Below are 110,739 nucleotides of genomic sequence, written 5' to 3' on the forward strand. Positions count from 1 at the left end.
CCGGTTGGTGTTGGAGACGGTGCCGTTCTTTTCATAGAGCGCCGAGGCGGGCAGGATGATATCCGCGTAGTTGGCCGTTTCGGTCAGGAAGATATCCTGCACGATCAGCAGCTCCAGCTTGGCGAAGGCATCGCGTGCATGGTCCACGTCCGGGTCCGACATCGCCGGGTTTTCCCCCTGGATGTACATGCCCTTGATGTTGCCGGCATAGACCTCGTCGACGATCTCGGTCACCGTCAGCCCCTTCTCGTTCGAGAAGTCGCCGCCGCCCCAGACATCCGTGAAGCTGCGGCGGACGTCGTCCGAGGTCACGGTCTGGTAGTCCGGCAGGAACATCGGGATGAGGCCCGCATCGGACGCCCCCTGCACGTTGTTCTGGCCGCGCAGCGGGTGCAGGCCGGCGCCGGGCTTGCCGACATTGCCGGTCATCAGCGCAAGGCTGATCAGGCAGCGCGAGTTGTCGGTGCCGTGGATGTGCTGCGACACCCCCATGCCCCAGAAGATCAGCCCCGCCTTGCCGTTCGCAAAGGTGCGCGCGACGCGGCGCAGCTGCTCGGGGGACACGCCGCAGATTTCCGACATCTTCTCGGGCGTGAACTGGCGCAGGTGCTCCTTCTCGGCCTCCCAGTTCTCGGTCCAGCGGTGGATGTACTGGCTGTCGTAGAGCTCCTCCTCGACGATCACGTTCATGATCGCGTTCAGCATCGACACGTCCGCACCGGGGCGGAACTGCACCATTTCGGTCGCGAACCGGCGCAGGCCGACGCCGCGCGGATCCATCACGATCAGCTTGCCGCCGCGCTTGGTGAACTGCTTGAAGTAGGTCGCCGCCACGGGATGGTTCTCGATCGGGTTGGAGCCGATGACGATCGCCACATCCGCGTTCTCGATCTCGTTGAAGGTTGCGGTCACGGCACCGGAGCCGACGTTTTCGATCAGCGCCGCAACGGACGACGCATGGCACAGTCGGGTGCAGTGGTCGACGTTGTTGTGCTTGAAGCCCTGGCGGATGAACTTCTGGAAGAGATAGGCCTCTTCATTGGTGCATTTCGCCGAGCCGAAGCCCGCCACCGACTTCGGATCCTCGTCCCGCAGGCGCATCAGGCCCTTGGCGGCGAGATCCATCGCCTCTTCCCAGGTCGCTTCGCGGAAGTGCGTCGACAGATTGCCCGGATCGACGTTCAGACCTTTGGCCGGGGCATCGTCGCGGCGGATCAGCGGCTTGGTCAGACGGTGCGGGTGGTGGATATAGTCAAAGCCAAAGCGCCCCTTCACGCACAGGCGGCCCTCATTGGCGGGGCCATTGATGCCCTCGACGTATTTGACCTTGCCGTCCTTCACCTTGAGGCTGACCTTGCAACCGACGCCGCAGAACGGGCAGACGCTTTCGGTCTCGGAGTCGTAGTCCTTGCTGTCGCCCACTTGCGCCTCGTCGACCACGGTCGCGGGCATCAGTGCGCCGGTCGGGCAGGCCTGCACGCATTCGCCACAGGCCACGCAGGAGGACGCGCCCATCGGGTCGGCGATATCAAAGGTCGGATAGGCATCATGACCACGGCCCGCCATGCCGATCACGTCGTTCACCTGCACCTCGCGGCAGGCGCGCACGCACAGGCCACAGGAAATACAGGCGTCCAGATTGACGCTCATGGCGACATGGCTGTCGTCCAGCAGCGGGATGCGGCCCTCTTCCAGCTTGGGAAAGCGGCTTTCGGTGACGCCGTTCAGCTCGGCCATGTCCCACATGTGGCTGGACTTGTCGTGCGCCTTGTCCCGTTCGGGCTGATCGGCCACCAGGAGTTCCATCACCATCTTGCGGGCGTTCTCAGCCCGCGCGTTGTTGGTGGTGACAACCATGCCCTCGGCTGGTTCGCGGATGCAGGAAGCCGCCAGCGTGCGCTCGCCCTCAATCTCCACCATGCAGGCGCGGCAGTTGCCGTCGGGGCGGTAGCCCGGCTGCGGCTTGTGGCAAAGATGCGGGATCTTCAGCCCGCGGCCGTTGGCCACTTCCCAGATGGTCTGGCCTTTTTCTGCCGTGACCTCTTTGCCGTCGAGGGTGAATGTAACGAGATTGCTCATGGTTCAGACCTCCTCGGGGAAATGTTTCATGGTCAGGCGGATCGGGTTCGGCGCCGCCTGGCCCAAACCGCAGATCGAGGCGTCGACCATGGTCTGGCTCAGCTCCTCCAACAGCGACTGGTCCCATTTCGGGGCCTGCATCAGCTTCACCGCCTTTTCGCAGCCGACCCGGCAGGGGGTGCATTGGCCGCAGCTTTCATCCTCGAAGAAGCGCAGCATGTTCAGCGCCGCATCGCGGGCCGAGTCCTGATCGGACAGCACGACCACGGCGGCGGAGCCGATGAAGGTGCCATGCGGCTGCAACGTGTCGAAATCCAGCGGGATGTCATTCATCGATGCCGGCAGCAGGCCCGAGGACGGACCACCCGGCTGATACGCCTTGAAGTTGTGGCCATCCAGCATGCCGCCCGCGGCCTCGATGATGTCGGTGATGGTGGAGCCGGCGGGCAGCAGATGCACGCCCGGGTTCTTCACCCGGCCCGACACCGAATAGCTGCGCAGCCCCTTGCGGCCGTTCTTCTCGACCGCGTTCAGGCACTCCGGCCCTTCGCGATTGATCTTGCAGACCCAGTACAGGGTCTCGACGTTGTGCACGAGGGTCGGGCGCCCGAAGATCCCCACCTGCGCCACAAACGGCGGGCGGTGGCGCGGCTCACCGCGCTTGCCTTCGATCGACTCGATCATCGCGCTTTCTTCACCGCAGATATAGGCCCCTGCCCCGCGGCGCAGGTCGATGTAACCCGGCGCAACCACGCCCGCCTCTTCCAGCGCCTTGATCTCGCGGCGCAGGATTTCCAGCACCGCCGGATATTCGTCGCGCATGTAGATAAAGGCTTTCTCGGCCTCGACCGCCCAGGCGGCGATCAGCATGCCTTCGAGGAAGACATGCGGGGTGCGCTCCAGGTAGTAGCGGTCCTTGAAGGTCCCCGGCTCGCCCTCGTCGCCGTTCACGGCCAGATAACGCGGGCCTTCGTTGGCCCGCACAAAGCCCCATTTGGTGCCGGAGGGGAAACCCGCGCCGCCAAGACCGCGCAGACCCGCTTCCTTGACCTTTTCCTGCACCGCCTCCCAGTCGCCATTCGCGCGCAGCTCTTCCAGCGTCACGTAGCCGCCCGCCAGCGCGTATTCCTGATAGGTCTGATAGTCCGGGATATGCGCGTGGGTGTCACCCGCCGCGATTGCCGCTTCGACCTTTTCGACCGTGGCATGGTCGATGTGGTTATGGCCGATCTCCAGCACCGGCGCGGTGTCGCAGCGGCCCATGCAGGGCGCGCGCAGCACGCGGACCTGGCTGGCGTCCAGACCATCTTCCAGGGCCTGTTTCAGCTGTTCCGCCCCGGCCAGCTCACAGGAAAGCGAGTCACAGACCCGGATGGTCAGCGCCGGCGGCGGCGTCTCGCCCTCGCGCACCACGTCAAAATGCGCGTAGAAGCTGGCGACCTCGTAGATCTCCGCCTGCCCGGTGCGCAACTCCTCGGCCAGCGCGCGGATATGCGCCGCGCTGAGGTGGCCGTATTTATCCTGGATCAGATGCAGGAATTCGATCAGCAGATCCCGGTTGCGCGGGCGGTCCCCCAGCAGTGCTTGAACCTCGCTCAGCGCCTGGTCATCCACCTGACGGCCCTTGGGCGTCTTGCGCCCCTTGCCGCGGCCGGATTTCCATACGCCCTTGCTATCATCCAATGGTGCCATCGGGCCCTCCAGTCAGCACGTTATTCATCGGGCAATGCCATCAAGAATGAATATCGTCAAATCTAGAAAACCGATGAAACGATAAGCGCAGCTTATCTCGTGATTTAGGTCGCATCTCCCTCGACAAAGGTCGCAACCACGCTTTTCAGCGCCTGAATGGTGGTCAGCTCCGGGCTGCGGTCCAGCGTCGCCAGGCAAATTTGCCGGTTTTGCTCGGGCTCGACCAGGTCCAGCACGCAGGTTCCGCCCAGCCTGCCCAGCGCCTGCGTCAACGCCCGCGGCAGAATCGCCGCCGCAGATCCCTCCAGCGCCAGCACCATCGAGGCCATGAACCCGTTGGATTCAGAGACGATCTCCGGCTTGCATCCGAGATCGGCAAAGATGCGGTCCAGAATGCGACGGTTCTGCATCTGCTGGTTCAGAAGGCTCAGTGGCAGCTCCGCCGCCTCGGCCCAGGTGATCGAGCCGTCCCGCCCGGCCACCATCGCCTCCGGCGCCAGCAACACGTAGCTTTCATCATAAAGCGGGCGCACCGTCACCAGGTCGCGGCCCATGCTGTCGGCATAGGTGATACCGGCGTCTATTGTACCATCATAAAGCCGCTGCTGGATAGCCAGAGATGTCGTCGCTTCCAGTTGGGTCAGGATCCGCGGATAGCGCTGCCGCACCTGATCCACCAGCTGCGCCGCCCAGGCGGTGGCGGTCGGGATCACGCCCAGCACCAGCGTGCCGGTCACCTCGCCCCGGCTGGCGGCAATTTCCTGCTCCAGCGCCCGGGCATCATCCAGGATCGACCGCCCCCGGCGGACGATCATCAGCCCCTCCTCGGTCAGCCCCTGAAACCGGTTGGCCCGGCGCACGATGGACAAGCCAAGCCGGTCTTCCAGGTTGCGGATCCGCATGGAAAAGGCCGGTTGCGACATGCCGCATTCGGCCGCCGCCTTGGCAAAATGCTGGTGCCGGGCCAAGGCCGTCAGCAGCTGGAGTTCCTTGAGTTCAATCATGGCGAAACCTTATGCCCGCCCGGACGGCAGGCGCAATGGGCACGACCGATGCAAACCACGGCCCATGACACCCCGGACCACATTTGCCGCAGGCCCGCCGCCGTGCCAGCCACGGACACGCGCAGCAGAGACGCCGGGTCAGGCGCCCACCGGCTCCAGCGTGTCATGCAGGGCATCACCATAGGCTTTGCTCAGGCTGTCCAGCGCGTTGCGCGTCGCACGCAGCTGCTGGGCCAGATCGCCATGCGACACCTGCACCCGGCGGGCCAGCGCCGCGCGCTGCCGCAGCAGCCCGTCCAGCACCTCTGCCCCCCGTTCGGTCAGCCGATAACTCACCCCGGACCGCCCGGCCCCCTGCTTGCAGGTCAGGCCGGCCGCGCCCAGTTTGCGCAGGGAGTATTGGATATTTGGAATGTCGATACGGTTGGTTGCGGCGGCCAGTTCCTTGATCGCCTTGGGCTTGCCCTCGTCGCCGATCAGCTGCAACAGGGTGACCTCCGCACCGGTCAGCGACACGTCGCTGATCTGTTCAAAGCCATGCACCTGCCAACGCGCCAGCCCTTCGGCGGCCCGTTGCACGGCCAACGCCAGCGCCTGGATGTCCTGCGCGACAGACTGTTGCTGGTCCAAGCCAGAGGTCTGCGCCTCTGCAGATGGGGAAAATGGAATGGGGGCGGTATTTATCTCCAACGAACGAACTCCAATATTAAAATGGCCATGCCAGCGCACGGCAGAACACCGGGATACAAACCGAAACCAACCCAATACGGCCCACAAACGACCGATACGACGCAAACGCGAAACCGCGAAGCATCCAGGCGACTCCGAAAAATCCGAACTAAATTCTAAGCAATATATCCAACCATTTGTGACAAGGTTCAATACCGAAGCTTCCAAGCCCGTTTTCAGGCCGTCCCATCACCACATCTTTCACGTGGAACATCCCGAACATCGCCCAGCGCCCACCCGCGGTCAGCCCGGCGTCTGCACCAGGCCCCCTGCCCAATGCCGGGTGGCGCGCAGCGTGGATTGCCCGCAAGGCCCGCCACCACTGGACAACCCGCGCGCCCGTGGCTACCCAAAGACACACAAGGCCCTCATGTGGCTCCGCCGCCCTGCACCTGCCAGGGGCCGCGCGCCGCCACACAGGGGCGTCGTTCTGCACAACCGCTGAGGCCCGGCATGCGTATCGACAGTTTCGGAGCCACCCCGGATGGGCATAACGTCGAGCGCATCACTCTGCGCAACGGCGGGATGCGGGCACAGATCCTGACCCTTGGCGCGGTCCTGCGCGACCTGCGACTGGAAAGCCACCCCGCGCCGCTGGTGCTGGGGCTGAACTCCGCCGCCGATTACTGGGACAGCCCCTGGTATTTCGGGGCCATTGTTGGCCGCGTCGCCAACCGGGTTGCCCGGGGGCACCTGCCGCTCAACGGCACCGATCACCAGCTGGACCGGAACTTTCTGGCAAAACACATGCTGCACGGCGGGCGGGATGGGCTGCACCGGCAGGTCTGGACGATCGAGGCCGCCGAGGACGCCAGCGTCACCCTTGGCTGCCGCCTCGCGGATGGTCACATGGGCTTTCCCGGCGCGCTGCAGGTCACATGTCACTACAGCCTCCACTCCGACAACAGCCTGGAGATCACGCTGAGCGCCCGGGCCGACGCCGACACGGTCTGCAATCTGGCGCCTCATTTCTATTTCAATCTGGATGACAGCGGCGATCTGCGCCACCACCGCCTGCAGGTGCAGGCGGATCAAATCCTCGAAACGGACGAGGAGCTCGTGCCCACCGGCAAGTGCCTGCAACTGGATGGCCACCCCAAGGACCTGCGCCGCCCGCGCGCCGCCGCCGCGACCGCGCTCGATGACAATTACTGCTGTTCGCAAACGGTCACGCCGAGGCGCGAAGTGGCCTACCTGCACAGCACCGCTTCCGGCATCGGAATGCGGCTGCACAGCAATCAACCGGGGCTGCAGGTGTTCAACGCAGCCGGGATGCGCAGCCAACACACAGGTCTCGACGGGCGTTCATACGGCAACCACGCCGGTATTGCACTAGAACCCCAAGCCTGGCCGGACGCCGTGCACCACCCCAGGTTCCCGTCAATCATCCTGCGCCGCAACGCGCACTACGAGAGCCGCAATCTCTTTTCTTTCGAGCACCTTGCAGGAAATGGGGCTGGTCCGGGCTGAAGCCGGATACAGTCTTCCCGATGCACCCACAGCCGCAGCGGAACGTACGTCCGCCGACACCGCATGCCGATCAGCTGCGCGCGGTCAATTCTCTGCAAACGGGAGGGAGGGTAGTGGCGGACCGAGGAGGATTCGAACCCCCGACCCCTTGATTCGTAGTCAAGTACTCTATCCAGCTGAGCTATCGGTCCACTGCGGCGGGGTTTATCCTTGGCACCGAGGCAGCGCAACCCCAAAAACAAAAAACTTTCACTTGCCTGTCACATGCCCCGCGCGACGGCCGCCGACAGCCTGCCCAGCGCGGTTCAGAGCGCGCCGTCCCCCTTGGGCAGACACACCTCGAAGGTCGTGCCCGCCGGGCTGGTTTCGCGCAGCTTTACCGCGCCGCCGTGACCGCGCGCCAGCTCATCCGCGATGGCCAGCCCCAGCCCCGTTCCGCCCTTGCGCGCGCCGCCCTGAAAGGGGGTGAACAATTTGTCCTGGGCGCGTTTCGGCAGGCCGGGACCGGTGTCGCTGACGGTGATCAGCCAGCGGCTGTCGTCCTCGTGGCAGGCCACGGTGATACGGCCGGGCTGCCCGGTGGCGGCAATCGCCTGCCGGGCATTGCGCACCAGGTTCATCACGATGCGGAACAGCTGCTCGGGGTCTCCCCGCAGCATCATCGGCTTGGGCACTTCGTTGACGATGTCCGCAAGACCGCCATCCGCGGCCAGCCGCTCGCTCTCGACGATGTCCTCGACAATCTCATGCAGGCAAATGACGGCAAAGGTCGGCGCGGGTTCTTCGGCGCGGCCAAAGGCCAGCGTGCCCTCGCACAGCGAGACCGCGCGGGTGATGGAATTCACCAGCTTGGGGGCGAGACGCCGCACCAGAGGATCTTCGCTCATCTCGATGCGGTCGGTGAACAGCTGCGCCGAGGTCAGGATATTGCGCAGATCGTGACTCACCTTGGCCACCGCGCCACCAAGCTGCGCCAGCCGTTCACGCTGTTTCAGCGCCTGGGTCAGCTCGGTCTGCAACTGCATCAGCGCCTCCTCCGCCTCGCGCAACTCGGCAAGGCGCGAGCTGGGATGGATGATGCCGCGGGCATCCTCCGGCGCCGCCGCATAGCGCTGCATGTATCCCACCACCGCCTTGATCGGCTTTACCAGCACGATTCGCACCGCCACGAACAACAGCAACGCCGTGAAGATCGAGATCACCGCCGACAGGATCAGGATCCGCACGCCATAGTCGATCATCGCCATCCGCAGGGGCGCGGTTTCCATGGTGATCTCGATCAGCAGCCCGGCGTCATGGACCGGCGCGCCGATCACCCGGATGATCTCGTTTTCCGGGTTGGCCAGGCGCAGCATCGCATCGCGCACCAGCACCAGCGCACTGGCCATGCGCAGATCATAGGTCGCCGCGATGGGCTGCGGAATCGGCGAGGCCAGCATCAGCTGGCGGACCTCGTCGCGGCGCAGCACCACGTTGAACACCCCCGCGGTCTCCAGAAGCTCCGCCTCCAGCTCACTTTCCAGCATGTCATCCGCCAGCAGCGCCAGCGAGGCGATCTGGGCGCGCTCCAGCCGCGCCGCCAGGTAGTCTTCGCGAAACCGTGCGATCGAAGGCACGAAGATCAGCACCTCGGCCAGCATCACGAAGACCGTGGTCAGAATCAGAAATCGGCCCGAAAGCGTGTTGAGCATTCCGCCGCCCCTGTTCCTCACCCCGTCCTAGCGCCGCCAGCGCTGCACCAGCTGCACCGCCCGCTTGACCAGATCACTATCGAACAACCGGGGCGAGAAGTAGGCTCCAGCCACCCGCTTGTTGATTTCGCCGACCGTGGGATAGGGCGCAACCATTGCAGCAATCTGGCTCATTTTCAGGCGGTTGGCCAGTGCCATCGACCAGAGCGAGATCAGCTCCCCGGCCTGCTGGCCGACGATCGTCACCCCCACCGGGCGACCGCGATGCACCATCACCTTGATGAATCCGTCGGTCTTGCGCTCAGCCACGGCCCGGTCATTCTCGCGGAAGTCGAACCGCACCACCTCCAGCTTGGCGCCATAGATGTCGCGCGCAGCCCGCTCCTGCAGCCCGACCTGGGCCAGCTCCGGATCGGTATAGGTGACACGCGGGAGATGGCTGGTCTTTGCCGTCGACGGCAATCCAAACAGCGCCGAGCGGATGATGACGCTGGCGTGATAGCCCGCCACATGGGTGAACTGCAGCCCGCCCGCCGCATCGCCGATGGCATAGACGCGCCGGTTGCTGGTCAGCAGGCTGTCGTCCACCTTTATACCATTGCCCGCGGTTTCGATCCCGGCGGCAGACAGGTTCAGCCGGTCGATATTGGCGCGCCGCCCGACCGCCATCAGCAAATGGCTGCCGTGAAAGCGGCTGCCGTCGCGGGTCTCCACCTCGATGGCCCCCGCCTGCCCCGACACGCGCGAGACCATCGCCCCCTCGGCGATCTCCACGCCCTCGGCGCGCAGGGCGTCCAGCACCAGCGACACGGCCTCCGGGTCATCCTGGCCCAGCGCCCGCTGGCCTTCGATCACGGTGACCTTGCTGCCCAGCCGCACATGCGCCTGCGCCATTTCCATGCCGATCGGGCCGCCGCCGACGATCAGCAGATGCGCCGGGCGTTCGCGCAGGTCGAACAGCGTCTCGTTGGTGAGATACGGCACGGTGTCCAGCCCCGGCACCGGCGGCACCAGCGGTGACGATCCGGTGGCGATCACCACCCGCCGCGCGGTGATGCGGTGGGCGCCCGCCTCGACCTCGGTTTCCGAGACGAAATGACCGAACTCGCGGATCACCCGCACGCCCAGCCCCTCGAACCGCTCCTGGCTGTCCACCGGGGCGATGGTTTCGATCACCTGCCGCACGTGGCCCATCGCGGCGGTGTAGTCCGGCTGCGGACGGTTTGGCGGCACTCCGAAGGCCGCGGTCTGCGCCGGGCCATGCGCCGCCTTGGCACTGGCCAGCAGCGCCTTGGACGGGACACAGCCGTAGTTCAGGCAGTCGCCGCCCATCTTGTGGCCTTCCAGCAGCACCACATCGGCACCCATCTGGCTGGCGCCCGCCGCCACCGACAGCCCACCGGACCCCGCGCCGATCACAAGAAGGTCGCAGTTGATACGCTCCATACTCAATTCCCCCGTTATGTCTTGCCACGCTTGCCGCGCAGGGCTTTCACCAGAATCGGCATCGCCGCCAGCACGCAGAGCCCCAGAATCGGCCCCAGCACATGCGGCTCCCACAACAGGGTCAGATCCGGCTTGCCGCCGCGGTCGAACACGGCGCCCAGCCCCACGCCGATCCAGGTAAAGACGATGGCCCCGGGGATGATTCCCACCGCCGTCGTCCACAGGAAGTTGCGCAGCCTCACCCCGACCAGTGCGGGCAGCAGGTTGGCGACAAAGAACGGCACCGCAGGCACCAGCCGCAGCAGCAGCAGCACCTCGACCTCATTCTCGCGCAGCGCCTGCTTCAGCATCTGCACCCGGCCCTCAGCGGCCTCCATGCGGGCGGTCAGCAGCGCCCCCAGCCCCCAGCGCGCCGCCAGAAAGATGCCCGCCGCGCCGATGGTGGCCGCCACCACGTTGAACAGCGTCCCCGCCACCAGCCCAAACAGGAACCCGCCGGTGACCGAGGCCACAGCGGCGCCGGGCAGCGAGAAGACCACGATCACAATGTAGAGCCCGACAAAGGCCGCAACCAGTCCCGGATAATTCTGATCCCGGAATGCCATCAGCGCTTCGCGGTTGTCGCGCAAGGTGTCAAAGGTGAGGTAATCGCGCAGCGTCACCGCGCCGATCAGCGCCACGGCGACAACCGCGATCAGCGGCAGGTGGCGCAACATCCCCGGCCGGGTCTCGGGCTGGTGGCTGGGCTGCGGTTCGGAATTCTGTGGCTTGCTCATGGTGTGTCTTGGTCCGTCTTGTTCGCTGGCCTTGTAGCTATGCCTTATATGGCCTGCGCACGAGAGCAAGTGCGCCCGGATCACGGGCGGTTGATCTGCCCCTCGTGTTACGTGAGAATTATGACGCGCCGGGGCCGAATCCTGTAACACTGGCCGCCACGCGGAGGCGGCGACCATGGTTTTTTGACAGAAATGTTGCGGTTCGGGCTGAAACTTGGCGAAAACCCTGCCCACGGGGTTTGACTTACCCGCCATTCCCTTCTACAGACCGGGCTTCGAGATAGACACCGGGGCAGGCCGATTCCATGCCCGACCCGTAGACAATATGTGGAGACCGGAGCGATGAAACGCACCTATCAGCCTTCGAACCTGGTTCGCAAACGCCGCCACGGCTTCCGTGCGCGCATGGCCACCAAGGCAGGCCGCAAGATCCTGAACGCACGCCGCGCACGCGGTCGCAAGGCACTGAGCGCATAAGCTCAGTTCCAGTTCTGACGGACATGACACCGCCGGAGACCCCCAAGGATGGCCAAGCTGCCCGCGGGGATCAGTCTCCGGCGGTGTCCGTTTGCGCATCTGACGCGCCGCAGATCGACGTAATGGCCAAGCGCCGCGACTTCCTCGCCTGCGCCCGTCCGCCTGCGCGCAAGCAGGGCACCAAGGCGATGATGCTGCAGGGGCGCGACCGCAAGGACGCCTCGGGCATCCGCGTCGGCTTCACCTGTTCCAAGAAAGTCGGCAACGCGGTGGCCCGCAACCGGGCCAAGCGCCGCCTGCGCGAAGCCGCCCGTCTGGTGCTGCCCACCCATGGCCGCGCAGGCTGGGACTACGTGCTGATCGGGCGCGCCAACGAGACCGCCCAGCGCCCGTTCGAGGATCTGAAGCGCGACCTCATCTACGCGCTGCAAAAGGTCCACGGCGCCTAGCCCCCCTCCCCCCTTCCGTTGAGACCTCGCTGCCAGCCAAAAGTCCGGCCGGTGCCTGTGCCTTCCGCATGAAGGTCGCTTCCCCCCGCCACCGTGCCGGGGCCCGGGCGTGGTCCTGATTGCCATAGCGCGCAACTCTGCCTATCTATCGCCCATGACACCCCTGGCCCATATCCTGGCACTCCCCGTGCGCGCCTACCGGCTGCTGTTCAGCCCCTGGGTCGGTTTCAATTGCCGCTACCAGCCCACCTGCTCGGCCTATGCCCTTGAAGCCCTGGAGAAACATGGGGCCATTCGCGGCGCATGGCTGACGGCCCGCCGCATCGGGCGCTGCCACCCCTTTGGCGGCGACGGCTACGACCCGGTGCCGGACACCGACCAGCACGACTGACATCGGCACCGCTTTTTGTCTTGGCAAAACGCCGATCCTCGGCTAGGGCGCGATCATGCTTGATGATGATCTGGACGAAATCCATCCGCTGTTCGCCGGTGCGCCCTCGACCACCGAGTTCAAGAAGCTCCGCAAACGCATCGTGCGCTACGCGCGCGAGGCGATCGAGCAATATGGCATGGTCGAACGGCGCGAGGACGGCAGCACCCCGAAATGGCTGGTCTGCCTGTCCGGCGGCAAGGACAGCTATACCCTGCTGGCGGTGCTGTATGAGCTGAAGTGGCGCGGCCTTCTGCCGGTGGACCTGCTGGCCTGCAACCTCGACCAGGGCCAGCCCGGCTTTCCCGCCACCGTGCTGCCGGAGTTCCTGGAAAAGATGGGCGTGCCGCACCGGATCGAGTATCAGGACACCTATTCCATCGTCGTCGACAAGGTGCCGCAGGGGCGCACCTACTGCGCGCTGTGTTCGCGCCTGCGCCGCGGCAACCTCTACCGCATCGCCCGCGAGGAGGGCTGCTCGGCGGTGGTGCTGGGCCATCACCGCGACGACATCCTGGAAACCTTCTTCATGAACCTGTTCCACGGCGGCCGCCTTGCGACCATGCCGCCCAAGCTGGTGAACGAGGAAGGCGACCTGTTTGTGTTCCGCCCGCTGGCTCATGTGGCCGAGGCCGACTGCGAGAAATTCGCCCGCGCGATGAACTACCCGATCATCCCCTGCGATCTGTGCGGCAGCCAGGACGGGCTGCAGCGCCAGCAGGTGAAACAGATCCTTGACCAGTGGGAATCAAACAGCCCCGGACGCCGCCAGGTGATGTTCCGCGCGCTGATGAACGCCCGGCCATCGCATCTTCTGGACCCGAAACTGTTCGATTTTGCGGGGCTTCAACTGAAGAATGCCGATTCCCCGCCGGAAAATGACGGGATTCCGAAACTGCGTTAACTCCCGAGTCAGAACCGCGCCCTAGTCTATGTCCGGAATGACTGGATGCAGACGAAAGGTCTGACGATGATGAACACCGGTTCAGGACTCCTGGCGCGACTGCGAAAGATACTGGCGCCGGCGCTGTTTGGCCCTCCCATGCTGGCCTTTCTGCCGGCGCTGTCGCTGGCAACCTACTGGCTGGGCGGCGAAGTCGCGCTGCTGGCCGTGGCGCTTGGCCTGCCGGTGCTGATCGTCGCAACCGGCGGTTTCGCCCGGTTCGGCGGCAATGGCATGCCGCATGACAGTGTCACCGGCATGGTGCTGCGGGACGGGTTTGAAAAAGCCGCTGAACAGGTGTTCGAGGAATGCGGCGCGTCCAACCTGCGCGCCGCCATCTTCGTGATCGAACTGGATGATTACCGCGCCCTGACCGACCGCCATGGGCAGGAGGCCGGGGACCGCATCATGCAGCACTGCGGCAGCCAGATCACCTCGGTGCTGCGCGAAGGAGACACCGTGGCGCGCATTGGCGACAGCCGGTTCGGTGTCTGCCTGTCGCCGACCCTGCAACTGGATCTGGAGCTGTGCATCCAGCTGGCGGGCCGCATGCAGGCCGCCGCCGAGGAACCGGTGCCGCTGGATGGCACCACCGTCTACCTGAGCTCGTCGATCGGCTTCTGTCAGCGCCACCGCGCACCCGGCAACACGACCACCGACTGGATCAGCGCCGCCACCGCCGCCCTGGCCGAGGCCCGCAGCAACGGCCCCGGCGGCATCCGCGCCTTTTCCACCGATCTGCCGAGCCGTGGCAACACCCGCTCCAACCTGCGCGAGGAAGCTGCCGATGCGCTGGAGGCCGGGCACATCCAGGCCTGGTTCCAGCCGCAGATCTGCACGGACACGGGCCGCATCTCGGGGTTCGAAGCGCTGGCCCGCTGGTCGCACCCGGTGCAGGGGCTGGTGCCGCCCTCCACCTTCCTGCCCGCGCTCGAAGAGGCCGGGCTGATGGACCGGCTGAGCCAGGTGATGCTGTACAACGCGCTGGTCGCGATCAAGGCCTGGGACGAGGCGGGTGTGCATGTGCCCAGCGTCGGCGTCAACTTCGCCACCCAGGAGCTGCGCAACCCCGGACTCGCCGCCCGCGTGAAATGGGAGCTGGAGCGTTTCGACCTGGCCCCGGAACGCCTCTGCGTGGAAATCCTGGAAACGGTGATGACCGACCAGCCCGATGACACCATCACCCGCAACATCACCGCACTCAGCGAGATGGGATGCCGGATCGACCTCGATGACTTCGGCACCGGCCATGCCTCGATCGCCGCGGTGCGCCGCTTCAGCATCTCTCGGATCAAGATCGACCGCTCCTTCGTGATGAAGGCCGATCAGGACCCGGAACAGCAAAAGCTGATCTCCGCAGTGCTCAGCATGGCGGAACGGCTGGACCTGGAAACCCTCGCCGAGGGCGTGGAAACCACCGGCGAACATGCCCTTCTGGCACAGCTCGGCTGCGGTCACGTGCAGGGCTTCGGCATCGGCCGCCCGATGCCCTTCGACCAGACACTTGACTGGATCACCGCCCACCAGGCGAAGCTTCAGGACACGCCCGCGATCGGCCGCCAACGCCCCTGACCGGTCCAATTCTACCGTATTTTATGCCGCGCCGGAGGCTCTGCCGCCCCGGCGCGACGTGATTCTGCTTGACCTTTGCGGCCCACCTCTGTTGAACCCCACCTGTCCTTCCCTACACGAGGTGGCAGTCCCCAATGGACGATCAGAACAAAAATCTAATTCTCGCAACCGCTCTCAGCTTCCTGGTGATCCTCGGCTGGTACACTCTCTTCCCGCCGCCGGAGCCGGAACAGGCGCCGGAGACCGCGATCAGCGAAACCGCCCCCGCGGGCGACATCGCCGCCGCGCCAAGCGCCGGTGCCGACAGCGTCGCGGACGCCTCCACCGCCGAGGCGGAAGCCTCCCAGGCCCCCCGCCTGGAGATCGAAACCCCGCGCATCACCGGCAGCATCTCGCTGCAGGGCGGGCGGATCGACGATCTTGCGCTGAAGGACTACCGCGAGACCCTGGACGAGAATTCGCCGATCGTCACGCTGCTGAAACCGGTTGGTGAAGCGCAGGCCTATTACGCGCTCTATGGCTGGGCACCCGGTGCCGGTCTTTCGGCGAGCGACGTGCCCGGGGCCAACACCCTGTGGTCCGCCCCCGAAGGCGCCACCCTGACGCCGGACAGCCCGGTGACGCTGACCTGGGACAACGGCAAGGGCCTGACCTTCAACCGCACCATCGCGGTCGACAAGGATTACATGTTCTCGGTCACCCAGTCGGTCACCAACGCCTCCGGCGGCACCGTGTCGCTGGCGCCCTATGGCACGCTGGCGCGCCATGGCCTGCCGCAGGATCTGAAGAACTTCTTCATCCTGCACGAGGGTCTCGTCGGCATGGCCGATGGCGAGCTGTCCGAGATCGATTACGACGACATGGAAGATTTCGAGCTGGACCCCCGTGACGGGGCCCGCGCCGAGGTCCGCCAGGTCGCCGAAAACGGCTGGATCGGCTTTACCGACCACTACTGGATGACCACCCTGGTGCCCGCACCGGGTCAGGGGTTCCGCTCGATCGCCAAATTCGACGAACGTCGCGGCATCTACCAGTCCGACATCGTGCTGCCCGCGGTGACCCTGGCCGAGGGCCAGAGCTCCGAGGTGACCACGCAGCTGTTTGCCGGTGCCAAGGAATGGGCCACCATCCGCGAATATGAATCCGCGGGCATCAAGGGCTTCCTCGATGCCATCGACTGGGGCTGGTTCTTCTTCCTGACCAAGCCGATGTTCTGGCTGCTGCACAATCTGAACGTGCTGATCGGCAACATGGGCTGGGCGATCATCGGCCTGACCGTTGTGATCAAGATCCTGGTGTTCCCGCTGGCCTACAAGTCCTACGCCTCGATGGCGAAGATGAAAGAGCTTCAGCCGGAGATGGAGAAGCTCAAGGAACGCGCCGGCGACGACCGCCAGAAGATGCAAAAGGAGATGATGGAGCTCTACAAGAAGGAGAAGGTGAACCCCGCCGCGGGCTGCCTGCCGATCCTGATCCAGATCCCGATCTTCTTCTCGCTCTACAAGGTGATCTTCGTCACGCTGGAACTGCGCCATGCGCCTTTCTTCGGCCCCTTCCAGGACCTCAGCGCGCCGGACCCGACCTCGATCTTCAACCTGTTCGGCCTGCTGCCCTGGGCAGCCCCGGCCCCGGACAGCCTCCTCGCCCTGGTCTTCATCGGCATCCTGCCGATCCTGCTGGGCATCTCGATGTGGCTGCAGCAAAAGCTGAACCCGGCGCCCACCGATCCGACCCAGCAGATGATCTTTGCCTGGATGCCGTGGGTGTTCATGTTCATGCTCGGCGGCTTTGCCTCTGGCCTGGTGGTCTACTGGATTGCCAACAACACGATCACCTTCACCCAGCAGTATCTGATCATGCGGAGCCACGGCTATACGCCGGATGTGTTCGGCAACATCAAGCAAAGCTTCAAGAAGAAGCCCAAGGTGGAGAAGTGATGACCCATCAGGTCACAAGTCTCTGGCGCCACCCGCTCAAATCCCATGGGCGGGAGGCACTGGAAAACGTCACCATGAGCGCCGGGCAGACCATGCCCGGCGACCGTGTTTGGGCGGTTGCCCATGACAGCTCCAAGGCGGACGACACCGCCTGGGTGCCCTGCCAGAATTTTACCCGGGGTGCCAAGGCGCCCCAGCTGATGGCCATCGAGGCCCGGCTGGATGATGTCTCCGGCCAGCTGACCCTGCGCCACCCGGACCGCCCGGAGCTGACCTTCGATCCTGACGCGGCCGAGGACCTGCCGCGCTTTCTGGAGTGGAGCCAGCCGCTGCTGCCCGCCAACCGCGCCGCGTCGGCCCGCATCGTGCGGGTGCCGGGACGCGGCATGACCGACACCGAATTTCCCTCTGTCACCCTGTGCAACCAGGCCTCCCACCGCGCGGTGGAACAGGCGATCGGCCATGATCTGTCGCCGCTGCGCTGGCGCGGCAACATCTGGTTCGACCTCGGCGAAGCCTGGGTCGAGAATACCTGGCTCGGCCGCGAGGTGCAGATCGGCGAGGCCGTCTTTGCGGTGCGCGAGCGGGTCACCCGCTGCCTGGCCACCACCGCCAACCCTGAAACCGGCGAACGCGACGCCGACACGCTCAAGACCCTCAAGGACAATTGGGGCCACCAGGATTTCTCGGTCTATGCCGAGGTGGTGCGCGGCGGCGAAATCCGCCTGGGCGACGCGGTAAAGGTACTGTGATGCAGATGCAATTTTCCCTCGCCGAGGCGCCGGACGACGCCGCCGCCGAAAAGGGCCGCAAGCTCTTTGCCCGCGAGACCGAGTTCCTGAAGGGCGTGGTGGCGATGAACGGCCTGCCCGATGCCGACCGGCTGGAGGTCTGCTTTGCCGGCCGCTCCAACGTCGGCAAATCGAGCCTGATCAACGCGCTGACCGGCACCAAGGGCATCGCGCGCGCGTCCAACACACCGGGGCGCACGCAGGAAATCAACTTCTTTACTCAGGGGCCGGATCTGTATCTGGTTGACCTGCCCGGCTATGGCTATGCCAACGCGCCGCTGAAGGTGGTGGAGCAGTGGCAGAAGCTGCTGAAACGCTACCTGTCGGGTCGCCAGAACCTGCGCCGCGCCTTTGTGCTGATCGACAGCCGCCACGGGGTGAAACCGGTGGACGACGAGATCATGAAGCTGCTGGACACCTCCGCCGTGACCTTCCAATGCGTGCTGACCAAGGCCGACAAGGTCAAGGAAAAGGACCGCGCCAAAGTGCTGGAGCAAGTGAAGGGCGCGCTGGCCAAACACCCCGCCGCCTACCCCGAGATCGTGCTGACCTCGTCTGAGAAAGGCGACGGCATCGCCACGCTGCGGTCGATCATCGCCGGGCTGTAACGGCATGCTCAGCCGCCTGCCTGCCCTGCTGGTTGTGATCGCCCTGGCCGTGGCCGGGCTGATCCCGACCGGCTGGATGCCGGGCAACACGACCCACGGCAAGGTACTGCTGGTGATCTGTACCGGCCACGGGCCGGTGGAAACCTGGGTCGATCTGGACAGCGGCGAGCCCCATGCGCCCGCCGACCAGATGGAAGACCGCAGCTGCCCCTTTGCCGCCATCGGCGCAACGGCCCTGCTGCCGGACAGCCAGATCTCACTTGAACTGGATGCGCCGCTTGGCAGCCGCTGGGCGCGCGAGGCCTTCACCCATCACAGCGCCGGGTTCCACTGGCGCTACGACGCCCGCGGCCCGCCCGCACTCTCCTGACTTCGCAGAACACTCCCTGATTTTCCAGCCGGCAGCCCGCTGCCCGGCCCTGTTCCGATATGGAGAGCCCCAATGGCGACCAGCCAAACGCAATCCGCGCCCTCCGCGCGCCCGCTGTCCGAGAAATTCTACTTCGCCGCCTGGCGCTGGCATTTCTATGCCGGGCTATACGTGATCCCCTTCCTCATCGTGCTGGCCGTCACGGGCCTGATCATGATGTACATCGCCCTGTTTGACGGCCGTGACGGCGAATATGTGACCATTCCGCAGGGCGAGACCGCCCTGCCCATCGCAGCCCAGACACAGGCTGCGCTGGACCATCTGCCGGGGGCCGCACTGGTGGAATGGATCGGCCCCAAGGCCGATGACCGCGCCGCCGTAGTCCGCGTCGCGGTCGAAGACGGCCAGCGCATGGTCGCGGTCGATCCCTACACGGCTGAGGTGGTCGAGGTCTGGGACCGACGCGCGGGCTGGTATGACGTCCTGACCGACATCCACGGCACCCTGCTGCTCGGTGATCTCGGCGATCGGCTGATCGAGATTGCCGCCGGGCTTGGCATCGTGCTGGTGCTGACCGGTCTCTACCTGTGGTGGCCGCGCGGCAGGTCCGCCTCCGCGTTTGTCCCCAACCTCGCCGCCCGCGGCCGCGCCCTGTGGAAGAGCCTGCATGCGGTCACCGGCGTCTACATCTCTCTGCTGCTGGTGGTGTTTCTGGTCTCCGGCCTCGCCTGGTCAGGCTTCTGGGGCGAGCGCTTCGTGCAGGCCTGGTCCAGCTTCCCGGCGCAGAAGTGGGAGGCGGTGCCGCTGTCCGACAGCACCCACGCCGGGCATATGAACCACGGCGCGACCAAGGACGTGCCCTGGGCGCTGGAGCAGACCCTGATGCCCGAATCCGGCTCTGACGCGGGCCTCTCAGGCCTGCCGCAGGGCACCCCGGTCAACGGCGATACGGTGGCGGCACTGGCCCGCGCGCTGGGATACGACGGTCGCTTTCGCATCGTCTTCCCGCGCAATGACAGCGGGGTGTTCACCATCAATCAGGACAGCATGAGCAACGACAGCCACTGCCCCACCTGCGACCGCACCGTGCATGTCGACCAGTTCACCGGCAAGATCCTCGGCGACGTGAAATTCGCCGACTATTCGCTGGCGGGCAAATCCATGGCCGTCGGTATCGCCTTTCACGAAGGCGATCTGGGGCTGTGGAACGTGGTTCTGAACACGGTCTTCTGCCTTGCGGTGATCTTCACCTGCGTCTCGGGCGTGGTGATGTGGCTGAAGCGCCGCCCCGCCGGTGCGGCCCGCCTGGCCGCACCGCCGCAGCCCGCGGAGCTGCCGTTCTGGAAAGGCGCGGTGCTGATCGGGGCGCTGGTCTCGCTGGCCTTCCCGCTGACCGGGCTGGTGCTGCTGGCAGTGCTGGCGTTCGATGTGCTGCTGCTGGGCAATATCCCGGCGCTGAAACGCGCGGTCAGCTGACCCTGAACAGGCGCTGCCCGGCCTGTCGGCCGGGCGGTTTCCCAGCACTCAGACGTGCTGCGCGCCGTTCACCTCGATCTCGGCGCCGGAGATATACGAGCTGCCTTCCGAGCACAGGAAATAGATGGCCGAGGCCACCTCCTCGGGCTGGCCCAGCCGCTGCATCGGCAGTTTCTCGACGATCTTCTCGGTGCCGGGCGACAGGATCGCGGTCTCGACCTCGCCCGGGGCAATGGCGTTCACCCGCACCCCCATCGGGCCGAAATCATGCGCCATCTCCCGCGTCAGCGCCGCCAGCGCCGCCTTAGAGGTGGCATAGGCCGCCCCGGCAAAGGGATGCACCCGGCTGCCCGCGATCGAGGTCACGTTGACCACCGACCCCTTGGCCGCGGCCAGTTCATCCTTCAGCCCCCGCGCCAGCACCACCGAGGCAAAGAAGTTCACGTGGAAGACCTTGCCCCAATCCATCAGGTCGGTGTTCAGGGTGTTCAACCGCTCGCCATTGGGGCCTTTGGGCGAGATGCCTGCATTGTTGACGAGCGCATCCAGCTTGCCGTCCAGCAGCTCCTGGATCTGCCCCACCGCATTGATGGTGTCCGAGGGGTCCGACAGATCCAGTTGCACGTGATTCTCCCGGCCACCGCCCCAGGGGCATTCCTGCGGGAAGGGCTGGCGTGAACAGGTGATGACCCGCCAGCCTTCGGCGTTGAAGCGGCGCACCGTGGCATGGCCAATGCCGCGGCTGGCTCCGGTCAGCAGCAATGTTTTCTGACGCATCAGATGGTCCTCATCGACGATTGCGCCCCGACCCTATCACCGGCACCGGCGGTGGCAATGGCCCGCGTGAAAAGCGCCCCGCGACGCAGGCAATGCTTGGCAGCGACGACGGAACCGCCTAAACCCGTGACACCTAGGGATGATGACAGCGATGAAGACACAGAACATGAACCGCGACTGGATTGCCACTGCCGAGACCCTTTCAAGCGCGCTGCCCTACCTGCAGCGCTATGACGGGGCGATCGTCGTCATCAAGCTGGGCGGCCACGCCATGGGCAGCGACGAGGCGATGGAGACCTTTGCCCGCGACATCGTGCTGATGCGGCAGGTCGGGGTGAACCCGGTGATCGTGCATGGCGGCGGGCCGATGATCAACGCCATGCTGGACAAGCTGGACATCCAGTCGGAGTTCGTGAACGGCAAGCGCGTGACCGATGCCGCAACCATGGAAGTGGTCGAGATGGTGCTCTCCGGCGTCGTCAACAAGCGCATCGTGCAGGCGATCAACGCTCAGGGCGGCCGCGCCGTGGGCCTGTCGGGCAAGGACGCCAACCTGATCACCTGCGATCAGGCCAACCCCGATCTCGGCTTTGTCGGCGCCCCGGCTGAGATGGATCCAAAGGTGCTTTATGGCCTGTTCGAAAAGGACATGATCCCGGTCATTGCCCCGATCGGCGCAGGCCGCGCGGGCGAAACCTTCAACATCAACGGCGACACCGCCGCCGGAGCCATCGCCAAGGCGCTCAAGGCTGACCGGCTGCTGCTGCTGACCGATGTGGCGGGCGTCAAGAACGCGAACGGCGACGTGCTGACCGAACTGAAAGCCTCGGACGTCGAGGAAATGACCGCCAGCGGCGTCATCGCCGGGGGCATGATTCCCAAGACCGAAACCGCGCTGGACGCGGTGCGCAACGGCGTGCGCGCCTGTACCATCGTTGATGGCCGGGTGCAGAACGCGGTGCTGCTGGAACTGTTCACCGACCACGGCGCGGGCTCGATGATCCGGGCCTGAGCCCCAGACTGATGACACCTCCCCCCTGCGCCCCCGGCGCAGGGCTGGCATTTGCGCAGATGCGGCCCTGCCCCGCTGGCGCAGGCCATTCCCCCCGCGAGACTATTCGCAACAAAACGGCCGCTGACGCACTGCCGCAGGGCGTTTTTGCGTTCCGGCCTCGGACCCGACGCTGCTAGGCTGCCGAAAACAATCCGGAGCCAGCCGTGACGTCCGCCCCCCAAACCGACCTTTATGTGCGCGTTGACCGTGCTGCCGCCGCCGCCGGGCTGGAGATCTATGGCGCGCTGCACCCGGGCCATCCGCCGGTCAAGGGGCTGCGCGATGGCACCTTGGTGCTGCTGGGGACGGGCGCGGCCTTCTGGCCGCTCTTCACAGCCAGCCCCGAACACCAGGATGGCCGCCCCGATCCGATCGACCGCTGGTCCGAGCGGGTGGTGGGCGGCATGGCCTGCGCGCTGGGGGCACGGGCCTATTACCCCTTTGGCGGGCCGCCCTATCAGCCCTTCGTCGACTGGGCCCTGGCCTCCGGGCGCAGTTTCACATCGCCGTCACAGATGCTGGTGCATGATCGGGTCGGACTGCTGATTTCCTTGCGCGGAGCCCTGCATTTCAACCAGAAGTTTGACATACCCCCCCCGCCGCTGGCAGAGTCACCCTGCCACAGCTGCCCGATGCGCCCCTGTCTTTCGGCCTGCCCCGCCGGGGCGCTGTCCGATAGCGAGCGCTATGATCTGGTGGCCTGCCACGACCACCTTGCCACCGCCGCGGGCTCCGCTTGCATGACCGGCGGCTGCCTTGCCCGGCTGGCCTGCCCGCTCAGCCGTGGGGCAGGCCGCGATCCCGCCCAAACCGCCCATCACATGAGGCATTTTCATCACCCATGACCCGCACCCTGATCCTGACCCGCCACGCAAAATCCGCCTGGGACACCAATGTCCCCAGCGACCACGCCCGCCCGCTGAACAAACGCGGCCGCCGCTCGGCTCCCGCAATCGGCGCCTGGCTGCGCGACAATGGCTATCTGCCCGGGCAGGTGATCTCTTCCTCCGCGCAACGCACCCGCGAAACCTGGGAGCTGATGGGGCTCGAGGCACAGGCTGCCTTCACCGAGCGGCTGTACCACGGCAATTCCGACATCATGTTCCAGCTGCTGCAGCAGGCGGAACATCCCTGCGTGATGATGATTGGCCACAATCCCGGCATCGCCGCCTTTGCCCATTCCATCGTCCGCCACCCGCCGGATCACTCGCGGTTCGACGACTACCCCACCGGCGCGACCCTGGTTGCCCGCTTCAATACGGATCGCTGGCAGGATATTTCCTGGAGCAGCGCCAAGGTGGTGGATTTCTGCGTCCCGCGCGAGTTGCTGGGCGAGTGATCCGCGGCATCCCGCCGCATCCCGCGCAGGAAGGTTCTGGCAGCGGTCGGTATCGCTTCCTAGGTATGCGTCAAAGACTGTCGTTTTGAACCAGGAGCCCGCCATGAACCGCCGTTCCCTGCTGCTGGCCGCAGCCGCCCTGCCCTTTGCCCGCCTGCCGGTCGCCGCCGCATCACAGCCAACCATCCGCGTCATGAAATCGCCCACCTGCGGCTGCTGCACCGCCTGGGCCGAGCGTCTCGCCGATGCCGGGTTCCAGACCGAGGTCACCGATGTACCTGACACACAGCTGTGGGCGATGAAGGAAAAACTGGGCATCACCGAAGAGCTGGCCTCCTGCCACACCGCGATGGCCGACGCCTATGTGATCGAGGGCCACGTGCCGCCTGCCGATATCCAGCGGCTGCTGGCCGAACGCCCCGATGCCCTGGGGCTGACCGTGCCCGGCATGCCGATCGGCTCGCCGGGGATGGAGATGGGCGACGAGCGCGAAGCCTTCGACACCCTGCTGATCCGCGCCGACGGCAGCACCGAGGTCTTTGCCAGCCACGGCTGAGCCGCAGCACGCGCAAACAAAAAAGGCCGGGCGCTTTGCCCGGCCTTTTGTTTGGTTTCTGCAACCCCGGTTCAGTGACCCAGGATCTGGCTGAGGAACAGCTTGGTCCGGTCGCTCTTGGGGTTGTTGAAGAACTCCTCGGGCTCGTTCTGCTCCACGATCTGGCCCGCATCCATGAAGATCACCCGGTTCGCCACCTGGCGGGCAAAGCCCATCTCGTGGGTCACGCAGAGCATGGTCATGCCTTCCTCGGCCAGTTCGATCATGGTGTCGAGCACCTCCTTGATCATCTCCGGGTCGAGCGCCGATGTGGGTTCATCGAACAGCATGATGCGCGGCATCATGCACAGGCTGCGCGCGATCGCCACACGCTGCTGCTGGCCGCCCGACAGCATGCCGGGGTACTTGTGCGCCTGCTCGGGGATCTTGACCTTCTCGAGGAAGTGCATCGCCCGCTCTTCGGCCTCTTTCTTGGGCGTCTTGCGCACCCAGATCGGCGCCAGCGTGCAGTTCTCCAGGATGGTCAGATGCGGGAACAGGTTGAAGTGCTGGAACACCATCCCGACCTCGGACCGGATCTTGTCGATGTTCTTGAGGTCGTTGGACAGTTCGGTGCCGTCCACCACGATCTTGCCCTGCTGGTGTTCCTCCAGCGCGTTGAGGCAGCGGATCAGGGTGGATTTGCCGGACCCCGACGGCCCCGCGATCACGATCCGCTCGCCCTGGTTGACGGTCAGATTGATGTCGCGCAGCACGTGGAAGGAGCCGTACCACTTGTTCATGTTGGTGATTTCAATGGCAACCTTGTCGCTCACCTGCATCTTGGAGCGGTCGATTGCGCGGTCGGTCATAAGTTCAGACATATGTTGAACTCCTTAACGGTGGTCCGTCTTGAGGCGACGCTCAAGATACATGGAATAACGGGACATGGAGAAGCAGACGACGAAGAACAGCGCCGCGATGAACGCGAAGAGTTCCCAGTAGATGCCATTCCAGGCTGTGTCTGCGCGGATCGCACTGGCCAGGCCGATGACATCGAACAGGCCGATGATCGACACCAGCGTGGTATCCTTGAAAATCCCGATGAAGGTGCTGACGATGCCCGGAATGGAGATCTTCAGCGCCTGCGGCATGATGATCAGCCGCTGCGCCTGCCAGTAGTTGAGGCCAAGGCTGTCAGCCCCCTCGTACTGGCCCCTGGGCAGGGCTGCCAGACCACCGCGGATCACCTCGGCCATATAGGCGGCGGAGAACAGGGTCATCATGATCATCACCCGCAGGATGATGTCAAAATTGGTCCCCGGCGGCAGGAAGATGTTCAGCAGCAGCGAGGCCACGAACAGCAGGGTGATCAGCGGCACGCCGCGCACGAATTCGATGAAGCCGACGCAGATGTACTTGACGATGATCAGGTCGGACTGACGCCCCAGCGCCAGCACCACCCCGATCGGCAGCGAGACACCGATGGCCACGACCCCCAGCATGATCGCCAGCATGAAGCCGCCGAACTGGCGGCTCTGGACCGCCTCGATGCCGATGGGCAGGGCCGAGGACAGGGCATCCGTCACCGGACCGGCCAGCACGAACCACCAGATCACCGCGGCCACGACACCTGCGATCATCGCGCCCAGCTCACCCAGTTTTTCGGAGCCGTGCTTGATGATGAGATAGCCGATGACAAAGCCGAGCGCGGCGCTCAGCGGACCCCAGATGGTGCCACCCCACATCAGGAAGGGCATCAGGAAGGGGTAGGCTGCGGTCAGGATCAGCATCTTGGAGGAAACCCGGTCGGAGAACAGCACCGGGCTCAGCGCCGCCAGCAGCAGCACCAGCGCCAGGATCGGCCGCCAGTACAGATGCGGCGGGTAGAAGCCGAACAGCAGCTGCAGCCAGCGCTCCTTGATCACACCCCAGCAGGCGTGGCCATGGGTCGAGCCCCAGGTTTCCATCATGATCTCGCGGCATTCGGTCAGCGAATCCGCGTTCCACACCGACTGGAAGATCCAGGGCAGCACCCCGGCCAGCACGTAGTAGATCGCCGCCACCGCCAGCAAGGTCATGCCGGTGTTCACCCAGGTGGAGAACAGGTTGTGACGCATCCAGCCGATCGGTCCCACTTCGGATGCGGGAGGCGCCTGCTCGGGCAGCATGGTGTCGCGCACATAGGCGACGGTATGGGCATGTGTACCGCTCATCTCAGCGCTCCTTCAGCTTCACGGCTTCGTTGTACCAGTTCATCACCGCCGAGATGGTCAGCGAGATGGCCAGGTAGACCAGCATCAGCATCAGCACGCACTCCAGCTCGCGACCGGTCTGGTTCATGGTGATACCGCCAAGGGTGCCGGTGATGTCCATGTAACCCACGGCAATCGCCAGCGAGGAGTTCTTGGTCAGGTTCAGATAGTTGGAGATCAGCGGCGGGATGATCACCCGCAGCGCCTGCGGCAGGATCACCAGCGACATGGTCTTGTTGGGACGCAGGCCCAGGGCCGATGCGGCCTCGGTCTGGCCCTTGGAGATCGCCAGGATCCCCGCCCGCACGATTTCCGCAATGAAGGCAGCCGTGTAGAGCGACAGCGCCAGCCACAAGGCCAGCAGCGAGTTGCGCAGATGGGTACCGCCCTGGAAGTTGAAGCCCTTCAGCTCGGGGTAGCCGAGGTGGAAGCCCAGCGCGATCAGCAGGCTCAGCAGCGGCAGGATCAGCACCGCGGCGCGGGTGTGCCAGGTGCGCGGGCGCACGCCGGTGGCCTCCTGGATGCGGTCCGCGCGCTGGCGGATCTTGATCGAGGCAAAGATGCTGAGGCCGAGCACCACCAGAATGGCAATCAGGTCCAGCGAGATATCAAAACGCAGGCTGGAGCTGCCGAAAAGGTGCACATCGCCCAGGGAGCGCGAGAACAGCGGTTCCGGCAGGTAGGTGCCGCGGTTGGTCACCACCACGGCGCCGGTCTCGACGCCCCGGTAGACCTTGGGGTGCGGCGTGGATTCGGTGACGATGGCAAAGATCAGCACGATCCACAGCAGCACCGGGATGTTGCGGAACATCTCGACGTAGACGGTCATGATCCGCGCCACCAGCCAGTTCGACGACAGCCGCAGCACGCCGACCAGCACCCCGACGATGGTCGCGGCGACACAGCCCATGAAGGCGATCACAAGCGTGTTCAGCAGGCCCAGGAAGGCCGCGCGCAGGTGGGTGTCCTGGTTGTCGTAATCCAGCAGTCGCTGGTTGATATCGTAGCCTGCAGTCTCGCCCAGGAACCCGAAGGAGACGGGTTTGCCCAGCGTATTGAGGTTGATGATGGTGTTGTTGATGAGCCAGGCGGCCAGAAGCATGAACCCGAACATCGCGATGACCTGGATGGTGGCCGAGCGATACCGGGTATCATAAAGGAGCATGGACAGCCGGAACTGCTCCTTTGGAGGGTCAGTGAGCGTTGACATATATGTGATCCCCTGGGCTCCGGTTTTCTGTCCTGGCGGCGTTGGTCGCCGCTCCGCAGCTGGCCGGAGCTTATGCAAAGATAGGAAAAGGGCGCAGGCTTAACCTGCGCCCCTCCCGATGGTGTGATTAGCGGAACGGCGGTGCGTACAGCAGGCCACCTTCGGTCCACTGTGCGTTCAGACCACGCGCCAGACCAATCGGGGTGTCCTCACCGATGTTCTTGGCGAAGATCTCACCGTAGTTGCCGCCAGCCGCGATGGCGTTTTTCGCCCAGTCAGCCGACAGGCCCAGCATTTCGCCCAGGGTGCCTTCGGTGCCCAGCAGACGGTTGATTTCCGGGTTGTCGGTACCTGCGGCCATGTCGTTCAGGTTGGCCGAGGTGATGCCCAGCTCTTCGGCTGCGATCAGCGCGTTCAGGGACCAGCGCACCACGTCGCCCCACTCGTTGTCACCGTGGCGGACCAGCGGGCCCAGCGGTTCTTTCGAGATGATTTCCGGCAGCAGCACATGCGCCGACGGATCGTCGAAGGTGGCGCGGGTGGCCGCCAGGCCGGAGGCGTCGGTGGTGTAGACGTCACAGGCACCTGCCAGGTACTGCTGCTGCGCCTCGGCGTTGGTTTCGATCGGCACCGGCTCGTAGGAGATGTTGTTGGAGCGGAAGAAGTCCGCCAGGTTCAGCTCGGTGGTGGTGCCGGTCTGGATACACACGGTGGCGCCATCCAGTTCCTTGGCCGAGGACACGCCCAGCTCTTTCGGAACCATGAAACCCTGGCCGTCATAGTAGTTGATGCCGGTGAATTCGAACTTCAGGTCGACGTCGCGGCTGAAGGTCCAGGTGGTGTTGCGGGCCAGCATGTCGATCTCGCCCGACGCCAGCGCGGTGAAGCGGGTCTTGCCGGTGGTCGGCACGAATTCCACCGCGGTGGAGTCGCCCAGCACGGCCGCAGCAACGGCACGGCACACGGCCACGTCGAAACCTTCCCATTCGCCGTTCGCATTCGGAGCCGCAAAACCGACCAGACCGGTGGTGACGCCGCAGTTCAGCTTGCCGCGCGCCTTCACGTCGTCCAGCGTGCCGGCAGATGCCGCGCCAGCCGCAAGACCGGCGAAGGTCATTGCGCCCAAAATAACGGATTTTTTCATATTTACCTCTTCCTGATGGCCCGCCATTCGGCGGTTCTTATTATCCGGCGATCCCCCGCCGGAAATGAGACTGAAGAAGGGTTTACCCCCAATTCATGCCCGAGTGTGGGCGCATTCATCAGCAAACGTCAAGGGTCGTATCAGGAAATTCGATGCGCGGATTGCGCACAAACCCCGGCCAAGCAAAATACTTTCGCCGCGACCGGGGTTCGGGTAATTTTCAGCGCTCCGTGGAGAGGTCAAAGAAACGTTTGGCATGCAGGAATTCCTGCCGCTTGACGGCGGCGACGGCCTGCGCCTCCTCATCCACGCCCCATTGCTCTTCCTGCCAGCGTTCATCGAGCCGCGACAGCTGCCAGATGTCCTCGGCATCGCGCCAGTCCAATGCCGCCGCGAACCCTAGAATCAAGGACCCGGAGATGCCCACCAGGTCATGAAACGCGGCCAGCTGGAACGGGCTCAACGCCTCCACCTGCTGCGCCAGACATGCCAGCGCCGACGCCTCCTGCGGCTGATGCAGGATGCCGCTGCGCGGTGCCAGACGGGCGCCCAGCGCGGTTTCGGCCCAGTCCAGGGCCGGATCCCATGCCTCGGCCTGGCGCGCGGCCAGCTCGGCCGGCGAGTCCGCGCGATAGCACAGCAAATCGGTGTCACCGTATTCCGCCAGTATCGTGGCGACTTCGCTGTGCTGATGTGTCACCTTGTCGATCGCCGCATTTGCCGACCGGGTGCAGGGCATGCTGCCCGGGTCGACTGATTCGCTCTGGGCGTCCCACTCCGCGGCAATGGCCTCAGCCATGGCGCGGGTCGGCACCGTCAGCGCAGCCTTTGCCGGGGTCTTCACCCGGCGGCCGTCCAGCTCCACCGCAAAGCCATCGTCGCATTGCGCCACTGCCACTGCCTTCCAGAACCGTTTCTGTGCCCAGCCGCTCATGTGCCTATTCCTTCCAGATCTCTGCCAGCAGCGGGCGCAGCTCCGCGAAGTCGCGGATCAGGTAGTCGGCGCCCAGTGTGGCTGCGTCGTGATAGCCCCAGGGCACGGCGATGGTCGTGACCCCCGCGGCGCGCCCCATTTCAATGTCAAACCTCGTGTCGCCGATCATCACGGTGCTGTCCGGATCGGCCCCGGTCTCTGCCATCGCCGTCAGGATCATCGACGGATGCGGTTTCGACGGATGATGGTCCGCCACCTGCCGGGTCACGAAACAGTTCAGCCCATGCGCGTCGATCAGGGCATCCAGCCCGCGCTGTGACTTGCCGGTGGCCACGCCGAGCAGGTATTCCGGCACCTCGTGCAGCTGCGCCAGCGCCTCGCGCGCACCGGGATACAGCGGCGAATGCGCCGCGCCCGCCGCCTCTCGCGACAGCATGTAGGAGGACTTGTAGCCCTCCACCAGCGCCTCGATCGTGGCATCGTCATGATTCGGCGCCAGCTCCCGCATCGCCAACGGCAGCGACAGCCCGACGATGGACAGGATCGCCTCGCGCGGGGGCACGTCCAGGCCCGCGCCTTCGAACGCCTCCGCCATCGCACCGGTGATCGCGCCCTGGCTGTCGGCCAGGGTGCCATCGACGTCAAACAGGATCAGCCGCAGCGGTTTGCTCACTTCAGATCCTCGAACGGGTCGTCCGCCGCCAGGTCCTCGGTCCAGCCAAAGGTCTCCCAGCTTTCCTTCATATGGTCGGGCAAGGGCGCCACCACCGACACCGGCTTGCGGGTGACCGGGTGCTCGAACACCATCCGGCGCGCGTGCAGGTGCAGCTTCTTCGAGATCACCCCGCCGATCTGCGCGCCCCAGCCGTCGCCCAGGTTCTCCTGCCCCGAGCCGCCGTATTTGCCATCGCCGGCAATGGGATGGCCCATGCCGGACATATGCGCGCGCAGCTGGTGGGTGCGGCCGGTAATCGGCTCCATCGCCACCCAGGCAGCGCGGGAGGCAACCCGGTAAAGCGTGGCATACAGCGTATGTGCGCGCTTGGCACCCGGCGTGTCGTCGATGTCGCGCGGATGCACGTTGATCATCTTCTCGCCCTCACCGGACCGGCCATGCCCCGGCGCCTTCACCAGCCCGTTCTTGATCTCGCCAAGGTACGGCGTCGGCACGCCGGCCACCAGTGCCCAGTAGATCTTGCGGGTGTTCTTGTGCCGGAACGCGGCGGTCAGCGCCTGTGCGGCCTTGCGGTTGCGCGCCAGCACCAGCACGCCCGAAGTGTCCTTGTCGATCCGGTGCACCAGCTTGGGCTTGTCCTCCAGCCCGAACTTCAGCGCCTCGGCCAGGCCATCCACGTGCTTGGTGGTGCCGGAGCCGCCCTGCACCGCCAGCCCCGCGGGCTTGTTCAAGACGATCACGTCGTCGTCGCGGTAGATCACGCAGTCGCGGATCATCTTCGCGTCGGCGTCGGAAATCCGCATCTCGCGCGGGGCAGCCGGTTTCAGGTCACTCTCCGCCAGCGGCGGCACCCGCACCACCTGTCCCGCCTCGACGCGGGTATTGGCCTTGACCCGACCGCCATCCAGCCGCAGCTCGCCCTTGCGGCACATCTTCTCGATGCGGCCCTGGTTCACATGCGGGAACAGCCGCCGCAGCCAGCGGTCGATGCGCTGGCCGCTGTCGTCTTCGCTGACGGTAATCATCTGAACGCCGCTCATGCGAACACTCCCCTTGCGGCCCACAGGCCGAAAAACAGCCCGCCGACCGACAGGCCCACGGACAAAGCTACATACAGCGCGGCCTGCCCGAAGGCGCCGCGCTCGATCAGGTTGGCGGTCTCCAGCGAGAACGCCGAGAAGGTGGTGAACCCGCCCAGGATCCCGGTCATCACCAACGGGCTGAGCCAGGTCAGGTCCCGCAGCGCCGCCGCCACCACGAACACCCCCATCAGGAAGGAGCCGAGGATATTGACCGTCAGCACCGCCACCGGGAAATCATGGTGCCCCAGCAGCCGGATGATGCCCAAGCCCGCCAGATACCGGCACACTGCGCCGACCGCGCCACCAAGCGCCACCATGGAAACCGAAGAAATCATCCCCGTCCTGTCGCGCGCACGGGCAAGGATGTCAAGTTTTGCCCGCCCTGCACCACGCGCAGGGCTGCCCGCAGAACCACCCCGGCTTCATCTTTCCCCAAATACTCGCGCCGCAGGCAGCGGCTTTGCCCGCAAAGCCGCTTCACTTGTTCCGCTTCAGCCTGAGGTTGGCAAAGTAGTCATTGCGCCGCTTCAGCTCGCGCTCAAAGCCACGCTCCACTGGCTGGTACAGCACCGGCCGCTTTACCCCGTCGGGGAAGTAGTTCTGGCCGGAAAACCCGTCCTCGGCGTCGTGGTCATAGGCATAGCCCTCGCCGTAACCCTGCTCGGCCATGAACTTGGTCGGCGCGTTCAGGATGTGCTTGGGCGGCGGCGCGCTGCCGGTCTGCTTGGCCAGCCGCCGCGCCGCCTTGATGCCGACGTAGACGGCGTTGGATTTCGGCGCCAGCGCCAGGTAGACGGCGGCATTGGCCAGCGCCAGCTCCCCCTCAGGGCTGCCGAGGCGTTCATAGGTCTGCCAGGCATTGAGACACACGGTATTGGCCTGCGGATCGGCCATGCCGATGTCCTCGGTCGACATCATCGTCAGGCGGCGGGCCAGAAAGCGCGGATCCTCTCCGCCCTCCAGCATCCGCGCCAGCCAGTACAGCGCCGCATCCGGGTCGGAGCCGCGGATCGATTTGTGCAAGGCTGAGATCAGGTTGTAATGCTCGTCGCCAGACTTGTCGAACTTGGCCGCGCGGCGCATCAGCCGCGCCGACAGCGCCTCGCGCCCCAGCGGGGCCTCCACCTTCCAGGCGGCAACCTGTTCGATCAGGTTCAGCAGCGCGCGCCCGTCGCCATCGGCCATCTCGTGCAGCGCATCGCGGGCATCGCCCGAGAGCGGCAGGGCGCGGCCCAGCTCCTTCTCGGCGCGCTGGGTCAGACGTTCGAGATCCGCCAGCGACAGACGTTCCAGCACCAGCACCTGGGACCGGCTCAACACGGCGGCATTGAGCTCGAACGAGGGGTTTTCCGTCGTCGCCCCCACCAGCAGGATAGTGCCATCCTCCATATGCGGCAGGAAGCCGTCCTGCTGGGCCTTGTTGAAACGATGGATCTCGTCGACGAACAGCAACGTTCCCTGGCCATTCTGGCGGCGGATCTTGGCGGCCTCGAACACCTTGCGCAGTTCCGGTACGCCGGTGAAGATCGCCGAGATCTGCACGAAATGCAGGTCCGTTTCCTTGGCCAGCAGCCGCGCGATCGTTGTCTTGCCCACGCCCGGCGGCCCCCAGAAGATCAGCGACGACAACGAGCCGGAGGCCAGCATCACGCCCAGCGGCGCTTCCGGGCCAAGCACCTGCTGCTGACCGATCACATCCGTCAGGGACTGCGGCCGCAGCCGGTCGGCCAGCGGCCGGTTGCGGGCGGGTTGCTGGGCGGTGTCGTCACCACCGCCTTCGGGGCTGCCGAACAGATCCGACATCAGAGCCGGAACCTCAGCGCCACCTGCCTGCCGCGCCGGTTCAAATCCAGCTGGACCCAGCGGCCACTGTTGGCCAGCAGCGCATAGACATCATCGGTGCTGGTCACCGCCTTGCCGTTCACGGCCAGCACGACGTCCCCGGTCTGCACCCCGCCGCGCGCGGCATAGGGACCGGGATCGGTGACCACCACCCCTTCCGCCGACAGCGGCAGGCCAAGGCGGGTGATGACCTGCGGATTGATCCGGGCCACGGTCAGCCCCGGCAACGCGGTCTTTTCGTCCAGCTGGACCGGATTGGCGGGCGGCGTGTCAGGGGCGGTGATCATCGGCACCTCGACCTCTTCCCGCTCGCCCCCGCGCAGACGGGTGATGACCGAGGTATCCCCCAGCCCGGCCACCGACATGCGGAACACCATCTCCGAAGGCGAGTTGACCACTTCACCGTCGACATGGGTGATCACGTCGCCGACCCGGAAGCCCGCCTTGGCAAAGGGGCTTTCGCGGTGCAGATCCGAAATCACCATGCCCTCTGGCAGCTCCATCCCCAACGAGGCGGCGAGGTCCGCATCCACCGGCTGCCCCGCCATACCGGCCCAGGGGCGCTGGAACTCCTCGGCGCCTTCACGCGCCTGGTTGACGAATTCCCGCACCAGGTTGGCGGGGATTGCAAAGCCGATGCCGTTGGAGCCGCCGGAACGGGACAGGATGCGGGTGTTGATGCCGATGAGATCGCCGTTGACGTCGATCAGCGCACCGCCCGAGTTGCCGGGATTGATCGGTGCATCGGTCTGGATGTAGTAGCCAAAGCCATCACCGGCCCCCATGCCGGTGCGCGCAAGCCCCGAGATGATGCCACTGCTGACGGTCTGCCCCACGCCAAAGGGGTTGCCGATCGCCAGCGCCAGCTCTCCCACCTCGACCTGGTCGCTGTCGCGCAGGGACAGGTAGGGCAAGTCTTCGGCGTCTTCCAGCTGCAGGATTGCCAGGTCGCTGGCCTTGTCGCCCAGGATGACCTCGGCGTTGTATTCGCGGCGATCCGCGGTCACCACGCGGATTTCCGTGGCGCTGCCGACCACGTGATAGTTCGACACCACGATGCCATCGGCCGACAGGATCACACCTGACCCGAGCGAGTTCTCGACGCGCGGCTGCGGCGTGGTGAAGCTGCGGAACAAGTCATCGAAGAACGGATCATTCATGAAGGGCGAGCGGCGGCGTTGCTGCACCTGCCGCACCACCTTGGCATAGATGTTGACCACCGCGGGCGAGGCCTCCCGGACCAGGGGCGCAAAGCCGAGGGAGATCTCGGCCTGCGATTGCGGCACGCGGGTTTCGGCAGCGGCCGGCAGGGCCAGCAGGATGGCAAGGGCTGTCAGGACGGGGCGGAACATGAGCACTCCAACAGTTGTTGCCCGAAGGATATGCGGAGCATGCGCCCGGATTGCAAGGCAGCTGTGTCGACTGGCGGGTCATGCAGGAGGGACACGCTGCGCCTCCCGGGCCGACAACCGATTTCCCCCACCCGCAGGTGCAGGAGCCGGAGAGAGGCGGCCATCGGTGGCCGCCTCCCTGTTCAGGTGGTTCAGGCGTCTGCCAGCGCTGGCGCGGGGCGGGCTGCGGCGGCGCGGCGGGCATCCACGGCGGCGGCGAGATGCTCCAGCGCGGTCACGGTGTCGTCCCAGCCGAGGCAGCCATCGGTGATCGACTGGCCGTAGGTCAGCGCGCCCTGCCCCAGATCCTGCCGCCCGGCGACCAGGTGGCTTTCCACCATCACCCCGGTGATGCGCTGCTCGCCACCGGCGATCTGCCCGGCGACATCGGCCAGCACCGCGGGCTGCTTTGCCGGATCTTTGCCGCTGTTGGCGTGGCTGGCGTCGATCATCACATGGCCACGGATGCCGTCCTTCTCGGCTAGCTTGCAGGCCGCATCGACCGATGCCGCGTCGTAGTTGGTGCCGCCGCCGCCACGCAGGATCAGATGGCCGTCGGGGTTGCCGCTGGTGGCCGCGATCGCGGCGCGGCCGGACTTGGCAAGCGCCATGAAATGATGCGGGTGCGCCGCGGAGCGCACCGCGTCCACCGCGATCTGCACATTGCCGCGGGTGCCGTTCTTGAAGCCCACCGGGCAGCTCAGCCCCGAGGCCATCTCGCGGTGGATCTGGCTTTCGGTGGTGCGGGCACCGATCGCGGCCCAGGCCACCAGGTCGGAGATGTACTGCGGCACCGCGGTGTCGAGGAACTCGGTCCCGACCGGCAGGCCAAGCGCGTTGATGTCCAGACACAGGCGACGCGCCAGCCCCAGGCCTTCGTTGATGCGGAACGAGCCATCAAGGCCAGGATCGTTGATCAGCCCCTTCCAGCCCGAGATCGTGCGGGGTTTCTCGAAGTAGACCCGCATCACGATTTCCAGCTGCGCGCCCAGCCGCGCGCGCAGCGGCGCGAGGCGTTCGGCGTATTCCATCGCTGCCTTGGGATCATGGATCGAGCAGGGACCAACCACCGCGACCACCCGGTCGTCGCGGCCATGCAGGACGTCCTGAATGGCGCGCCGCCCGGCCAGGACGGTCTGAGTCGCGGCGGCGGTGGCGGGCATCTGCGCCGCCAGGTCCTCGGGTGAAACCAGCTCCTGCATGCCGGTGATGCGCAGGTTTTCGGTCTGGGGTGTCATGTTTCAGCTTCCTTGTCGGGAGGCCCTTGGCGCTGCGGCGGATACGAAAAAACCGCCAGCGGGCTGCGGGCGGTTGGTGGTATCCTGGTGCGTTTCCTGTCTGTCCTCAGAACGCGCTGACCCCTCCGTCCGCCATGTGGCGCGGATAAAAGAAATACCAGAATGCGGCATAGCTACGGGTCATGGGTCGGACGCTAGCGAAGATTCGCGCAGCTGTCACCCCCGAAAATCCGCGCCGTTCCTCCCCCGCCTGCGAGCAGGAGATCGCGCAGCCGCGCCCCCGATGTCGCCCCCATGAAAAGGAACAGGCCCCCCGCTGCGGGAGGGCCTGCCCAAAACGTCGTACGGTGGCTTCAGAAGTCCTGCCACAGATCGCGGGCAGCGTTGCCGCTGGTTGCGGCCACGGCCACCGGCGCCGGGCTGGCCTCGATCTGCCAGTCGGCCTCGCCATGGGCGGAAATCACCGCCTCGGCCGGAGCCTCCTCGGCAAGCGGCACCGCGCCCTCGGCGACCTGGAAGCGGGCCACCAGGCTCGCCAGCTTGTTGGCGTCGCCCTTCAGCATGTGGCCGGCGGCGGTGGCCTCTTCGACCATGGCGGCGTTCTGCTGGGTCACCTGATCCAGCTGGGTCATGCCGGTGTTGATCTCAGCGAGGCCGGTGGACTGTTCCGCGGCGCCCTCGGCGATCTCGGAGACGAGCTGCGAGATATGGCTGACCCGGCCCGCGATGGATTGCAGCGCCTGGCCTGCGCGGCCGACCAGATCAACCCCCTGCTCCACCTGCCGCGAGCTGTCGCTGATGAGAGTCTTGATCTCCATCGCCGCATCCGAGGAGCGTTGCGCCAGGGCGCGCACCTCGCTGGCCACCACCGCGAAGCCCCGGCCGGCTTCCCCGGCCCTGGCAGCTTCGACCCCGGCATTCAGCGCCAGCAGATTGGTCTGGAAGGCGATATCGTCGATCACCCCGATGATCTGCGAGATCCGGTTCGAGCTCTCTTCGATGCCGCTCATGGCGGTCACCGCGCTTTGTACCACCTCGCCGCTGTCGGCAGCCTCGTTGCGGGCTTCCTGCACCGTGGCCTCGACGTTGCGCGCGCCTTCCGCGGCGGACTGAACGCTGGCGGTCAGCTCATCCAGCGCGGCGGCGGTCTGCTCGAGCGTCGCGGCCTGGCTTTCGGTGCGATGCGACAGGTCATCCGATGCCTGGCTGATCTCGGCGGCGCCATTGCGGATGCTGGCGGAGGCTTCGATCACCTGCTGCACGGTGGCGTTCAGATTGTCGATCGACCCGTTGAAATCGGCGCGCAGCTGCTCGTAGTCCTCGGGGAACGGCTCTGCAATGCGGATCGCCAGATCGCCCTGCGACAGCCGGGAAAGGCGCTCGCTCAGCTGCTGGACAACACCAGCCAGCTCGGCGTCCTTGCTCTCGGCCTTGCGCTTCTCGGCCTCCTGCATCTTGACCAGCTCGTCGCGGAACTTCTCCAGGGCCCGCGCCATCTCCCCGACTTCGTCGCCGCGGGACTGGCCATGGATCTCGACCGCGTTGTTGCCTTCTGCCAGCCCCCGCATCGACACCACGATCCGGCGGATGCCCTTGGCGATGCCGGAACCGGTCACCAGCGCCATCACCGCACCGATCAGGATGGCCGCCGCGATGGCCGCCGGAATCATGATCCGGGTCTGGGCCGCGATTTCCTCGCTGACGGCGCGGCGCGCGGCCTTGGTTTCCATCGCCTGCGCCTTCAGCGACTGCATGGTGGCGCGGAAGCTGTCAAAATAGGCCTTGCCCTGCCCCTGCGCGACGAAATCCGCCATGTCATCCATCGTCGCCGCGTCGCCGATCTCCTGGCGCAGCTGGATCATCGGCACCGCGACTTCCTTGCGCCAGTTGTCGATGGTCTCCGAGGCGGCGTTCAGCCGGTCCATCTGGGTCTTGTCCTCCAGCAGGGAGAGGCGCAGCGAGCTCAGCACCGAGCGCAACCGGCTGCTGCCCTCCATGAAGGGGGTCAGGAAGGCCCGGTCTCCGGCCAGCAGATAGCCCCGCATGCCGGTTTCCATGTCGACGGCGGCCGCCATCAGGTCCTTGGCGCTGCTGATCACCTCATGGGTCTGTTCAACCGCCTCCAGCGCGGTTTTCAGGTACTCCGGGTCGGCGATGCCCGCCGTGACCAGCGACGAGAACGTATTGCGGCGATCGGCGAGGTTCACCTCTTCCTCTTCGATGACGCGGGCAACCTCGGCGCGGAATTCCTCGAAGAACACCCGGCCGCGCGACTTCTTCACCTCGGCCGCCATGTCATTCATGGTCATCGCGTCGCCGATTTCCTGCCGCAGGGTAATCGCCGCGGTCGCAACGGTTTCCTGCCAGCCGTTGAGGATTTCCTCGGCTTCATCGAGATCCGCCAACAGGGCGTCGTTGCCGGCCGCGAGGCTGCGCAGGGTCGCCAGCGCCTCGGCGACCTCGGCCTTACCGGCCTCGTAGGGTTCCAGGTATTCCTCGCGCCCCGCCAGAAGATAGCCGCGCAGGCCCGCCTCCATACCGGCGGCGGCAACAGCCAGTTCCTGCGCCTCGCCGAGAATTTCCTGGGCATGCGCCACATCGGCGGCCGCTTTTTCCATCCGGCCGAGATCGTTGACCGCCATTACCCCGACACCAAGAACCAGCAGCAGCGGGAACAGCGCGACTGAGACGATTTTCGACTTGGTACTGAGGTTTGCCAGAGAGAACCGCCTGGCCGCGGAAGGCTTATTCTTCTTCATCACATCCGTCCCGGTGCATTCACAGATGCGGCAGTCAAAACAGAAGAAACTTACCAATCCCTTTCCCGCATAGGTAATTTGTGGGTATGCATACTTTTGCCGCGCAAAAGAAAAACCCCCGCTCCGGGCGGAGCGGGGGCAGACAGTCAGACCCTGGGGTCCGGCGCGTCTTATTCTTCGGCGTCGGCTGCCGCTTCCTCAGCTGCCAGGCGGGCCTTGTCGGCGGCGCCTTTGGCGGAGGTGTCACGGTCAACGAACTCGATGATCGCCATCGGAGCCATGTCACCGTAACGGAAGCCGGCCTTCAGGATGCGAACGTAGCCGCCCTGACGGTCCTTGTAGCGCGGGCCCAGAACCTCGAACAGTTTCGCGACGTCCTTGTCCTCTTTCAGCCGGGCTGCGGCCTGACGACGGGCGTGCAGATCGCCGCGTTTTGCCAGGGTGATCAGTTTTTCAACGATCGGGCGCAGTTCTTTTGCCTTGGGCAGGGTGGTCTTGATCTGCTCGTGCTCGATCAGCGAGCCGGCCATGTTGGCGAACAGGGCCTTGCGGTGCTCATGAGTACGGTTCAGGCGGCGATAACCACGTGCGTGACGCATTTTTCAGTTCCTTCACTTTGCGTTTTGCTTTGTCAGGCAGCTGATGCGTGTCAGCCACTCACCTTGGGGCGGGTGCCCATGTCTTCCCCGGCCGGTCCGGGCATTGAAGAGGAGGGCCGAAGCCCCCCTCAAAACGGTTTAGAAGCTGTCTTCGAACTTCTTGGCCAGATCTTCGATGTTGTCCGGCGGCCAGTCCTCGACGTCCATGCCGAGGTGCAGGCCCATGCCCGACAGAACCTCTTTGATCTCGTTCAGCGACTTGCGGCCGAAGTTCGGGGTGCGCAGCATCTCGGCTTCGGTCTTCTGGATCAGGTCGCCGATGTAGACGATGTTGTCGTTCTTCAGGCAGTTTGCCGATCGCACGGACAGTTCCAGTTCGTCCACTTTCTTCAGCAGAAGCGGGTTGAACTCGAGACCATCGTCCTCGTCCTGGCGGCCAGCCGATTCCGGCTCGTCGAAGTTGACGAAGATCGACAGCTGATCCTGCAGGATGCGGGCGGCGAAAGCCACGGCATCATCCGGGGTGATGGAACCGTCGGTTTCCACCTTCATGGTCAGCTTGTCATAGTCCAGCACCTGGCCCTCACGGGTGGGCTGCACGTCATAGGAGACCTTCTTGACCGGCGAGTAGATCGCGTCGATCGGGATCAGGCCGATCGGAGCGTCTTCCGGCTTGTTCTTGTCGGCAGAGACATAGCCCTTGCCGGTGTTCACGGTCAGTTCCATGAACAGGTCGGCACCGTCGTCCAGGTGGCAAATCACGTGGTCGCGGTTCAGAACCTCGATGCCGGCGGTTTCGGCGATGTCACCGGCGGTGACGACAGCCGGACCCTTGGCATTGATCGACAGGCGCTTGGGGCCTTCGACTTCCATGCGCAGGGACACGCCCTTGAGGTTCAGGATGATGTCGGTGACGTCTTCACGGACACCGGCAACGCTGGAAAATTCATGCAGTACATTGTCGATCTGCACGCTGGTGATGGCGGCGCCTTGCAGCGAGCTCATCAGAACGCGGCGCAGCGCGTTGCCCAAGGTCAGGCCGAAACCGCGCTCCAGCGGCTCTGCTACAACGGTGGCCTGACGTGCAGGATCGTTGCCCGGCTTCACTTCCAGCTGTGCCGGTTTGATCAGCTCTGCCCAGTTCTTGTGGATCATGCGTACCCTCCATTCCTGTCCTTGCCCCATGTCCAAAAGGCCAAGGACGCCCGAGGTTTAAATGACGCACTGGGGCCCTGCGAATCAAGCGGGGCCCCAGCAAAAATATTGTTCTTAGACGCGACGGCGCTTCGGCGGGCGGCAGCCGTTGTGTGCGATCGGGGTCACATCACGGATCGAGGTGATGTTGAAACCGATGGCGGCCAGCGCGCGCAGAGCCGATTCACGGCCCGAACCGGGGCCCTGAACTTCGACTTCCAGGGTCTTCACACCGTGATCCTGGGCTTTCTTGCCCGCGTCCTCGGCAGCCATCTGGGCCGCGTAAGGCGTGGATTTCCGCGAGCCTTTGAAGCCCATGGTGCCGGCGGACGACCAAGAGATCGCGTTGCCCTGCACGTCGGAGATCAGGATTTTGGTGTTGTTGAACGACGAGTTCACATGAGCAACGCCGGAAGCGATGTTCTTGCGCTCTTTACGCTTAATGCGAGTCTTATCACGTGCCATTGATCAATGCCCCCCTTACTTCTTCTTGCCGGCGATCGGCTTGGCCGGGCCCTTGCGGGTACGGGCGTTGGTGTGGGTACGCTGACCGCGGACCGGCAGGTTGCGACGGTGGCGCAGGCCACGGTAGCAGCCCAAGTCCATCAGGCGCTTGATGTTCATGGTCACTTCACGGCGCAGGTCGCCTTCGACGGTGTAGTTGGCGTCGATGTGCTCGCGCACGGCCAGAACTTCAGCGTCGGACAGTTCGTTCACACGACGGGTTTCGTCGATGCCCACGGCTTCGCAGATCGCTTTGGCCGAGGTTGTACCGATACCGGTGATGTAGGTGAGGGCGATGGGAACCCGCTTTGCAGTCGGGATGTTAACGCCGGCAATACGTGCCACGTGTCACTTTCCTTTTGGTTGCGGTTCCGTAATGCCGGAACCTTTTTTCACAACACTTGACCGTAGCAGGGCGCCAGAGGGTCCAGCATTTCGAGGTAGTATGGCAGGCAAACGAATCTGCCCGCCGGGAATCATTCCCAGAAGGGATGGGGCTGGGTATTTGGAAATTGCAGCAAGGTCAACCCGCGATCTGCCCGCAGCCGCCGACGCGGCGAAGCTGAAAAGCAAAACACCCCGCACCGCGATGGCACAGGGTGTTCGATGTCCGGCGCTGGCCGCGCTTACTCGCCCAGGATCCAGGCGATGGATTTCTGCACCTCGTCGATCGAGGCCATGCCGTCGAGGCGCTGCAGGTTGCCCTTGGCCCAGTAGTAGCCGATCAGCGGCGAGGTCTTCTTGTAGTATTCCATCAGGCGGATACGTACGGCCTCTTCGGTATCGTCGGCGCGCGCCTCCTTGCCGGCGGCGCGGGCTTCGGCAGCGCGGTTGACGATGCGCTGCACCAGCACCTCGTCATCCACCTGCATTTCGATCACCGCATCCAGCTTGAGGTCCATCTCCGCCAGCAGCTTCTCCAGCGCGTCCGCCTGCGGCAGGGTGCGCGGGAAACCGTCGAAGATGAAACCGCCGTCGGAGCCTTCCTGCAGACGCTCGCGGATCAGGCCGATCACGATCTGATCGGTGACCAGCTTGCCCTCGGCCATGATGGCGGCAACCTTCTTGCCCATCTCGGTGCCCGAAGACTGTGCTGCGCGCAGCATGTCGCCGGTGGAAAGCTGGGTCATGTTGCGGGTTTCGACCAGGTGGCTGGCCTGCGTTCCTTTGCCTGCGCCCGGCGGGCCCAGCAGAATAATATTGGTCATCGGCGAGACGGTCCCCGTTTCGTACGTTTCTTATTGCGGCCGCGCAGCTGGCTCTTCTCGATCAGCCCTTCGTACTGATGGGCCAGAAGATGGCTTTGGGCCTGCTGAATGGTGTCCATGGTGACCGATACCACAATCAGGACCGAGGTACCGCCAAAATAGACCGGGATGGCGAATTGGCCGCGGAGCACTTCCGGCAACAGGCAGACCAGCGCCAGATAGGCCGACCCCAGCACCAGAATGCGGTTCACAACGTATTCGATGTATTCCGCGGTCTTCTTGCCCGGACGGATGCCGGGAACAAAACCGTTCTGGTTCTTGAGGTTGTTTGCAACGTCATCCGGTTTGAAGGCGACGTTGAAAGTATAGAAATAAGCAAAGAAGACGATCATCGCCACGAAGAACAACAGGTACAGCGGCTGACCGGGGCCAAAGTTGGCCAGCAGCCAGGACATCACCGGACCGGAGGTCGTGCCGGAGGAAAAGGTCGAGATCGTGGTCGGCAGCAACAGCAGCGAGGAGGCAAAGATCGCCGGAATCACGCCCGCCGGGTTCACCTTGACCGGCAGATGCGAGGAACCGCCGTCATAGACCTTCATGCCGACCTGGCGACGCGGGTACTGGATGTGGATCTTGCGCAGGGCGCGTTCCATGAAGACCACGAACATGATGATCGCGATCACCATCAGGATCACGCCGATGATCACCGCGGGGCTGATCGCGCCAGACCGGCCGGAGGCGAAGAACTGCGCGATGGCGGCCGGAACCTCGGCGATGATGCCGACGAAGATGATCAGCGAGATACCGTTGCCGATGCCGCGCTGGGTGATCTGCTCGCCCAGCCACATCAGGAACATGGTGCCGCCGACCAGGGTGATCATGCACGCCATGCGGAAATACATGCCCGGATCGGTCGCCAGATCACCGGATTCCAGCGACACCGCGAGACCGTAGGACTGCGCGGTCGCCAGCAGCACGGTGCCGTAGCGGGTATACTGGTTGATCTTCTTGCGGCCCTGCTCGCCCTCTTTCTTGAGCTGTTCAAGCGAGGGCACCATCGAAGTCAGAAGCTGAACGATAATGGAGGCGGAAATATAGGGCATGATGCCAAGGGCAAAAATACCCATCCGGCCAAGCGCGCCACCGGTGAACATCGACACCATGCCGCCGATGCCCTGGCCCGCCTGCTCCATGAACTGGCGCAGCGCTGCCGCGTCGATTCCCGGAACCGGAATGAAGGTGCCCAGGCGATAGACAATCAAAAGGCCGATGGTGAACAGGATGCGGTTGCGCAGATCCGTGGCCTTGCCCAGGGCAGCCCAGCTGGTGTTTGCCGCCATTTGTTCTGCTGCTGATACCATGAAAAGGTCTCTTCTTTAGCGAAAACGCCGCCCGGAACCGTTTTCCGGCTCGGGCGGCGTAATGGGAAAACTCGTAGGCCTATGTAAGCGGCATTGGCGCCGCTCACAAGCGCTTACTCGGCGGCGGCTGCGTTTGCCGCGGTGAGGGTGCCGCCCGCCTTGGCCACGGCCTCGACGGCGGCCTTGGAGGCGCCGGTGACCGCGATGGTTGCCTTGGCAGTGATTTCACCCTTGGCCAGCACGCGGATGCCGTCCAGCTTGCGACGCACCAGGCCGGATGCAACCAGCGAATCCTCGGTGATCGAGCCGGCGTCCAGCTTGCCTGCGTCGATGAACTTCTGGATCAGGCCCAGGTTGACGACAGCGTATTCCTTGCGGTTCGGCTTGTTGAAGCCGCGCTTGGGCAGACGCTGGTAGAGGGGCATCTGGCCGCCTTCGTAGCCGTTGATCGAAACGCCCGAACGGGATTTCTGACCTTTGATACCACGGCCACCCATTTTACCCTTGCCGGAGCCGGGGCCACGGCCAACGCGGGTGCGTTTCTTGGATGCGCCGGGATTATCGCGCAGTTCGTGCAGTTTCATGTCGCTTCTCCTTGCCGGATGTGACCCCCGAAGCGTGATGGGCCAAACACGGCGTTTCTTGATTGGTGATTCCGTGGCGCATGACGCCACCGGGGGCGTATAGACCTGTTGCGCCACAGGATCAAGCCCCGCGGCCGCCAGCTGATGCGTCCGTGCTGCGCCAAAGCGCCCTGCCCTGGCGATAGATCCCTTTTTCCTGTACTTCCGCCTCTTTGCCGCTGATTGTCGACCGTTAAAGGGTGGCGGCGCCGCCGGGTGAAGATGGGATGGGGCGTAACCCCATGCGAATAACGCGTCAGCCGCGCTCCGGGTGCCATGCCGGAGCCCAATTCCAGGTGCCGGGGGTGTCAGGCCCGGCGGGTGACCATGATCGGGTTTGAGACTGCCAGACCGGGGTTAACACCGCGTGGGAGCGGCGTACGCAACCCACGCAACAGCCCCTGGACGGACACTGCAGAAAACAAAAACGCCCCTGCCGATTGGCAGGGGCGCTTTTGCGCCGGTTCCCGGAGAGGGAGGAGGATCCGGGGGCGGCGAAAGGGATTACTTGCCGTAGACATGCTCCCGCGCAGCGCCGGGGATGGCGCAGCGGGTCAGACCGATGTCATCCAGCTCACGGTCCGACATGGACCGCAGCGCGTCGACGGTGAGGCGGTATTCGCGGCGCAGTTTCCATGCGCGCAGGGCGGCAGCGGCAAAACCGCCCACACGAGCCAGAATGCCCGAGGAAGCAGGTGCCGAAACAGTTGAATAAGCCATTGTTCTTGTTTCCTTTGCATCGGAGCCGGAAACGGTTTCCGGTCGCAGCTGATGATCTGTTCGCTTGTCGTGCAGCGGAAATAGGGACGCGACCGGCTGCCTTCAACCGCCGCTTTGGTCTGGCCGCCATGCCCGGAATGCATGGCTAGGGCCATTGAAAACCGGGCGCTGTCACCAGGCAAAAGAAAACGCCCCTGCCCGGCGTCGGGCAGAGGCGTCTTGGTCCGGACCTGAGGGAGGAGGAGAAAGGTCCGGGAAGGGGAATTCAGTGGCCGTAGACGTGCTGGCGGGCGATGTCTGCGATGTCGCCACGGCGGACGCCGATGTCGGACAGTTCGCGGTCGCTCAGGCCGTCCAGCTCGTTGTAGGTGCGCTGGTACTCGCGCGCCTTTTCCCAGCCGGTCTTCACGGCCTCAAAGGCGTGACGAATACGGGCGGTCAGGGACAGGGCGGGGGTGGAAGAAAGAACATGTGCCATCATTAAGATCCTTGTGTCTGAGCCGGGCCTATTCCCGGCGGTGCTTGTGTTGGTCTTTTCTTGTGACACCGAAATAGGAAATACCGTTGGCGATAACAATTGCCGGTTCGGTCTGTCCGCTATGCGGCGGATGCAAGGGCCCTTGCCAGAGAGTTAAGCCTCCGCTTCCCCTGCCCTCGCCCGCCGCTCAGGGCGGCGCAACGAAAAACGCCCCCGGCAGAACCGGGGGCGTTTTCCTAGATCAGTCGCGAAAGAGGGGCGTCTTAGCCGCGCTCTTCGATGATCTGAACCAGATGCGGGATCGAGTTGACCATACCGCGCACGGAGGGGGTATCCTCCAGCTCGCGGGTCTTGTGCATCTTGTTCAGGCCCAGGCCAACCAGGGTTGCGCGCTGTTTGGCGGGGCGGCGGATCGGCGAGCCGATCTGCTTGACGACGATGGTTTTTGCCATGGATCCGTCTCCTTACGCTTCTGCTTCCGCAGGTGCTTCGTCCCGCTTGGGCAGGATGTCGGCAACCTTCTTGCCACGACGCTGAGCCACAGAGCGCGGGCTCTGTTCTTTGGTCAGGCCGTTCAGAGTGGCGCGGATCATGTTGTAGGGGTTCTGCGAGCCGATCGACTTGGACACAACGTCCTTGACGCCCAGCATTTCGAAGACGGCACGCATCGGACCACCTGCGATGATCCCGGTACCTTCCGGAGCGGTACGCATGACCACCTTGCCGGCGCCGTGGCGACCGCTGATGTCGTGGTGCAGGGTACGACCCTCTTTCAGCGGCACGCGGACCATCTGGCGCTTGGCCTGTTCGGTCGCCTTGCGGATCGCCTCAGGCACTTCTTTTGCCTTGCCCTTGCCAAAGCCGACACGGCCTTTCTGGTCGCCAACAACAACCAGTGCAGCAAAGCCAAAGCGCTTACCGCCTTTTACGGTTTTGGACACGCGGTTGATCGCAACCAGGCGATCTGCAAATTCCGGTGTCTCTTCACGGTCGCGGCGGTTGCCGCGGCGGTTTTCACGTTCTGCCATCAGGCATTCCTTTCAGAATGGCGCACTGCACAAAGCACGGGGCGCCGGTTTTCTCCAATCCTTGGTGAGATGGGCGCAGCCTGCGCCCTCTCCCGGATCATCGGGGCAGCCCCGGAGGGCTGCCCGCTTGGGACTTAGATCTTCAGACCGCCTTCACGCGCAGCGTCGGCCAGAGCCTTCACCTTGCCGTGATACAGGAAGCCGCCACGATCGAAATAGGCTTCGGTCACGCCTGCGGCCTTGGCACGCTCGGCGATCGCGGCACCAACCTTGGCGGAGGCCTCGATGTTGTTCTTGCCGACAACACCCAGATCCTTTTCCAGGGTGGACGCCGAAGCCAGGGTCACACCGCGCAGGTCGTCGATCAGCTGAACAGAGATGTTCTTGTTCGAACGGTGCACGGAGAGACGCAGGCGGCCTGCGTTCACTTTGCGAAGCTTGTTCCGGACGCGCAGCCGGCGCTTCAGAAACAGGGTACGTTTGCTGTTTGCCATTTTGCTGGTCCTTACTTCTTCTTGCCTTCCTTGCGGAAGATGAATTCGCCCTTGTAGCGGATGCCTTTGCCTTTGTAGGGCTCGGGACGGCGCCAGTCGCGGATTTTCGCCGCCACTTCGCCCACCTGCTGCTGGTCGATACCTTCCACAACGATTTCAGTCTGCTTCGGCGCGGTGATGGTGATGCCATCAGGCGCAACGAAGTCGACATCGTGGCTGTAGCCCAGGTTCAGCTTCAGGACATTGCCCTGCATCTGAGCGCGGTAACCCACACCCTGGATCTCCAGCTCTTTCTTGAAGCCTTGGGTCACGCCGGCCACCAGGTTTGCAACCTGGGTGCGGGACATGCCCCACTGCTGGCGAGCACGCTTGGACTTGCCGCGCGGCTCGACCTTGACGATGTTGTCCTCAACGGTGAGGGTCACGTCGTCGGTGGCAGTGAAGGTACGGGCGCCTTTCGGGCCTTTGACTTCGATGGTCTGGCCGGACACGCTGGCGGTGACACCGCTGGGCAGTTCGACCGGTTTCTTACCAATACGGGACATCGTTAAGGCCTCCTTAGAAGACGGTGCAAAGCACTTCGCCGCCGACGTTGGCTGCGCGTGCGTTTGCGTCCGACATCACACCCTTGGGGGTGGAGACAATCGACACGCCCAGGCCCTGGCGGACCTGCGGAATGTCATTGACGCCCATGTAAACGCGGCGGCCGGGCTTGGAGACCCGCTTGAGCTCGCGAATGACAGGTTCGCCGTCGAAGTATTTCAGGCTGATTTCGATGGCGGGATGGCCATTTTCACCAGTCACTTTCTCATAACCGCGGATGTAGCCCTCGTCCGCCAGCACGTCCAGCACCCAAGCCCGCAGCTTGGAAGCCGGGGTCATGACGGTGGATTTGCCGCGCATCTGAGAGTTACGGATACGGGTGAGCATATCGCCGATAGGATCGTTCATATCAGTCTCTCCCTTACCAGCTCGATTTCACCATGCCGGGGATCTGGCCATTGGAGCCCAGTTCCCGCAGCGCGATCCGGCTGATCTTCAGCTTACGGTAGTAAGCGTGAGGACGGCCGGTCAGCTGGCAGCGGTTGTGCAGACGGGTTGCCGACGAGTTGCGCGGCAGCTTGGCCAACTTCAGGCGCGCTTTGAAGCGCTCTTCCATCGGACGGCTTTCGTCGTTTGCGATTTCTTTCAGCTCGGCACGCTTTGCGGCATATTTGGCCACCAGGCGCTCGCGCTTCTTCTCGCGTTCGATCATGCTTTTCTTAGCCATGGTCTCTTCTCTCCCGCGCTTAGCTGTTGAAGGGCATGTTGAAAGCTTTCAACAGCGCCTTTGCTTCCGCGTCGGTTTTCGCGGTGGTGGCAATCACAATGTCCATGCCCCAGGCTTCGTCGATCTTGTCGAAATCGATTTCCGGGAACACGATGTGCTCTTTCAGACCCATGGCGTAGTTGCCGCGGCCGTCAAAGGAGGTACCCGAAACACCGCGGAAGTCGCGGATACGGGGCATTGCGATGGTGATCAGACGATCCAGGAATTCATACATCCGGTCGCCGCGCAGGGTCACCTTGGCGCCCATCGGCATGCCTTCGCGAACGCGGAAGCCGGCGATGGAGTTCTTGGCAACGGTGGTCAGAGCCTTCTGGCCCGCGATCGCGGTCAGGTCTGCCTGTGCGGATTTGGCTTTCTTGCTGTCTTTGACAGCAGCGCGGCCACAGCCGATGTTCAGAACGATCTTCTCCAGCTTGGGGATCATCATATCGTTCTTGTAGGCGAATTCCTCTTTCAGGGCACCACGGATGGTTTCCTTGTAGAGAGCCTTCAGGCGCGGGGTGTAGGTTGCAGCGTCAAGCATCAGACAGTCTCCCCGGTGGTCTTGGCGAAGCGCACCTTCTTGCCGTCTTCCTCACGGAAGCCGACGCGGGTTGCCTTGCCGTTGCTGTCCAGCAGTGCCAGGTTCGACAGGTCGATCGGCAGTGCCTTGGGCAGACGGCCGCCCTGGCTGTTTTGGGTCTGGCGGGTGTGGCGGATCGCCATGTTCACACCTTCGACAACGGCTTTACCGGCCTTGGGGTCGACGGAGGCGATGGTGCCTTCCTTGCCCTTATCCTTGCCGGCCAGCACGACGACCTTGTCGCCTTTGCGGAGTTTAGCAGCCATGATTACAGCACCTCCGGAGCCAGCGAGATGATCTTCATGAAGTTCTTCGCGCGCAGTTCACGAACAACCGGGCCAAAGATACGGGTACCGACCGGCTCGTTGTTGTTGTTCAGGATAACGGCTGCGTTCCGGTCAAAACGGATCGCGGTGCCGTCTTCGCGACGGACTTCTTTGGCGGTGCGCACGACAACGGCCTTACGGACGTCGCCTTTTTTCACGCGGCCGCGCGGGATGGCTTCCTTTACCGAGACGACGATGATGTCGCCAACGGATGCGTATTTACGCTTGGAGCCACCCAGAACCTTGATGCACTGAACTCGGCGAGCGCCGGAGTTGTCAGCAACATCCAGATTTGTTTGCATCTGGATCATGTGGTTTCTCCCGACCTATGGGGCAGCGATGCGTGCTGGTATCCCCCAGGGTTTCGACTGACTGTAAAGTCTAGTCGCCAGGAGTCTCGAGACGAGACTCTTAGGCTTCCAGAACTTCCCAGCGTTTCGTTTTCGATTTCGGCGCGCATTCGATGATGCGTACGGTGTCGCCGACCTTGAAAGCGTTCTTTTCATCGTGAGCCCGGTATTTCTTGGACTTACGGATGGTTTTCTTCAGAACCGGGTGCGTGAAGCGGCGTTCAACCGAGACAGTTACGGTCTGGGCGTTTGCGTCGCTGGTCACAACGCCTTGCAGGATACGTTTGGGCATTGTGTCGCTCCTTATTCGGCTGCTGCTGCAGCTTTTTCGTTCAGGATGGTCTTGACGCGGGCGGCATTGCGGCGCGCCGCCTTGATGCCTGCAGTCGATTCCAGCTGACCGGTTGCCTGCTGAAAGCGCAGGTTGAAGCTCTCTTTTTTCAGGGATGCGAGGATATCGCGGAGTTCATCCACGGTTTTCTCGCGCAGATCATTGGCGTTCATCGCCTTTGTTCCTTGTCCAAAGCACCAGAAGGCCCCGAGGGTAACCTTGAACCTGGTGGGTTATGTCAACCGCGCCAAAAGCGCGGCAAAAAAGAATCACTTACCCCGGATCCGGCATGGATTGGGGCCAAGCGATGGGTTCCTATAGAGGAGACCGGGCGCAGGGGCAAGGGAAAGGTTGGCCACCGCCCCTGCCGCGCCGCGGTTCAGATGATTTCATCCTCATCGAACATCGCCGCACCGTCGAGCTGGGCGCTCAGATCCTCGATCCGCTGCTCCGCCTCGGCGGCATTCACCACCCGGGCGATGTGAAACAACGCATCGCCTTCGTTGACGATCGGCATGTTGGCGCGCCCGATGATCAGCCCGGCAGCGCCGGCCGCTAGCTCCGCCTCGGTTTCGCCGAAGGGGTCGGAAACCACGCCAAGGACCTCGCCCTGCTCGACCATGTCGCCGGTCGTCTTGAAGGCCCGCAACAAGCCGCCCGCGGGGGCGCGCTCCCAGCTGCTGCTACCCGCGCGGACCGGGACGGTTTCGGCCAGCGGCACGCCATCCTCCGGGATCATCCCAAGCGCGTGCATCACGCGCAGGATGCCGGCAACCCCGACCCGCGCCGAGTATTCGTCGAAGCGCAAGCCCTCGCCCGCCTCGTACAACAGGATATCGACGCCGACGTTCTGCGCGGCCTGGCGCAGCGACCCCTCGCGCAGGCCCGACCGGATCACCACCGGCGCACCAAAGGCATCCGCGTAGGCCAGGGTATCCTTGGCCTTTGGTGACACCCGGATCTGCGGCATGTTGGTGCGGTGGATGGCCGCCGAGTGCAGATCGATGCCCAGGTCGCAGCGCGCTACCACCTCGGTCATGAACAAATGTGCGAGGCGGCTGGCCAGCGAGCCGCCTTCGCTGCCCGGAAAGCAGCGGTTCAGGTCGCGCCGGTCCGGCAAGTAGCGCGAATGGTTCAGAAAGCCGAAGGTGTTGACGATCGGCACCACGATCAGCGTGCCCTTCAGCCGCGAGAACTTGCGGCTGCGCAGCAGTCGGCGCGCGATTTCAACCCCAATCACCTCGTCGCCGTGAATGGCGGCGGAGACAAACATGGTCGGCCCCGCCTCCGCGCCGTGGATCACATGGGCGGACATGGTGACCGGCGTGTGGTCCGACAGTACGCTGACCGGCAGATCCACCGTGCGGCGGGTACCCGCAGGAATGCAGAAGCCACCGATCTCGAAGTCAGGACGGCGCGACATGGCAAGAGCCTCTCAAGGACGAACTGCAAAAGCCTTAGCAGGATTCGAGGCATTGGCAATCGCGCCGATGCGATGCCCCTACTCCCAGCGGTAGTTGAAACTGACGGAAATACGCTCTTCCTCGGCCATGTTCATCGGCACCTCGTGGCGGATGAAGCTTTCCCACAGCAGCACGTCGCCCACCTTGGGCGACTGGTAGACGAAGGTCTTCAGCTCCTGACGGCAGGTTTTCACGCGCGGCGGATGCGCCATCATCATCGCGTGGCGCGGGTCCTCCAGCTTGAGCGCGCTGGCCCCTTCGGGCATCGACACGTAGGTGGTGCCGGAAATCACCGAATGCGGGTGAATGTGGCTGGCGTGAGTGCCGCCCTCGGGCAGGATGTTGATCCACAGATCTTCCAGCACCAGCTTGCGACCATCAAGATCCAGTTCCAGATCCTCAGCAAAGGCCGCCACATGCAGATCCAGCGATTTCACCAGGTCGGCGAAGATCGGGAAGCGCCACGGCAGATCGGTCAGGGATGCATAGGAGGTATACCCGGGATACCCGTTTTCCTCGCACCAATCCTGGCCTGCGTCATCATCACCGGCGATGACCAGGCATGAGTTTTCCAGTTCCTGCGCGTCGATTGCCGGTCCGTGTTCGGACAGCGGCGCGCGGTAAAGTCGGGTCACGAAGAGCGATTCAATCTGAGCCATGCGCCCCTCCTACTCCATACACCAAACAAACGCGAGAGGCTGGCAGCACCGCTGAACAACCGGCGCATCCGGCGGATATCATCAAGACAAAATAAAATCTCTATCGGATTCCAACAGGGATTTAACCATTGGCGGCTAAGCTGACGGAAAAACAAGAAACGACAACAATCTCTCTCGTGAAAATGGTCCCAGTCACATGAAACTCAAAGTCACTGTCGGTTCGGCAATCCTGTCGATCATCGTTCTTGCCGGGGGGCTGATGGCCGTTCTGGTCAGCCTTCTTCTGTACTCGCACGGGGTGCGTGACGACATGCAGAACCGGGTGGCGGTCATCGAATCCGCCTATCGCAACCTCGACACGGTCGAGCTGGAAATGCTGATGGCGCGCCGCGCCGAAAAGGATTTCCTGCTGCGTCGGGACGACACGCATGTCGAACGACACGCCGCCACCATGGCGCGGATCAAGGACGCCTACGGCGCGTTGGAGCAAAAGGTTCCGAACATTCCGGAACTCGCGGAGAAACGCCGCGAACTGGCGACGCTTGGCGAGGTGATCGCCGCCTATGAAGCCAGCTTTCATGCGCTGACCGCCAGCAACCTGCGCCTTGGCCTTGATGAGAACAGCGGTCTGGAAGGCCAGCTGCGGAGCGCGGTCAAAAGCGCCGAAGCCACCCTGAAGGACCTCGGCCGCCCGGAAATGGAAGTGAAGATGCTGATGATGCGGCGGCATGAGAAGGACTTCATCATGCGCCAGGCGCCCAAGTACCTGGACCGGCTGAATGCCCGGGTCGAGGAATTCGCCGCCTTCCCGGCCAGCTATTACAGCAGCAGCGCCCAGCAAAAAGAGGTGCTGGCGCTGATGACCGCCTACCAGAAAAGCTTTGCCGACTACGTGAGCGAAAAGCTTGCCGAAAGCGAGCTGCGCAAGGAGGTCTCGCAGCACTTCGCCACCGCGGAGCCGCTGCTGGCCGCGCTGCAAGCCGAGGTACGCAGTGAGCTGGACGCCGTGCGCCGCGAAGGCGAGGCCGTCAGCTCCGCCGCGCAGACAAACGCCCTGCGTGCGGGCATCGTCGGCTCCCTGCTGTTCATCGCCGTCGCACTGTTGCTGGCCCGCGGCATCGCGCGGCCGCTGAAGCAGATCGACCAGGTCCTGAAGCAGATGATCCGGAACGACTTTACCGCCAAGCTGCCGACCACCCGTATCCGTGAGATTGCCGCCATCGGCGGCGCGGTCGGAGACTTCCGTCAGGCCGAGGTTGCCAAGCAGCAATTGAACGCCGAGATCTCAGAAGTCATCAACGCCTGTGGCGCCGGCGACTTCTCCCGCCGCATCCAGTGCGGCGACGGCGAGGACAGCGGCCTCAGCCGGGGTGTCAACACGATCGGCGAAGTCGCCCAGAAAGGCCTGGGAGACGTGCTGAAAGTGCTCGCCGCGATTGCGGATGGCGACCTGACCCAGCGGATGCCCTCGGGCCAGAAAGGCGTGTTCAAGGACATCGCTGACGCCATCGACAACCTGACCGGAAACCTGGAAACCATCGTGCGCCAGTTGGCGGGCAGCAGCGAGATGCTGAACAACACCTCCAACGAAATCGCCGGAGCGGTGGCGGATGCCTCGCGCCGCGGTGAAGCCTCGGCCGCGTCGCTGGAGGAAACATCGGCCGCCCTGCAGACCGTCAGTGATACGGTGCGTGACACCGCCGAGAGCGCGCAGGGCGCCCGCAGCTTCGTGAACGACGCCCAGTCGACAGCCGAAACCACCCGCAAAGTGGGGGAGCAGACCATCGCCGCCATGCAGCGCATCAAGGAATCCTCCGATGCGATTTCCAAGATCACCGGCATGATCGACGACGTCGCCTTCCAGACCAACCTTCTGGCCCTGAATGCCGGGGTCGAGGCCGCCCGCGCGGGCGAAGCCGGTCGCGGCTTCGCGGTGGTGGCCTCGGAGGTGCGAGCACTGGCGCAACGCTCCTCTGCGGCGGCGCAGGAAATCAGCGCCCTGATCAGCAGCAGCCAGATCGAGGTGACCAGCGGCGTGAAACTGGCTGATGAAACCGGTGCCGCCCTTGCCACGATCCACCAGATGGTCAGCCAGGCTGCGGAGAAGGTGAACGAGATCGCCGAGAACACCCACGAGCAGGCGAACGGGATCTCCGAAGTGAACGTCGCGCTCGAGGTGCTGGACCGGGATTCGCAGCACAGTGCCGCCATGCTGGAAGAAACCGCGGCCTCCGGCCAGATGCTGCGTGACGAGGCGGCGCGGCTGGCGCAAGCCATCTCGGGCTTCCGGCTGGATCACGGCAGCGTGCCCCGGACCGCTGGCAACGATGTCACCGCCGCAGCGGACGACTTCATCGAACGCGCTGCCTGAGCCTAACCCGCGGGCCGCCAACCGGTCGGCCCGCGGACGTCACCCGCCAGGTTCCGCGGCCACCATCCGCTCCCCCACCCGGTATCCCCCCGCAAACAAAGCGATGCGATGCCGTACGTTGCGGTACCCGGCGTCGGAGACCACGCTCCCCACCCTCAAAGACACGGAAACCATGCAAAAAGCCCCCGCCGAAATCTCGGCGGGGGCTTTTTAGTCTCGTTCACGTTCCACCGGCCCGGGCGCTGCTGTCAGCAACCTGCCGGTGGGATCGTGTATTACCAGTCTTCGCGGACCACGACGCGGGTCTTGACCGGCAGCTTCATCGCAGCAAGGCGCAGAGCCTCGCGAGCGACTTCATCGCTGACGCCGTCGATTTCGAACATCACGCGGCCGGGTTTGACCTTGCATGCCCAATAATCCACGGAACCTTTACCCTTACCCATACGAACTTCGACGGGCTTGGAGGTCACCGGAGTGTCCGGGAAGATACGGATCCAGACACGACCCTGACGTTTCATGTGGCGGGTCATGGCACGACGGGCAGCCTCGATCTGGCGTGCAGTCACACGCTCAGGGGTGGTTGCCTTCAGGCCATAGGTGCCGAAGTTCAGGTCGGAACCGCCTTTTGCCAGGCCGTGAATCCGGCCCTTGTGCATCTTGCGGAATTTAGTGCGCTTTGGCTGAAGCATCTCAAATCCTCCTTAGCGACGGCCGCCACCAGCACCACGGGGTGCAGGGCCGTCCTGGATTTCTTGTGCTTTACGGTCACGCGCCGACGGATCGTGCTCCATGATCTCACCTTTGAAGATCCAGACCTTGATCCCGATGATCCCGTAGGGGGTCATCGCTTCGGAATGTGCGTAATCGATGTCGGCACGCAGGGTGTGCAGAGGCACGCGACCTTCGCGGTACCATTCGGTACGTGCGATTTCGGCACCGCCCAGACGACCAGCGACGTTCACCCGGATACCCAGGGCGCCCATGCGCATGGCGTTCTGCACGGCACGCTTCATCGCGCGACGGAAGGAGACACGGCGCTCCAGCTGCTGAGCGATGGACTCACCGACCAGCTGCGCGTCGAGTTCCGGCTTGCGCACTTCAACGATGTTGAGGTGCAGCTCGGAGTCGGTCATCTTCGCCAGCTTCTTGCGCAGAACTTCGATGTCTGCACCTTTCTTGCCGATGATGACGCCCGGACGTGCGGTGTGAATGGTCACACGGCACTTCTTGTGCGGACGCTCGATGATGACGCGCGCAACGCCGGCTTGCTTGCACTCGGTCTTGATGAACTCACGGATCTTCAGATCCTCGAGCAGCAGATCACCATAGTCTTTGGTGTCGGCGTACCAGCGGCTGTCCCAGGTGCGGTTGACCTGAAGGCGCATGCCGATCGGATTGACTTTCTGACCCATTAGGCTTGCTCCTCAACTTGACGCACCTTGATGGTGATCTCCGCGAACGGCTTCAGGATTTTGCCGAACCGGCCACGGGCACGCGGGCGACCGCGCTTCATGGTCAGGTTCTTGCCAACCCAAGCCTCGGCGACGATCAGCTCATCGACGTCCAGGTTGTGGTTGTTCTCAGCATTCGCGATGGCGGACTGAAGGCATTTCTTCACGTCCTGTGCGACCCGCTTGTTGGAGAAGGTGAGATCGGTCAGAGCCTTTTCAACCTTCTTGCCACGGATCATCTGAGCCACCAGGTTCAGTTTCTGCGGCGAGGTACGGAGCATGCGCAGTTTTGCCATTGCTTCGTTGTCTGCCACGCGGCGGGGATTCTTTTCCTTACCCATGACTTACTTCCGCTTCGCTTTTTTGTCGGCGGCATGGCCATAATAGGTACGGGTCGGCGAATATTCACCGAACTTCTGACCGATCATGTCTTCCGAGACGTTGACGGGGATGTGCTTCTTGCCGTTGTAGACACCAAAGGTCAGACCAACGAACTGCGGCAGGATGGTGGAGCGACGCGACCAGATCTTGATCACTTCATTGCGGCCCGATTCACGCGCTGCTTCGGCCTTTTTCAGGACGTAAGCATCAACGAAGGGGCCCTTCCATACGGAACGTGCCATGGATTAGCGGCCTTTCTTCTTGGCGTGGCGCGAGCGGATGATGAGCTTCTGCGACGCCTTGTTTGTGTTGCGGGTACGCTTACCCTTGGTCGGCTTACCCCAGGGTGTCACCGGGTGACGACCACCGGAGGTCCGGCCTTCACCACCGCCGTGGGGGTGATCGATCGGGTTCATCACGACACCACGCACGGAAGGACGCTTGCCCTTGTGGCGCATACGGCCGGCTTTACCGTAGTTCTGGTTGGAGTTGTCGGGGTTCGACACGGCACCAACGGTGGCCATGCATTCCTGACGGACCAGGCGCAGTTCACCCGAGGACAGGCGGATCTGAGCGTAGCCACCATCACGACCAACGAACTGAGCGTAGGTACCGGCTGCACGGGCGATTTGGCCGCCTTTGCCGGGCTTCATTTCGATGTTGTGAACGATGGTACCGATCGGCATGCCCGAAAACGGCATTGCGTTGCCCGGCTTGATGTCTGCCTTTGCGGAGGCGATGACCTTGTCACCAACTGCCAGACGCTGCGGAGCCAGGATGTAGGCCTGCTCGCCGTCGTCGTACTTCACCAGGGCGATGAAGGCAGTACGGTTGGGGTCATATTCGATGCGCTCGACGGTTGCGGCGACATCAAATTTATTCCGTTTGAAGTCAACGATCCGGTAGAGACGCTTTGCGCCGCCGCCACGGCGGCGGGAAGTAATCCGTCCGGTGTTGTTCCGGCCGCCCGATTTGGTCAGACCCTCAGTGAGAGACTTGACCGGACGCCCTTTCCAAAGCTCCGAACGGTCGATCAGAACCAGCCCACGCTGGCCCGGCGTCGTCGGCTTATACGACTTAAGTGCCATGCTTTCTGTCTTCCGTTTAGCGTGCCGGGCCTTCGGTTGTTGTCTTTGGCCCAGCTATGTTTAAGGCCCCCGTAGGTGCCTGAGTTATAGGGCCCCGAAGGTCCCCAGTTCGAACATCCCGACAAACGTAACGACCCCGGAACGAATCCGGGGTCTTCAGGATTGGTGCGGCTTAACAGATGCCGCGCGGGCTGGCAATGGGGTGTTTGACGAACCACCCGCCGAACCGCAAACCGGGTAGGCGTATCATCGGCTTTGTCAGGCCAGTCACCCTGAATTACGGGCTATATGCGGCGGAACCGACCAGCCGCCAAGGCGCCGCGCTCACGACTTTTTGCGCGGCAGGCCATCATGGTCGGTCGACGCCAGCTCCTCCAGCTCGTCCTCGCTCATCGTTTCGTACATGTCCTTCGACGCCCCGGTGAGCTCGGACACCTTGGTGTCACCGCGCTTGGCCGACAAGGCGGCCCCTGCGGCCTTCTGCTGCGCCTTCGACTTGGCTTTCATGGCGTCCTCCTGTGTGGGCTGCTGAACGAGAAACGCCACGGCCCCCTGCCCGGTTCCGGAGCGCTGCGCCACGCAGGTCTGGAACGCGGAACCTATCTGCGCTCCAGACGTTGTCGAGACAGGCTCACCAACGACAGGAAAGGACGAAGCCATGGACTGGAATCAAGTGAAGGGCCAATGGAAACAGCTGAAGGGCGCAGCCCAGCAAACCTGGGGTGACATCACCGACGACGATTGGGACCGGATCAACGGCCGCCGTGAAGAACTGGCCGGCAAGATCCAGGAGCGCTACGGCCGCGAAAAAGAAGAAGCCGAACGCGAAATCGATCAGTGGATCGCACGCCTGTGACCCGGTCGGCGCGGGGCAACTCCCTCCCCGTGCCTGCCTCGTAGGCGCATGTAAAAAGGCCCTCGCATTCGCGAGGGCCTCTCATGTTCTTCAAGAAGACAGATCTCAGAGACCGGTGGTCACGTCGATGGTGTTGCCTTCTTCCAGGGTCACATAGGCCTTTTTGACGTCCTTGCGACGGCCCAGCTGGCCGCGGAAACGTTTGACCTTACCCTTGGTGACGGTGGTGTTGACCGCTTTGACCTTGACGCCAAAGAGAGCTTCAACAGCTTCCTTGATCATCGGCTTGTTGCTGTCGATCGCCACTTCGAACACCACGGCGCCGTTTTCGGACGCCAGGGTGGATTTCTCGGTGATGATCGGCTTGCGGATCACGTCGTAGTGTTCTGCCTTCGCGCTCATTTCAGGCGAGCCTCCAGTGCTTCGACACCTGCTTTGGTGATCACCAAGGTGTCACGCTTCAGGATGTCATAGACGTTGGCACCGATGGTCGGCAGTACGTCCAGACCTTCGATGTTCTTGGCGGCGCGAGCAAAACCCTCGTTCACGGCAGCGCCGTCGATGACCAGAGCGCGTTTCCAGCCCAGGTTCTTAACCTGCTTGGCCAGAGCGGAGGTCTTGCCCTCGGCACTCGCGTCCTCGATGATGACCAGCTCGCCCGCTTTCGCCTTGGCGGACAGCGCGTGGCGCAGGCCCAGCTTGCGGAACTTCTTGGTCAGCTCGTGGCCGTGCGACCGCGGGGTCGGACCCTTGTAGATACCACCCTTGCGGAAGATCGGCGCGTTGCGGTCACCGTGGCGTGCGCCGCCGGTACCCTTCTGGCGATAGATCTTCTTGGTCGAGTAGGAGGTCTCGGAGCGGGTCTTCACCTTGTGGGTGCCCTGCTGCGCGTTGTTGCGCTGCCAGCGAACCACACGGTGCAGGATGTCCGCACGCGGCTCCAGGCCGAACAGCTCTTCGGACAGTTCGATGTCGCCCGCTTTGCCGCCGTCCAGTTTGATCACGTCAAGTTTCATGCTTCACCACCTTCCGCGGGAGCTTCCGCAGTTTTCAGAGCGGCCGGGAAAGGCAGACCCTCGGGGGCTTTCTTCTTCACGGCATCCTTGACGGTAACCCAGCCGGATTTCGGGCCCGGAACGGCGCCCTTGATGAAGACCAGGCCGCGCTCGGCGTCGGTTTTCACCACTTCCAGGTTCTGGGTGGTCACACGGGCAGCACCCATGTGGCCCGCCATCTTCTTGCCTTTGAAGACGCGGCCGGGGTCCTGACACTGACCGGTCGAACCGTGCGAACGGTGCGAGATCGACACACCGTGCGAGGCGCGCAGACCACCGAAGTTGTGACGCTTCATGGCACCTGCGAAACCTTTACCGATCGAGGTACCGGTCACGTCCACTTTCTGGCCAGCCAGGAAATGTTCGGCCGAGATTTCGGCACCGACTTCGATCAGGCCTTCCGCGGGAACGCGGAACTCGGCCAGCTTGCGCTTGGGCTCAACCTTGGCTGCTGCGAAGTGACCGCGCATGGCTTTGCTGGTGCGCTTTGCCTTGGCGGTACCGGCACCCAGCTGAACAGCGGTGTAGCCGTCCTTTTCCTCGGTGCGCTGAGCAACAACCTGCAGGCCGTCCAGGGACAGAACGGTCACAGGAATCTGCTTGCCGTCTTCCATGAACAGTCGGGTCATGCCGACTTTCTTTGCGATAATACCGGAACGCATAATCTATACCCTCCGATCTTACGATTGCAGCTTGATTTCGACGTCAACGCCAGCGGCCAGGTCGAGCTTCATCAGCGCGTCCACGGTCTGCGGGGTCGGGTCGACGATGTCGAGAAGACGCTTGTGCGTACGGATCTCGAACTGATCGCGGGATTTCTTGTCGATGTGAGGGCCACGCAGAACGGTGAACTTCTCAATCTTGTTCGGCAGCGGGATCGGGCCGCGCACTTGGGCGCCGGTCCGCTTGGCAGTGTTGACGATTTCCTGGGTGCTGGCATCCAGCACGCGGTAGTCAAATGCCTTCAGCCGGATACGGATGTTTTGGCTTTGCATCGTACAGCCTTATTCTAGGCGTTGGGGTTGAGAGGAGGGCCTGCGCTCACCGCAATCCCTCATCGAACCCAAAAGGCGGGAATCATCCCGCCCCTGATCACACTCGGTGAACTCGCGCCCTATACGCGCTATGGCCCGGTCTGACAAGGGGGTGCGCCGCGAAACAAAAGGAATTCGCACGCGCGCTCCCTGCCGGAGGCATCCGGGCCGTGCAGCCAGGCGCAAATGTAGGGGCCGCTCATGTCACCTGCCCCTTCCCTTCGTCCCGCATAGAAAAAGGGCCTCCCGAGGGAGGCCCTTTCCATCCAGTATCAGGAGACCTGATTACTCGATGATTTTGGACACGACGCCGGCGCCGACGGTGCGGCCGCCTTCACGGATGGCGAAACGCAGACCGTCTTCCATCGCGATCGGAGCGATCAGCTCAACACCGAACTTCAGGTTGTCGCCCGGCATCACCATCTCGGTGCCTTCCGGCAGGGTCACGGTGCCGGTCACGTCGGTGGTGCGGAAGTAGAACTGCGGACGGTAGTTCGCGAAGAACGGGGTGTGACGGCCGCCTTCTTCCTTGGTCAGGATGTAGGCTTCGGCTTCGAACTTGGTGTGCGGGGTCACGGAGCCCGGCTTACACAGAACCTGGCCACGCTCAACCGACTCACGGTCAACACCACGCAGCAGGGCGCCGATGTTGTCGCCTGCTTCACCGCGGTCCAGCAGCTTGCGGAACATTTCCACGCCGGTGCAGGTGGTTTTGGTGGTGTCTTTGATGCCGACGATTTCGATTTCGTCGCCAACGTTGATCACGCCACGCTCGACACGGCCGGTCACAACGGTACCGCGGCCGGAGATCGAGAACACGTCTTCGATCGGCATCAGGAACGGCTGGTCAACCGCACGCTCGGGGGTCGGGATGTACTCATCCACGGCCGCCATCAGTTCCTTGATCTTGTTTTCGCCGATTTCCGGATCACGGCCTTCCATCGCCGCCAGCGCGGAACCCGCGATGATCGGGATATCGTCGCCCGGGAACTCGTAGGAGGACAGCAGCTCGCGGATTTCCATTTCCACCAGCTCCAGCAGCTCTTCGTCGTCGACCTGGTCAACCTTGTTCATGAAGACAACCAGGGCCGGAACGCCAACCTGACGCGCCAGCAGGATGTGCTCGCGGGTCTGCGGCATCGGGCCGTCGGCTGCGTTCACAACCAGGATGGCGCCGTCCATCTGGGCCGCACCGGTGATCATGTTCTTCACGTAGTCGGCGTGGCCGGGGCAGTCGACGTGCGCGTAGTGACGCGCTTCGGTTTCATATTCCACGTGGGCGGTGGAGATGGTGATGCCGCGGGCTTTTTCTTCCGGTGCGCCGTCGATCTGGTCGTAGGCTTTGAAGTCACCGAAGTATTTGGTGATCGCTGCGGTCAGCGTGGTTTTGCCGTGGTCAACGTGGCCAACGGTGCCGATGTTGACGTGCGGTTTATTACGTTCAAACTTTTCCTTAGCCATGATGGCCTCCTTTTGTTTCGAGAGGAGCCCGCGGATGCCGCGAACCCCTCAAAGTCTTGACGCTTATGCGTATTTCGCCTGGATCTCTTCCGAGATGTTCTGCGGCACCGGATCGTAGTGATCGAACTGCATGGTGAACTGGGCGCGGCCCGAGCTCATCGAACGCAGGGTGTTGATGTAGCCGAACATGTTCGCCAGCGGCACGAAGGCGTCGATGGCGATCGCGTTGCCGCGGTTCTCCTGGCCGGACACCTGACCACGACGGGAGGTCAGGTCGCCGATGATGCCACCGGTGTATTCTTCCGGGGTGATCACCTCGACCTTCATCACCGGCTCGAGCAGTTTCGCGCCGGCCTTTTTCAGACCTTCACGCATGCACATGCGGGATGCGATTTCAAAGGCCAGAACCGAGGAGTCCACGTCGTGGAACTTACCGTCGATCAGGGCAACCTTGAAGTCGATGACCGGGAAGCCTGCCAGCGGACCGGAGTCCATGACGGACTGGATGCCCTTTTCGACGCCGGGGATGTATTCCTTCGGCACCGCGCCACCGACGATGCGGGATTCGAAGGAGTAACCTTCGCCCGGCTCGGTCGGCTGGATCTCCAGCTTGACTTCCGCGAACTGACCCGAACCACCCGACTGTTTCTTGTGGGTGTAGGTGTGCTCGATCGGCTTCGAGATGGTCTCACGGTAGGCCACCTGCGGCGCACCGATGTTCGCCTCAACCTTGAACTCGCGCTTCAGGCGGTCCACCAGGATGTCGAGGTGAAGTTCGCCCATGCCCTTCATGATGGTCTGACCGGACTCGAGGTCGGTTTCGACGCGGAAGGACGGGTCTTCGGCGGCCAGACGGGCCAGACCCTGGGACATCTTCTCCTGGTCGGCCTTGGTTTTCGGCTCAACCGCGATCTCGATCACCGGATCCGGGAAGGTCATGGTTTCCAAAACGACCGGGTCGTTGACGGCGCAGAGGGTGTCACCGGTGGTGGTGTCCTTCAGGCCTGCCAGCGCGATGATGTCGCCCGCGAACGCTTCCGTGATTTCCTCACGGTTGTTCGAGTGCATCATCATCATCCGGCCAACGCGCTCTTTCTTGCCCTTGGTCGAGTTCAGCAGGGTGTCGCCCTTGTTCATCACGCCGGAGTAGATCCGGGTGAAGGTCAGGGAGCCGACGAAGGGGTCGTTCATGATCTTGAACGCCAGACCTGCGAAGGGCATGTCGTCGTCCGCACGGCGGGCGATGTTACGCTCTTCGTTCTCGTCACCCGGCTTGAAGCCCATGTAATCGACAACGTCCAGCGGGCTGGGCAGATAGTCGATCACGGCGTTCAGCAGCGGCTGCACACCTTTGTTCTTGAACGCGGAACCACCCAGAACCGGAACGAAGTTCAGCGCCAGGGTGCCCTTGCGCAGCAGTTTGCGCAGGGTCGGCACGTCGGGCTCGTTGCCTTCCAGGTATTCCATCATCGCGTCGTCGTCTTGCTCGACGGCCGCTTCGATCATCTTGCCGCGCCACTCTTCAGCCATGTCCTTCAGGCTGTCGCGGATCGGAGCCTTGACCCAGCTTGCGCCGAGGTCTTCGCCCTGCCACAGCCATTCTTCCATGGTGACCAGGTCGATCAGGCCTTCCAGCTCGTTCTCGGCACCGATCGGGATACCGACCGGAACAGCGCGCGCGCCGGTGCGGTCTTCGATCATGCGAACGCAGTTGAAGAAGTCAGCGCCGATCTTGTCCATCTTGTTGACGAACACCATACGCGGAACCTTGTAGCGGTCAGCCTGACGCCACACGGTTTCGGTTTGGGGTTCAACACCAGCGTTGGCGTCCAGAACACAGACGGCACCGTCGAGAACCGCCAGCGAACGCTCAACTTCGATGGTGAAGTCAACGTGGCCGGGGGTGTCGATGATGTTCAGGCGGTGCTTCGGAGAATCGGCAGTCTTACCGTCTTCGGTGCGTTCCCAGAAAGTGGTGGTCGCAGCCGAGGTGATGGTGATGCCGCGTTCCTGCTCCTGCTCCATCCAGTCCATGGTGGCTGCACCGTCGTGCACCTCACCGATGTTGTGGGATTTGCCGGTGTAGAACAGGATGCGCTCGGAGCAGGTGGTCTTACCTGCGTCGATGTGCGCCATGATACCGAAGTTACGGTATAGTTCGAGCGGATATTCGCGTGCCATAGGTCTAAGCCCCCTAGCTTACCAGCGGTAATGGCTGAAGGCTTTGTTTGCCTCGGCCATTTTGTGGGTGTCTTCGCGCTTCTTGACCGCGGTACCACGGGACTGGACGGCGTCCAGCAGCTCGCCTGCGAGGCGCTCTTCCATGGTGTTCTCGTTGCGGCCGCGCGCGGCGGTGATCAGCCAGCGGATTGCCAGCGCTTCGCGACGCTCGGGACGCACTTCAACCGGCACCTGATAGGTTGCACCACCAACACGGCGGGAGCGGACCTCGACGGAGGGTTTCACGTTGTCCAGCGCTTCGTGGAACACTTCCACGGGCGCGCGCTTGATCTTGGCTTCAACGCGGTCAAACGCGTTGTACACGATACGCTCTGCGACCGATTTCTTGCCATCGATCATCAGGTTGTTCATGAATTTGGTCAGAACGCGGTCACCGAACTTGGCGTCGGGCAGGACTTCGCGTTTTTCTGCGGCGTGACGACGGGACATCTCGCTCTCTCCTTCTTACTTAGGACGCTTCGCGCCGTACTTCGAGCGGCGCTGCTTACGGTCTTTGACGCCCTGGGTATCCAGAACACCGCGCAGGATGTGGTAACGGACACCCGGAAGGTCTTTCACCCGGCCGCCGCGGATCAGGACCACGGAGTGCTCCTGAAGGTTGTGGCTTTCACCAGGGATGTAGGAGATCACTTCGTAACCGTTGGTCAGGCGCACCTTCGCAACTTTCCGCATAGCGGAGTTCGGCTTCTTCGGAGTGGTGGTGTACACGCGGGTGCAGACGCCGCGTTTCTGCGGGCACTGCTCGAGGTGCTGGGACTTCGAAACTTTGCGTTTCGGCTGACGCGGCTTGCGGATCAGCTGTTGGATCGTTGGCATTCAGGTATTCCCCGTTTCGCAACATGTCATGCACGCCGGCGCGTGCGGGTTATTCTGTTGCACTTATGCGTCCACAAGCGCAAAAACCGCAATCGCTCCCATTCCGAGGTGAGACGACGCGGTGTGTTTACAGAGGAACCGGGTGGTAAAAGTGCCCGGTTCTTGAGCCACTGCAATTTTGAATTCGGCTTTCGGAGATACACTCCGGGTGCCGGATAAGCGGGCGTATATGGGGAGTCGCGGATGTTGTCAACAGGTGGCACCGACAACCCATGGTCGCCGACCGCCGGGCGCGGTTGCCAGCCTGTCGCCGCACCGCCATAGTCACTGCCACAGCCTTTGTGAAGATATGGATTTTCAGCATGCAAGTCATCGGATTGTGTCGGTTCTCCTACCCGGCCCTCGGCGGGTTCCAGGTGGTGCATGAAACCATCGAGGAGCGGATCGCCTACCTCTATTCCGATGCCCGCATGGAGGAGCGGTTTCGGCTGTTCGAGGCCGTCACCCTGCCCTGCCTGCGCAAACAGAGCGACCCCGAGTTCGACATGCTGGTGGTGATCGGCGACAGCCTGCCCCGGCACCACCGCGACCGGCTGCACGATCTGACCGCAGACCTGCCGCAGGTGCGGATCCATGCGGAACCGCCGCGTCGGCACAGGGATGTCATGAAGGATCTTCTGAACGGCGCGCGCGAGGACCGGGATCAGCCCTGCCTGCAGTTCCGGCTGGACGATGACGATGCCGTGGCGGCGGAGTTCGTCGAGCGGTTGCGCGAAACCGCCCGTGACTGTGCCACGCTGTTGGAAAAGACGCCGATGGCCGCCATCGATTTCAATCGCGGCTACATCGCCGAGTTCGGAGCAGACGGGATCCGCGCAACCGCGACCGTAACCCCCTATGCGACGGCCGCGCTCGGGATGTATGCGGCCGGAGGCACCCGCCGGACGATCATGAATTTCGCCCACCACCGGATTCACCATCACATGCCGACGCTGACCTTCAGCGATGTGCCGATGTGGGTACGCAGCCACAATGGCTACAACGACTCACGCCAGAGCGGCGCAAAACCCGTCGATGTGGCGCCGTTGACGGCCCAGCAGGAACAGGAGTTCGCGACGATCTTCGGCATCCGGACCGACTCGGTGCGCGCCATCTTCCGCGATGCCTAGGCGGCGCGACGCCGCGCGATCCGTCGATCCCGGTACAGCGTGAACAGCCCCGCGGCGGCAACGATTCCGGCGCCCGTCATCGTCACCGTGTCCGGCCATTCGCCAAACACTGCCCAGCCCAGCAGCAGCGCCCACAACAATCCGGTATACCGCAACGGTGCGATCACGGCGATTTCCCCGACCCGCATCGTCATCACCGAGCACAGGTAGCCGCCGAAGATGAAGAAGGCCGCGGCCATCAGGACCAACAGTTGGTCGCCGCTCACCGGTTGCCAGTCAACCGTGACCGAGCTGCTCGCCCCAAAGGCCAGAACCGAAAGCGACGCGCAGAAGGTCACGGTCATCGACGGCACCTCGGGCGGCATCCGGCGGGTGACCAGATCGCGCGCGGTCACGAAGGCCACCGCGCCAAGGGCAAACAGGGCGCCGTCGCTGAAACCATCCGGCCCCGGTCGCACGATCAGCAGCATACCGCAGAAACCGGCGACGATGGCGGCCATCCTGCGCCAGCCCACCGGTTCGGAGAACAGCAGCGCCGCCCCCAGGGTGACCGACAACGGCAGCACCTGGAGAACCGCGGTGATGTTGGCAATCGGCATCCGCAGCAGCGCCGTCAGAAACAGGTAGGTCGCGCCGACCTCGCACAGGCTGCGCAAGGCAATCATCGTCCACGCCCGTCGCGACAATCGCATCCGCAGACTGCCCAGGTTCCGCGCCAGGAGATAGATCAGGAAGCTCGCCGCCAATCCGCGAATGGTCAGGATCTGCGGCAGCGGCAGGGACGTTCCCACCAGTTTGACCAGCGCATCATTGAACGTGAAGGCCGCCATGCTGACGCACATCAGCAGCGCCCCGGTCTGGTTAGCCGTCATATCGGCGCCCCCGTTGCTGTGGCGTGCCAGCCGACCGCCAGATCGGCGGCGGGCGTCGCCCCCGGTTTGAAAAGATCTGCCAGGTCCAGGCCAGAAAAATTGCGCCGCCCCGGCTTCCGCATCAAAAGCCGCCCCTTGGAATTATGCAAGCGGGAGCCGCGAAAATCAGGACACTGCCGCCCTGCCGGGACAAAGAAAAAGCCCCCGCATGTCACCATGCGGGGGCTTCTTCAATTCATGTCAGGCGCGGATCAATCCCGGCTTTCCGGCGTTTCCACCAGGTTGTCCAGGTCGCTGTCGTCGGCCACGTCGTCCATGACCGGCGCAGCCAGCGCTGCGGCTGCCTCGGCCTCTTCGCGGCGGGTTTCCAGCACCACGTTGTCGCGGCTCTGGGCGATCTGGCGCACGCGCTGGGTCGCACCACCGGTACCGGCCGGGATCAGGCGGCCAACGATGACGTTCTCCTTGAGGCCGACCAGCTTGTCCTTCTTGCCCTGCACCGATGCCTCGGTGAGAACGCGGGTGGTCTCCTGGAAGGAGGCCGCCGAGATGAAGGAGCGGGTCTGCAGCGACGCCTTGGTGATGCCGAGCAGGATCGGTTCGCCCTGAGCCGGACGCTTGCCGCGGGCCAGCGCCTTCTCGTTGGCGGCGTCGAATTCCTGCTTGTCGACATGTTCACCCTTCAGCAGGGTGGTGTCGCCGGAGTCGGAGATCTCCCACTTCTGCAGCATCTGGCGAACGATCACCTCGATGTGCTTGTCGTTGATCTTCACACCCTGCAGTCGATAGACGTCCTGAACCTCGTCGATCATGTAGTTCGCCAGTGCCTCGACACCCATGATGGACAGGATGTCATGCGGCGCCGGGTTGCCGTCCATGATGTAGTCGCCCTTCTGAACGAAGTCACCTTCCTGAACCGGAATGTGCTTGCCCTTGGGCACCATGTATTCGACGGGCTCCAGCGTGTCGTCGACCGGCTCGATCGAGATGCGGCGCTTGTTCTTGTAGTCGCGACCAAAGCGCACGTAACCATCGATTTCGGCGATGATCGCGTGATCCTTCGGACGGCGGGCTTCGAACAGTTCCGCAACCCGCGGCAGACCACCGGTAATGTCCTTGGTCTTGGCGCCTTCACGCGGGATACGCGCGACAACGTCACCTGCCATGATCTGCTGGCCGTCTTCGACCGACAGGATGGCGTCCACGGACATCGGGTAGGTCAGCGGGTTACCGGCGTCGTTGCGCACCGGCTCACCGTTGCTGTCCACCAGGATGATCTCCGGCTTGAGGTCAGAGCCCTTGGGCGCCGCACGCCAGTCGATCACGATCTTCTGGGTCATGCCGGTGGCTTCGTCGGTCTCGTCGCGCACGGCGAGGCCCGAGATCAGGTCGACATATTTCGCGGTACCCGGCTTCTCGGCGATGATCGGCAGGGTATAGGGGTCCCATTCGAACAGCTTGTCGCCACGGCTGACCTGCTGGCCTTCCTTGACGAACAGCTTGGAGCCGTAACCCAGCTTGTGGCTGGCGCGTTCCTCGCCGTGTTCGTCCTGGATGATCAGCTTCATGTTGCGGCCGACAACCAGAACTTCGCCGTTGGCGTTTTCCAGGGTCTGCGGCATCTCGAAGACGATCTTGCCTTCCTGAGAGGCTTCCAGGAACGACTGCTGGCCACCCTGCGCAACACCGCCGATGTGGAAGGTCCGCATCGTCAGCTGGGTGCCAGGTTCACCGATCGACTGCGCCGCGATGATGCCGACGGCCTCGCCGGTGTTCACCTGCGTACCACGCGCCAGGTCACGACCGTAGCACATGGCGCAGACGCCCTCTTCGCTTTCACAGGTCAGCGGCGAGCGGATACGGGTCGACTGAACGCCGGCCTCTTCCACCGCATCCGCCATGCGCTCATCGATGAGCTGGCCTGCGGCAACGATGATCTCGTCGGTGCCGGGACGCTTGATGTCGTCGGCGGCGACACGGCCCAGGATACGCTCACCCAGGGACGCCACGACCTCACCATCGTTCACGGCCGCTTCCGCGGTGATCGCACGCTCGGTGCCACAGTCGTGCTCGCGCACGATGCAGTCCTGCGCCACGTCCACCAGACGACGGGTCAGGTAACCCGAGTTCGCCGTCTTAAGCGCGGTATCCGACAGACCCTTACGGGCACCGTGGGTGGAGTTGAAGTACTCCAGAACGGTCAGGCCTTCTTTAAAGTTCGAGATGATCGGGGTCTCGATGATGTCGCCGTTCGGCTTGGCCATCAGGCCGCGCATACCGCCCAGCTGCTTCATCTGGGTAACCGAGCCACGCGCACCGGAGTGGGCCATCATGTAGACCGAGTTCGGCTCCATCACGGCGCCGTTCTCGTCCCGCTTGTCAGCGGAGATGGTGCCCATCATCGCTTCGGTGACCTTGTCGTTACACTTCGACCAGGCATCGACAACCTTGTTGTACTTTTCGCCCTGAGTGATCAGGCCGTCCATGTACTGCTGTTCGAAGTCCTTCACCTGCTCGCGTGTCTCATCGACCAGCGACCACTTGTTGTCCGGGATCACCATGTCGTCCTTGCCGAAGGAGATGCCGGCCTTGAACGCTTCGCGGAAGCCCATGGTCATGATCTGGTCACAGAAGATGACCGACTCCTTCTGACCGCAGTAGCGGTAGACGGTGTCGATGACCTGCTGGACTTCTTTCTTCCGCAGAAGGCGGTTGACCAGCTCGAAGGGCGCCTTGGCGTTCTTCGGCAGCAGCGCGCCCAGACGGACACGGCCCGGGGTGGTCTCAAAACGCTTGAGAACCTCGTTGCCTTCCTCGTCGATCTGCGGAATCCGCGCGGTGATCTTGGAATGCAGGTGCACTTCACCGGCATTCAGCGCGTGCTCGACTTCCTCGATCGTGCCGAAGATCTTGCCTTCGCCGGGCATGCCTTCGCGTTCCAGGGTCACATAGTAGAGACCCAGAATCATATCCTGCGAGGGAACGATGATCGGCGCGCCGTTTGCGGGCGACAGAACGTTGTTCGTCGACATCATCAGGACGCGCGCTTCCAGCTGGGCCTCGAGGCTCAGCGGGACGTGCACAGCCATCTGGTCACCGTCGAAGTCCGCGTTGAACGCCGAGCAGACCAGCGGGTGCAGCTGGATAGCTTTACCTTCGATCAGCGTGGGTTCGAACGCCTGGATACCCAGACGGTGCAGCGTCGGTGCGCGGTTCAGCATCACCGGGTGTTCGCGGATCACCTCGTCGAGGATATCCCAGACTTCGGGACGCTCTTTCTCGACCAGCTTCTTCGCCTGCTTCACGGTGCTGGACAGGCCCTTGGCCTCCAGACGCGAGTAGATGAAGGGCTTGAACAGCTCCAGCGCCATCTTCTTGGGCAGGCCGCACTGATGCAGCTTCAGCTCGGGACCGGTCACGATGACCGAACGGCCGGAGAAGTCGACGCGCTTACCCAGAAGGTTCTGACGGAAGCGGCCCTGCTTGCCTTTCAGCATGTCGGACAGCGACTTCAGCGGGCGCTTGTTGGCGCCGGTGATGACGCGACCGCGGCGGCCGTTGTCGAACAGCGCGTCCACGGATTCCTGCAGCATCCGCTTTTCGTTGCGGACGATGATGTCCGGCGCGCGCAGCTCGATCAGGCGCTTCAGACGGTTGTTCCGGTTGATGACGCGGCGGTACAGGTCGTTCAGGTCGGAGGTCGCGAAACGGCCACCGTCCAGCGGCACCAGCGGGCGCAGTTCCGGCGGGATGACCGGGATCACGGTCATGATCATCCATTCCGGACGGTTGCCCGACTCGAGGAAGGACTCGACGACCTTCAGACGCTTGATGATCTTCTTGGGCTTCAGTTCGCCGGTCGCTTCGGCCAGTTCAGCGCGCAGCTGCTCGGCTTCCGATTCCAGGTCGATCTGGGCCAGCATGTCACGGATTGCCTCGGCGCCGATGTTGGCGGTGAAGGCGTCCATGCCGTACTGGTCCTGGGCATCCATGTACTCTTCTTCGGTCATCATCTGACCATAGGTCAGGTCGGTCAGGCCCGGCTCGATGACGACGTAGTTTTCAAAGTACAGGACCCGCTCCAGATCGCGCAGGGTCATGTCCAGCATCAGGCCGATGCGGGACGGCAGCGACTTCAGGAACCAGATGTGTGCAACCGGTGCCGCCAGTTCGATGTGGCCCATGCGCTCGCGGCGCACTTTCTGCAGAGTGACCTCGACGCCGCACTTTTCGCAGACGACGCCGCGGTATTTCATCCGCTTATACTTGCCGCACAGGCATTCGTAGTCCTTGATCGGGCCGAAGATCCGGGCGCAGAACAGGCCGTCGCGCTCGGGCTTGAAGGTCCGGTAGTTGATGGTCTCGGGCTTTTTGATTTCGCCATAGGACCAAGACAGGATCCGTTCCGGGCTGGCCAGCGAGACTTTGATTTCGTCAAAGACCTTCGGCGGCGTCAGCGGGTTGAACGGGTTGTTGGTGATTTCCTGGTTCATTTTGATACCTCAAATCTTGCGGAAGGGGGGAGCGGGAGAAGGGCGCGGGGCCCTTACTCCTCAACCTCCGCATCCAGGAGTTCCATATTCAGGCCGAGGCCGCGGACTTCCTTCACGAGAACGTTGAAGCTCTCGGGAACGCCCGCCTCGAAGTTGTCCTCGCCCTTGACGATCGACTCATAGACCTTGGTCCGGCCGGCGACGTCATCCGATTTCACGGTGAGCATCTCCTGCAGGGTGTAGGCGGCGCCATAGGCTTCCAGAGCCCAGACTTCCATCTCACCGAAGCGCTGACCACCGAACTGCGCCTTACCACCCAGCGGCTGCTGGGTAACCAGCGAGTACGGGCCGGTGGAACGCGCGTGGATCTTGTCGTCCACCAGGTGATGCAGTTTCAGCAGGTACTTGATGCCCACGGTGACCGGACGTGCGAACTGCTCACCGGTGCGCCCGTCGAACAGGATCGACTGACCGGACTTGTCAAAGCCCGCCCGCACCAGCGCGTCGTTCACATCGTCTTCCTTGGCGCCGTCGAAGACCGGGGTCGCGATCGGCACACCACGGGTGACGTTGCTTGCCGCTTCCACCAGTTCCTCTTCGGACATGTTGGCGATGCCTTCGTCGTAGACATCGTCGCCGTAGGCGTGATGCATCGCTTCGCGCACCGGGGTCAGGTCGCCGGACCGGCGATATTCCTGCAGCGCCTCGTCCACCTTGATGCCCAGACCGCGTGCGGCCCAGCCCATGTGGGTTTCGAGGATCTGACCAACGTTCATCCGCGACGGCACGCCCAGCGGGTTGAGGCAGAAGTCGACCGGGGTACCGTCGGCGAGGAACGGCATGTCCTCCATTGGCACCACTTTCGAGATCACACCCTTGTTCCCGTGACGACCAGCCATCTTGTCGCCCGGCTGCAGCTTGCGCTTCACCGCGATGAAGACCTTGACCATCTTCATCACGCCCGGCGGCAGGTCGTCGCCACGACGGACCTTCTCGACCTTGTCCTCAAAACGGGCATCCAGGGCGCGCTTCTGCGCCTCGTACTGCTCGTTCAGGGCCTCGACGACCTGAGCGTCCTGTTCGTCTTCCAGCGCCAGCATCCACCACTGACCACGGCTCAGGCTGTCGAGCAGCTCCTCGGTGATCTCGGTACCGGCGCGCACGCCTTTCGGACCCTTCACCGCGATCTTGCCGACCAGCATCGAGCGCAGACGCGCATAGATGTTGCGGTCCAGGATCGCCAGCTCGTCGTCCCGGTCACGGGCCAGACGCTCGACTTCCTCACGCTCGATCTGCAGCGCACGTTCGTCTTTCTCGACGCCGTGGCGGTTGAAGACGCGCACCTCGACCACGGTACCGTAATCGCCCGGCTTCACGCGCAGCGAGGTGTCGCGCACGTCAGATGCTTTTTCGCCGAAGATGGCGCGCAGCAGCTTCTCTTCCGGGGTCATCGGGCTTTCGCCCTTCGGAGTGATCTTGCCGACCAGAATGTCGCCCGGCTCCACATCGGCACCGATGTAGACGATGCCCGCCTCGTCGAGGTTGCGCAGGGCTTCCTCGCCGACGTTGGGGATGTCGCGGGTGATCTCTTCCGGGCCGAGCTTGGTGTCACGGGCGGCGACTTCGAATTCCTCGATGTGGACCGAGGTGAAGACGTCGTCACGCGCGATGCGCTCGGAGATCAGGATGGAGTCTTCGTAGTTGTAGCCGTTCCACGGCATGAACGCGACGACCACGTTCTTGCCCAGAGCCAGTTCGCCCATGTCGGTCGACGGACCGTCGGCGATGACCTCGCCCTTGACGACCTTGTCGCCCACCTTGACCAGAGGCTTCTGGTTGATGGTGGTGTTCTGGTTGGAGCGCTGGAACTTGCGCAGACGGTAGATGTCAACGCCCGCATCACCAAGCTCGAGATCCTCGGTGGCGCGGATCACGATACGCTGCGCGTCGACCTGGTCGATGATGCCCGCACGCTTGGCCTGGATGGCCGCGCCGGAGTCGATCGCAACCTTGCCTTCGATGCCGGTGCCGACCAGCGGCGCCTCGGCCCGCAGCAGCGGAACCGCCTGACGTTGCATGTTCGAGCCCATCAGAGCGCGGTTGGCGTCGTCGTTTTCGAGGAACGGGATCAGCGAGGCCGCAACCGAAACCAGCTGTTTCGGGCTGACGTCGATGAGGTCAACGCTTTCGTTCGGCGCCAGCGTGTAGTCGCCCGACTGGCGGGTCGACACGAGGTCGTTCACGAAACGGTTGTTCTCGTCGAGGTTGGCGTTCGCCTGCGCCACCGTGTGACGCATTTCCTCGGTCGCGGACATGTAGTGCACCTCATCGGTGACCTGCCCGTCCTTCACCACCCGGTAGGGGGTTTCGATGAAGCCGTACTTGTTCACCCGCGCGAAGGTGGCGAGCGAGTTGATCAGACCGATGTTCGGACCTTCCGGCGTTTCAATCGGGCACATCCGGCCATAGTGGGTCGGGTGAACGTCGCGCACCTCGAAGCCTGCGCGTTCGCGGGTCAGACCGCCCGGACCAAGCGCCGAGAGACGGCGTTTGTGGGTCACTTCAGAAAGCGGGTTGGTCTGGTCCATGAACTGCGACAGCTGCGAGGAGCCGAAGAATTCGCGCACCGCGGCCGCAGCCGGTTTCGCGTTGATCAGATCCTGCGGCATCACGGTGTCGATCTCGACGGAGGACATCCGCTCCTTGATCGCACGCTCCATGCGCAGCAGGCCGACGCGGTATTGGTTTTCCATCAGTTCGCCGACGGAGCGGACACGACGGTTGCCCAGGTGGTCGATGTCGTCGACGTCGCCGCGGCCATCACGCAGGTCGACCAGCGCCTTGATACAGGCAACGATGTCTTCCTTGCGCAGGGTGCGTTGGGTGTCCTCGGCATCGAGTGCCAGGCGCATGTTCATCTTCACGCGGCCCACGGCCGACAGGTCGTAGCGCTCGGAATCGAAGAACAGGGTGTCGAACAGCGCGGAGGCTGCTTCAACGGTGGGCGGCTCGCCCGGGCGCATCACGCGGTAGATGTCCATCAGCGCGGTTTCGCGGGACATGTTCTTGTCCTGCGCCATGGTGTTGCGCATGTAGGGACCGACGTTGACGTTGTCGATGTCCAGCACCGGAATGTCGGTGATGCCCGCGTCCAGCAGTTCCTTCAGGGAACCGCCGATCAGTTCGCCGTCCTTGTCGTATTCCAGGGTCAGCTCATCGCCGGCCTCGACATAGATCGCGCCGGTTTCTTCGTTGATGATGTCCTTGGCGACGAATTTGCCGACGATGTGATCGAAGGGAACCAGCAGCTCGGTGATGGAGCCTTCCTCGATCATCTTCTTGACGGCCCGCGGCGTGACTTTCTTGCCCGCTTCGCAGATGATTTCACCGGTTGCCGCATCGACCAGGTCGTAGGTCGGACGGGTGCCGCGCACGCGCTCCGGGAAGAACGGCGTGACCCAACCGCGGGATTTCTCCAGCTTGTAGTGCACGGTATCGTAATAGGCATCCATGATGCCTTCCTGGTCCAGGCCGAGGGCATAGAGCAGGGTTGTCACCGGCAGTTTGCGGCGACGGTCGATACGGGCGTAGACGATGTCCTTGGCGTCAAACTCGAAGTCCAGCCAGGAGCCGCGGTACGGGATGATGCGGCAGGCAAACAGCAGCTTGCCCGAAGAATGGGTCTTGCCCTTGTCGTGGTCGAAGAACACGCCCGGCGAGCGGTGCATCTGGGACACGATCACGCGCTCGGTGCCGTTGACGATGAAGGTGCCGTTCGGGGTCATCAGGGGCATGTCGCCCATGAAGACATCCTGTTCCTTGATGTCCTTGACCGACTTGGCACCGGTGTCCTCGTCAACATCAAATACGATCAGCCGCAGGGTGACCTTCAGCGGCGCCGAATAGGTCATGTCGCGCTGCATGCACTCTTCGACGTCGTATTTCGGCTTCTCGAACGAGTATTTCACGAACTCCAGAACGGAGGTTTCGTTGAAGTCCTTGATCGGGAAAACCGACTGGAAGACCCCCTTGATGCCTTCGCCGTCCAGCGGCTCATCGGCGTCACCGGAGCGCAGGAAAAGGTCGTAGGACGATTTCTGCACCTCGATGAGGTTCGGCATTTCCAGCACTTCGCGGATCTTGCCGTAATATTTGCGTAGACGTTTCTGGCCAAGGAACGATTGAGCCATGTCAGATGTCACCTTTCCGAGTTCTCACCGGTCAAGGATGCCGCCGGGCCCCGGCACCTTGCCCATACGAGACAGCGCGTTCGGATCAATTCATGGCCACCGTCCCGAAGGTAGCCTCCCGATCCCTTGAACCTCGCCTGAAAAAGCACCCTCGCAAGGGCCCTTTCTAAGACAGGTTCGGCTGGGCCCGGAAAACTCCGGACCCAGCCAAAATTCCGATGCACCTGAAATGCACCAGTTGCAGGACTTAGGCCAGCTCGACTTCGGCGCCAGCTGCTTCCAGCTTGCCTTTGATGTCTTCTGCTTCGGCTTTGTCCACGCCTTCTTTGATCTTGCCGCCGGCTTCGACCAGCTCCTTGGCTTCTTTCAGACCCAGGCCGGTGATGCCGCGAACTTCCTTGATCACGTTGATCTTGGAGGCGCCAGCGTTCTTCAGAACGACGTCGAATTCGGTCTTTTCTTCTTCGGCTGCACCGCCAGCGTCGCCGCCAGCTGCCATGACAACCGCGCCGCCTGCTGCGGGCTCGATGCCGTATTCGTCTTTCAGGATGGTTTTCAGTTCTTGTGCTTCCAGCAGGGTCAGACCCACGATGCTTTCTGCGAGTGCTTTCAGATCAGCCATTGTATCAGCTCTTTCCGTTTACAGTATGTGTGTTCCAACGTGCGGGCTTCAGCCCCACGCCAGTCATTCAGTGCCAACCGCTTACGCAGCTTCCGCCTTCTCTTCGATGGTCGAAAGGATGCTTGCGATGTTGCTTGCAGGTGCGCCAATTGCGCCGGCGATGTTGGAAGCAGGTGCGCCGAGCATGCTTGCGATCTGAGCGATAAGCTCGTCACGGGAGGGCATTTTCGACACGGCTTCAACGCCTGCGCGGTCCAGAGCGTTCTCACCCATTGCACCGCCAAGGATCTCAAACTTTTTGTTTTCCTTGGCGAAATCCTCGGCCACCTTGGCGGCGGACACGGGATCTTCGGAGTAGGTCAGAACGGTCATCCCTGTCAGCAGGTCAGACATGCTTTCACACGGCTTACCCTCGAGGGCGATTTTGGCGAGCCTGTTTTTGGCAACACGCACGGAGCTGTTCGCGTCACGAGCACGTGCGCGCAGATCCTGCATCTCGGCAACTGTCAGACCGGCGTAGTGAGCAACCACCACGACGCCAGAGCTTTCGAAGATCTGGCCGAGTTCCTCGACCACTTTCTCTTTCTGGGCTCTATCCACAGTTCTCTCCAAGTTAGGGATGCTCTCGCATCCCGGCTCATGTTTGCCGATTCCGAGGAACCGGCGTTCAGGTCCGTTTTACGGGATCAGCCAAATCCGCCCGAGGGAATGAAAACCCTCGATCTTCATGGTCTTACCCGTCTCAGGAGGGAAATTAAGGCCCGATCGAGAGGCCACCCACCATCTTGGACGAAATGAAATAAAGCGCACGACGAATCGCACGCTTTATCTCAAGGCCGTGGATAGTCCTATTCGAGCGCTTTTCCAAGGGCAAAAACACCCCTGCCCAAAACGGCTCTGGCAGCCTTCCTGCCGCAGCGCGTGGCACCGCGACCTCGAAGCCCACGGTCAGGGCTGGTCATCCCGCACTCAAGCGGCAAGCGCCTGCTTCAGGATCTCGCTCCGGTCCCGGAAGACACTGTCCTGGTCAAACCGCTGCCCGTCCTGGCGCGCTGCCCGTTGAAGGTCCAGCAAGGCCCCACGCGCGTGCGACAGGTCGGAAATTACATCTGCGAGTGCTGCAACGCTGCCGTTTGCAACAAATCGACCGCCGCCAAAGCCTTCCACCAGCTCACGCGCGTACGCGCTGTCATAGCCTACGATCGGCGTGCCGGACATCAACGCCTCGATCAGGCAGCGCGGGCTTTCCGGCGTCTTGTGACAGAAGACAAACAGATGCGCCTGCCGCAGAGCCGCAATCACCGCTTCGCGATCTGCCACGAAACCGGGCATCGCAACGACATCACCGATCCCCGCCTGCTCGGCCGCGCCCCGCATGTCTGCCAACATGGGGCCATCGCCGAGCCAGCGCGCGCGAAAGTCCACGCCCCCAGCTTTCAGCTCCGCCAAGGCCTCGAGCCACTCCAGCGGCCCCTTCATGTCGTCCGCCCGACCCGCATAAACGATCTGCAGCGGCCCCTGCCCGCTCGCGCGCTGCTTGGCCGTGAAGTCCTCCTCCGTGATCTGCAGACTGCGATCCAGCAGAATGTCATGCACGACCTTGGGGTTGCGACAGAACGCGGCGTAGGTGTCAAAGGTGTCCCTGCCATGAAACAGCCCCACGGCGGCGCGGCGAATGACCGCCTTCTCCAGCTGCCACATGGGCCCCGCGGTCAGGCGCTTGCGCAGCCGGGTCTTGAACGACCCGCTGGCCGCTGTCAGCCGCGTCACGGCGCTTTCGACACGATCCGTCCAGGCAGCAAAGGGACGGCCCTTGCCATGCGCCACGAAACTCGCCACCGCGCCCCAGTCGCCAAACAGCCCACCAATGGCAAATGACAGGATGTCGGCCTCATCAATCAACGCCGCGATCCGCGCCCGTGTCGGACCGAGACACCGGGCAAACCGCAACGGGGTATAGGCGCAGGGCAGCGGGTGCAGGACCACGCGATCGATGTTGCCCGCCTCGTAGGGGCTCCACCCCTCTGGCGGCGGCGCATCAATGACCGGCATCATTGCCGCGACGGTGGCGAAATTATCCGCCCACAAACGCAGCCCTACCCGCGCCTGGTCCTCCAGAAACAGCTGTTCGCCCACCCGGTACAGGGGCACAGGCGCATAGATCAGGAGTCTGTTGCTCGCGGGCTGCCTCATATCGACCTTCATGTCGCTAGTCTTCTGGCGCCAAGATAGACCCTGCGCACAGCCCCATGTCCATGAAAAAAGGGCGCCCCAACCGGGACGCCCCTACATAGCAGTCGCGTTATGTCGCGATTACTCGCTGACCGCGTTGTCGACATCAACCGTGACGCCCGGACCCATGGTCGAGGAGAGGTTGATTTTCTTCATGTAGGCACCCTTGGCACCGGTCGGCTTGGCCTTGGCCACGGCCGACACGAAGGCGCGGATGTTTTCGACCAGCTTGGCTTCGTCGAAGGACGCTTTGCCGACGCCTGCGTGCACAACGCCACCTTTTTCCGCCTTGAACTGGACTTCACCGCCCTTGGCTGCTTCCACGGCCGCTTTCACGTCCATGGTCACGGTGCCGACTTTCGGGTTCGGCATCAGGTTGCGCGGGCCCAGGATTTTGCCCAGACGGCCAACGACCGGCATCATGTCCGGGGTCGCGATGCAGCGATCGAACTCGATGGTGCCGCCCTGGATGGTTTCCATCAGGTCTTCGGCGCCGACGATGTCTGCACCGGCTTCCTTGGCTTCGTCAGCCTTGGCACCACGAGCGAAGACAGCAACACGCATCGCCTTGCCGGTGCCGTTCGGCAGACCGACCACGCCGCGGACCATCTGGTCTGCGTGGCGGGTGTCGACGCCCAGGTTCATGGCGATCTCGACGGTCTCGTCGAACTTGGCGTTGGCGTTGGCCTTGATCAGGGCAACAGCTTCTTCCACGGACAGGTTTTCCTTGCCAGCGAAAGCTTCGCGCGCCGCGCGGGTACGTTTACCGAGCTTTGCCATCTTACTTCACCTCGATGCCCATGGAGCGGGCAGAGCCCAGGATGATCTGCATTGCCGCGTCGATGTCGTTGGCGTTCAGATCTTTCATCTTGGCTTCGGCGATTTCTTTCACCTGGGCCACGGTCACGGTGCCGACGGTCTCGCGCGACGGGTTGTTCGCGCCGGATTTAATCTTGGCAGCCTTCTTCAGGTAGTAAGACGCGGGCGGCGTCTTGATGTCCATGGTGAAGGACTTGTCCTGATAGTAGGTGATCACGGTCGGGCACGGCGCGCCGGGCTCCATGTCTGCGGTCTTGGCGTTGAACGCCTTGCAGAATTCCATGATGTTGATGCCGCGCTGACCCAGAGCGGGGCCAACCGGCGGAGAGGGGTTTGCCTGACCTGCAGGAACCTGCAGCTTCATCGAACCAACAAGCTTCTTAGCCATTTGGTTTTCCTTTCAACGAGGACAAGACGCGTCCTGCCCGGTGTGTGTTGCGTGGTCGGACGTCAGGGTCGCGACCCGTCCATCTCCCACGAGAGAATCTCGCCCGAAGACGATAGGGGCGGCATGTATAGGGGAATGGTGGGGTTGGCAAGGGGGGGCTTCCACAAAGGCCGGTTAGGACTTTTTCCTATTCCCCGTCCTATGCCACGGGCCTTCGGCCCCATATAAACCCGATCAATTACGGGACGGCTGTTGGGAAGAAAAAACCATGAGTGACGACGAAACGAACGACGACCTAGGGCGCTGGGTTCGGATTGTGAATAAGGGGCACGGTTACGCCGGGGTATTCAATTATGAAAACAGTGACGACAAGCAGATCGTGGAGATCAGCACCATTGAAGAGTGGCGCAAGTCAGTTCTTGCCGAGTTTGGTATAGAAATGGCAACGCCACGCGCCAATCCGCAGGATCCCCCTGATTTCTTTGTTTCAATCGCGGATCGGGAGCTCAAGGTTGAACTGGTGCAATTGGTTGATCAGGACCTCAAAAAAAGAGCCACCAAAGGTGAAACGCCGTTTGCAGGTCAGCTGTTCCGGGATGCGCGATGGTCGAAAGAAAAATTTCTTGAGAAGTTGAAAGAGGTTATCGACAAGAAGGGAAGAAAGTACAGCGCGAGAGGGTTGGAGGTCGATGTGCTACTCATTCACACGGCAGAGCCTTGGCTGACTTCTATCGCAGCTCGCCGATGGCTTACAGCCGAAGCCATAGAGGCCCATCCCAGTATCCGCTCGGCCTTCCTTCTTTTCGAGTATGAGCCTGGAAACGCAAAGCACTGGCCCATAATAGCCGTTTATGGAGACCCATTTCAGGGAATTAGTGGCGATGTTTCCCGCTAAGGCGCCTCCAAAGCACCAAAGAAAACGCCGCGGTGCATCTGCAACGCGGCGCCATGAATTCCACTGAGGGGCCAATCACCCCTGTTTGGTGACCTGAGTAAAGTCCAGCTCCACCGGGGTTTCGCGGCCAAAGATGGACACGGTGACCTTGAGCTTCTGGTTGTCGTCGTCGACCTCTTCGACCATGCCGTCGAAATCCTCGAACGGGCCGTCGTTGACCTTGACCTTCTCGCCCACCTCGAAGGTGATCAGGGTGCGCGGTGCCTCGACGCCTTCCTCGACGCGGCCCAGGATGCCCTGCACCTCGGCGTCGCGCATCGGCATCGGGCGGCCCTGCGGGCCGAGGAAGCCGGTGACGCGGTTGATCGAGGAGATCAGGTGGTAGCCGCGGTCGGACATTTCCATGTGCACCAGCACGTAGCCTGGCATGAAACGGCGCTCGGTCGAGACCTTCTTGCCGCGGCGGATCTCGATCACCTCTTCGGTGGGGACCAGTACCTCGTCGATTTCGTCCTCAAGGCCCTGTTCAGCGACCGAGGTGCGGATCTGCTCTGCGATTTTCTTTTCGAAGTTCGAAAGAACGCTGACCGAATACCACCGTTTCGCCATGAACCGTCGTCCTTGTTCTGCCGGGCCGGCAAATGCCGCGCCGCTGCCTGTTCATACGTTGCAGCAAATGCTGCGCTCTTCAACAAAAAGCGGCGTGCAAACCGAATCGCTGCACGCCCGCCTCAATAGTTCCCGCTCACGTACCGCCCATTGCCGCCAAGATCAAGTGCCGCGCGGCGGGTGCGGGCCGGAGCCGTAATACTGCCGCAGGCTTAGCTGAACATCCCCAGAAGCCCCTGAAGGCCAAAGCGGATCAGGAGATCGACCAGCGCAAAAAACACCGCCGTAAGCGCCGCCATGATGAAGACCATGACCGTGGTCAGCAGCACCTCACGCCGGGTCGGCCAAACGACCTTCGACACTTCGGCACGAACCTGCTGGATAAACTGAACTGGATTAATAGTCGCCATGCTGGGGGGATCTCTCTGCTAGCAGTGTTGGCGATTTAACGCCTGCAGGCAGTGAATTCAAGCCCTGTGCAACGGCAGCCCCGCCAGCGCGCGCCCGGTCAATCCAATTTTAATCCACTTGCGACAGAACGGACGACAGCCCGGCCGCGCCGCACCACCGGCACGACGGCCCAACACTCGCGGATTTGATGAGATCGGATGCCATGACACCAGCCTATTCCCTCTCCCAAGCGGAACAATTCGAACGGGATGCCAAGCTCGAGAATGCGGTCCTCGCCTATTCGGGGATCCTGGCCCGCAACCCCAAGAACGCGCGCGCGTCGCAAGCCCTGACCTCGCTGCGTGACCGGCTGCGCGAGCAGCGCGAACCCTCCGAAGACACCCGGGCGGAACTGGAGGGGGCCCTGGCCGCGGGTCAGCATTTCGAGGCTGCGGAAAGCTGCGGCGCGTTGCTCAAGACGTTCCGCGAATCGCATTTCCTATGGGATTTCCTCGGCCGCTGTCACCTGGCTGCCGGGCATCTGGACAATGCCGCCACCTGCCTGAACAGGGCGCTTGGCATCGACCCGCGGGTCGCCAGCACCCACGCTGCGATGGGCCGCGTCCACATGGCACGCGGACAGCTGGACACGGCGGTCCGTCTTTACGAAGAAGCTCTGACGCTGGACCCGGCCTGCCTGCTGGCCCTGCGCAGCCTGGCCGAGGCGCTGACCACTCAGGGGCGCACCACCGCGGCGGCGTCACATCTGCGCAATGCCGTTGCGCTGGCGCCGGAGGATGCCGCGCTGCATGCCGAACTCGCGAAACTGTATCTGCTACTGGGGCAGACGGAGGACGCCAAGGCGCTGTTCGATCAGGCCGCCACGCTGAACCCCGCCCTGACCGGGGCGCATTACCAGCTCGGCCTGCTGCAACTGGAGGCGGGTGAGCCCGCCCGGGCGCTGCCCTGCTTTGACAGGGTCCTGCAGGAAAACCCGGCCCATGATCCGGCCCGCACCCAGCGCCTCGTTGCGCTGGCGGCGATGAACGATTGGCGCTGGGTTGCGGAATACGACAGCCACCGTCGCCTGCTGGGTCTGCGCGGCGCCGGGTGTGAGCCCAGTGCGCTGATGCAGATGGAGGACAACCCGGACCTGCTGCGGATCCGTGCGCAGGCCTTCGCCAGCGACCAGCTGCCTACCCTGCCGCCGGTGTCCCACGCCCGACCCGAACAGCGCCCCGAGCGCGTGCGGCTGGGATATTTCTTCGTCAGCTCGCAAGCCCCCCAGGTGCTGATGAGCCACGGCAGGATGCTGGCGGCCCATGATGCGCAACGCTTTGAGGTGCTGATGTTTGCGCATAGCGGCTGCCTGGACGAAGCGACGCGTGAGGGATTTCAGAACCTGGGCCTCAAGGTGCACGACTGCGGCGGCCAAGCGCCTGCCCAGGTCGCAGAGGCAGCACGACAGCAGCACCTTGACATCGCGATCGACCTCAGCGGCAACGCCACGACGGCCCGCGCCCGCTTGTTCACTGAACGGCTCGCGCCCCTGCATGTCGCGTGGCCGGGTTACCCTGGCACGTCAGGCACCGCGGCATTTGACTATCTGCTGGGCGATGCGACCACCTGCCCACCCGGCAGCGAACGCTTTCACAGCGAGCATCTCCTGCGCCTGCCCGTAGGACATAGCGCGATTACCGCACGTCCGGCAGCGCGCAACCCCGAGACCCTCGCGCAGCGTCGCGCGGAACACGGCCTGCCGGAAACCGGAGCCGTCTTCTGCAGCTTTGCCAACTCCAGCCAGATCACGCCGCGGGTGTTCGACATCTGGATGCGCGTGCTCGCCAAGGCCCCGGACAGCAGCCTGTGGCTGTTGGAAGCCAATGATCACGCGACGTCCAACCTGCGCCGTGCCGCAGCCAAGCGCGGCATTGAACCCGACCGCCTGATCTTTGCTGCCGGCACCGATGCGGCTGCATCCGAAGACAGGCTGGCTGTGGCGGATCTGTTTCTCGATACCTTTGTCGTGAACGCAAGCACCGCGGTACGCGCCGCCCTCGCAGCCGGTCTGCCGGTCCTCACGCTGGCCGGCCAGCAATACGCCGCCCGCACCGGCGCGAGCTTGCTCCAGGCCGCTGGCTTGGGCGAACTGATCGCCTCGGACGATGCGGATTACGAATCCAAGGCGGCAACGCTCGCGGCTGATCCGGACGCGCTGCAGGCCCTGCGCAACAAGCTTCTGGATCAGCAGGCCCTGGCTCCCCTGTTTTGCGCCGAAAGACAATGTCGTCAGGTCGAAGCAGGCTTTGATGCGGTCTTCGCACGCTACCTCAACGGGCAAGCGGCGGATCATCTCGACATTGCATCGCAGGCTGCCTCGGCGTGATGAACGAGGGCGGACGCAATTCGTATCTGTGGGAAATGGCAGGGGCAGCAGGGTTCGAACCCGCGACCTACGGTTTTGGAGACCGTCGCTCTACCAACTGAGCTATACCCCTGTGGTGCGGCATGTCCTACGGCAGCGACGCACTGGTGGCAAGAGGGAAAAACGGATTTTCTGCCAGCAACTGCAACCTCCACCGGTGCCGGGCTTTGCCCCGGCCCGGCCATGCAGTATGACGGGGCAAAACCGGCCCGGTTGACCTCGGCCCGACCGCCACCAACAGAAAGAGCAGCCTCCCGTGAGCCTGAGAAAGAAGATAGCCGACAGTCCGCGTTTCAATCGCACCGTCGAGGGGCTGCTTGCCGGCTACGTGCGATTCGCCTTTCGGACATCCCGGTGGCGGCGCAGCGGTTTTGAAGAGATGGACGCCTGCGTGCGCCGCGGCGAGCCGGTGATCTTCGTTCTCTGGCACCAGCGGCTGATCATGGCACCTTACCTGTTCGACACCTCGCTGGGACGTATCTGCGCGCTGACCTCCTCGGCACGGGCCGGGCGATTGGCGGGGCAGATCCTGGTGCGGCTCGGATTCGAGACAATCCCGATGTCGAGCCACAAGCGCCATGTGGCCCTGTCACGCGAAGTCCTGCGCCGCACCCGGGAGGGCTGCTCGATCGGGATTGCCGCCGACGGGCCGCGCGGGCCGGCGCGGGTGTCTTCCACCGTGCCCATCGTCTGGGCGCGGATGACCGGCTGCCGGGTCTTCACGGTGGCCTTTGCTGAACGCAAAGTGCTCAAACTGCCGACCTGGGATCAGCAGATGCTCCCCTTGCCCTTCTCGCGCGGTGTGCTGATGTGCCAGGAATGGCGCGACGAAGTGCCGAAAAAGCCGACGGACGATGAGGTGGAGGCCCTGCGTCAGAGCCTGGAAGCGTCGCTGGAGGAAATCACCGATGCGGCCGATGCCGCAGTGAAGGGCAGCGTCCAAACCGGCTGACGTCAGCTCCCCGCGCCGCCTCGACCCCGGCTTGCAACTGGGGTTCCGTCGCCCCCCATTTTCCCGCGCCTTGCCAATAGTCTGGCTGCTCCCGTTCGAAGCTCCGCTGGAGGCTTTGAAGACTTTGGCGCGCATTCGACAGAAAGCCAAAAGCAGAGCGCGCTCGTGCGACCCGCCCCTGCCCTCTGCCACGCATAGAAAAAGGGCCTCCCGAGGGAGGCCCTTTCCATCCAGTATCAGGAGACCTGATTACTCGATGATTTTGGACACGACGCCGGCGCCAACGGTGCGGCCGCCTTCACGGATGGCGAAACGCAGACCGTCTTCCATCGCGATCGGAGCGATCAGCTCAACACCGAACTTCAGGTTGTCGCCCGGCATCACCATCTCGGTGCCTTCCGGCAGGGTCACGGTGCCGGTCACGTCGGTGGTGCGGAAGTAGAACTGCGGACGGTAGTTCGCGAAGAACGGGGTGTGACGGCCGCCTTCTTCCTTGGTCAGGATGTAGGCTTCGGCTTCGAACTTGGTGTGCGGGGTCACGGAGCCCGGCTTACACAGAACCTGGCCACGCTCAACCGACTCACGGTCAACACCACGCAGCAGGGCGCCGATGTTGTCGCCTGCTTCACCGCGGTCCAGCAGCTTGCGGAACATTTCCACGCCGGTGCAGGTGGTTTTGGTGGTGTCTTTGATGCCGACGATTTCGATTTCGTCGCCAACGTTGATCACGCCACGCTCGACACGGCCGGTCACAACGGTACCGCGGCCGGAGATCGAGAACACGTCTTCGATCGGCATAAGGAACGGCTGGTCAACCGCACGCTCGGGGGTCGGGATGTACTCATCCACAGCCGCCATCAGTTCCTTGATCTTGTTTTCGCCGATTTCCGGATCACGGCCTTCCATCGCCGCCAGCGCGGAACCCGCGATGATCGGGATATCGTCGCCCGGGAACTCGTAGGAGGACAGCAGCTCGCGGATTTCCATTTCCACCAGCTCCAGCAGCTCTTCGTCGTCGACCTGGTCAACCTTGTTCATGAAGACAACCAGGGCCGGAACGCCAACCTGACGCGCCAGCAGGATGTGCTCGCGGGTCTGCGGCATCGGGCCGTCGGCTGCGTTCACAACCAGGATGGCGCCGTCCATCTGGGCCGCACCGGTGATCATGTTCTTCACGTAGTCGGCGTGGCCGGGGCAGTCGACGTGCGCGTAGTGACGCGCTTCGGTTTCATATTCCACGTGGGCGGTGGAGATGGTGATGCCGCGGGCTTTTTCTTCCGGTGCGCCGTCGATCTGGTCGTAGGCTTTGAAGTCACCGAAGTATTTGGTGATCGCTGCGGTCAGCGTGGTTTTGCCGTGGTCAACGTGGCCAACGGTGCCGATGTTGACGTGCGGTTTATTACGCTCAAACTTTTCCTTAGCCATTCCTTAGGCGCCCTTTTGAAATGAGGGGTCAGCACTGACCCGGTTACCTCTGCGCGGGCGGATTATTTGGTTTGCACGCAAAAATCAACCCGTTCCTGCTTGACAGCTGCGGAATTCTGCGGGCTCAGCCCGCAGGTGCCGCCGCTGCCGGATCCGCCTGATCTTCGGCACTGTCACGTGGTGCAAACCAGCCCTGTTCCCGGTGCTGCTCCGCCATCCATTCCTCGACCTTGTCGGCGATATTGACGGCCAGACCCTGGATCTGCTCCTGCTTGCTGCGGGCATGCCCGGAGCCGACCAGCGCGCTTTCGCCGGTGGTGCTTTCGAAGATCTCCATCTGGTGCTTCTTGGCGAGGAACCTCTCCTGCTCCACGTCGTAGACAAAGACGTTCACGACCACGACGCTCTTTGGCGAGAACAACACCGGCACCCCTGCCGGCGCAAGCATGAAACCTTCGAGCGTCACCGCGACATCATACTGCTGACCGCCTTCGTAGCGCCGCAGCCGGGTTTCAAGAGCCGACTTGATCGGATCGGTCCACTCGCTGTGATCGGCGCTGCGGGACATCGGCCATTGCAGCGCCTTCTCGGTATAGACATGTACGATGCGCGCCTGGAAGGCGCCCAGATCTTCTGGCGCCTCGTCGAGGCGGGTCTCACCACAGGCGACCAGCAGGCTTAGTGCGGCGAAGAGGGCGATTATCCGGGTCATGTCAATTCTTCCAATCTTCAGGTCGTGAAACAGGGACTATCCGCGCCCGCTCATTTGAACTTGTAGCTGCGCGGGAAGCCATGCGGCGGGCGCTTGCCGACACCGGCGCGCTTGCCCAGCCATTGGGTCAGGTCGGCTTCATGGCGGGTCTTGCCGCCGCCCATTTCCCATTTCAGACCTTCATCCCAGTTGAACGTGGTCACGTCGCTGAGACCGCCATCCAGTTCCAGCGCCCCCTGCTTGCCGCGGGCCATGTTGTACTTCTGCAACCGGACCCCCTTGCCACGGGTCAGCTCCGGCATTTCCTCGACCGAGAACACCAGGAACTTGCCGTTTTCCGACACGATCGCCACGTGATCGCCTTCCACGGGGATGCAGATCTTGGCTCGCTCGTCGTCCTTGACGTTCAGGACCTGCTTGCCGCTGCGGGTCTGGGCCACGATGTCCTTTTCGGCGCAGATGAACCCGTTGCCCGCATCCGACGCGACCAGCAGCTTGCCCTCGGGGTTGTGGATGAACAGATCGACGATCTCCACCTCGTTGGGCAGATCGACCATCAGCCGCAGCGGTTCCCCCATGCCACGCCCGCCCGGTAGATTGGCGGCAGACAGCGTATAGAAACGCCCGTTGGACCCGAATACCAGCAACCGGTCGGTGGTTTCGGCATGGAAGATGAAGCGGGGGCCGTCGCCATCCTTGAACTTCAGGTCGCGCTTCAGGTCGATATGGCCGGTCATTGCCCGGATCCAGCCCATCTGGCTGCAGACCACCGTGATCGGCTCGCGGTCGATCATCGCCTCCAGCGGGACTTCCTCGACCTCCCCGGCCTCGGCGAAGCGCGTGCGCCGCGCGCCGCCTTCGTAATCCTTGCCGAACTGCTTCTTCGTCTCCTTCAGCTGCTCGGTGATGCGGGACCATTGCAAGGCTTCCGAGCCAAGCAGCTCCACCAGCTCGTTGCGCTCCGCGCGCAAAGCGTCGCGCTCCCGGACCAGTTCGATTTCCTCGAGCTTGCGCAAGCTGCGCAGGCGCATGTTGAGAATCGCCTCGGCCTGCACCTCGGTCAGTTCGCCGACGCCGGGGGCCGGGGTGATGTATTCGGCCTCGGTAAGGGCGCGGGGGTGGTCCTTGCTCCAGTCCTCCCGGATCAGGGCGGCCTTCGGGTCCTCGTCATAGCGGATGATGTCGATCACCCGGTCGAGGTTGAGGAAGGCGATGATGAAGCCTTCGAGCACCTCCAGCCGGTGGTCGATCTTTTCCATCCGGTGGCGCGAGCGGCGCTGCAGCACGTCGCGGCGATGGTCGAGGAAGGCCCGAAGCACCTCTTTCATCGAGCAGACCTTGGGCGTCACGCCGTCGATCAGCACGTTCATGTTGAGACTGAAGCGGATCTCGAGGTCCGAGTTGCGGAACATCATGTTCATCAGAACCTCGGGGTCCACGTTCTTGGACTTGGGCTCCAGGATGATGCGGATGTCGTCCGCCGATTCGTCGCGGACATCGGCGAGAATCGGAACCTTCTTGGTCTGGATCAGCTCGGCGATCTTCTCGATCAGCTTGGACTTCTGAACCTGATAGGGGATCTCGGTGACGACGATCTGCCACTGGCCGCGGCCCAGGTCCTCGACCTCATGGGTGCAGCGCAGGCGGAAGGACCCCCGCCCGGTCCGGTACGCCTTGGCGATGTTTTCCTTGGGCTCGACAATCACGCCGCCGGTCGGGAAGTCGGGACCAGGCACGTAGTTCAACAGCGTGTCATCACGGGCATCCGGTGTCTTGATCAGATGGATGCAGGCGTCGATCAGCTCGGCGATGTTGTGCGGCGGGATGTTGGTCGCCATGCCCACCGCGATGCCGGCCGCACCGTTGGCCAGGATGTTCGGGAAGGTTGCAGGCAATACCGCCGGTTCGGTCAGGCGGCCATCGTAGTTGTCGCGGAAATCAACCGCGTCCTCGTTCAGCCCCTCCAGCATCGCCTCGGCGACAAAGGTCATCCGCGCTTCGGTGTAGCGCGAGGCGGCCGGGTTGTCGCCGTCGATGTTGCCAAAGTTGCCCTGGCCGTCGACCAGCGGGTAGCGGACGTTGAAGTCCTGCGCCAGACGCGCCATCGCGTCATAGATCGCGGCGTCGCCATGGGGGTGGAAATCGCCCATGGTATCGCCGGAAATCTTGGCCGATTTCAGAAAGCCGCCCGTGGAGCTGAGCCGCAGGCGGTTCATCGCATAGAGGATGCGCCGGTGCACGGGCTTCAACCCGTCGCGGGCATCAGGCAGCGCCCGGTGCATGATGGTGCTGAGCGCATAGGTCAGGTAGCGCTCGCCAATGGCGCGGCGCAGCGGTTCCAGGATTTCACCCTGTTCGGGGGCGTCGGGCATGTCGGGATCTTCTACCAAGTCGGTCATGGTTCGGTGATACTTGCGTGACCCGGTTTGGTAAAGCACGGCCTTGCGAAAAACCGGCGCGATCCTGCCCCCGGCTGCACGAAGGGGGAGAAGACGTCGGACACTCCCCTGTTTCCAGACGCCCGCCCCGCACTAGATAGTACGGAACCAAGCAGCCGCGTCCGGCGTTCAACTTCCAAACACATGCAACCAGGACAGCGGCCATCTGCACGCAGAAAGCCTTGGCTGCTTAACAAGTTGGTCTGGGGGGACCGGATTCATGTCACGTTTCGTTGTGTTGTCTTTTGCCTTTCTCGGTTGGGGGTTCTACGAGCTGAGCGGCGGTGCCGATTTCAAGCCCCCGGAGCGCCCGAAACCCGTCGCCGAGACCAAACAGGCGGATCAGCCCAACAAACCCTCCCCGGAAAGAATCACCCTGGCCAGCCTCGACACCCGTCCGGTGCTGACCCGCCGCGCGGAGGGCCCGCGCCCGCAACGCCCGGCGGCTGACCCGAACCGGCGCGCCAAGGTCGCAGCCGAACATCTGGCCAATGCCTCCGGCCTGCTGGCGTCCACCGACACCGCGTTCTCCCAGGCATCGCAGGGTGGCACCTTGCAGCTGGCTTCGCTGGATGGCGGTCTCGCGGCGATCAGCGCCACACCGGCAGCGACACCAGCCGTCGCCGAAACCCAGCCCGAGGAACAGCAGATCGAGGAACGCGTCGACCGGCGGACCATCCGCGCCTCTCGCGTGAACATGCGCCAAGGGCCGGGCACGCGCTACCCGGTCATCACCCGCCTCATGGGCGGCGACGAAGTGATCGTGATCGAGGACAGTGGCACTGGCTGGCTGCATCTTCGCGCCCCGGAACAGGGTCGGGTTGGTTGGATTGCCGCTTCCCTGGTGAGCCGGAAACGCCCATAACAGCCCCGAGGTATTCCGCGCCGATCCCGGCGGGAAGCCGGGCAAAAGGGCGCGCACATGAAACGTACCATCCTGATCACCGGATGCTCCTCGGGAATCGGCCTGGACGCCGCCAGAGGCATGCGTGCCCGCGGCTGGCGGGTCTTCGCATCCTGCCGCCAACAGCGTGATTGCGATCGTCTGCGCGCCGAAGGCTTCGAAAGCCCCCGCATCGATTACACAGATCCTGCCAGTATCGATGCCGGGCTGGCGCAGGTGCTCGACGCCACGGGCGGTACCCTGGATGCCCTGTTCAACAACGGCGCACATGGATTGCCCGGCGCGGTGGAGGACCTGCCGACGAATGCATTGCGCGCCATTTTTGAAACCAATTTCTTTGGCTGGCACGAGCTGACGCGCAAAGTGATCCCGGTGATGCGTGCGCAGGGCCATGGGCGGATCGTGCAGAATTCATCGATCCTCGGCTTTGTCACCATGCCGTGGCGTGGTGCCTATGTCGCCACCAAATACGCGCTGGAAGGCTTGACCGATACGCTGCGCGTGGAACTGCAAGGCAGCGGGATTCACATTGTTCTGATCGAACCCGGCCCGGTAACGTCGAAAATTCGAGAGAAATCGATTCCGCATTTCGAGCGGTTCATCAACTGGCAGGCCTCGCCCTTGCGGGAGCGGTACGAACAGCGCCTGCTGAAACGGCTGTATCACAGCAATGGCCCCGACCGGTTTGAACTGCCGGCCTCGGCCGTTACCGCAAAGCTCGCGCATGCCTGTGAAGCACGCCGCCCGCGGCCGCGCTACTACGTCACGACACCAACTCATGTGGCGGGCCTGTTGCGCCGGGTTCTCAGCACTAGGGCAATTGACCGCATCCTGCTGCGGCTGGGATAACGATTTCGCGGTCGCCATCGCCACGGACAGCAGATAGATGGGACAGGCAAACGTGATGTGGTTTTGGGGGACAGGATGAGCGATCCGCTGTATTATCTGGGACTGGCAGCCGTGGCTGCAGTGGTTGTGGCGCTGGTGATCGGCATCGGCGGCTTTGGCAAGGGCGGTGATTTCAACCGCAAGAACGCCAACAAGATGATGCGCCTGCGCATCATGTTCCAGTTTATCGCCGTAGTGTTGCTGCTGGCCTATGTCTATCTGCGCACGCAAGGAGGGTGATCAGCCATGGTGGTCCTGAACAAGATCTACACGCGCACCGGCGACAAGGGCGATACCGCGCTCGGCAATGGCGAGCGTGTTGCCAAACATGCGGTGCGGGTGAATGCCTACGGCACCGCGGATGAGTTGAATGCCTTTGTCGGCGTCGCGCGCCTGGAGGCCGAGGGCGAGATCGACCTGGCCCTGTCCCGGATCCAGAACGACCTGTTTGACCTCGGCGCGGACCTGTGTCGCCCGGAGATGGACAAGGACGCCGAGGCCGACTACCCGCCGCTGCGCATCGCCACGGCGCAGGTCGAACGGCTGGAAGCCGAGATCGACGAAATGAACAAGGATCTGGAAGCGCTGCGCAGCTTCATCCTGCCCGGCGGCACCCGGCTGGCCGCCCAGCTGCACGTCTGCCGCACGGTGGCACGCCGCGCCGAGCGACTGGCGACCGACCTCGCCGCGTCCGAGGCGGTGAACCCGGCGGCCGTGAAATACCTCAACCGCCTGTCCGACTGGTTCTTCGTCGCCGCACGTGTCGCAAATGATGGCGGCAAGGCTGACGTTCTGTGGGTCCCCGGCGCCAACCGCTGATCCCCATCGCTCCGTTTTTCCCGATGGCTCCCGAGGCAGGCCAAACTGCGTCAAAATGACGTAGTTTGGCGGTTCCCTTCCTGTTTGCGACAGGTTTTCTAGCCCTCCTCCGCCCATCAGGGCGCAAATTTCCCAGCGGAAACATTCTTGCAAAATTGCTGCTTCAAATCAGCAAACGCGACGTCGCCGTGCGCTAACGTGACGATTTTGCCCTGTTGCCGCGCCACACCAGCCGGTATCAACACAGCGAGAGCATGGAGGGGAGTCGCCCTGAGGCGGCTTGCCGTTTGTTAAGGAGAGAACGCAAGATGAAGGTACTCGTGCCTGTCAAACGCGTGATTGACTACAACGTGAAGGTCCGCGTCAAAGCGGACGGCAGCGGTGTCGATCTCGCCAACGTGAAAATGTCGATGAACCCCTTCGACGAGATTGCCGTCGAAGAGGCGATCCGCCTGAAAGAGGCCGGCAAGGCCGATGAAGTGGTCGCGGTGTCGATCGGCGTCAAGCAGGCCCAAGAGACCCTGCGTACCGCGCTGGCAATGGGTGCCGACCGCGCCATCCTGGTGGTTGCCGCTGACGACGTGCACACCGACATCGAACCGCTGGCAGTTGCCAAGATTCTCGCCAAAGTGGTCGAGGAAGAGCAGCCCGGCATCGTGCTCTGCGGCAAGCAGGCGATCGACAACGACATGAACGCCACCGGCCAGATGCTGTCGGCGCTGCTGGGCTGGTCCCAGGGCACCTTCGCCTCGGAGCTGGACATCGAAGGCGACAGCGCCAAGATCACCCGCGAAGTCGACGGCGGCCTGCAGACGATCTCGGTCAAGATGCCGACCATCGTCACCGTGGACCTGCGCCTGAACGAGCCGCGCTACGCCTCGCTGCCGAACATCATGAAGGCGAAGAAAAAGCCGCTGGACGAGAAAACCGCCGCCGACTACGGCGTCGACGTAACGCCGCGCCTGGAAATCATCGAGACCAAAGAGCCCGCAGCCCGTGCCGCCGGCATCAAGGTGGGTTCGGTCGACGAGCTGGTTGAGAAACTCAAAGAAGCGGGGGCTGTGTAATGGCTGTTCTTCTCCTTGCTGAAGTGACCGACGGCGCGCTGGCGCTGGACGCAACCGCAAAGGCCGTGACCGCGGCTGCGAAACTGGGTGACGTGACCGTTCTGGCCGCCGGCGCCTCCGCGGCGGCCGCCGGCGAAGAAGCTGCCAAGATCGCAGGCGTGTCCAAGGTGCTGGTCGCCGAAGACGCTTCGCTGGGCCACCGCCTGGCAGAACCGACCGCGGCGCTGATCGCCAGCCTCGCCTCCGACTTCGAGCACATCGTTGCTCCGGCCACCACCGACGCCAAGAACGTGCTGCCCCGCGTGGCTGCGCTGCTGGACGTGATGGTGATCTCGGACGTCTCCGGCGTTGTCGACGGCAACACCTTCGAGCGCCCGATCTATGCCGGCAACGCGATCCAGACCGTGAAGTCCAACGACGCCAAGAAAGTCGTCTCCTTCCGCACCGCGTCCTTCGACGCCGCGGGTGACGGCGGTTCGGCATCGGTTGAGACCATTTCGGCCGCGGAAAACCCCGGCCTGTCCGAATGGGTCGAGGACAAGGTTGCCGAGAGCGACCGTCCCGAGCTGACTTCGGCCGGTGTGGTTGTTTCCGGTGGCCGTGGCGTCGGCTCCGAGGAAGACTTCAAACTGATCGAAGCCCTGGCCGACAAGCTGGGCGCCGCTGTTGGTGCCTCCCGCGCCGCCGTCGACTCGGGCTATGCCCCGAACGACTGGCAGGTGGGTCAGACCGGCAAGGTCGTCGCGCCGGATCTGTACATCGCCGTCGGCATCTCCGGCGCGATCCAGCACCTGGCCGGCATGAAGGACTCCAAGATCATCGTGGCGATCAACAAGGACGAAGAAGCACCGATCTTCCAGGTTGCCGACTTCGGCCTGGTGGCCGACCTGTTCCAGGCGGTGCCCGAGCTGACCGAGAAACTGGGCTAAGGCCCAGTCCTATGATCAAAGAAAAGGCCCGCCGAATGGCGGGCCTTTTTCGTGCGGAATATACAGTGAAAACTAGCGGCGGCTCACCATCGGGGCCAGCTTGCCCGCCAGCGCCTCTGCAATCCGCAGATGCTCTTTCGGGCCGATCATATGGCGCGCAGTCGGCAGTTCCAGCTGCCCAAACGTCATCCCGGCGATGTCCCGCGCCGCAGCCGCGGAGGCCGTGTGAAATTCGAGGACCGCGCGCACCTTGGTCCGCAGCGCATCCACCATCGACTGGTCGACCAGCACCGGTTCGTTGCGAAAGCCGGTCCCGCCATCCAGTTCGTAACGCAGCCACAAGAGCACGACGTGCTCCCCCACCTTCGCGATCAGGTCCGACATGCGCTCGACCCAGCTGCGTTGCAGCTGGTCCCGCACCTGCGCAAACCGTTGCGCGCAGACCTCCTGCAAGGTGCACAGCAGATGCTTGTTGAAATGGAATTCGGTGAAATCCACCTCGGGATATAGCGTCTTCAAGGCAGGTTGCGCCTGCAGGAAGCGATCGTTGCGGCGCGGATGCACCCGGTAATAGGGATTGGATATGTTCTGTGCGCTCAGCATCTGCAACACGCAGAGATCTGCCTCCTGCGCGATTGCGATCAGGGTCTTGTCCTGAACGAAACTGTCCAATCCGGCGTTCACGCTGCCAAGGTTGATGCAATCGACACCAAGTTGCGTTTGCAGCGAATCGACAAACGGAAATTCAACGAATCTGCCGTAGACTTCGGTTCCACCGAGAATGGCAACATACGGTGCATCCAGGGTCCTTTCAGGTCCCCGAACCAACAGCCGTGATTGTCCATATCTGCACGGTTCCCCCGAAAGCGCCCCCGCGCTTTTGAGTTCATAGCTCATTTCACCACCAATTTTTCACCCGAGACTCACCTTGGCGGGGAACAGTTGCAATTTCCCTAAACTGCAAATTTGCTTCAAATCCATCGCGCCCGGGCTTGTACCCAACCGCGCGCGACACGTATGGTTGCCGCAGATATTTCAGGAGCCCGAGGCATGGAAATTCAGAAAGTTGGCGTGATCGGTGCCGGTCAGATGGGCAACGGCATCGCCCATGTCATGGCGCTGGCCGGTTATGATGTTGTGCTCAACGACGTGAGCCAGCAGGCGCTGGACAGCGCCTTGAGCGTCATTCACAAGAACATGGCCCGTCAGGTCAGCAAGGGGAAGATCGCCGAAGAGGAGATGACCGCCGCGTTGGCCCGTATCACCCCGTCGCTGGCGCTGGCGGATGTCGGCGCCACGGATCTGGTGATCGAAGCCGCCACCGAACGCGAGACCGTAAAGCAGGCGATCTTCGAGGATCTGCTGCCGCATCTGCAACCGCATACGATCCTCACCTCGAACACCTCGTCGATTTCGATCACCCGTCTGGCCAGCCGCACCGACAGACCCGAACGCTTCATGGGGTTCCACTTCATGAACCCGGTCCCGGTGATGCAGCTGGTGGAGCTGATCCGCGGCATCGCCACAGATGAAGAAACCTTTGCCGCCTGCCAGGAGGTCGTGGCGCGGCTGGGCAAGACGTCGGCCAGCGCCGAGGACTTCCCTGCCTTCATCGTCAACCGGATCCTGATGCCGATGATCAACGAGGCGGTCTATACGCTGTACGAGGGTGTGGGCTCGGTCAAATCGATCGACGAATCGATGAAGCTGGGTGCCAACCATCCGATGGGCCCGCTGGAGCTGGCCGATTTCATCGGGCTCGACACCTGCCTTGCGATCATGAACGTGCTGCACGACGGCCTGGCGGACACCAAGTACCGCCCCTGCCCGCTGCTGACCAAATACGTCGAGGCCGGCTGGCTGGGCCGCAAGACCAAGCGCGGCTTCTATGACTACCGCGGGGAAACTCCGGTGCCGACGCGCTGATCCATTCCGACAGGAGGGGGGCATCCCCCTCTTGCCTCACGGCCAACGCGCCCAAGCGTAATTCTGGATAGGCGCGCCGGTCACGACCAGCAGCCGCTTTGAATTGCGGGTCAGCCCTGCTTGCCAAGGTTGAGCGTGTGCTCACGCAGCCAGGCCATGAAGCCCCGCGGATCGCTGTGCAGGCGTTCCATCTGCTCATCCGTCAGCGGCTTGCCGACGATTGGCGCCTGCGGCTTGTTGCAGGAGCGCACGATTTCATGCAGCAGAAGCCCCTGGCGCAGGATCGGGGAGATCTGGCAAGCGATCTGGTACCAGCGCGAGTTGTGGCCGGGGAAGTAGATCGGCACCACCCGAGCGCCCGAGCGGCGGATCAGCTGCGCGGTAAAGACGTTCCATTCCCGCTCCACCGGCTCTCCGAACCAGCTGTCCGAGGACATCACCACACCCGACGGGAACAGCGCCACGGCGCCGCCTTCCTTGAGGAAGGCCATCGTCTTGGCGCGCATCTCTACCATCTTGCGCTGTGCTTCGGGATCATGCGGGAAGGGAACCGGGATCATGAAGGAGGTCGCCGCCTCGTCCAGTCCGGTCAGCACCGACCGGGTGAGAATGCGGTAATCAAGACGCCGACGGCCGATCAGGTCGGCAAAGATCATGCCATCCACCATGCCATGCGGATGGTTGGCCACGATCACCACCGGCCCGTCTTTTGGGATGTTGTCGATCTGCTCCTGCGGGGTCTGCAGTTCGATCCCCATGACGTCGAGCGCACCACGCCAGAACTTCTGGCCGCGGTATTCGGCGTTCCGCTTCTCGAACTTGTTGACCATGCGCAAGATCGACAGCTTGCCGGTCATCCATTCAATGGTCTTGATCGCCAGTGCGGTCCAGCGATCGTCGAAGGAATTGGCATAGGTCAGGGTGCGACGGTCGTAGACCTCGCCCGTTTGCCCCGATGCTTCCGGCGCGACGCCGGTGTTCCTGTCGTGTGCGGTATCCGCCAAAGTGCCTGTTCCCGTTCCGCTGCCGAGGCTGGCCTAGTAGCCCTCACCGAACTTGTCGGCAACCAACGCCTCAAGCGCATGTGCCAGCGCGTCAGCATCGGGCCCCGAAGTTTCGACGTCAATAGTCGTTCCTTTCGAGGCTGCCAACATCAAAAGCCCCATGATGCTGTCGCCAGAGGCGGACATACCGTCCTTGATGACCTCGGCAGTGGCATCGAAGCCTTCGACAACCTCTACCAGTTTGGCCGAAGCGCGGGCGTGCAGCCCTTTTTCGTTGATGATTTTCAGCGTCTTCAGAGCCATTTAATGTGCCTGCTCTCCGTCGGGGTTAACGTTTTGCGCGTTTATATACTTGCGCCCGGCTTCCATGGCCTGGCGAACCGCATCGGCAACCGGAAGGTGGCGGGACTTTGCCAATTTGATCAGCATCGGCAGGTTGGCGCCGTAGAGAATGCGACGGTTCGCAGGGGCACAGGCCTTGAGACTCAGGTTCGACGGCGAGCCGCCGAACAGGTCAGTCACCACCACCACGCCATCGCCATTGTCCACCTCATTCGCGGCGGCGCAGATTTCCCCCTGCTTGCCACCCCGGTCATCATCCGGACCGATGGCAACAGCAAGCAAACTTGGTTGCGGACCCACGACGTGTTCCACCGCAGCAAGATACTCTCTTGCCAATCCGCCATGTGCTACGATCACGATTCCGATCAACCCGGCCTCTCACTTCTATGCTGGCCTTGCAGCTCGCGGTGCCTAATTGACACCTGCAAGCCGTCTTCTGCAAGAGCCTTCGCCAGCGATTCCGCCAACGTAACAGATCTGTGCTGCCCGCCAGTACACCCAAAGGCGATTGAGAGGTGGGACTTTCCCTCCTCGCGATAAGCCGGGAGCAGCATGCGGGTCAGATCCAGCACCCGGTCGAAGAACGGGGCAAACCGGGTGTCCGCCCGCACATAGTCCTGCACGGCAGCATCGGTGCCGTTCAACCGGCGCAAATCCGGCTGCCAATAGGGGTTGGTCAGAAAGCGGCAGTCAAACACCATGTCGATGCCATGGGGCATGCCGCGTTTGTAGGAGAAACTCTGTACCGAGAGGGCAAGCGCGCGGCCTTCGGGCGCGAACCAGCGCTCGATCTCGGCCTTCAGCTGGTGAACATTCATGGCCGAGGTATCGAGCAGGATATCGGCCCGGTCCCGAATCGGCACCATCAGGTCCAACTCCCGCCGAACGCCTTCAGCGGGTGATTCGGCAGGTGCCAGCGGGTGGCGGCGGCGGGTTTCCGAATAGCGCTGCAACAGAACGTCAGGCTGCGCATCCAGGTACAGCACCGTCAGCTCGATCTCGCTGCGGCCCGCCAGCATCTCGATCACATCCAGCAAGGCCGGGGGCGAGAAATCGCGATTGCGACTGTCCAGCCCCAGGGCCATCGGCCGCGGCACGGCGGCCGCGTCGAACAGACCGGGCAGGAGGCGGAGCGGCAGGTTGTCGATGGCCTCGAAGCCAAGATCCTCAAGCACGTTGATCGCAGTGGTGCGTCCGGCCCCGGAAGGGCCGGTCACCAGCACCGCGGGCACCGCTTTGTGATCGGTATCAGGCATCGGGATCCAAAGCTCCGCATCTGAGAAACTGCATCAGCGCAGGTGCAAAATGGGGAGCGTCGACCCGCTTCACAAGAGGCAGCGTCTTGCCCAGAAGGCGAGTGGTTTGCCGTCGCGGCAGCCTTTCGGTTTCCAACTGTTCCAGGTCGACCATCGCCACCACCGGCACCGGGCTGCGGATCTGCGCCTTCAGCAACCCCATGCAGCGCGCCTCGATCAGGCCGCGGATCGGGTCCGGAGCACGGGCGATCACCTGGCCATCCAATACCTGGACCAGCACCCGGTCATCCGCCACCAACTGTGCACCGTAGGCCATCAACTGCAACGCCAGCGCTGACTTGCCCCGCCCGGATGCACCGGTGATCAAAAGCCCCTGCCCCTCCAGCGCGACGCAGGAGGCATGCAGGATGAGGCTTTCGGGTTCAGACATGGCTTACACCGGCAGGCCAACCACAAACCGCGCACCCAGCGGTTCCGAGGTCACATCGGCCTCGGTGGGACGAATGTTCTCGGCCCAGATCACCCCACCATGCGCCTCGACGATCTGCTTGGAAATCGCCAGGCCAAGGCCGGAATTGTTGCCGAAATGCTCCACCGGTCGCTGTGAGTAGAAACGTTTGAAAATCTTGGAGAGCGCCTGATCCGGGATGCCGGGGCCGGTGTCCTCGACCACCACCAGGACCCGATTGGCGCGACGGCGCGCCCAGACGCGGATGGCATCGCCTTCTTCGCAGAAGGAGATCGCGTTGGTGATCAGGTTGACGAAAACCTGTGCCAGCCGGGCTTCCAGACCCTGGAGGAGAATCGGCTGTGCAGGCAGATCGGTGATGTAGTCGATGCCCTTGGCGCGCGCATCCTCACCCAGATACTGGTTCAAGTTGCCGAGCATGGTCAGCAGGTCGAATTCCTCTTCTTCTTCTTTGACAAGCTCGGCATCCAGCCGGGAAGCGTTGGAGATATCGCTGACCAACCGGTCAAGCCGTCGGACGTCATGTTCGATCACGTCCATCAGCTTCTGGCGCTGATCCTCGCGTTTGACCATGCGCAGCGTGCCGACCGCCGATTGCAGGCTGGCCAGCGGGTTCTTGATCTCATGCGCGACGTCGGCGGCGAATTGTTCATTGCTGTCGATGCGGGTGTAGAGCGCCTTGACCATGCCGCGCAGCGCGCGGCTGAGGCGACCGATTTCATCCGGGCGACCGGACAGGTCCGGAATGCGGATGCGGCCCGGATTGGATTGCTTGCTGCCACGGTCGCGGCCGATCTCTGCCGCTTCGGCCAGATCTGCCAAGGGGTTGGCGATGGTCGAAGCCAGAACCAGGCTGAGCCCGACAGAGACCAGCAGGGCAACGATAAACATTTGCAGCACCCGCTCCTGCTCGGTCCGCACCAGGGCGTCGACTTCGCCGGTCGGAGAGGTGAGCGCGATCACGCCAACCGGAACCCCGTTGTGAATGATCGGTGTCGCTGCCGAAATGATCCTCGCCCCGGTGGTATCCGCCACGGTCTCCACCCCGGTGCCCCCGCTGAGCGCCCGGTCCACCAAACCGCTGAGCCGGGTTTCCAACGCCGGGGCCGAGGCATCGGGCACGGCCCCCGGGTCGCCGTCCGCAAAGGACCAGATCGCGGCCAGTGCATCGCTGATGAAAGTCCGCCGCGGGCCACTGTCATTCAGGACGTTCAGCGCATCGCTGCGATCCACGCCCTTGACCGTCGAGATCAGATTGCCGGTGGTATCAAAGACGAAAGCCTCGACGCCACCACGCAGGCTGAGCTGAGCCAGCGTATTTTCCACCTGAATGCCATCCCCCGCCGCGAGGCTGACGGCCCCGGCGGCAGGCAATTCGGCCTCGAACACATCCGCCACCAGCATCGCTTCGGAGACCAGTGTACCGGCGCGCTGCAGAACCAGGCTCTGGCGCGAGGAATTCAGGTACAGGATACCGGAAACGAGGATGATCAACGCGATCAGGTTGAACGTGATGATCTTGCGGGTCAGCGGCGAGCCCTTCAGCGACAGCAACCCGCGCCGCGCGCGCTTGACCTGCATCTCCTGCGTCACGGTCTGTTCCGGGCTGACCCAGTCGTCGCCGAGCACGACGTCGCCGTCCTGCTGGCGGTTGGTCAAACTGGTATCGCGCATGCGCGCCTCTCCTTCGGTCGGGGCAGATTGCCCCGCTCAATCGTTCTGCGGGCGTATCGGTCCCGCGCCACCCTGCGCCCTATTCTTCGTTGTAACGGTAACCGATTCCATAAAGGGTCTCGATTGCCGCGAAGTCCGGATCAGCGCTGCGCATCTTCTTGCGCAGCCGCTTGATGTGGCTGTCGATGGTGCGATCATCGACATAGACTTGGTCATCATACGCCACATCCATCAACTGGTCGCGACTTTTTACGAAGCCAGGACGCTGGGCCAGCGCTTGCAGCAGCAGGAACTCGGTAACGGTCAGCGACACGTCCTTGCCCTTCCAGCTGACGGCATGCCGCAGCGGATCCATCCGCAGGTTGCCGCGTTCCATGACCTTGGCTTCGGGGCTGGCGGTGCCTGCCTCATCATTGCCAAGCGCTTCCTGGCGACGCAGCAAGGCACGGATCCGTTCCACCAGAAGCCGTTGAGAAAACGGCTTTTTCACATAGTCGTCCGCGCCCATCCGCAGGCCCAGCACCTCGTCGATCTCATCATCCTTGGAGGTCAGGAAGATCACCGGCATCTGGGTCTTCTGGCGCAGGCGCTGCAACAGGTCCATGCCGTCCATGCGCGGCATCTTGATGTCCAGGACAGCCATGTCGGGCAGCTTCTTGTTGAAAGCGTCCAGCGCCGCCTGACCATCGTTGTAGGTTTCGACCTCAAAGCCCTCGGCCTCAAGCGTCATGGAAACCGATGTCAGGATGTTCCTGTCATCGTCAACCAAAGCAATCTTTGACATCTGAATTGCCCCTAATCTGCTCTGTACTGTTCAGTTTTTAGCACTTTCATCGCCGTTCTCAGGCGGCGAATCAATCCAATTCGACGAATCAGGCCCATGTTTGGACACAATTGGGGCAAAAATACCTTAGTATCTGCTGAACCGGAGAGCGACTTTGCCTGCCGCGTGGGATGGTTGCGCTAAACATCAACTTGGTGGCGCTAACTACCGGAAGCCACCCTGTTCAGCACCCGAAAGCCCATGTTAAGACCGCGCCACCGGCATCCTCGCCGTTTTCTATTGCCCCAGGGCGCAGCCGCGCTGATCGCGTGAAACCTGCGCCGCCACAGGAGAAAAACGCATGACATCTGGACGGGTTAACCCGCAATTTCGCCTCGAAGATCAGGGCATCGAGGGTCTGGGCAATGTCTATTACAACTTCATGGAGCCGGCCCTGATCGAAGCTGCGCTGAAGCGCGGCGAAGGCACGCTGGGCAATGGCGGCGCCTTCCTGGTGACCACCGGCAAGTTCACCGGTCGCTCGCCCAAGGACAAGCATGTGGTGAAGACCGACAGCGTCCGCGACACCATCTGGTGGGACAACAACGCCGCGATGAGCCCGGAAGGCTTCGATGCGCTCTATGCAGACATGCTGGAGCACATGAAAGGCCGTGACTACTTCGTCCAGGATCTCGTCGGCGGCGCCGATCCCGCCCATGCCATCAACGTCCGCATGGTCACCGAGCTGGCCTGGCACAACCTGTTCATCCGTCACCTGCTGCGCCGTCCCGAGCGCGAGGACCTGGATGAATTCATCGCAGATTTCACTATCATCAACTGCCCGTCCTTCCAGGCCGACCCCAAGAAGCACGACTGCCGCTCCGAGACCGTCATCGCGCTGAACTTCGACAAGAAGGTGATCCTGATCGGCGGCACCGAATACGCGGGCGAGAACAAGAAGTCGGTGTTCACCCTGCTGAACTACCTGCTGCCGGAAAAGGGCATCATGCCGATGCACTGCTCCGCCAACCACGCCAAGGGCAACCCGGTCGACACCGCCGTCTTCTTCGGCCTGTCCGGCACCGGCAAGACCACCCTCTCCGCCGACCCGGACCGCGTGCTGATCGGCGACGACGAGCATGGCTGGGCCGACAACGGCACCTTCAACTTTGAAGGTGGCTGCTATGCCAAGACCATCAACCTGAATGCCGAGGCTGAGCCGGAAATCTACGCCACCACCTCCAAGTTCGGCACCGTGATCGAGAACATGGTGTTCGACGAGGAAACCAAAGAGCTGGATTTCAACGACGACAGCCTGACCGCCAACATGCGTTGCGCCTACCCGCTGCATTACATCTCCAATGCATCCGAGAGCGCCCGCGGTGGTCACCCCAAGAACATCATCATGCTGACCTGCGATGCCTTCGGCGTGCTGCCTCCGATCGCGCGGCTGACCCCGGCGCAGGCGATGTACCACTTCCTGTCGGGCTTCACCTCCAAGGTGGCCGGGACCGAGCGTGGCGTGACCGAGCCGGAGCCGACCTTCTCGACCTGCTTCGGCGCACCGTTCATGCCACGTCGTCCGGAAGTCTATGGCAACCTGCTGCGTGAAAAGATCGCCCAGCACGGTGCCACCTGCTGGCTGGTCAACACCGGTTGGACCGGCGGCGCCTATGGCGTTGGCAGCCGGATGCCGATCAAGGCAACCCGCGCCCTGCTGACCGCGGCGCTGGACGGCTCGCTGGCCGAGGCCGAATTCCGCAAGGATGCCAACTTTGGCTTCGACGTTCCGGTGACCGTACCGGGCGTGGCCGAAGTGCTGCTGGACCCGCGCCGCACCTGGGACGACCAGGAGGCTTATGACCGTCAGGCGGCCAAGCTGGTGCAGATGTTCTCGGACAACTTCGGCCAGTACCTGCCGCATATTGACGACGACGTGAAAGCCGCCGCCATCGGCTGAGCCGCAGCTCGCACCTGAACAAAAGAAAGCCCCGGCCGCTGTGCCGGGGCTTTTCGTTTTTGGCGCTGCGGCAGCGGCCTACAGCGCGCCGCTGATCATGTCGCGCACCTTCACCGCGTAGCGATCGGTCATGCCCGAGACGAAATCCGCCAGCGAATGCATCGCACTGCTGGCATCGGTGACGCCGCGCAGGTCCAGATCCACGGCACGGATCAGCTGCACCCAATGCGGATGCGCCCGGGCGAACTGCGCCTGATCCCAGTCGCAGGCTGCCAGATCGCAATAGAGCGCGTGGAAGTGGTCGAGGATCCGGTGCAACACCTGTCGGCCCGCCACCTCCAGCTCTGTCTTGCGCCGGGCGGCAAAGATGCGCTCCACCGACAGGCGCTGCAGCTCCGCGAAGGCACCCGCCTTGACCGACGCACCGATGAGGTCGCCGTCGAAATCGCCGCACATGATGGCGTCGTAGTTATCGAGGAAGGCCTGCACCGCGGTGCTGGTGGCCGCCCCGATCGCCAGGGCCCGCAACAGGGCAACCCGCTCGCCCAGCGGCATCGCGGCGTCTTCCTCGCGGTTGCGCTTGCCGGTGATGTCCTCCAGCACCGCCGCCACGTCAGCGCGGTCCAGATCCCCCACCGCGCCTGCATCCTCGATATCCATGATGCGGTAACAGATGTCGTCCGCCGCCTCGACCAGGAAGGCCAGCGGGTGCCGCCGGTACCAGCCAGTCGGCTCGCGCAGCATGCCGGTGGCCTCGCAGATCTCGTCCAGCAGGGCGCTGTCGGCGCTGAACGCGCCGAACTTCTTCAGCCCCGCATAGGGCGCCGGGCCGCCCGCGCAGACCGCATCGCGCAGCGGCCGGGTGCAGGGGTACTTCAGGAAAGCACCCAGCGTCGCATAGCTGAGCCGCATGCCGCCCTCGCGCCGCGCCATCTCCAGCCGTCCGGCGATGCGCAGCCCCTGCGCGTTGCCCTCGAAATGGGCGAACTCCGCCTGCTGTTCTGCGGGCACCTTCGCCGCCAGACCGGTGCCTGCCCGGAACTGCGCCGCGAACCAGCCGCCGATGCTGTCCTCGCCGGAGTGGCCGAACGGCGGGTTGCCGATATCATGCAGCAGGCAAGCTGCCTGCACGTGGCCCGCGATGCGCAGGACCTGATCCGGGGTGATCCGCCCCGCTTCCAGCAGCGCCTGTCCCACGCCGGATCCCAGCGAGCGGCCGACGCTGCAGGTTTCCATGCTGTGGATCATGCGGTGATGCACGTGATCGTGGCTGTAGAGCGGATGCACCTGCGTCTTCTGCGCCAGCCGCCGGAACGGTTCCGAGAACAGGATGCGGTCGTAATCCTGCAGATAGGCCTCGCGGCCCGGCACCTCGGGGAAGTCCGGCCGACACAGCCGCCCCGCGTTCAGCAGCCTGTTCCACTCCATCGCCATATGCCTGCTCCTTTGCCAGTCCTGCCGCGGTTAAACGAGAGGCGGCGGCGAAATGCAAACGCTTCAGCGTGGATGGATGCCTGCCGCTTCAAGCTTGTGCTCCGGCTCCACGTGAATCACCACCTGCGCGTCAGGCAAAGCGGTGATCAATGCTGCCTCCAGCCGGTCGCAGATGTCATGCGCGGCCCGAACCGGCATGGCGCCATCCACCACCATGTGGAACTCGATGAACAGGGCGCGGCCTGCGCGCCGGGTCTTCAGACCGTGCACCTGCAGCGCGCCGTTGCCGCTGTTGTGGATGATCTGTTCGATGCGGGCGCGCTCCTCGGCCGGGGCGGCGGTGTCCATCAGCCCGCTGACCGAGGCCGCGATCACCAGCCAGCCCTCGCGCAGGATGTTCACGGCAACCAGCAGCGCCAGCAGCGGATCGAGAATGCCCCAGCCGCTGGCCAGCGCCAGCCCGAGACCAACCAGCACCCCGGCCGAGGTCCACACGTCGCTCATCAGGTGCCGCCCGCCGGCGGTCAGCGCCGGCGATTTCAGCTGCCTGCCACGGTGCAGCAGCAGCCGCGCCCAAACCAGGTTCACGGCCATGGCCAGCGCGTTCACCGCCAGCCCGGCGGCGCTCCAGTCGGCGGCGGCGGGCTGTCCCAGTGCCGCCACCGCCTGGTTTACGATCAGCAGCGCCGCCACCACGATCATGCTGCCCTCGACCACAGCCGAGACATATTCGGCCTTGTGGTGGCCGTAGGGGTGGCCCGCGTCCGGCGGCCGCTGGGCATAGCGCACCGCGAACCAGGCCATCACCGCGCCGCCGATGTTGACCAGTGACTCCAACGCATCCGACAGCAGCGCCACGGAGCCGGTCATACCCCAGGCCGCGGCCTTCAGAACCGCGACCGCCAGCGCCACAAGGATCGAGCCGGTCGCCATCTGGGCGGCTGTAAGACGCGTCAGCATGCGCCCGCTCCTGTCCGCCGCCCGCTCACATCATCAGCCCGCGGCGTAGCAGGTTCACGCCCGCGATGAGCAGAACAACCAGCGTCGCCCGCCGGAACATCGCCTGATCGATGCGGTCATGCAGCCGCCCGCCCAGCCACATGCCGGCAACGGCGGGAATGATCATCGCAACCGAAAACGGCGCCGTTTCGGCCCGCATCACCCCCGAGCCCAGATGCGCACCCAGCAGTGCCACCGCGCCCAGACCGTAAATCACGCCCTGCACCCGGATCTGCTCTGTCTTCTCGGTGCCCAGCGCGGTCAGATAGGCCACCGTCGGCGGTCCCCAGACGCCCGAAACACCGCCGATCAGCCCGGCAATGCCGCCCACGACTGCTTCACTGCGGCGGCTGGGGTTGGCAATGGTCAGCACCCAGCCCATCAGCTGCATTGCGGCAAAGACGGTGACCGGGAAGCCAATGATCAGCAACATCGCCTGCTGCGGCAGCAAACGAACCAGCTGCGCGCTCGACATCAGGCAGACCAGGCCGACCAACAGGAACACGCGGAACCGGCGCACCGAGGCCAGCGCCGCCCCCGCGCCTTGCCGCAGCGCCTGCATGCCATTGGTCACCAGCGTCGGCAGAATCAACCCGGCCAGCGCCAACTCCGGCGGCAGGAACATGCTGAGTCCGGAGACAAAAATCATCGGCATGGCAAAGCCCACCATGCCCTTGATGGTGCCCGCCAGCAGGGCGATGCCCGCCGCGGCTGCCAGCTCTGCCGGGGAAAGAAGTGAAAACAATGCGCTCATGCCCCCGCTGTACCACATCCGGCGCCTGCTGCACGGGCAAAATGATGGCGCAATTTTACATCCAAACCAAACGTCACAGCGAATTTTTATTGCGCTGCACCTGCAAAATGATTTACCACCAAGCGAGCGGAAAAGGATCTGATTCATGGCCCACGACGGACAGGACTTGCATATGAAACCGACACTCATCCCCGGCCTGCTGCAACTGACGGCCGCGGCGCTGGAGCCGCTGGACCAGCTTCTGGAGACCGCCCGCGCCGCGGTGCGCGCGCAGGTCAGCGAGGAGGGCCGCGTCTCGGGCCGCCTGATCGAGGCAAACCAGACTGCGGCCCACGGGCTGTCCTGGCTTGCGACCTATGTCTACAGCCTGCGGCAGATGCAGAAATGGGCCGAAAAGCTGGAGGCCGAGGGCAAGTTCGGCGAGATGGAGCAGCTGATCCACCAGATCGGCTTTGGCGAGTACCTGTGGCAGGTCTATGGCGGCATCCAGATGAACCAGGGCGAGATCGTGCGCCTGCAGGACCTGGGGCTGAGCCAGGACGACCAGCGCGCGCTGATGGTTCCGGCCGTGATGACCCTGTGTGAGCAGGGCAACAGCCAGGCCGCCCGCAGCCGCCTCGTGGAACTTATGGAGGAGCAGACCGGCTCCACCATGTTCGGCGCCTCGGGCCTAGAGGAAGAGCTGGAGATGATCCGCGACCAGTTCCGGCGCTATGCGGTGGAGAAGGTCGAACCCCACGCCCACGACTGGCACCTCCGGGACGAGTTGATCCCGATGGAGGTGATCGAGGAACTGGCCGAAATGGGCGTCTTTGGCCTGACCATCCCGGAGGAATACGGCGGCTTCGGCCTGTCCAAAGCCTCGATGGTGGTGGTGTCGGAGGAGCTGTCGCGCGGATACATCGGTGTTGGCAGCCTCGGCACCCGGTCGGAGATCGCGGCGGAGCTGATCCTCTGCGGCGGCACCGAGGAGCAGAAGGCCAGCTGGCTGCCCCGGCTGGCCAGCGCCGAGATCCTGCCCACAGCGGTGTTCACCGAGCCGAATACAGGCTCTGATCTGGGCTCATTGCGCACCCGCGCGGTGAAGGACGAGAATGGCGATTACCGGATCACCGGCAACAAGACCTGGATCACCCACGCTGCCCGCACCCATGTGATGACCCTGCTGGCACGCACCGACCCCGCCAGCACCGACCACCGCGGCCTGTCGATGTTCCTGGCGGAAAAGACCCCCGGCACCGATGAAAACCCCTTCCCGACCGAGGGCATGACCGGCGGCGAGATCGAGGTTCTGGGCTACCGCGGCATGAAGGAATACGAGCTGGGCTTCGACAATTTTCTCGTGAAGCAGGAAAACCTGCTGGGCGGCGAAGAAGGCAAGGGCTTCAAACAGCTGATGGAGACCTTTGAATCGGCCCGCATCCAGACCGCCGCCCGCGCCATCGGCGTGGCACAGTCGGCACTCGATATCGCCATGCAATACGCGCAGGAGCGCAAGCAGTTCGGAAAGAGCCTGATCCACTTTCCCCGGGTATCGGGCAAGCTGGCGATGATGGCGGTCGAGATCATGATCGCCCGCCAGCTGACCTATTTCTCGGCCTGGGAAAAGGACAACGGCCACCGCTGCGATCTGGAGGCCGGCATGGCCAAGCTGCTGGGGGCCCGTGTTGCTTGGGCCGCGGCTGACAATGGATTGCAGATCCATGGCGGCAATGGTTTTGCGACCGAGTACAAGATCTCTCGGGTGCTCTGCGATGCGCGGATCCTGAATATCTTCGAAGGTGCAGCAGAGATTCAGGCCCAGGTGATCGCCCGCCGCCTGCTAGGCTGAGTGTCCGGGGGGACATAGATCGGGGCTGTGACAGCGATCGCTGCGGCTTTGCTGCAATGGCAACGGCAAAAGTCGCGGCCGCGCGACACGGCCCCCTGTACGGCCGCGTTCAGGATACGGTTAATCTGCGACATGTTCATGCTCCGCGCCCTTCTGATCCCGCTGGTCCTGCTTGCGGCCTGCGCCCCGCGCCCTGACGACGGCCAAGCCTCCCGCATCCTGGTGATGGGGGATTCTCTGCTGGCCTGGCACAGCCTCTCCGGAAATTCCGTCGCCGATGCACTGGCGCGCGAGCTACAGGAGCCGGTGACGGACCGCTCCGTTTCGGGGGCGCGTGTCCTCTATGCGCTGCCGGTTACAGGCGCAGCAGGGCTGAACATCGGCAAACAGTACCGACCAGTGGATCATCGTCAACGGCGGCGGCAACGATCTATGGCTGGGCTGTGGCTGCATGATCTGCAACCGCAAGCTGGACAGGCTGGTGTCCGCAGACGGGCGACAGGGCGCGCTCCCCGACATGCTGGCGCGCCTTCGGAAGACCGGCGCGCAGGTCGTCTATGTGGGCTACCTGCGCAGTCCGGGAACCGGGTCGCTGATCGAACATTGCCGGGATGAGGGCAAGGCGCTGGAAGACCGCATTCAGCAGACTACCGCGCGGGACGAAGGGCTGCACTTTCTGTCCCTTGGGACCATGGTGCCACATGGCGACCGCAGCTTTCACGCCGCCGACCGGATCCACCCTTCGATCAAAGCCACCCGAGAAATAGCGCGACGGACAGCAGATATCATTCGCGAAAACTGATCTGCCACCCTGCTGCCCGTTCACCCGCCTCTGAAGCACTCACAGATCTGTACAGAGCCTTCAGAATGGCGGCGGCGCCACGTTCCGCCTGAAACCCATTGTGCCCAAAACCGAGAGCGCCCCGTGTGGCAAATGCCGGTTTTGCTTGGGGACCGGATTTTTCCGCCGCGACTGCGGCGAAAGCATTGGCCAGTATCACGATCCTCTAAAGCGTGGGCGCCCGGGAAAGGCGGATCAGAGACGGCGGTTCAGCAAATCTGCCAACCGCCCCCGTGCCTCGGGCAGCGGCTTGTCCCCCATGGCGGGTGCCAGATGCGCCTGCAGGAAATAACCGGTGGTTCGCAGCGCCTCCACGATCTCGCTGTCTTCAGCCGCCCCCTGCCCTCGCATCACCGGAGGCAGCGGCAACAACCGGCTCGCCCAATCGCCGGCGCCTTCACGTGAAACAGCGCGCCCCGTCTTCGGCGACACAAAGGCCAGGTCTGTCTGCTTTCCCGTCACCGCGCAGGCGGAGAGATCAAGACCAAAGCCCATCTCTTCCAACAGGGCCATCTCCCAGCGCAAATAGGCCAGCGGCCAGAGTGTCTCGTTCTCGAGCAGGTCCAGCAATTGTTCGCTGCGGGTGTAAAGCTCCGGGTGCGGTTCCCGTTCTGGAAGACAAAAGGCCAGCAGTGCCGTCACGGCATTCAATCCGGCCAACGCCACCCGACCCGAGAGCGCCGCCGCCGCCCGGCTGCGCAGCGGCTCTGCATGATAGCTGCCGATGTGATCTTCCAGCCGCGCTCGCCAGGCAAGATCCAGTTGAGCCCCCGGTTGCAAGATCGGAGCCATCCTGCGCCCGGCCCCACCGCGGACCACGCCAGCGTGACGCCCGTGATTTTCGGTAAACACGTCAATGATCGCCGCGCTCTCTCCGTGGCGACGCACCGAGAGCAAGATGCCGTGATCACGCCATTCCATCGTCGCGCCTCCCCGGTTTCTGATCCAAGTCAGCAGAGCCTATCGCAAAGACAGCCGCAAGCCGAAGCGTCACTCCAGTCCCGGTTCGTCCAGCAGGTGCCGCCCGGCGCGATCCTCGACCTCAATTACCCAAAGGTCGGGATCAAAGTCCCGCTGGCGACGAATGGAAGCATCTACCTCCTGCTCCGAACCTGTCGCCAGTTCCTGCCACCTGCGGGAGCCGGTCATCAGGTCGTAGGTCCGGTGAAACGCGCTTGCCTTGCCATCTAGCGTGTTCAGTTTCACCAGCACCGCGCCCGCGGTGTCATCGCCGTGGGACGTGACGAAGGCGGGAATGTCCTGAAACCGCAGTCGGGCAAGGTAGGCATCTACCCAGAACCGGGCCGTGAGGCGGGTCATGCCGCGCCTCGGCCTGCGCCAATGCCCTTGGTGAGGGCGGAAGCCTCCGGCGGGAGTATTTTCGCAAAGGTGAAGGACATCAGGCGCTTCAGTTGCCGTCTTTGAAGTCGAGGCCCATTTCGGAATAGCGCTCGGCCTCTTCCAGCCAGTTGGGGCGCACTTTCACCTGCAGGAACAGGTGCACTTTGCGGCCCAGGAACTCTTCCAGTTCGGCGCGGGCGGCCTGGGAGACGGATTTGATGGTCTCGCCGCGCTTGCCCAGCACGATGCCCTTGTGGCCGTCGCGCATGACGTAGATCATCTGGTCGATGCGCGCGGAACCATCCTTGCGCTCTTCCCAGTTCTCGGTTTCCACGGTCAGCTGATAGGGCAGTTCCTGGTGCAGCCGCAGGGTCAGCTTCTCGCGGGTCATTTCCGCTGCGATCATCCGCATCGGCAGGTCTGCAATCTGATCCTCGGGGTAGAGCCACGGGCCTTCGGGCAACTTGCCGGCCAGCCAGCGCCGCAGATCGTCAACGCCGTGACCCCGTTCGGCGGATATCATGAAAGTCTCGGCAAACTCGTGGCGGCTGTTCAACTCCTGCGCCAGGCCCAGCAGCTTTTCAGGCTGCACCCGGTCGATCTTGTTGATGGCGAGCGCCAGGGTGCGGCCCGCGCCGATTTCCGCGAGCCCCTCGAGAATCTTTTCCACGCCTTCCGTGATGCCACGATGGGCTTCGACCATCAGCACAACGACGTCCGCATCGGCCGCGCCACCCCAGGCCGCGG

Annotated in this window: 114 protein-coding genes and 2 tRNA genes (2 of these 116 cut by a window edge); 31 read left to right on the plus strand and 85 right to left on the minus strand. The window is 63.4% G+C overall.

All coding sequences use genetic code 11. The features are described from left to right. The 4 genes from fdhF to ACZ52D_RS05420 form a co-directional block, all read right to left on the minus strand. Positions 1–2,079: the 5' portion of a formate dehydrogenase subunit alpha gene (fdhF, locus tag ACZ52D_RS05405; RefSeq protein ID WP_464442800.1), read on the minus strand. 696 nt of this gene lie to the left of the window's left edge; the window shows 2,079 of its 2,775 coding nt (coding positions 1–2,079); the start codon lies at positions 2,077–2,079; the stop codon falls past the left edge of the window. A gap of 3 nt (positions 2,080–2,082) precedes the next feature. Next, a complete protein-coding gene (locus ACZ52D_RS05410; protein ID WP_464442801.1) occupies positions 2,083–3,771 on the minus strand; it encodes an NAD(P)H-dependent oxidoreductase subunit E in 1,689 nt (562 codons plus the stop codon). A gap of 104 nt (positions 3,772–3,875) precedes the next feature. Next, positions 3,876–4,775: a LysR family transcriptional regulator gene (locus tag ACZ52D_RS05415; protein ID WP_222456071.1), complete on the minus strand. Its 900-nt coding sequence runs from the start codon at positions 4,773–4,775 to the stop codon at positions 3,876–3,878. A 138-nt stretch (positions 4,776–4,913) separates the two neighbouring features. Then, positions 4,914–5,405, minus strand: coding sequence for a winged helix DNA-binding protein (locus ACZ52D_RS05420; RefSeq protein WP_464442802.1), 492 nt, complete (start codon positions 5,403–5,405; stop codon positions 4,914–4,916). A gap of 552 nt (positions 5,406–5,957) precedes the next feature. Between ACZ52D_RS05420 and ACZ52D_RS05425 the strand changes: the two genes are divergently transcribed. Beyond that, positions 5,958–6,974: an aldose epimerase family protein gene (locus tag ACZ52D_RS05425; RefSeq protein WP_464442803.1), complete on the plus strand. Its 1,017-nt coding sequence runs from the start codon at positions 5,958–5,960 to the stop codon at positions 6,972–6,974. A gap of 114 nt (positions 6,975–7,088) precedes the next feature. Here the strand turns inward: ACZ52D_RS05425 and ACZ52D_RS05430 are convergent. The 4 genes from ACZ52D_RS05430 to ACZ52D_RS05445 form a co-directional block, all read right to left on the minus strand. Further along, positions 7,089–7,165, minus strand: a tRNA-Arg gene (locus ACZ52D_RS05430). Between the two features lie 114 nt (positions 7,166–7,279). Continuing rightward, the gene (locus ACZ52D_RS05435) at positions 7,280–8,665 is read right to left on the minus strand and encodes a sensor histidine kinase (protein ID WP_464442804.1); all 1,386 of its coding nucleotides are present in this window, start codon (positions 8,663–8,665) and stop codon (positions 7,280–7,282) included. A gap of 27 nt (positions 8,666–8,692) precedes the next feature. Next, the gene (locus tag ACZ52D_RS05440; RefSeq protein WP_464442805.1) at positions 8,693–10,111 is read right to left on the minus strand and encodes a dihydrolipoyl dehydrogenase family protein; all 1,419 of its coding nucleotides are present in this window, start codon (positions 10,109–10,111) and stop codon (positions 8,693–8,695) included. A 14-nt stretch (positions 10,112–10,125) separates the two neighbouring features. Continuing rightward, positions 10,126–10,887 (minus strand): TVP38/TMEM64 family protein, encoded by a 762-nt coding sequence (locus ACZ52D_RS05445; protein WP_464442806.1) that lies wholly within the window; start codon positions 10,885–10,887, stop codon positions 10,126–10,128. A gap of 342 nt (positions 10,888–11,229) precedes the next feature. On the opposite strand from ACZ52D_RS05445, the gene rpmH reads away from it, so the two are divergent. The 10 genes from rpmH (at position 11,230) to ACZ52D_RS05495 (ending at position 19,940) form a co-directional block, all read left to right on the plus strand. Then, on the plus strand, positions 11,230–11,364 hold the full coding sequence (gene rpmH / locus ACZ52D_RS05450) for a 50S ribosomal protein L34 (protein ID WP_072791770.1): 135 nt from the start codon (positions 11,230–11,232) through the stop codon (positions 11,362–11,364). A gap of 23 nt (positions 11,365–11,387) precedes the next feature. Further along, positions 11,388–11,813, plus strand: a complete 426-nt coding sequence (gene rnpA / locus ACZ52D_RS05455) for a ribonuclease P protein component (protein ID WP_464442807.1) — start codon at positions 11,388–11,390, stop codon at positions 11,811–11,813. Positions 11,814–11,967: 154 nt separating this feature from the next. Further along, positions 11,968–12,204: a membrane protein insertion efficiency factor YidD gene (yidD, locus tag ACZ52D_RS05460; protein WP_369924861.1), complete on the plus strand. Its 237-nt coding sequence runs from the start codon at positions 11,968–11,970 to the stop codon at positions 12,202–12,204. Positions 12,205–12,259: 55 nt separating this feature from the next. Further along, positions 12,260–13,147, plus strand: coding sequence for a tRNA 2-thiocytidine(32) synthetase TtcA (ttcA, locus tag ACZ52D_RS05465; RefSeq protein ID WP_222456078.1), 888 nt, complete (start codon positions 12,260–12,262; stop codon positions 13,145–13,147). 66 nt (positions 13,148–13,213) lie between these two features. Beyond that, positions 13,214–14,758 carry a putative bifunctional diguanylate cyclase/phosphodiesterase gene (locus ACZ52D_RS05470; RefSeq protein ID WP_369924869.1) on the plus strand — a complete coding sequence of 515 codons (1,545 nt, stop codon included), beginning with the start codon at positions 13,214–13,216 and terminating at the stop codon, positions 14,756–14,758. Positions 14,759–14,892: 134 nt separating this feature from the next. After that, entirely contained in the window at positions 14,893–16,695 is a 1,803-nt protein-coding gene (gene yidC, locus ACZ52D_RS05475; RefSeq protein ID WP_369924860.1) for a membrane protein insertase YidC, read from the plus strand. After that, positions 16,695–17,447 carry an MOSC domain-containing protein gene (locus tag ACZ52D_RS05480; RefSeq protein ID WP_464442808.1) on the plus strand — a complete coding sequence of 251 codons (753 nt, stop codon included), beginning with the start codon at positions 16,695–16,697 and terminating at the stop codon, positions 17,445–17,447. Before yidC ends, ACZ52D_RS05480 begins: the two co-directional genes overlap by 1 nt. Continuing rightward, the gene (yihA, locus tag ACZ52D_RS05485; RefSeq protein WP_464442809.1) at positions 17,447–18,094 is read left to right on the plus strand and encodes a ribosome biogenesis GTP-binding protein YihA/YsxC; all 648 of its coding nucleotides are present in this window, start codon (positions 17,447–17,449) and stop codon (positions 18,092–18,094) included. Before ACZ52D_RS05480 ends, yihA begins: the two co-directional genes overlap by 1 nt. Positions 18,095–18,098: 4 nt before the next feature. Then, positions 18,099–18,464 (plus strand): DUF2946 family protein, encoded by a 366-nt coding sequence (locus tag ACZ52D_RS05490; protein ID WP_464442810.1) that lies wholly within the window; start codon positions 18,099–18,101, stop codon positions 18,462–18,464. Between the two features lie 72 nt (positions 18,465–18,536). Then, positions 18,537–19,940, plus strand: a complete 1,404-nt coding sequence (locus ACZ52D_RS05495) for a PepSY-associated TM helix domain-containing protein (protein ID WP_464442811.1) — start codon at positions 18,537–18,539, stop codon at positions 19,938–19,940. Between the two features lie 48 nt (positions 19,941–19,988). Here ACZ52D_RS05495 and ACZ52D_RS05500 read toward each other — a convergent pair whose 3' ends face one another. Then, a complete protein-coding gene (locus ACZ52D_RS05500) occupies positions 19,989–20,717 on the minus strand; it encodes an SDR family NAD(P)-dependent oxidoreductase (RefSeq protein ID WP_222456085.1) in 729 nt (242 codons plus the stop codon). 151 nt (positions 20,718–20,868) lie between these two features. On the opposite strand from ACZ52D_RS05500, the gene argB reads away from it, so the two are divergent. The 4 genes from argB to ACZ52D_RS05520 all read left to right on the plus strand — a co-directional run bounded on the left by argB (position 20,869) and on the right by ACZ52D_RS05520 (position 23,666). Continuing rightward, positions 20,869–21,729 (plus strand): acetylglutamate kinase, encoded by an 861-nt coding sequence (gene argB, locus ACZ52D_RS05505; RefSeq protein WP_222456086.1) that lies wholly within the window; start codon positions 20,869–20,871, stop codon positions 21,727–21,729. A 206-nt stretch (positions 21,730–21,935) separates the two neighbouring features. After that, entirely contained in the window at positions 21,936–22,616 is a 681-nt protein-coding gene (locus ACZ52D_RS05510; protein WP_464442812.1) for a ferredoxin, read from the plus strand. Further along, positions 22,613–23,110, plus strand: coding sequence for a SixA phosphatase family protein (locus ACZ52D_RS05515; protein WP_464442813.1), 498 nt, complete (start codon positions 22,613–22,615; stop codon positions 23,108–23,110). Before ACZ52D_RS05510 ends, ACZ52D_RS05515 begins: the two co-directional genes overlap by 4 nt. A gap of 103 nt (positions 23,111–23,213) precedes the next feature. After that, complete coding sequence (locus ACZ52D_RS05520) at positions 23,214–23,666, plus strand: DUF411 domain-containing protein (RefSeq protein ID WP_417475948.1); 453 nt, start codon at positions 23,214–23,216, stop codon at positions 23,664–23,666. Between the two features lie 71 nt (positions 23,667–23,737). On the opposite strand, the gene ACZ52D_RS05525 is transcribed toward ACZ52D_RS05520, so the two are convergent. The 34 genes from ACZ52D_RS05525 to ACZ52D_RS05690 all read right to left on the minus strand — a co-directional run bounded on the left by ACZ52D_RS05525 (position 23,738) and on the right by ACZ52D_RS05690 (position 51,406). Further along, on the minus strand, positions 23,738–24,529 hold the full coding sequence (locus ACZ52D_RS05525) for an amino acid ABC transporter ATP-binding protein (RefSeq protein ID WP_369924853.1): 792 nt from the start codon (positions 24,527–24,529) through the stop codon (positions 23,738–23,740). Positions 24,530–24,541: 12 nt separating this feature from the next. Next, positions 24,542–25,861: an amino acid ABC transporter permease gene (locus ACZ52D_RS05530; RefSeq protein WP_222456090.1), complete on the minus strand. Its 1,320-nt coding sequence runs from the start codon at positions 25,859–25,861 to the stop codon at positions 24,542–24,544. A 1-nt stretch (position 25,862) separates the two neighbouring features. Continuing rightward, positions 25,863–27,110 carry an amino acid ABC transporter permease gene (locus ACZ52D_RS05535; protein WP_417475950.1) on the minus strand — a complete coding sequence of 416 codons (1,248 nt, stop codon included), beginning with the start codon at positions 27,108–27,110 and terminating at the stop codon, positions 25,863–25,865. 127 nt (positions 27,111–27,237) lie between these two features. Beyond that, positions 27,238–28,254: an amino acid ABC transporter substrate-binding protein gene (locus ACZ52D_RS05540; RefSeq protein ID WP_222456092.1), complete on the minus strand. Its 1,017-nt coding sequence runs from the start codon at positions 28,252–28,254 to the stop codon at positions 27,238–27,240. Positions 28,255–28,474: 220 nt separating this feature from the next. Next, complete coding sequence (locus tag ACZ52D_RS05545; protein WP_464442814.1) at positions 28,475–29,188, minus strand: ATP12 family chaperone protein; 714 nt, start codon at positions 29,186–29,188, stop codon at positions 28,475–28,477. A 4-nt stretch (positions 29,189–29,192) separates the two neighbouring features. Beyond that, the gene (locus ACZ52D_RS05550) at positions 29,193–29,861 is read right to left on the minus strand and encodes an HAD family hydrolase (RefSeq protein ID WP_464442815.1); all 669 of its coding nucleotides are present in this window, start codon (positions 29,859–29,861) and stop codon (positions 29,193–29,195) included. Beyond that, on the minus strand, positions 29,858–30,904 hold the full coding sequence (locus ACZ52D_RS05555) for an RluA family pseudouridine synthase (RefSeq protein ID WP_222456095.1): 1,047 nt from the start codon (positions 30,902–30,904) through the stop codon (positions 29,858–29,860). Before ACZ52D_RS05555 ends, ACZ52D_RS05550 begins: the two co-directional genes overlap by 4 nt. Next, positions 30,901–31,281, minus strand: coding sequence for a fluoride efflux transporter CrcB (gene crcB, locus ACZ52D_RS05560; protein ID WP_222456096.1), 381 nt, complete (start codon positions 31,279–31,281; stop codon positions 30,901–30,903). Before crcB ends, ACZ52D_RS05555 begins: the two co-directional genes overlap by 4 nt. A 142-nt stretch (positions 31,282–31,423) precedes the next feature. After that, positions 31,424–32,749: a replication-associated recombination protein A gene (locus ACZ52D_RS05565; RefSeq protein WP_464442816.1), complete on the minus strand. Its 1,326-nt coding sequence runs from the start codon at positions 32,747–32,749 to the stop codon at positions 31,424–31,426. Then, positions 32,749–34,140 (minus strand): trypsin-like peptidase domain-containing protein, encoded by a 1,392-nt coding sequence (locus ACZ52D_RS05570; protein WP_417475961.1) that lies wholly within the window; start codon positions 34,138–34,140, stop codon positions 32,749–32,751. Before ACZ52D_RS05570 ends, ACZ52D_RS05565 begins: the two co-directional genes overlap by 1 nt. A gap of 191 nt (positions 34,141–34,331) precedes the next feature. Then, entirely contained in the window at positions 34,332–35,417 is a 1,086-nt protein-coding gene (locus ACZ52D_RS05575) for a 3-deoxy-7-phosphoheptulonate synthase (protein WP_222456099.1), read from the minus strand. Positions 35,418–35,770: 353 nt separating this feature from the next. Further along, entirely contained in the window at positions 35,771–38,176 is a 2,406-nt protein-coding gene (locus tag ACZ52D_RS05580) for a CHASE3 domain-containing protein (protein WP_222456100.1), read from the minus strand. Positions 38,177–38,346: 170 nt separating this feature from the next. Then, a complete protein-coding gene (rplQ, locus tag ACZ52D_RS05585; protein WP_222456101.1) occupies positions 38,347–38,775 on the minus strand; it encodes a 50S ribosomal protein L17 in 429 nt (142 codons plus the stop codon). Between the two features lie 138 nt (positions 38,776–38,913). Further along, complete coding sequence (locus ACZ52D_RS05590; protein ID WP_222456102.1) at positions 38,914–39,930, minus strand: DNA-directed RNA polymerase subunit alpha; 1,017 nt, start codon at positions 39,928–39,930, stop codon at positions 38,914–38,916. Positions 39,931–40,044: 114 nt separating this feature from the next. Continuing rightward, positions 40,045–40,434 (minus strand): 30S ribosomal protein S11, encoded by a 390-nt coding sequence (rpsK, locus tag ACZ52D_RS05595; protein WP_008560534.1) that lies wholly within the window; start codon positions 40,432–40,434, stop codon positions 40,045–40,047. A 15-nt stretch (positions 40,435–40,449) separates the two neighbouring features. Next, positions 40,450–40,818 (minus strand): 30S ribosomal protein S13, encoded by a 369-nt coding sequence (rpsM, locus tag ACZ52D_RS05600; RefSeq protein WP_222456103.1) that lies wholly within the window; start codon positions 40,816–40,818, stop codon positions 40,450–40,452. Between the two features lie 281 nt (positions 40,819–41,099). Further along, positions 41,100–41,681: an adenylate kinase gene (locus ACZ52D_RS05605; protein WP_222456104.1), complete on the minus strand. Its 582-nt coding sequence runs from the start codon at positions 41,679–41,681 to the stop codon at positions 41,100–41,102. After that, entirely contained in the window at positions 41,678–43,042 is a 1,365-nt protein-coding gene (gene secY, locus ACZ52D_RS05610) for a preprotein translocase subunit SecY (RefSeq protein WP_369924847.1), read from the minus strand. The genes ACZ52D_RS05605 and secY overlap by 4 nt, the downstream gene beginning before the upstream one ends. 113 nt (positions 43,043–43,155) lie before the next feature. Beyond that, positions 43,156–43,626 carry a 50S ribosomal protein L15 gene (gene rplO, locus ACZ52D_RS05615; RefSeq protein WP_417475969.1) on the minus strand — a complete coding sequence of 157 codons (471 nt, stop codon included), beginning with the start codon at positions 43,624–43,626 and terminating at the stop codon, positions 43,156–43,158. Between the two features lie 543 nt (positions 43,627–44,169). Further along, complete coding sequence (locus tag ACZ52D_RS05620; protein ID WP_222456107.1) at positions 44,170–44,385, minus strand: DUF1127 domain-containing protein; 216 nt, start codon at positions 44,383–44,385, stop codon at positions 44,170–44,172. A gap of 265 nt (positions 44,386–44,650) precedes the next feature. Further along, positions 44,651–44,863, minus strand: a complete 213-nt coding sequence (locus ACZ52D_RS05625) for a DUF1127 domain-containing protein (protein WP_222456108.1) — start codon at positions 44,861–44,863, stop codon at positions 44,651–44,653. Positions 44,864–45,126: 263 nt separating this feature from the next. After that, positions 45,127–45,315, minus strand: coding sequence for a 50S ribosomal protein L30 (gene rpmD, locus ACZ52D_RS05630; protein ID WP_019298002.1), 189 nt, complete (start codon positions 45,313–45,315; stop codon positions 45,127–45,129). Between the two features lie 12 nt (positions 45,316–45,327). Beyond that, positions 45,328–45,891 carry a 30S ribosomal protein S5 gene (gene rpsE / locus ACZ52D_RS05635; protein ID WP_222456109.1) on the minus strand — a complete coding sequence of 188 codons (564 nt, stop codon included), beginning with the start codon at positions 45,889–45,891 and terminating at the stop codon, positions 45,328–45,330. Positions 45,892–46,025: 134 nt separating this feature from the next. Beyond that, positions 46,026–46,385 carry a 50S ribosomal protein L18 gene (gene rplR, locus ACZ52D_RS05640; protein WP_222456110.1) on the minus strand — a complete coding sequence of 120 codons (360 nt, stop codon included), beginning with the start codon at positions 46,383–46,385 and terminating at the stop codon, positions 46,026–46,028. Positions 46,386–46,396: 11 nt separating this feature from the next. After that, a complete protein-coding gene (gene rplF / locus ACZ52D_RS05645) occupies positions 46,397–46,930 on the minus strand; it encodes a 50S ribosomal protein L6 (RefSeq protein WP_222456111.1) in 534 nt (177 codons plus the stop codon). A 13-nt stretch (positions 46,931–46,943) separates the two neighbouring features. Then, a complete protein-coding gene (gene rpsH, locus ACZ52D_RS05650; protein WP_222456112.1) occupies positions 46,944–47,336 on the minus strand; it encodes a 30S ribosomal protein S8 in 393 nt (130 codons plus the stop codon). A 13-nt stretch (positions 47,337–47,349) separates the two neighbouring features. Then, entirely contained in the window at positions 47,350–47,655 is a 306-nt protein-coding gene (gene rpsN / locus ACZ52D_RS05655; protein ID WP_058289476.1) for a 30S ribosomal protein S14, read from the minus strand. Positions 47,656–47,674: 19 nt separating this feature from the next. Next, the gene (gene rplE, locus ACZ52D_RS05660; RefSeq protein ID WP_222456113.1) at positions 47,675–48,238 is read right to left on the minus strand and encodes a 50S ribosomal protein L5; all 564 of its coding nucleotides are present in this window, start codon (positions 48,236–48,238) and stop codon (positions 47,675–47,677) included. Then, positions 48,238–48,543: a 50S ribosomal protein L24 gene (rplX, locus tag ACZ52D_RS05665; protein ID WP_027235538.1), complete on the minus strand. Its 306-nt coding sequence runs from the start codon at positions 48,541–48,543 to the stop codon at positions 48,238–48,240. The genes rplE and rplX overlap by 1 nt, the downstream gene beginning before the upstream one ends. A 2-nt stretch (positions 48,544–48,545) precedes the next feature. Next, entirely contained in the window at positions 48,546–48,914 is a 369-nt protein-coding gene (gene rplN / locus ACZ52D_RS05670; RefSeq protein ID WP_005621870.1) for a 50S ribosomal protein L14, read from the minus strand. A 100-nt stretch (positions 48,915–49,014) separates the two neighbouring features. After that, complete coding sequence (rpsQ, locus tag ACZ52D_RS05675) at positions 49,015–49,245, minus strand: 30S ribosomal protein S17 (RefSeq protein WP_008555996.1); 231 nt, start codon at positions 49,243–49,245, stop codon at positions 49,015–49,017. An 11-nt stretch (positions 49,246–49,256) separates the two neighbouring features. Next, on the minus strand, positions 49,257–49,457 hold the full coding sequence (rpmC, locus tag ACZ52D_RS05680) for a 50S ribosomal protein L29 (protein WP_222456114.1): 201 nt from the start codon (positions 49,455–49,457) through the stop codon (positions 49,257–49,259). 206 nt (positions 49,458–49,663) lie between these two features. Beyond that, positions 49,664–50,707: a succinylglutamate desuccinylase/aspartoacylase family protein gene (locus ACZ52D_RS05685; protein WP_464442817.1), complete on the minus strand. Its 1,044-nt coding sequence runs from the start codon at positions 50,705–50,707 to the stop codon at positions 49,664–49,666. 78 nt (positions 50,708–50,785) lie between these two features. Beyond that, positions 50,786–51,406 carry a 2OG-Fe(II) oxygenase family protein gene (locus tag ACZ52D_RS05690; RefSeq protein WP_222456116.1) on the minus strand — a complete coding sequence of 207 codons (621 nt, stop codon included), beginning with the start codon at positions 51,404–51,406 and terminating at the stop codon, positions 50,786–50,788. 196 nt (positions 51,407–51,602) lie between these two features. Here ACZ52D_RS05690 and ACZ52D_RS05695 point away from each other — a divergent pair, with 196 nt between their 5' ends. Beyond that, a complete protein-coding gene (locus tag ACZ52D_RS05695; protein ID WP_464442818.1) occupies positions 51,603–53,777 on the plus strand; it encodes a methyl-accepting chemotaxis protein in 2,175 nt (724 codons plus the stop codon). A gap of 275 nt (positions 53,778–54,052) precedes the next feature. Here the strand turns inward: ACZ52D_RS05695 and rplP are convergent, their stop codons facing one another. The 6 genes from rplP to ACZ52D_RS05725 form a co-directional block, all read right to left on the minus strand. Beyond that, positions 54,053–54,466, minus strand: a complete 414-nt coding sequence (gene rplP / locus ACZ52D_RS05700; RefSeq protein ID WP_222456118.1) for a 50S ribosomal protein L16 — start codon at positions 54,464–54,466, stop codon at positions 54,053–54,055. Positions 54,467–54,478: 12 nt separating this feature from the next. Next, on the minus strand, positions 54,479–55,189 hold the full coding sequence (rpsC, locus tag ACZ52D_RS05705; RefSeq protein ID WP_222456119.1) for a 30S ribosomal protein S3: 711 nt from the start codon (positions 55,187–55,189) through the stop codon (positions 54,479–54,481). Next, positions 55,189–55,569, minus strand: a complete 381-nt coding sequence (gene rplV / locus ACZ52D_RS05710) for a 50S ribosomal protein L22 (RefSeq protein WP_222456120.1) — start codon at positions 55,567–55,569, stop codon at positions 55,189–55,191. The genes rpsC and rplV overlap by 1 nt, the downstream gene beginning before the upstream one ends. Before the next feature lie 3 nt (positions 55,570–55,572). Next, positions 55,573–55,851, minus strand: a complete 279-nt coding sequence (gene rpsS / locus ACZ52D_RS05715) for a 30S ribosomal protein S19 (protein ID WP_024088539.1) — start codon at positions 55,849–55,851, stop codon at positions 55,573–55,575. 3 nt (positions 55,852–55,854) lie between these two features. After that, on the minus strand, positions 55,855–56,697 hold the full coding sequence (gene rplB, locus ACZ52D_RS05720; RefSeq protein ID WP_005621914.1) for a 50S ribosomal protein L2: 843 nt from the start codon (positions 56,695–56,697) through the stop codon (positions 55,855–55,857). Positions 56,698–57,021: 324 nt separating this feature from the next. Next, the gene (locus tag ACZ52D_RS05725) at positions 57,022–57,204 is read right to left on the minus strand and encodes a DUF3008 family protein (RefSeq protein WP_464442819.1); all 183 of its coding nucleotides are present in this window, start codon (positions 57,202–57,204) and stop codon (positions 57,022–57,024) included. Positions 57,205–57,355: 151 nt separating this feature from the next. Between ACZ52D_RS05725 and ACZ52D_RS05730 the strand changes: the two genes are divergently transcribed. Next, positions 57,356–57,553, plus strand: coding sequence for a CsbD family protein (locus ACZ52D_RS05730; RefSeq protein ID WP_222456122.1), 198 nt, complete (start codon positions 57,356–57,358; stop codon positions 57,551–57,553). Between the two features lie 105 nt (positions 57,554–57,658). Here ACZ52D_RS05730 and ACZ52D_RS05735 read toward each other — a convergent pair whose 3' ends face one another. The 8 genes from ACZ52D_RS05735 to rpsL all read right to left on the minus strand — a co-directional run bounded on the left by ACZ52D_RS05735 (position 57,659) and on the right by rpsL (position 64,160). Beyond that, positions 57,659–57,955: a 50S ribosomal protein L23 gene (locus tag ACZ52D_RS05735; RefSeq protein WP_222456123.1), complete on the minus strand. Its 297-nt coding sequence runs from the start codon at positions 57,953–57,955 to the stop codon at positions 57,659–57,661. After that, positions 57,952–58,569 carry a 50S ribosomal protein L4 gene (gene rplD, locus ACZ52D_RS05740; RefSeq protein WP_222456124.1) on the minus strand — a complete coding sequence of 206 codons (618 nt, stop codon included), beginning with the start codon at positions 58,567–58,569 and terminating at the stop codon, positions 57,952–57,954. The genes ACZ52D_RS05735 and rplD overlap by 4 nt, the downstream gene beginning before the upstream one ends. Beyond that, positions 58,566–59,270 (minus strand): 50S ribosomal protein L3, encoded by a 705-nt coding sequence (gene rplC, locus ACZ52D_RS05745; RefSeq protein WP_222456125.1) that lies wholly within the window; start codon positions 59,268–59,270, stop codon positions 58,566–58,568. Before rplC ends, rplD begins: the two co-directional genes overlap by 4 nt. 18 nt (positions 59,271–59,288) lie before the next feature. Next, positions 59,289–59,603, minus strand: a complete 315-nt coding sequence (rpsJ, locus tag ACZ52D_RS05750) for a 30S ribosomal protein S10 (protein WP_024809816.1) — start codon at positions 59,601–59,603, stop codon at positions 59,289–59,291. A 324-nt stretch (positions 59,604–59,927) separates the two neighbouring features. Beyond that, complete coding sequence (gene tuf, locus ACZ52D_RS05755; protein WP_222456126.1) at positions 59,928–61,103, minus strand: elongation factor Tu; 1,176 nt, start codon at positions 61,101–61,103, stop codon at positions 59,928–59,930. 63 nt (positions 61,104–61,166) lie between these two features. Next, positions 61,167–63,284, minus strand: a complete 2,118-nt coding sequence (gene fusA / locus ACZ52D_RS05760; protein WP_222456127.1) for an elongation factor G — start codon at positions 63,282–63,284, stop codon at positions 61,167–61,169. Positions 63,285–63,302: 18 nt separating this feature from the next. Further along, on the minus strand, positions 63,303–63,773 hold the full coding sequence (rpsG, locus tag ACZ52D_RS05765) for a 30S ribosomal protein S7 (protein ID WP_039134851.1): 471 nt from the start codon (positions 63,771–63,773) through the stop codon (positions 63,303–63,305). A 15-nt stretch (positions 63,774–63,788) separates the two neighbouring features. Continuing rightward, positions 63,789–64,160 carry a 30S ribosomal protein S12 gene (rpsL, locus tag ACZ52D_RS05770; protein ID WP_019298617.1) on the minus strand — a complete coding sequence of 124 codons (372 nt, stop codon included), beginning with the start codon at positions 64,158–64,160 and terminating at the stop codon, positions 63,789–63,791. Positions 64,161–64,522: 362 nt separating this feature from the next. Here rpsL and ACZ52D_RS05775 point away from each other — a divergent pair, with 362 nt between their 5' ends. Further along, positions 64,523–65,329, plus strand: coding sequence for a putative rhamnosyl transferase (locus ACZ52D_RS05775; RefSeq protein WP_464442820.1), 807 nt, complete (start codon positions 64,523–64,525; stop codon positions 65,327–65,329). Here the strand turns inward: ACZ52D_RS05775 and ACZ52D_RS05780 are convergent. From ACZ52D_RS05780 to rplK, 8 genes are all read right to left on the minus strand, one after another. Next, positions 65,326–66,201 carry a DMT family transporter gene (locus tag ACZ52D_RS05780; protein WP_464442821.1) on the minus strand — a complete coding sequence of 292 codons (876 nt, stop codon included), beginning with the start codon at positions 66,199–66,201 and terminating at the stop codon, positions 65,326–65,328. The two genes, ACZ52D_RS05775 and ACZ52D_RS05780, sit on opposite strands and share 4 nt — an antisense overlap. Positions 66,202–66,452: 251 nt before the next feature. Beyond that, positions 66,453–70,694, minus strand: coding sequence for a DNA-directed RNA polymerase subunit beta' (gene rpoC, locus ACZ52D_RS05785; RefSeq protein ID WP_464442822.1), 4,242 nt, complete (start codon positions 70,692–70,694; stop codon positions 66,453–66,455). A 53-nt stretch (positions 70,695–70,747) separates the two neighbouring features. Next, positions 70,748–74,884: a DNA-directed RNA polymerase subunit beta gene (gene rpoB / locus ACZ52D_RS05790; protein WP_222456131.1), complete on the minus strand. Its 4,137-nt coding sequence runs from the start codon at positions 74,882–74,884 to the stop codon at positions 70,748–70,750. Positions 74,885–75,131: 247 nt separating this feature from the next. Continuing rightward, entirely contained in the window at positions 75,132–75,506 is a 375-nt protein-coding gene (rplL, locus tag ACZ52D_RS05795) for a 50S ribosomal protein L7/L12 (RefSeq protein ID WP_008559766.1), read from the minus strand. An 81-nt stretch (positions 75,507–75,587) separates the two neighbouring features. Further along, positions 75,588–76,106 (minus strand): 50S ribosomal protein L10, encoded by a 519-nt coding sequence (gene rplJ, locus ACZ52D_RS05800; protein WP_369923942.1) that lies wholly within the window; start codon positions 76,104–76,106, stop codon positions 75,588–75,590. 369 nt (positions 76,107–76,475) lie between these two features. Then, a complete protein-coding gene (locus tag ACZ52D_RS05805) occupies positions 76,476–77,711 on the minus strand; it encodes a glycosyltransferase (RefSeq protein WP_464442823.1) in 1,236 nt (411 codons plus the stop codon). Positions 77,712–77,819: 108 nt separating this feature from the next. Next, positions 77,820–78,518: a 50S ribosomal protein L1 gene (gene rplA, locus ACZ52D_RS05810; RefSeq protein ID WP_222456134.1), complete on the minus strand. Its 699-nt coding sequence runs from the start codon at positions 78,516–78,518 to the stop codon at positions 77,820–77,822. 1 nt (position 78,519) lies between these two features. Then, the gene (gene rplK / locus ACZ52D_RS05815; RefSeq protein ID WP_222456135.1) at positions 78,520–78,945 is read right to left on the minus strand and encodes a 50S ribosomal protein L11; all 426 of its coding nucleotides are present in this window, start codon (positions 78,943–78,945) and stop codon (positions 78,520–78,522) included. 268 nt (positions 78,946–79,213) lie between these two features. Between rplK and ACZ52D_RS05820 the strand changes: the two genes are divergently transcribed. Further along, positions 79,214–79,840 (plus strand): hypothetical protein, encoded by a 627-nt coding sequence (locus ACZ52D_RS05820; RefSeq protein WP_464442824.1) that lies wholly within the window; start codon positions 79,214–79,216, stop codon positions 79,838–79,840. Between the two features lie 75 nt (positions 79,841–79,915). Here ACZ52D_RS05820 and nusG read toward each other — a convergent pair whose 3' ends face one another. Then, positions 79,916–80,449: a transcription termination/antitermination protein NusG gene (nusG, locus tag ACZ52D_RS05825; protein WP_222456137.1), complete on the minus strand. Its 534-nt coding sequence runs from the start codon at positions 80,447–80,449 to the stop codon at positions 79,916–79,918. Positions 80,450–80,661: 212 nt separating this feature from the next. Continuing rightward, the gene (gene secE, locus ACZ52D_RS05830; RefSeq protein ID WP_222456138.1) at positions 80,662–80,859 is read right to left on the minus strand and encodes a preprotein translocase subunit SecE; all 198 of its coding nucleotides are present in this window, start codon (positions 80,857–80,859) and stop codon (positions 80,662–80,664) included. A gap of 203 nt (positions 80,860–81,062) precedes the next feature. Here secE and ACZ52D_RS05835 point away from each other — a divergent pair, with 203 nt between their 5' ends. After that, positions 81,063–83,225 (plus strand): O-linked N-acetylglucosamine transferase, SPINDLY family protein, encoded by a 2,163-nt coding sequence (locus ACZ52D_RS05835; protein ID WP_464442825.1) that lies wholly within the window; start codon positions 81,063–81,065, stop codon positions 83,223–83,225. A gap of 36 nt (positions 83,226–83,261) precedes the next feature. On the opposite strand, the gene ACZ52D_RS05840 is transcribed toward ACZ52D_RS05835, so the two are convergent. Then, positions 83,262–83,337: transfer RNA gene (locus tag ACZ52D_RS05840), tRNA-Trp, on the minus strand. Positions 83,338–83,520: 183 nt separating this feature from the next. On the opposite strand from ACZ52D_RS05840, the gene ACZ52D_RS05845 reads away from it, so the two are divergent. Continuing rightward, positions 83,521–84,216 (plus strand): lysophospholipid acyltransferase family protein, encoded by a 696-nt coding sequence (locus ACZ52D_RS05845; RefSeq protein WP_369923937.1) that lies wholly within the window; start codon positions 83,521–83,523, stop codon positions 84,214–84,216. A gap of 249 nt (positions 84,217–84,465) precedes the next feature. Here the strand turns inward: ACZ52D_RS05845 and tuf (ACZ52D_RS05850) are convergent, their stop codons facing one another. The 3 genes from tuf (ACZ52D_RS05850) to ACZ52D_RS05860 all read right to left on the minus strand — a co-directional run bounded on the left by tuf (ACZ52D_RS05850) (position 84,466) and on the right by ACZ52D_RS05860 (position 88,752). Further along, complete coding sequence (tuf, locus tag ACZ52D_RS05850; protein WP_222456126.1) at positions 84,466–85,641, minus strand: elongation factor Tu; 1,176 nt, start codon at positions 85,639–85,641, stop codon at positions 84,466–84,468. A gap of 124 nt (positions 85,642–85,765) precedes the next feature. Further along, on the minus strand, positions 85,766–86,353 hold the full coding sequence (locus ACZ52D_RS05855; protein WP_464442826.1) for a hypothetical protein: 588 nt from the start codon (positions 86,351–86,353) through the stop codon (positions 85,766–85,768). Between the two features lie 50 nt (positions 86,354–86,403). Next, entirely contained in the window at positions 86,404–88,752 is a 2,349-nt protein-coding gene (locus ACZ52D_RS05860) for a DNA topoisomerase IV subunit A (protein ID WP_464442827.1), read from the minus strand. A 259-nt stretch (positions 88,753–89,011) separates the two neighbouring features. Between ACZ52D_RS05860 and ACZ52D_RS05865 the strand changes: the two genes are divergently transcribed. From ACZ52D_RS05865 to ACZ52D_RS05890, 6 genes are all read left to right on the plus strand, one after another. Continuing rightward, positions 89,012–89,656 (plus strand): SH3 domain-containing protein, encoded by a 645-nt coding sequence (locus ACZ52D_RS05865; protein WP_222456143.1) that lies wholly within the window; start codon positions 89,012–89,014, stop codon positions 89,654–89,656. 57 nt (positions 89,657–89,713) lie between these two features. Further along, positions 89,714–90,544 (plus strand): SDR family NAD(P)-dependent oxidoreductase, encoded by an 831-nt coding sequence (locus ACZ52D_RS05870; protein ID WP_464442828.1) that lies wholly within the window; start codon positions 89,714–89,716, stop codon positions 90,542–90,544. A 75-nt stretch (positions 90,545–90,619) separates the two neighbouring features. After that, positions 90,620–90,823: a twin transmembrane helix small protein gene (locus ACZ52D_RS05875; RefSeq protein ID WP_369924755.1), complete on the plus strand. Its 204-nt coding sequence runs from the start codon at positions 90,620–90,622 to the stop codon at positions 90,821–90,823. A 6-nt stretch (positions 90,824–90,829) separates the two neighbouring features. After that, positions 90,830–91,402 (plus strand): cob(I)yrinic acid a,c-diamide adenosyltransferase, encoded by a 573-nt coding sequence (locus tag ACZ52D_RS05880; protein ID WP_222456146.1) that lies wholly within the window; start codon positions 90,830–90,832, stop codon positions 91,400–91,402. Between the two features lie 308 nt (positions 91,403–91,710). Then, positions 91,711–92,469, plus strand: coding sequence for an electron transfer flavoprotein subunit beta/FixA family protein (locus tag ACZ52D_RS05885; RefSeq protein ID WP_222456147.1), 759 nt, complete (start codon positions 91,711–91,713; stop codon positions 92,467–92,469). Further along, the gene (locus ACZ52D_RS05890) at positions 92,469–93,398 is read left to right on the plus strand and encodes an electron transfer flavoprotein subunit alpha/FixB family protein (protein ID WP_222456148.1); all 930 of its coding nucleotides are present in this window, start codon (positions 92,469–92,471) and stop codon (positions 93,396–93,398) included. The genes ACZ52D_RS05885 and ACZ52D_RS05890 overlap by 1 nt, the downstream gene beginning before the upstream one ends. A 72-nt stretch (positions 93,399–93,470) precedes the next feature. Here the strand turns inward: ACZ52D_RS05890 and ACZ52D_RS05895 are convergent, their stop codons facing one another. Further along, entirely contained in the window at positions 93,471–94,295 is an 825-nt protein-coding gene (locus tag ACZ52D_RS05895) for a DUF6473 family protein (protein ID WP_464442829.1), read from the minus strand. 153 nt (positions 94,296–94,448) lie between these two features. On the opposite strand from ACZ52D_RS05895, the gene ACZ52D_RS05900 reads away from it, so the two are divergent. Then, a complete protein-coding gene (locus tag ACZ52D_RS05900) occupies positions 94,449–95,324 on the plus strand; it encodes a 3-hydroxybutyryl-CoA dehydrogenase (protein ID WP_222456150.1) in 876 nt (291 codons plus the stop codon). Positions 95,325–95,434: 110 nt separating this feature from the next. On the opposite strand, the gene ACZ52D_RS05905 is transcribed toward ACZ52D_RS05900, so the two are convergent. From ACZ52D_RS05905 to ACZ52D_RS05935, 7 genes are all read right to left on the minus strand, one after another. After that, the gene (locus tag ACZ52D_RS05905) at positions 95,435–96,328 is read right to left on the minus strand and encodes a lysophospholipid acyltransferase family protein (protein ID WP_222456151.1); all 894 of its coding nucleotides are present in this window, start codon (positions 96,326–96,328) and stop codon (positions 95,435–95,437) included. 33 nt (positions 96,329–96,361) lie between these two features. Beyond that, on the minus strand, positions 96,362–96,631 hold the full coding sequence (locus ACZ52D_RS05910) for an HPr family phosphocarrier protein (protein WP_222456152.1): 270 nt from the start codon (positions 96,629–96,631) through the stop codon (positions 96,362–96,364). Beyond that, positions 96,632–97,039, minus strand: coding sequence for a PTS sugar transporter subunit IIA (locus ACZ52D_RS05915; protein ID WP_222456153.1), 408 nt, complete (start codon positions 97,037–97,039; stop codon positions 96,632–96,634). Further along, on the minus strand, positions 97,036–97,926 hold the full coding sequence (gene rapZ / locus ACZ52D_RS05920) for an RNase adapter RapZ (protein WP_464442830.1): 891 nt from the start codon (positions 97,924–97,926) through the stop codon (positions 97,036–97,038). Before rapZ ends, ACZ52D_RS05915 begins: the two co-directional genes overlap by 4 nt. Next, positions 97,919–98,356, minus strand: coding sequence for an HPr kinase/phosphorylase (locus ACZ52D_RS05925; RefSeq protein ID WP_222456155.1), 438 nt, complete (start codon positions 98,354–98,356; stop codon positions 97,919–97,921). Before ACZ52D_RS05925 ends, rapZ begins: the two co-directional genes overlap by 8 nt. A gap of 3 nt (positions 98,357–98,359) precedes the next feature. After that, positions 98,360–100,069 (minus strand): sensor N-terminal transmembrane domain-containing protein, encoded by a 1,710-nt coding sequence (locus ACZ52D_RS05930; RefSeq protein WP_464442831.1) that lies wholly within the window; start codon positions 100,067–100,069, stop codon positions 98,360–98,362. 79 nt (positions 100,070–100,148) lie between these two features. Next, the gene (locus ACZ52D_RS05935; protein ID WP_369924750.1) at positions 100,149–100,853 is read right to left on the minus strand and encodes a response regulator transcription factor; all 705 of its coding nucleotides are present in this window, start codon (positions 100,851–100,853) and stop codon (positions 100,149–100,151) included. A gap of 340 nt (positions 100,854–101,193) precedes the next feature. Here ACZ52D_RS05935 and ACZ52D_RS05940 point away from each other — a divergent pair, with 340 nt between their 5' ends. Further along, positions 101,194–102,792: a phosphoenolpyruvate carboxykinase gene (locus ACZ52D_RS05940; RefSeq protein ID WP_222456158.1), complete on the plus strand. Its 1,599-nt coding sequence runs from the start codon at positions 101,194–101,196 to the stop codon at positions 102,790–102,792. Positions 102,793–102,870: 78 nt separating this feature from the next. On the opposite strand, the gene dgt is transcribed toward ACZ52D_RS05940, so the two are convergent. The 3 genes from dgt to ACZ52D_RS05955 all read right to left on the minus strand — a co-directional run bounded on the left by dgt (position 102,871) and on the right by ACZ52D_RS05955 (position 105,979). Then, positions 102,871–104,226 (minus strand): dGTP triphosphohydrolase, encoded by a 1,356-nt coding sequence (gene dgt / locus ACZ52D_RS05945; protein WP_464442832.1) that lies wholly within the window; start codon positions 104,224–104,226, stop codon positions 102,871–102,873. A gap of 63 nt (positions 104,227–104,289) precedes the next feature. Then, entirely contained in the window at positions 104,290–105,186 is an 897-nt protein-coding gene (locus tag ACZ52D_RS05950; RefSeq protein WP_464442833.1) for a cation diffusion facilitator family transporter, read from the minus strand. A gap of 25 nt (positions 105,187–105,211) precedes the next feature. Further along, positions 105,212–105,979: a sulfite exporter TauE/SafE family protein gene (locus ACZ52D_RS05955; RefSeq protein ID WP_464442834.1), complete on the minus strand. Its 768-nt coding sequence runs from the start codon at positions 105,977–105,979 to the stop codon at positions 105,212–105,214. A gap of 145 nt (positions 105,980–106,124) precedes the next feature. On the opposite strand from ACZ52D_RS05955, the gene ACZ52D_RS05960 reads away from it, so the two are divergent. Then, positions 106,125–107,810, plus strand: a complete 1,686-nt coding sequence (locus ACZ52D_RS05960) for an acyl-CoA dehydrogenase family protein (RefSeq protein ID WP_464442835.1) — start codon at positions 106,125–106,127, stop codon at positions 107,808–107,810. Between the two features lie 451 nt (positions 107,811–108,261). Beyond that, positions 108,262–108,612, plus strand: coding sequence for an SGNH/GDSL hydrolase family protein (locus ACZ52D_RS05965; RefSeq protein WP_464442836.1), 351 nt, complete (start codon positions 108,262–108,264; stop codon positions 108,610–108,612). A 234-nt stretch (positions 108,613–108,846) separates the two neighbouring features. On the opposite strand, the gene recO is transcribed toward ACZ52D_RS05965, so the two are convergent. The 3 genes from recO to era form a co-directional block, all read right to left on the minus strand. Next, positions 108,847–109,572, minus strand: a complete 726-nt coding sequence (gene recO / locus ACZ52D_RS05970; protein WP_464442837.1) for a DNA repair protein RecO — start codon at positions 109,570–109,572, stop codon at positions 108,847–108,849. Positions 109,573–109,641: 69 nt separating this feature from the next. Further along, positions 109,642–109,971, minus strand: a complete 330-nt coding sequence (locus ACZ52D_RS05975; protein ID WP_369924744.1) for a DUF1491 family protein — start codon at positions 109,969–109,971, stop codon at positions 109,642–109,644. A gap of 88 nt (positions 109,972–110,059) precedes the next feature. After that, on the minus strand, positions 110,060–110,739 hold the 3' portion of the coding sequence (era, locus tag ACZ52D_RS05980) for a GTPase Era (protein ID WP_222456166.1). The gene runs 226 nt beyond the window's last position; only the last 680 of its 906 coding nucleotides appear in the window; its start codon lies beyond the right edge, outside the window; its stop codon occupies positions 110,060–110,062.

It is taken from the genome of Leisingera sp. S2M4, assembly GCF_055398055.1.

Bases quoted from the DNA above. Each gene is read 5' to 3' on its own strand.
- rplB (WP_005621914.1), bottom strand. From the start codon at position 56,697: ATGGCACTTAAGTCGTATAAGCCGACGACGCCGGGCCAGCGTGGGCTG.
- ACZ52D_RS05955 (WP_464442834.1), bottom strand. From the start codon at position 105,979: ATGAGCGCATTGTTTTCACTTCTTTCCCCGGCAGAGCTGGCAGCCGCG.
- ACZ52D_RS05950 (WP_464442833.1), bottom strand. From the start codon at position 105,186: ATGCTGACGCGTCTTACAGCCGCCCAGATGGCGACCGGCTCGATCCTT.
- rnpA (WP_464442807.1), top strand. From the start codon at position 11,388: ATGACACCGCCGGAGACCCCCAAGGATGGCCAAGCTGCCCGCGGGGAT.
- ACZ52D_RS05470 (WP_369924869.1), top strand. From the start codon at position 13,214: ATGATGAACACCGGTTCAGGACTCCTGGCGCGACTGCGAAAGATACTG.
- ACZ52D_RS05500 (WP_222456085.1), bottom strand. From the start codon at position 20,717: ATGCGTCAGAAAACATTGCTGCTGACCGGAGCCAGCCGCGGCATTGGC.
- ttcA (WP_222456078.1), top strand. From the start codon at position 12,260: ATGCTTGATGATGATCTGGACGAAATCCATCCGCTGTTCGCCGGTGCG.
- ACZ52D_RS05590 (WP_222456102.1), bottom strand. From the start codon at position 39,930: ATGATCCACAAGAACTGGGCAGAGCTGATCAAACCGGCACAGCTGGAA.
- rplX (WP_027235538.1), bottom strand. From the start codon at position 48,543: ATGGCTGCTAAACTCCGCAAAGGCGACAAGGTCGTCGTGCTGGCCGGC.
- ACZ52D_RS05605 (WP_222456104.1), bottom strand. From the start codon at position 41,681: ATGACCAATATTATTCTGCTGGGCCCGCCGGGCGCAGGCAAAGGAACG.
- ACZ52D_RS05835 (WP_464442825.1), top strand. From the start codon at position 81,063: ATGACACCAGCCTATTCCCTCTCCCAAGCGGAACAATTCGAACGGGAT.
- ACZ52D_RS05890 (WP_222456148.1), top strand. From the start codon at position 92,469: ATGGCTGTTCTTCTCCTTGCTGAAGTGACCGACGGCGCGCTGGCGCTG.
- ACZ52D_RS05775 (WP_464442820.1), top strand. From the start codon at position 64,523: ATGCAAGTCATCGGATTGTGTCGGTTCTCCTACCCGGCCCTCGGCGGG.
- ACZ52D_RS05440 (WP_464442805.1), bottom strand. From the start codon at position 10,111: ATGGAGCGTATCAACTGCGACCTTCTTGTGATCGGCGCGGGGTCCGGT.
- ACZ52D_RS05910 (WP_222456152.1), bottom strand. From the start codon at position 96,631: ATGGCTCTGAAGACGCTGAAAATCATCAACGAAAAAGGGCTGCACGCC.
- recO (WP_464442837.1), bottom strand. From the start codon at position 109,572: ATGGAATGGCGTGATCACGGCATCTTGCTCTCGGTGCGTCGCCACGGA.
- ACZ52D_RS05555 (WP_222456095.1), bottom strand. From the start codon at position 30,904: ATGAGCGGCGTTCAGATGATTACCGTCAGCGAAGACGACAGCGGCCAG.
- rplK (WP_222456135.1), bottom strand. From the start codon at position 78,945: ATGGCTAAGAAGCTTGTTGGTTCGATGAAGCTGCAGGTTCCTGCAGGT.
- ACZ52D_RS05875 (WP_369924755.1), top strand. From the start codon at position 90,620: ATGAGCGATCCGCTGTATTATCTGGGACTGGCAGCCGTGGCTGCAGTG.
- rplQ (WP_222456101.1), bottom strand. From the start codon at position 38,775: ATGCGTCACGCACGTGGTTATCGCCGCCTGAACCGTACTCATGAGCAC.
- ACZ52D_RS05805 (WP_464442823.1), bottom strand. From the start codon at position 77,711: ATGAAGGTCGATATGAGGCAGCCCGCGAGCAACAGACTCCTGATCTAT.
- ACZ52D_RS05935 (WP_369924750.1), bottom strand. From the start codon at position 100,853: ATGTCAAAGATTGCTTTGGTTGACGATGACAGGAACATCCTGACATCG.
- ACZ52D_RS05490 (WP_464442810.1), top strand. From the start codon at position 18,099: ATGCTCAGCCGCCTGCCTGCCCTGCTGGTTGTGATCGCCCTGGCCGTG.
- rpsE (WP_222456109.1), bottom strand. From the start codon at position 45,891: ATGGCAGAACGTGAAAACCGCCGCGGCAACCGCCGCGACCGTGAAGAG.
- ACZ52D_RS05495 (WP_464442811.1), top strand. From the start codon at position 18,537: ATGGCGACCAGCCAAACGCAATCCGCGCCCTCCGCGCGCCCGCTGTCC.
- ACZ52D_RS05685 (WP_464442817.1), bottom strand. From the start codon at position 50,707: ATGTCGCGCCGTCCTGACTTCGAGATCGGTGGCTTCTGCATTCCTGCG.
- rplD (WP_222456124.1), bottom strand. From the start codon at position 58,569: ATGAAACTTGACGTGATCAAACTGGACGGCGGCAAAGCGGGCGACATC.
- rpoB (WP_222456131.1), bottom strand. From the start codon at position 74,884: ATGGCTCAATCGTTCCTTGGCCAGAAACGTCTACGCAAATATTACGGC.
- ACZ52D_RS05425 (WP_464442803.1), top strand. From the start codon at position 5,958: ATGCGTATCGACAGTTTCGGAGCCACCCCGGATGGGCATAACGTCGAG.
- ACZ52D_RS05415 (WP_222456071.1), bottom strand. From the start codon at position 4,775: ATGATTGAACTCAAGGAACTCCAGCTGCTGACGGCCTTGGCCCGGCAC.
- rplN (WP_005621870.1), bottom strand. From the start codon at position 48,914: ATGATCCAGATGCAAACAAATCTGGATGTTGCTGACAACTCCGGCGCT.
- secE (WP_222456138.1), bottom strand. From the start codon at position 80,859: ATGGCGACTATTAATCCAGTTCAGTTTATCCAGCAGGTTCGTGCCGAA.
- ACZ52D_RS05895 (WP_464442829.1), bottom strand. From the start codon at position 94,295: ATGAGCTATGAACTCAAAAGCGCGGGGGCGCTTTCGGGGGAACCGTGC.
- ACZ52D_RS05445 (WP_464442806.1), bottom strand. From the start codon at position 10,887: ATGAGCAAGCCACAGAATTCCGAACCGCAGCCCAGCCACCAGCCCGAG.
- secY (WP_369924847.1), bottom strand. From the start codon at position 43,042: ATGGTATCAGCAGCAGAACAAATGGCGGCAAACACCAGCTGGGCTGCC.
- rplO (WP_417475969.1), bottom strand. From the start codon at position 43,626: ATGAAACTGCACGAACTGCGCGATAATCCCGGCGCATCCAAGAAACGC.
- ACZ52D_RS05965 (WP_464442836.1), top strand. From the start codon at position 108,262: ATGATCTGCAACCGCAAGCTGGACAGGCTGGTGTCCGCAGACGGGCGA.
- tuf (WP_222456126.1), bottom strand. From the start codon at position 61,103: ATGGCTAAGGAAAAGTTTGAACGTAATAAACCGCACGTCAACATCGGC.
- ACZ52D_RS05860 (WP_464442827.1), bottom strand. From the start codon at position 88,752: ATGACCGACTTGGTAGAAGATCCCGACATGCCCGACGCCCCCGAACAG.
- ACZ52D_RS05820 (WP_464442824.1), top strand. From the start codon at position 79,214: ATGAGTGACGACGAAACGAACGACGACCTAGGGCGCTGGGTTCGGATT.
- ACZ52D_RS05565 (WP_464442816.1), bottom strand. From the start codon at position 32,749: ATGTCGGATCTGTTCGGCAGCCCCGAAGGCGGTGGTGACGACACCGCC.
- ACZ52D_RS05570 (WP_417475961.1), bottom strand. From the start codon at position 34,140: ATGTTCCGCCCCGTCCTGACAGCCCTTGCCATCCTGCTGGCCCTGCCG.
- nusG (WP_222456137.1), bottom strand. From the start codon at position 80,449: ATGGCGAAACGGTGGTATTCGGTCAGCGTTCTTTCGAACTTCGAAAAG.
- ACZ52D_RS05730 (WP_222456122.1), top strand. From the start codon at position 57,356: ATGGACTGGAATCAAGTGAAGGGCCAATGGAAACAGCTGAAGGGCGCA.
- rplE (WP_222456113.1), bottom strand. From the start codon at position 48,238: ATGCTTGACGCTGCAACCTACACCCCGCGCCTGAAGGCTCTCTACAAG.
- ACZ52D_RS05880 (WP_222456146.1), top strand. From the start codon at position 90,830: ATGGTGGTCCTGAACAAGATCTACACGCGCACCGGCGACAAGGGCGAT.
- ACZ52D_RS05575 (WP_222456099.1), bottom strand. From the start codon at position 35,417: ATGACACCCCAGACCGAAAACCTGCGCATCACCGGCATGCAGGAGCTG.
- ACZ52D_RS05735 (WP_222456123.1), bottom strand. From the start codon at position 57,955: ATGAGCGCGAAGGCAGAACACTACGACGTGATCCGCAAGCCGATCATC.
- ACZ52D_RS05410 (WP_464442801.1), bottom strand. From the start codon at position 3,771: ATGGCACCATTGGATGATAGCAAGGGCGTATGGAAATCCGGCCGCGGC.
- rplF (WP_222456111.1), bottom strand. From the start codon at position 46,930: ATGTCCCGTATTGGTAAGAAACCGGTCGAACTGCCCAGCGGTGTCACC.
- ACZ52D_RS05540 (WP_222456092.1), bottom strand. From the start codon at position 28,254: ATGAAAAAATCCGTTATTTTGGGCGCAATGACCTTCGCCGGTCTTGCG.
- ACZ52D_RS05435 (WP_464442804.1), bottom strand. From the start codon at position 8,665: ATGCTCAACACGCTTTCGGGCCGATTTCTGATTCTGACCACGGTCTTC.
- rplL (WP_008559766.1), bottom strand. From the start codon at position 75,506: ATGGCTGATCTGAAAGCACTCGCAGAAAGCATCGTGGGTCTGACCCTG.
- ACZ52D_RS05925 (WP_222456155.1), bottom strand. From the start codon at position 98,356: ATGTCTGAACCCGAAAGCCTCATCCTGCATGCCTCCTGCGTCGCGCTG.
- ACZ52D_RS05520 (WP_417475948.1), top strand. From the start codon at position 23,214: ATGAACCGCCGTTCCCTGCTGCTGGCCGCAGCCGCCCTGCCCTTTGCC.
- rpsG (WP_039134851.1), bottom strand. From the start codon at position 63,773: ATGTCCCGTCGTCACGCCGCAGAAAAACGCGAAGTCCTGCCCGACGCC.
- rpsL (WP_019298617.1), bottom strand. From the start codon at position 64,160: ATGCCAACGATCCAACAGCTGATCCGCAAGCCGCGTCAGCCGAAACGC.
- rplR (WP_222456110.1), bottom strand. From the start codon at position 46,385: ATGGCAAACAGCAAACGTACCCTGTTTCTGAAGCGCCGGCTGCGCGTC.
- ACZ52D_RS05625 (WP_222456108.1), bottom strand. From the start codon at position 44,863: ATGGCACATGTTCTTTCTTCCACCCCCGCCCTGTCCCTGACCGCCCGT.
- rpsH (WP_222456112.1), bottom strand. From the start codon at position 47,336: ATGAACGATCCTATCGGCGATATGCTCACCCGTATCCGTAACTCTCAG.
- rplA (WP_222456134.1), bottom strand. From the start codon at position 78,518: ATGGCAAAGCTCGGTAAACGTACCCGCGCGGCGCGCGAAGCTTTCGCT.
- rapZ (WP_464442830.1), bottom strand. From the start codon at position 97,926: ATGCCTGATACCGATCACAAAGCGGTGCCCGCGGTGCTGGTGACCGGC.
- tuf (WP_222456126.1), bottom strand. From the start codon at position 85,641: ATGGCTAAGGAAAAGTTTGAGCGTAATAAACCGCACGTCAACATCGGC.
- yihA (WP_464442809.1), top strand. From the start codon at position 17,447: ATGCAGATGCAATTTTCCCTCGCCGAGGCGCCGGACGACGCCGCCGCC.
- ACZ52D_RS05870 (WP_464442828.1), top strand. From the start codon at position 89,714: ATGAAACGTACCATCCTGATCACCGGATGCTCCTCGGGAATCGGCCTG.
- rpsS (WP_024088539.1), bottom strand. From the start codon at position 55,851: ATGGCACGTTCCGTATGGAAGGGCCCCTTCGTTGATGCTTACGTCCTG.
- ACZ52D_RS05480 (WP_464442808.1), top strand. From the start codon at position 16,695: ATGACCCATCAGGTCACAAGTCTCTGGCGCCACCCGCTCAAATCCCAT.
- ACZ52D_RS05725 (WP_464442819.1), bottom strand. From the start codon at position 57,204: ATGAAAGCCAAGTCGAAGGCGCAGCAGAAGGCCGCAGGGGCCGCCTTG.
- ACZ52D_RS05865 (WP_222456143.1), top strand. From the start codon at position 89,012: ATGTCACGTTTCGTTGTGTTGTCTTTTGCCTTTCTCGGTTGGGGGTTC.
- ACZ52D_RS05930 (WP_464442831.1), bottom strand. From the start codon at position 100,069: ATGCGCGATACCAGTTTGACCAACCGCCAGCAGGACGGCGACGTCGTG.
- ACZ52D_RS05940 (WP_222456158.1), top strand. From the start codon at position 101,194: ATGACATCTGGACGGGTTAACCCGCAATTTCGCCTCGAAGATCAGGGC.
- ACZ52D_RS05960 (WP_464442835.1), top strand. From the start codon at position 106,125: ATGGCCCACGACGGACAGGACTTGCATATGAAACCGACACTCATCCCC.
- rpsN (WP_058289476.1), bottom strand. From the start codon at position 47,655: ATGGCTAAGAAAAGCATGATCGAACGCGAGAAGAAGCGCGAGCGCCTG.
- argB (WP_222456086.1), top strand. From the start codon at position 20,869: ATGAAGACACAGAACATGAACCGCGACTGGATTGCCACTGCCGAGACC.
- ACZ52D_RS05525 (WP_369924853.1), bottom strand. From the start codon at position 24,529: ATGTCTGAACTTATGACCGACCGCGCAATCGACCGCTCCAAGATGCAG.
- rpsC (WP_222456119.1), bottom strand. From the start codon at position 55,189: ATGGGTCAGAAAGTCAATCCGATCGGCATGCGCCTTCAGGTCAACCGC.
- ACZ52D_RS05885 (WP_222456147.1), top strand. From the start codon at position 91,711: ATGAAGGTACTCGTGCCTGTCAAACGCGTGATTGACTACAACGTGAAG.
- rplP (WP_222456118.1), bottom strand. From the start codon at position 54,466: ATGCTTCAGCCAAAGCGCACTAAATTCCGCAAGATGCACAAGGGCCGG.
- ACZ52D_RS05535 (WP_417475950.1), bottom strand. From the start codon at position 27,110: ATGTCAACGCTCACTGACCCTCCAAAGGAGCAGTTCCGGCTGTCCATG.
- rpsJ (WP_024809816.1), bottom strand. From the start codon at position 59,603: ATGCAAAGCCAAAACATCCGTATCCGGCTGAAGGCATTTGACTACCGC.
- rpsK (WP_008560534.1), bottom strand. From the start codon at position 40,434: ATGGCACGTGATAAGACTCGCATTAAGCGTAAAGAGCGCAAGAACATC.
- ACZ52D_RS05695 (WP_464442818.1), top strand. From the start codon at position 51,603: ATGAAACTCAAAGTCACTGTCGGTTCGGCAATCCTGTCGATCATCGTT.
- ACZ52D_RS05690 (WP_222456116.1), bottom strand. From the start codon at position 51,406: ATGGCTCAGATTGAATCGCTCTTCGTGACCCGACTTTACCGCGCGCCG.
- dgt (WP_464442832.1), bottom strand. From the start codon at position 104,226: ATGGCGATGGAGTGGAACAGGCTGCTGAACGCGGGGCGGCTGTGTCGG.
- ACZ52D_RS05975 (WP_369924744.1), bottom strand. From the start codon at position 109,971: ATGACCCGCCTCACGGCCCGGTTCTGGGTAGATGCCTACCTTGCCCGA.
- ACZ52D_RS05780 (WP_464442821.1), bottom strand. From the start codon at position 66,201: ATGACGGCTAACCAGACCGGGGCGCTGCTGATGTGCGTCAGCATGGCG.
- rpmH (WP_072791770.1), top strand. From the start codon at position 11,230: ATGAAACGCACCTATCAGCCTTCGAACCTGGTTCGCAAACGCCGCCAC.
- rpoC (WP_464442822.1), bottom strand. From the start codon at position 70,694: ATGAACCAGGAAATCACCAACAACCCGTTCAACCCGCTGACGCCGCCG.
- yidD (WP_369924861.1), top strand. From the start codon at position 11,968: ATGACACCCCTGGCCCATATCCTGGCACTCCCCGTGCGCGCCTACCGG.
- ACZ52D_RS05545 (WP_464442814.1), bottom strand. From the start codon at position 29,188: ATGAGCGGCTGGGCACAGAAACGGTTCTGGAAGGCAGTGGCAGTGGCG.
- rpmC (WP_222456114.1), bottom strand. From the start codon at position 49,457: ATGAACGCCAATGATCTGCGCGAGAAAACCGTGGATGAACTCCGCGAT.
- ACZ52D_RS05515 (WP_464442813.1), top strand. From the start codon at position 22,613: ATGACCCGCACCCTGATCCTGACCCGCCACGCAAAATCCGCCTGGGAC.
- ACZ52D_RS05530 (WP_222456090.1), bottom strand. From the start codon at position 25,861: ATGAGCGGTACACATGCCCATACCGTCGCCTATGTGCGCGACACCATG.
- rpsQ (WP_008555996.1), bottom strand. From the start codon at position 49,245: ATGCCCAAACGTATCCTGCAAGGCGTTGTGACCAGCGACGCAAACGCC.
- rpmD (WP_019298002.1), bottom strand. From the start codon at position 45,315: ATGGCAAAAACCATCGTCGTCAAGCAGATCGGCTCGCCGATCCGCCGC.
- rplC (WP_222456125.1), bottom strand. From the start codon at position 59,270: ATGCGTTCCGGTATTATCGCAAAGAAAGTCGGCATGACCCGACTGTTC.
- ACZ52D_RS05900 (WP_222456150.1), top strand. From the start codon at position 94,449: ATGGAAATTCAGAAAGTTGGCGTGATCGGTGCCGGTCAGATGGGCAAC.
- ACZ52D_RS05580 (WP_222456100.1), bottom strand. From the start codon at position 38,176: ATGAAGAAGAATAAGCCTTCCGCGGCCAGGCGGTTCTCTCTGGCAAAC.
- ACZ52D_RS05855 (WP_464442826.1), bottom strand. From the start codon at position 86,353: ATGACCCGGATAATCGCCCTCTTCGCCGCACTAAGCCTGCTGGTCGCC.
- fusA (WP_222456127.1), bottom strand. From the start codon at position 63,284: ATGGCACGCGAATATCCGCTCGAACTATACCGTAACTTCGGTATCATG.
- rplV (WP_222456120.1), bottom strand. From the start codon at position 55,569: ATGGGTAAGGAAAAGAATCCCCGCCGCGTGGCAGACAACGAAGCAATG.
- crcB (WP_222456096.1), bottom strand. From the start codon at position 31,281: ATGATTTCTTCGGTTTCCATGGTGGCGCTTGGTGGCGCGGTCGGCGCA.
- yidC (WP_369924860.1), top strand. From the start codon at position 14,893: ATGGACGATCAGAACAAAAATCTAATTCTCGCAACCGCTCTCAGCTTC.
- ACZ52D_RS05620 (WP_222456107.1), bottom strand. From the start codon at position 44,385: ATGGCTTATTCAACTGTTTCGGCACCTGCTTCCTCGGGCATTCTGGCT.